The sequence below is a fragment of the Robertmurraya sp. DFI.2.37 genome, assembly GCF_029211245.1.
Lineage (GTDB): Bacteria > Bacillota > Bacilli > Bacillales > Cytobacillaceae > Robertmurraya > Robertmurraya methanolica_A.
Genome location: NZ_JARGEJ010000016.1, coordinates 1 through 96,052, shown reverse-complemented (window position 1 = coordinate 96,052; position 96,052 = coordinate 1). Strand labels below are relative to the sequence as shown.

General features: G+C 38.0%; 86 protein-coding genes, 1 pseudogene and 1 other annotated feature. Of the genes and pseudogenes, 28 read left to right on the top strand and 59 right to left on the bottom strand.

The features are described 5' to 3' along the window. Positions 1-154: 154 nt before the first annotated feature. Positions 155-835: a metal-dependent hydrolase gene (locus PZE06_RS11160; protein ID WP_150915746.1), complete on the bottom strand. Its 681-nt coding sequence runs from the start codon at positions 833-835 to the stop codon at positions 155-157. A gap of 418 nt (positions 836-1,253) precedes the next feature. Between PZE06_RS11160 and PZE06_RS11155 the strand changes: the two genes are divergently transcribed. Continuing rightward, positions 1,254-2,348 carry a M24 family metallopeptidase gene (locus tag PZE06_RS11155; RefSeq protein ID WP_150915745.1) on the top strand — a complete coding sequence of 365 codons (1,095 nt, stop codon included), beginning with the start codon at positions 1,254-1,256 and terminating at the stop codon, positions 2,346-2,348. A gap of 243 nt (positions 2,349-2,591) precedes the next feature. Here PZE06_RS11155 and PZE06_RS11150 read toward each other — a convergent pair whose 3' ends face one another. The 3 genes from PZE06_RS11150 to PZE06_RS11140 all read right to left on the bottom strand — a co-directional run bounded on the left by PZE06_RS11150 (position 2,592) and on the right by PZE06_RS11140 (position 4,755). Next, positions 2,592-3,146 carry a GNAT family N-acetyltransferase gene (locus PZE06_RS11150; protein WP_150915744.1) on the bottom strand — a complete coding sequence of 185 codons (555 nt, stop codon included), beginning with the start codon at positions 3,144-3,146 and terminating at the stop codon, positions 2,592-2,594. 34 nt (positions 3,147-3,180) lie between these two features. After that, on the bottom strand, positions 3,181-4,299 hold the full coding sequence (ald, locus tag PZE06_RS11145) for an alanine dehydrogenase (protein ID WP_150915743.1): 1,119 nt from the start codon (positions 4,297-4,299) through the stop codon (positions 3,181-3,183). Positions 4,300-4,587: 288 nt separating this feature from the next. After that, positions 4,588-4,755, bottom strand: coding sequence for a hypothetical protein (locus PZE06_RS11140; protein ID WP_191963219.1), 168 nt, complete (start codon positions 4,753-4,755; stop codon positions 4,588-4,590). Between the two features lie 110 nt (positions 4,756-4,865). Between PZE06_RS11140 and PZE06_RS11135 the strand changes: the two genes are divergently transcribed. Further along, on the top strand, positions 4,866-5,315 hold the full coding sequence (locus PZE06_RS11135; RefSeq protein ID WP_150915742.1) for a universal stress protein: 450 nt from the start codon (positions 4,866-4,868) through the stop codon (positions 5,313-5,315). 122 nt (positions 5,316-5,437) lie between these two features. On the opposite strand, the gene argH is transcribed toward PZE06_RS11135, so the two are convergent. Together argH and PZE06_RS11125 are read right to left on the bottom strand one after the other, a co-directional pair. Then, positions 5,438-6,817, bottom strand: a complete 1,380-nt coding sequence (gene argH, locus PZE06_RS11130) for an argininosuccinate lyase (RefSeq protein WP_150915741.1) — start codon at positions 6,815-6,817, stop codon at positions 5,438-5,440. Continuing rightward, entirely contained in the window at positions 6,814-8,019 is a 1,206-nt protein-coding gene (locus PZE06_RS11125) for an argininosuccinate synthase (protein WP_150915740.1), read from the bottom strand. Before PZE06_RS11125 ends, argH begins: the two co-directional genes overlap by 4 nt. 250 nt (positions 8,020-8,269) lie before the next feature. On the opposite strand from PZE06_RS11125, the gene PZE06_RS11120 reads away from it, so the two are divergent. Both PZE06_RS11120 and PZE06_RS11115 read left to right on the top strand, forming a co-directional pair. Then, complete coding sequence (locus tag PZE06_RS11120; RefSeq protein WP_150915739.1) at positions 8,270-8,584, top strand: hypothetical protein; 315 nt, start codon at positions 8,270-8,272, stop codon at positions 8,582-8,584. A gap of 29 nt (positions 8,585-8,613) precedes the next feature. Next, a complete protein-coding gene (locus PZE06_RS11115) occupies positions 8,614-9,090 on the top strand; it encodes a GNAT family N-acetyltransferase (RefSeq protein ID WP_150915738.1) in 477 nt (158 codons plus the stop codon). 239 nt (positions 9,091-9,329) lie between these two features. On the opposite strand, the gene PZE06_RS11110 is transcribed toward PZE06_RS11115, so the two are convergent. From PZE06_RS11110 to PZE06_RS11100, 3 genes are all read right to left on the bottom strand, one after another. Then, positions 9,330-9,842 (bottom strand): MogA/MoaB family molybdenum cofactor biosynthesis protein, encoded by a 513-nt coding sequence (locus PZE06_RS11110; protein WP_150915737.1) that lies wholly within the window; start codon positions 9,840-9,842, stop codon positions 9,330-9,332. After that, a complete protein-coding gene (locus tag PZE06_RS11105; protein ID WP_150915736.1) occupies positions 9,839-10,675 on the bottom strand; it encodes an EcsC family protein in 837 nt (278 codons plus the stop codon). Before PZE06_RS11105 ends, PZE06_RS11110 begins: the two co-directional genes overlap by 4 nt. Positions 10,676-10,745: 70 nt before the next feature. Continuing rightward, positions 10,746-11,678: a helix-turn-helix transcriptional regulator gene (locus PZE06_RS11100; protein ID WP_150915735.1), complete on the bottom strand. Its 933-nt coding sequence runs from the start codon at positions 11,676-11,678 to the stop codon at positions 10,746-10,748. 191 nt (positions 11,679-11,869) lie between these two features. Here PZE06_RS11100 and modA point away from each other — a divergent pair, with 191 nt between their 5' ends. The 3 genes from modA (at position 11,870) to PZE06_RS11085 (ending at position 14,089) form a co-directional block, all read left to right on the top strand. Then, positions 11,870-12,676: a molybdate ABC transporter substrate-binding protein gene (gene modA, locus PZE06_RS11095; RefSeq protein WP_150915734.1), complete on the top strand. Its 807-nt coding sequence runs from the start codon at positions 11,870-11,872 to the stop codon at positions 12,674-12,676. Positions 12,677-12,755: 79 nt separating this feature from the next. Next, positions 12,756-13,442, top strand: coding sequence for a molybdate ABC transporter permease subunit (gene modB / locus PZE06_RS11090; RefSeq protein ID WP_150915733.1), 687 nt, complete (start codon positions 12,756-12,758; stop codon positions 13,440-13,442). 5 nt (positions 13,443-13,447) lie between these two features. Then, the gene (locus PZE06_RS11085; protein WP_150915732.1) at positions 13,448-14,089 is read left to right on the top strand and encodes an ATP-binding cassette domain-containing protein; all 642 of its coding nucleotides are present in this window, start codon (positions 13,448-13,450) and stop codon (positions 14,087-14,089) included. A 28-nt stretch (positions 14,090-14,117) separates the two neighbouring features. Here PZE06_RS11085 and PZE06_RS11080 read toward each other — a convergent pair whose 3' ends face one another. The 7 genes from PZE06_RS11080 to sppA form a co-directional block, all read right to left on the bottom strand. Further along, on the bottom strand, positions 14,118-15,305 hold the full coding sequence (locus PZE06_RS11080) for an acetate kinase (RefSeq protein WP_150915731.1): 1,188 nt from the start codon (positions 15,303-15,305) through the stop codon (positions 14,118-14,120). A gap of 605 nt (positions 15,306-15,910) precedes the next feature. Next, positions 15,911-16,894 carry a class I SAM-dependent methyltransferase gene (locus PZE06_RS11075; RefSeq protein ID WP_150915730.1) on the bottom strand — a complete coding sequence of 328 codons (984 nt, stop codon included), beginning with the start codon at positions 16,892-16,894 and terminating at the stop codon, positions 15,911-15,913. Positions 16,895-17,045: 151 nt separating this feature from the next. Further along, complete coding sequence (gene tpx, locus PZE06_RS11070) at positions 17,046-17,546, bottom strand: thiol peroxidase (RefSeq protein WP_150915729.1); 501 nt, start codon at positions 17,544-17,546, stop codon at positions 17,046-17,048. Between the two features lie 171 nt (positions 17,547-17,717). Further along, the gene (gene ytfJ, locus PZE06_RS11065; protein WP_150915728.1) at positions 17,718-18,185 is read right to left on the bottom strand and encodes a GerW family sporulation protein; all 468 of its coding nucleotides are present in this window, start codon (positions 18,183-18,185) and stop codon (positions 17,718-17,720) included. A gap of 15 nt (positions 18,186-18,200) precedes the next feature. Further along, positions 18,201-18,896, bottom strand: coding sequence for a DUF2953 domain-containing protein (locus PZE06_RS11060; protein WP_150915727.1), 696 nt, complete (start codon positions 18,894-18,896; stop codon positions 18,201-18,203). Positions 18,897-18,986: 90 nt separating this feature from the next. After that, positions 18,987-19,451, bottom strand: coding sequence for an RDD family protein (locus tag PZE06_RS11055; protein WP_225310677.1), 465 nt, complete (start codon positions 19,449-19,451; stop codon positions 18,987-18,989). Between the two features lie 45 nt (positions 19,452-19,496). Further along, positions 19,497-20,507, bottom strand: a complete 1,011-nt coding sequence (sppA, locus tag PZE06_RS11050) for a signal peptide peptidase SppA (RefSeq protein WP_150915726.1) — start codon at positions 20,505-20,507, stop codon at positions 19,497-19,499. Positions 20,508-20,753: 246 nt separating this feature from the next. On the opposite strand from sppA, the gene PZE06_RS11045 reads away from it, so the two are divergent. Beyond that, positions 20,754-21,554, top strand: coding sequence for an NAD kinase (locus PZE06_RS11045; RefSeq protein ID WP_150915725.1), 801 nt, complete (start codon positions 20,754-20,756; stop codon positions 21,552-21,554). A 55-nt stretch (positions 21,555-21,609) separates the two neighbouring features. Here the strand turns inward: PZE06_RS11045 and rarD are convergent, their stop codons facing one another. The 7 genes from rarD to ezrA form a co-directional block, all read right to left on the bottom strand. After that, positions 21,610-22,539: an EamA family transporter RarD gene (gene rarD, locus PZE06_RS11040; protein ID WP_150915724.1), complete on the bottom strand. Its 930-nt coding sequence runs from the start codon at positions 22,537-22,539 to the stop codon at positions 21,610-21,612. Between the two features lie 74 nt (positions 22,540-22,613). Next, a complete protein-coding gene (locus PZE06_RS11035; RefSeq protein ID WP_150915723.1) occupies positions 22,614-24,251 on the bottom strand; it encodes an amidohydrolase in 1,638 nt (545 codons plus the stop codon). A gap of 181 nt (positions 24,252-24,432) precedes the next feature. Further along, entirely contained in the window at positions 24,433-26,019 is a 1,587-nt protein-coding gene (gene mbcS, locus PZE06_RS11030; RefSeq protein WP_150915722.1) for an acyl-CoA synthetase MbcS, read from the bottom strand. A 286-nt stretch (positions 26,020-26,305) separates the two neighbouring features. Further along, on the bottom strand, positions 26,306-26,509 hold the full coding sequence (locus PZE06_RS11025; protein WP_095314720.1) for an alpha/beta-type small acid-soluble spore protein: 204 nt from the start codon (positions 26,507-26,509) through the stop codon (positions 26,306-26,308). A 218-nt stretch (positions 26,510-26,727) separates the two neighbouring features. After that, positions 26,728-27,930 (bottom strand): tRNA uracil 4-sulfurtransferase ThiI, encoded by a 1,203-nt coding sequence (gene thiI, locus PZE06_RS11020; RefSeq protein WP_150915721.1) that lies wholly within the window; start codon positions 27,928-27,930, stop codon positions 26,728-26,730. 1 nt (position 27,931) lies between these two features. Further along, positions 27,932-29,074 carry a cysteine desulfurase family protein gene (locus tag PZE06_RS11015; protein ID WP_150915720.1) on the bottom strand — a complete coding sequence of 381 codons (1,143 nt, stop codon included), beginning with the start codon at positions 29,072-29,074 and terminating at the stop codon, positions 27,932-27,934. 210 nt (positions 29,075-29,284) lie between these two features. Next, positions 29,285-30,979: a septation ring formation regulator EzrA gene (ezrA, locus tag PZE06_RS11010; protein WP_150915719.1), complete on the bottom strand. Its 1,695-nt coding sequence runs from the start codon at positions 30,977-30,979 to the stop codon at positions 29,285-29,287. Positions 30,980-31,264: 285 nt separating this feature from the next. Between ezrA and hisJ the strand changes: the two genes are divergently transcribed. Both hisJ and PZE06_RS11000 read left to right on the top strand, forming a co-directional pair. Beyond that, on the top strand, positions 31,265-32,065 hold the full coding sequence (hisJ, locus tag PZE06_RS11005; RefSeq protein ID WP_150915718.1) for a histidinol-phosphatase HisJ: 801 nt from the start codon (positions 31,265-31,267) through the stop codon (positions 32,063-32,065). A gap of 189 nt (positions 32,066-32,254) precedes the next feature. Next, complete coding sequence (locus PZE06_RS11000; RefSeq protein WP_150915717.1) at positions 32,255-32,500, top strand: hypothetical protein; 246 nt, start codon at positions 32,255-32,257, stop codon at positions 32,498-32,500. A gap of 341 nt (positions 32,501-32,841) precedes the next feature. Here the strand turns inward: PZE06_RS11000 and refZ are convergent, their stop codons facing one another. Next, a complete protein-coding gene (gene refZ / locus PZE06_RS10995; RefSeq protein WP_150915716.1) occupies positions 32,842-33,477 on the bottom strand; it encodes a forespore capture DNA-binding protein RefZ in 636 nt (211 codons plus the stop codon). A gap of 220 nt (positions 33,478-33,697) precedes the next feature. Here refZ and PZE06_RS10990 point away from each other — a divergent pair, with 220 nt between their 5' ends. After that, positions 33,698-34,177: a GAF domain-containing protein gene (locus tag PZE06_RS10990; protein WP_150915715.1), complete on the top strand. Its 480-nt coding sequence runs from the start codon at positions 33,698-33,700 to the stop codon at positions 34,175-34,177. Positions 34,178-34,809: 632 nt separating this feature from the next. Here the strand turns inward: PZE06_RS10990 and PZE06_RS10985 are convergent. Further along, positions 34,810-34,995: a hypothetical protein gene (locus PZE06_RS10985; protein WP_150915714.1), complete on the bottom strand. Its 186-nt coding sequence runs from the start codon at positions 34,993-34,995 to the stop codon at positions 34,810-34,812. 92 nt (positions 34,996-35,087) lie between these two features. Further along, positions 35,088-36,965 carry a sensor domain-containing diguanylate cyclase gene (locus PZE06_RS10980; protein ID WP_150915713.1) on the bottom strand — a complete coding sequence of 626 codons (1,878 nt, stop codon included), beginning with the start codon at positions 36,963-36,965 and terminating at the stop codon, positions 35,088-35,090. Positions 36,966-37,540: 575 nt separating this feature from the next. Between PZE06_RS10980 and rpsD the strand changes: the two genes are divergently transcribed. From rpsD to PZE06_RS10955, 5 genes are all read left to right on the top strand, one after another. Continuing rightward, complete coding sequence (gene rpsD / locus PZE06_RS10975; RefSeq protein ID WP_150915712.1) at positions 37,541-38,143, top strand: 30S ribosomal protein S4; 603 nt, start codon at positions 37,541-37,543, stop codon at positions 38,141-38,143. Positions 38,144-38,876: 733 nt separating this feature from the next. Then, entirely contained in the window at positions 38,877-39,881 is a 1,005-nt protein-coding gene (locus PZE06_RS10970) for a DUF3231 family protein (protein ID WP_150915711.1), read from the top strand. Positions 39,882-40,995: 1,114 nt separating this feature from the next. Beyond that, positions 40,996-41,256 (top strand): hypothetical protein, encoded by a 261-nt coding sequence (locus PZE06_RS10965; protein WP_150915710.1) that lies wholly within the window; start codon positions 40,996-40,998, stop codon positions 41,254-41,256. A gap of 11 nt (positions 41,257-41,267) precedes the next feature. Next, positions 41,268-41,516: a hypothetical protein gene (locus PZE06_RS10960; protein ID WP_150915709.1), complete on the top strand. Its 249-nt coding sequence runs from the start codon at positions 41,268-41,270 to the stop codon at positions 41,514-41,516. 248 nt (positions 41,517-41,764) lie between these two features. Next, positions 41,765-42,013, top strand: a complete 249-nt coding sequence (locus tag PZE06_RS10955; protein ID WP_150915708.1) for a hypothetical protein — start codon at positions 41,765-41,767, stop codon at positions 42,011-42,013. A 283-nt stretch (positions 42,014-42,296) separates the two neighbouring features. Here the strand turns inward: PZE06_RS10955 and PZE06_RS10950 are convergent, their stop codons facing one another. The 5 genes from PZE06_RS10950 to tyrS all read right to left on the bottom strand — a co-directional run bounded on the left by PZE06_RS10950 (position 42,297) and on the right by tyrS (position 47,323). After that, entirely contained in the window at positions 42,297-42,485 is a 189-nt protein-coding gene (locus tag PZE06_RS10950; protein WP_137744302.1) for a hypothetical protein, read from the bottom strand. 37 nt (positions 42,486-42,522) lie between these two features. After that, positions 42,523-43,413, bottom strand: a complete 891-nt coding sequence (locus PZE06_RS10945) for a helix-turn-helix domain-containing protein (RefSeq protein WP_150915707.1) — start codon at positions 43,411-43,413, stop codon at positions 42,523-42,525. A 154-nt stretch (positions 43,414-43,567) separates the two neighbouring features. Further along, positions 43,568-45,094, bottom strand: coding sequence for a flotillin lipid rafts scaffold protein FloT (locus PZE06_RS10940; RefSeq protein ID WP_150915706.1), 1,527 nt, complete (start codon positions 45,092-45,094; stop codon positions 43,568-43,570). 19 nt (positions 45,095-45,113) lie between these two features. Continuing rightward, the gene (locus tag PZE06_RS10935) at positions 45,114-45,653 is read right to left on the bottom strand and encodes an NfeD family membrane protein (protein WP_150915705.1); all 540 of its coding nucleotides are present in this window, start codon (positions 45,651-45,653) and stop codon (positions 45,114-45,116) included. Between the two features lie 413 nt (positions 45,654-46,066). Then, positions 46,067-47,323 carry a tyrosine--tRNA ligase gene (gene tyrS, locus PZE06_RS10930; protein WP_150915704.1) on the bottom strand — a complete coding sequence of 419 codons (1,257 nt, stop codon included), beginning with the start codon at positions 47,321-47,323 and terminating at the stop codon, positions 46,067-46,069. A 135-nt stretch (positions 47,324-47,458) separates the two neighbouring features. After that, positions 47,459-47,676, bottom strand: a binding site (T-box leader). A gap of 228 nt (positions 47,677-47,904) precedes the next feature. Between tyrS and PZE06_RS10925 the strand changes: the two genes are divergently transcribed. Together PZE06_RS10925 and PZE06_RS10920 are read left to right on the top strand one after the other, a co-directional pair. Further along, positions 47,905-50,814, top strand: coding sequence for a transglycosylase domain-containing protein (locus tag PZE06_RS10925; RefSeq protein WP_150915703.1), 2,910 nt, complete (start codon positions 47,905-47,907; stop codon positions 50,812-50,814). A 692-nt stretch (positions 50,815-51,506) separates the two neighbouring features. Continuing rightward, entirely contained in the window at positions 51,507-53,612 is a 2,106-nt protein-coding gene (locus tag PZE06_RS10920; RefSeq protein WP_150915702.1) for a methyl-accepting chemotaxis protein, read from the top strand. Between the two features lie 125 nt (positions 53,613-53,737). On the opposite strand, the gene PZE06_RS10915 is transcribed toward PZE06_RS10920, so the two are convergent. From PZE06_RS10915 to PZE06_RS10905, 3 genes are read right to left on the bottom strand one after another with little or no spacing between them, the layout of a single operon-like run. Further along, positions 53,738-54,910, bottom strand: coding sequence for an acetoin utilization protein AcuC (locus tag PZE06_RS10915; RefSeq protein WP_150915749.1), 1,173 nt, complete (start codon positions 54,908-54,910; stop codon positions 53,738-53,740). Then, the gene (locus PZE06_RS10910) at positions 54,907-55,554 is read right to left on the bottom strand and encodes an acetoin utilization AcuB family protein (protein ID WP_150915750.1); all 648 of its coding nucleotides are present in this window, start codon (positions 55,552-55,554) and stop codon (positions 54,907-54,909) included. Before PZE06_RS10910 ends, PZE06_RS10915 begins: the two co-directional genes overlap by 4 nt. Positions 55,555-55,603: 49 nt before the next feature. After that, positions 55,604-56,236 (bottom strand): GNAT family N-acetyltransferase, encoded by a 633-nt coding sequence (locus PZE06_RS10905; RefSeq protein ID WP_150915701.1) that lies wholly within the window; start codon positions 56,234-56,236, stop codon positions 55,604-55,606. 276 nt (positions 56,237-56,512) lie between these two features. Here PZE06_RS10905 and acsA point away from each other — a divergent pair, with 276 nt between their 5' ends. Further along, positions 56,513-58,231 carry an acetate--CoA ligase gene (gene acsA, locus PZE06_RS10900; RefSeq protein ID WP_150915700.1) on the top strand — a complete coding sequence of 573 codons (1,719 nt, stop codon included), beginning with the start codon at positions 56,513-56,515 and terminating at the stop codon, positions 58,229-58,231. A 124-nt stretch (positions 58,232-58,355) separates the two neighbouring features. On the opposite strand, the gene ccpA is transcribed toward acsA, so the two are convergent. Together ccpA and PZE06_RS10890 are read right to left on the bottom strand one after the other, a co-directional pair. Then, entirely contained in the window at positions 58,356-59,354 is a 999-nt protein-coding gene (gene ccpA / locus PZE06_RS10895) for a catabolite control protein A (RefSeq protein WP_150915699.1), read from the bottom strand. Positions 59,355-59,808: 454 nt separating this feature from the next. Next, entirely contained in the window at positions 59,809-60,885 is a 1,077-nt protein-coding gene (locus tag PZE06_RS10890; protein WP_150915698.1) for a bifunctional 3-deoxy-7-phosphoheptulonate synthase/chorismate mutase, read from the bottom strand. A 229-nt stretch (positions 60,886-61,114) separates the two neighbouring features. On the opposite strand from PZE06_RS10890, the gene PZE06_RS10885 reads away from it, so the two are divergent. Beyond that, positions 61,115-63,277 carry a cell division protein FtsA gene (locus PZE06_RS10885; RefSeq protein WP_150915697.1) on the top strand — a complete coding sequence of 721 codons (2,163 nt, stop codon included), beginning with the start codon at positions 61,115-61,117 and terminating at the stop codon, positions 63,275-63,277. A 247-nt stretch (positions 63,278-63,524) separates the two neighbouring features. Here the strand turns inward: PZE06_RS10885 and ytxJ are convergent, their stop codons facing one another. The 3 genes from ytxJ to PZE06_RS10870 are packed head-to-tail and all read right to left on the bottom strand — an operon-like array spanning position 63,525 to position 64,814. Then, complete coding sequence (gene ytxJ, locus PZE06_RS10880; protein WP_150915696.1) at positions 63,525-63,854, bottom strand: bacillithiol system redox-active protein YtxJ; 330 nt, start codon at positions 63,852-63,854, stop codon at positions 63,525-63,527. Between the two features lie 28 nt (positions 63,855-63,882). Next, positions 63,883-64,326 (bottom strand): YtxH domain-containing protein, encoded by a 444-nt coding sequence (locus PZE06_RS10875; protein ID WP_150915695.1) that lies wholly within the window; start codon positions 64,324-64,326, stop codon positions 63,883-63,885. A gap of 20 nt (positions 64,327-64,346) precedes the next feature. Continuing rightward, a complete protein-coding gene (locus tag PZE06_RS10870; RefSeq protein ID WP_150915694.1) occupies positions 64,347-64,814 on the bottom strand; it encodes a DUF948 domain-containing protein in 468 nt (155 codons plus the stop codon). Positions 64,815-65,040: 226 nt separating this feature from the next. On the opposite strand from PZE06_RS10870, the pseudogene PZE06_RS10865 reads away from it, so the two are divergent. Continuing rightward, positions 65,041-66,151, top strand: a pseudogene (locus PZE06_RS10865) (aminopeptidase). A gap of 224 nt (positions 66,152-66,375) precedes the next feature. Here the strand turns inward: PZE06_RS10865 and murC are convergent. The 8 genes from murC to PZE06_RS10825 all read right to left on the bottom strand — a co-directional run bounded on the left by murC (position 66,376) and on the right by PZE06_RS10825 (position 76,290). Then, complete coding sequence (gene murC / locus PZE06_RS10860; protein ID WP_150915693.1) at positions 66,376-67,674, bottom strand: UDP-N-acetylmuramate--L-alanine ligase; 1,299 nt, start codon at positions 67,672-67,674, stop codon at positions 66,376-66,378. A gap of 607 nt (positions 67,675-68,281) precedes the next feature. Then, on the bottom strand, positions 68,282-70,756 hold the full coding sequence (locus PZE06_RS10855; RefSeq protein WP_150915692.1) for a DNA translocase FtsK: 2,475 nt from the start codon (positions 70,754-70,756) through the stop codon (positions 68,282-68,284). Between the two features lie 272 nt (positions 70,757-71,028). Next, entirely contained in the window at positions 71,029-71,826 is a 798-nt protein-coding gene (locus PZE06_RS10850) for a DUF1444 domain-containing protein (protein WP_150915748.1), read from the bottom strand. 661 nt (positions 71,827-72,487) lie between these two features. Beyond that, positions 72,488-72,802, bottom strand: coding sequence for a thioredoxin family protein (locus tag PZE06_RS10845; protein WP_150915691.1), 315 nt, complete (start codon positions 72,800-72,802; stop codon positions 72,488-72,490). Next, positions 72,799-73,824: a PTS sugar transporter subunit IIC gene (locus PZE06_RS10840; RefSeq protein ID WP_150915690.1), complete on the bottom strand. Its 1,026-nt coding sequence runs from the start codon at positions 73,822-73,824 to the stop codon at positions 72,799-72,801. The genes PZE06_RS10845 and PZE06_RS10840 overlap by 4 nt, the downstream gene beginning before the upstream one ends. Before the next feature lie 259 nt (positions 73,825-74,083). Beyond that, positions 74,084-74,593 carry a hypothetical protein gene (locus PZE06_RS10835; protein WP_150915689.1) on the bottom strand — a complete coding sequence of 170 codons (510 nt, stop codon included), beginning with the start codon at positions 74,591-74,593 and terminating at the stop codon, positions 74,084-74,086. 66 nt (positions 74,594-74,659) lie between these two features. Then, the gene (locus PZE06_RS10830) at positions 74,660-75,178 is read right to left on the bottom strand and encodes a DUF84 family protein (protein WP_150915688.1); all 519 of its coding nucleotides are present in this window, start codon (positions 75,176-75,178) and stop codon (positions 74,660-74,662) included. Positions 75,179-75,222: 44 nt separating this feature from the next. Further along, positions 75,223-76,290, bottom strand: a complete 1,068-nt coding sequence (locus PZE06_RS10825; protein WP_150915687.1) for a M42 family metallopeptidase — start codon at positions 76,288-76,290, stop codon at positions 75,223-75,225. 242 nt (positions 76,291-76,532) lie between these two features. Between PZE06_RS10825 and PZE06_RS10820 the strand changes: the two genes are divergently transcribed. Beyond that, positions 76,533-76,847 (top strand): PepSY domain-containing protein, encoded by a 315-nt coding sequence (locus PZE06_RS10820; RefSeq protein ID WP_150915686.1) that lies wholly within the window; start codon positions 76,533-76,535, stop codon positions 76,845-76,847. 144 nt (positions 76,848-76,991) lie between these two features. On the opposite strand, the gene PZE06_RS10815 is transcribed toward PZE06_RS10820, so the two are convergent. Then, positions 76,992-77,831: a YtnP family quorum-quenching lactonase gene (locus PZE06_RS10815; RefSeq protein ID WP_150915685.1), complete on the bottom strand. Its 840-nt coding sequence runs from the start codon at positions 77,829-77,831 to the stop codon at positions 76,992-76,994. A gap of 419 nt (positions 77,832-78,250) precedes the next feature. Next, positions 78,251-78,889 carry a tRNA (guanosine(46)-N7)-methyltransferase TrmB gene (gene trmB / locus PZE06_RS10810; RefSeq protein ID WP_150915684.1) on the bottom strand — a complete coding sequence of 213 codons (639 nt, stop codon included), beginning with the start codon at positions 78,887-78,889 and terminating at the stop codon, positions 78,251-78,253. 175 nt (positions 78,890-79,064) lie between these two features. On the opposite strand from trmB, the gene PZE06_RS10805 reads away from it, so the two are divergent. Then, complete coding sequence (locus tag PZE06_RS10805; protein ID WP_150915683.1) at positions 79,065-79,334, top strand: YtzH-like family protein; 270 nt, start codon at positions 79,065-79,067, stop codon at positions 79,332-79,334. Between the two features lie 380 nt (positions 79,335-79,714). Here the strand turns inward: PZE06_RS10805 and PZE06_RS10800 are convergent, their stop codons facing one another. The 4 genes from PZE06_RS10800 to thpR all read right to left on the bottom strand — a co-directional run bounded on the left by PZE06_RS10800 (position 79,715) and on the right by thpR (position 83,345). Further along, on the bottom strand, positions 79,715-80,494 hold the full coding sequence (locus tag PZE06_RS10800; protein ID WP_150915682.1) for a phosphotransferase family protein: 780 nt from the start codon (positions 80,492-80,494) through the stop codon (positions 79,715-79,717). A 325-nt stretch (positions 80,495-80,819) separates the two neighbouring features. After that, positions 80,820-81,764, bottom strand: coding sequence for a diacylglycerol/lipid kinase family protein (locus PZE06_RS10795; RefSeq protein ID WP_150915681.1), 945 nt, complete (start codon positions 81,762-81,764; stop codon positions 80,820-80,822). 23 nt (positions 81,765-81,787) lie between these two features. Then, positions 81,788-82,747, bottom strand: a complete 960-nt coding sequence (locus PZE06_RS10790; RefSeq protein WP_150915680.1) for a nuclease-related domain-containing protein — start codon at positions 82,745-82,747, stop codon at positions 81,788-81,790. 46 nt (positions 82,748-82,793) lie between these two features. Beyond that, positions 82,794-83,345, bottom strand: coding sequence for an RNA 2',3'-cyclic phosphodiesterase (thpR, locus tag PZE06_RS10785; RefSeq protein ID WP_150915679.1), 552 nt, complete (start codon positions 83,343-83,345; stop codon positions 82,794-82,796). A 176-nt stretch (positions 83,346-83,521) separates the two neighbouring features. Between thpR and cysK the strand changes: the two genes are divergently transcribed. After that, entirely contained in the window at positions 83,522-84,457 is a 936-nt protein-coding gene (gene cysK / locus PZE06_RS10780; RefSeq protein WP_150915678.1) for a cysteine synthase A, read from the top strand. 358 nt (positions 84,458-84,815) lie between these two features. Here the strand turns inward: cysK and pepV are convergent, their stop codons facing one another. From pepV to PZE06_RS10760, 4 genes are all read right to left on the bottom strand, one after another. Then, on the bottom strand, positions 84,816-86,210 hold the full coding sequence (pepV, locus tag PZE06_RS10775; protein WP_150915747.1) for a dipeptidase PepV: 1,395 nt from the start codon (positions 86,208-86,210) through the stop codon (positions 84,816-84,818). A gap of 23 nt (positions 86,211-86,233) precedes the next feature. Further along, positions 86,234-87,355 carry an ABC transporter permease gene (locus tag PZE06_RS10770; RefSeq protein WP_225310782.1) on the bottom strand — a complete coding sequence of 374 codons (1,122 nt, stop codon included), beginning with the start codon at positions 87,353-87,355 and terminating at the stop codon, positions 86,234-86,236. A 48-nt stretch (positions 87,356-87,403) separates the two neighbouring features. Further along, the gene (locus PZE06_RS10765) at positions 87,404-88,111 is read right to left on the bottom strand and encodes an ABC transporter ATP-binding protein (RefSeq protein WP_150915676.1); all 708 of its coding nucleotides are present in this window, start codon (positions 88,109-88,111) and stop codon (positions 87,404-87,406) included. Positions 88,112-88,353: 242 nt separating this feature from the next. After that, positions 88,354-89,628, bottom strand: a complete 1,275-nt coding sequence (locus PZE06_RS10760; protein ID WP_150915675.1) for a M48 family metallopeptidase — start codon at positions 89,626-89,628, stop codon at positions 88,354-88,356. Between the two features lie 606 nt (positions 89,629-90,234). Here PZE06_RS10760 and PZE06_RS10755 point away from each other — a divergent pair. Next, entirely contained in the window at positions 90,235-90,456 is a 222-nt protein-coding gene (locus PZE06_RS10755) for a DeoR family transcriptional regulator (RefSeq protein WP_150915674.1), read from the top strand. Positions 90,457-90,521: 65 nt separating this feature from the next. On the opposite strand, the gene PZE06_RS10750 is transcribed toward PZE06_RS10755, so the two are convergent. Next, positions 90,522-91,241, bottom strand: a complete 720-nt coding sequence (locus PZE06_RS10750; protein ID WP_150915673.1) for a pseudouridine synthase — start codon at positions 91,239-91,241, stop codon at positions 90,522-90,524. 145 nt (positions 91,242-91,386) lie between these two features. On the opposite strand from PZE06_RS10750, the gene PZE06_RS10745 reads away from it, so the two are divergent. Further along, positions 91,387-91,611 carry a hypothetical protein gene (locus tag PZE06_RS10745; protein WP_150915672.1) on the top strand — a complete coding sequence of 75 codons (225 nt, stop codon included), beginning with the start codon at positions 91,387-91,389 and terminating at the stop codon, positions 91,609-91,611. Positions 91,612-91,775: 164 nt separating this feature from the next. Here the strand turns inward: PZE06_RS10745 and PZE06_RS10740 are convergent, their stop codons facing one another. Next, the gene (locus PZE06_RS10740; protein WP_150915671.1) at positions 91,776-93,395 is read right to left on the bottom strand and encodes a putative polysaccharide biosynthesis protein; all 1,620 of its coding nucleotides are present in this window, start codon (positions 93,393-93,395) and stop codon (positions 91,776-91,778) included. 216 nt (positions 93,396-93,611) lie between these two features. Here PZE06_RS10740 and PZE06_RS10735 point away from each other — a divergent pair, with 216 nt between their 5' ends. Together PZE06_RS10735 and PZE06_RS10730 are read left to right on the top strand one after the other, a co-directional pair. Next, positions 93,612-94,886, top strand: coding sequence for a BaiN/RdsA family NAD(P)/FAD-dependent oxidoreductase (locus PZE06_RS10735; RefSeq protein WP_150915670.1), 1,275 nt, complete (start codon positions 93,612-93,614; stop codon positions 94,884-94,886). 109 nt (positions 94,887-94,995) lie between these two features. Next, on the top strand, positions 94,996-96,052 hold a 1,057-nt coding region (locus PZE06_RS10730), incomplete at its 3' end, for an IS3 family transposase (protein WP_275791680.1).

Below are 96,052 nucleotides of genomic sequence, written 5' to 3'. Positions count from 1 at the left end.
CCAGAAATGGCCTAGTAGATGAGATTAAGAAGAGGTCAAAATACCTCAAAATAGGGAAAAACTTAAGAAAATCATTAAAAGGGGTTCGGAATGTGACCATTCCGAACCCCTTTTGTCGACAAACTGAAGCGTAGCAGTTCAGCTACGCTTCATTTTACCACTTTATCCCTTGTCCAGGCTCAAGCACCTTGCCTTGCTCACTTGGTAACATGCTTACAAATTGATATGGATCCTGTCGTATAACCGGAAAAGTATTGTAATGAATAGGGACAACTGTTTTAGCACCAAGCAGCTGGGCTGCATATGCCGCATCCTCCGGTCCCATCGTATAATTATCACCAATAGGTAAGAAAGCCAACTCAATTGGGTGTCTTTCACCTATAAGCTTCATATCTGAAAAGAGTGCGGTATCGCCAGCATGATAAATCGTTTTGCCATCAATCGTTAAAAGAACTCCCATCGGCATTCCCAAATAGAGAATTTGTTGATCGGCTGTTTCATACCCAGTTGAGTGATAGGCTTGTGTAAATTTAACTTTGCCAAAATCAAATTCATAACTGCCGCCAATATTCATACCATGCGTTTTAAGTCCTTTCCAGTGGAAATATGTTGCTAATTCTGGACTGCCTATTATAAGAGCACCGCTCTTTCGTGCGAGTTCTTCCGTATCTCCTACATGATCATTATGGCCATGTGTGAGTATAATATAGTCCGGGTTTAACTCATCCACCTTTAAGTCGGTCAGACCATTTCCGTTAATAAACGGATCAATTAAAATCGTTTTGCCACTCGTTTCAACTTTAACTACTGCATGTCCGTGGTAGGAAATCTTCATTCATACTCTCTCCTTCCTTATTATCCATCTACTCTAATTTCAACAAATATCGGTTCATTCCTGCTGCTCTTTAAAAATTTATAGGCTATTCTTGATTTTTAAAATGAACTTTGCTGATAAGAACAATATTCATGCTAAAAAAGACTAGCAAAATAACAGCAAGTATTCCACACACCTTCCCCTTTTAAGCATAATGCCGTAAAAATCGTTAGAACTTCCACTATATGAAAGACTCTTGCAGAATAATTATCAAGCAAGTGACATGTGTAAAATGAGAAAAAGCACAACTAGCTCATAGCCATACATAACAAACACATTTAAAGTGTTTCAGTTGAGCTCAATTATTTACTCGAAAAAGTTTACAATCCCCTTCGAAGTTGCTAACTTTAAATTAGACCAAAATAAGGGAGATGTTTTCATGGAGCGTATACTTAAACTTTCTGAGTGGATGAAAGAAGAAGATATTCAATTTTCCTTTCTTACTTCAACAGAAAGCGTTTTTTATTTAAGTCAATTTTATAGTGAGCCGCATGAGAGATTGCTTGGAGTCGCTGTTTTTCAGGATGCGGAGCCATTCTTAATTTGTCCAGCGATGGAAAAAGAGGATGCCAAAAAGACAGGATGGAGTCATGAAATCATCGGATACAGTGATATTGAAAATCCGTGGGAGCTTGTCAAACATGCTGTCTATAAACGAATTGAGAAGATCACCCGAATTGCCATTGAAAAAGAACATCTCAATGTGGAAAGATTTGAGATCCTATCTGAGCTCTTTTCCAACGGTCAATTTATCTCTGCTGAAAATAAGCTAAGAACGCTGCGACTAATAAAAGATGAAAAAGAGCTTGCTACTATTCGTGAAGCCTGTTCATTAGCCGATTACGCAATTGAAGTGGGCTGTTCGGAAATCAAGGAAGGAAAAACAGAATTGGACGTTCTAGCAGCAATTGAATTTGCCTTAAAGAAAAAAGGCGTTACAGCTATGTCCTTTTCAACAATGGTTTTGACAGGTGCAAACGGAGCCTCACCACACGGTAATCCAGGACTCACGAAAATTCAAAAAGGGGATCTCGTTCTCTTTGATTTAGGGGTTGTCGTCGATGGTTATTGTTCCGACATCACTAGAACGGTTGCTTTGGGAGACATAAATGACAAACAAAAAGAGATATATGATACTGTCTTAAAAGCACAGTTAGCAGCAATCTCAGCTAGCAAACCTGGGATTAAATGTTCAGAGGTTGATTTAGCTGCGCGCAGTACTATTGATAAGGCTGGGTATGGAGATTACTTCCCGCATCGACTTGGACATGGATTAGGAATTAGCGTACATGAATATCCTTCTTTAACAGAAACCAATGATCTCCTGCTAGAAAAGGGAATGGTCTTTACGATTGAACCAGGTATCTATGTCCCAGGAGTTGCTGGCGTACGCATCGAAGATGATGTCGTCATCACAGAAAACGGAGTGGAAATTCTCACTAAGTTTCCAAAAGAGCTGCAAATTATTTCATAAACTGTTTGCAGTCGAAATAGATTTTAAAATCAGTTATGCCAAATGAAAGGATAGATAACAGGTTCTTTTCATCCTCTTTATCTATCCTTTTGCCTTGACTATTGAATGCAGTTTTTGACTCAGTTCTGCTAGCATTGAAAGAATCAGCGCAGCTATTCTGCACTGATACAAAAGCGGATGCAAACATGATTTTCTAAATCACCACATTCATCCTTCAAATGAGAACAAATATAACAGAAGTCTTTAAAAGCTTCGCAGCAGCCAATTTTCTCTAGTCAGCTTCATATTAATAGAGTCAATTGCTACCCCTTCAAATTGTAACTCGCCTCGATCAACACTCTCCGTGACAAAGCCAACTTTTTCATACACATGTTTAGCCCTCGGATTGAAATCATATACACTTAATGTTAAAAAGTTTAAATCAGTGTTTTGAAAGATATAATCGATCATAAGCTGCGTCGCTTCCGTTCCAAGGCCTCGATTTCTCCCCCTTGGACCTATTAGTATCCTGAAATTCATGCTATGGTTTTTTTGATCATATAAATTAATGACTGCTTCACCAACTAAATTTGCTTGTCGTTTATCTTCCACAGCAAGGTCCAGTCTATCTTTTTGCTCATTTCTTGTTTGATACCAATGATGAAATAACTGTTGATCAAAATTTGCACTGCTTCCTGTCAGTTTGATGACTTCTGGATCTTTTACACACTCTTCTATGAGGGGAAAATCCTTCTCTTTAAAAGGCCTTAAAATCACTTTTTTCCCCTCAATCGTTGGTTTATTACTTAGGTTAATCATCTAAATCATCCTCTTATTCATAAAATAAGTATGGTTACTTATTAAGAAGCTCCCGTACCGGAACATAATTTAATTCTAAGGATGATGCCACTGCTTCATAGGTAACAAATCCATCTAATGTGTTAATTCCTTTTAATAATGCATCATTATTTAAGCATGCTTCGCGATATCCTTTATTGGCAATTTGAAGTGCATAAGGGACGGTCACATTCGTTAAAGCAATCGTTGAAGTCCGTGGCACTGCACCAGGCATATTAGCAACCGCATAGTGAACGATATCATATTTATTATAAGTAGGATTATCATGTGTTGTAATGCGATCCGTCGTTTCGAAAATACCACCTTGGTCAATCGCGATATCTACGACAACTGAACCCGGTGACATTGACTCTATCATTTCCTCTGTTACGAGTTTAGGAGCTTTAGCGCCAGGAATTAATACGGCACCAATAACAAGATCGGATTCTTTTACAGCTTCCGCAATATTATATGGATTCGACATTAACGTAGTCACATCGCTGCCAAAAATATCATCTAATTGGCGAAGCCGTTCTGGATTTAAGTCAATGATCGTCACATTCGCACCGAGACCAACAGCAACCTTTGCAGCATTTTTCCCTGCTACTCCTCCTCCAATAACGGTAACTTTCGCTCTCTTTACTCCAGGCACTCCAGAAAGTAGGATCCCTTTTCCACCATTCACCTTCTCTAAGTATTGCGCCCCAACTTGAGCAGCCATTCGTCCAGCTACTTCACTCATTGGTGTTAAAAGCGGCAATGACTTGTTTGCAAGTTGAACCGTCTCATATGCAATCGCAACAACCTTCTTTTCCAATAAAGCATTTGTTAACTCTGGTTCAGCTGCCAAATGCAAATATGTAAATAATATTAACCCTTCACGGAAGAAAGTGTACTCAGACGGAAGAGGCTCTTTCACTTTCATGACCATTTCCTTTGACCACGCTTCCTCTGCAGTACTTACGATGGTGGCTCCCGCATTCATATAATCTGAGTCTGTAAATCCTGAACCGAGACCAGCATCTGTTTCAATATATACCTCATGACCATAGTTTACTAGATTAACAACGCCAGCCGGCGTCATAGCAACGCGATTTTCATTGTTTTTAATCTCTTTCGGTACCCCAATTCGCATCCTTTTTCCCTCCTGATATTTCACAAATCCGATTCTACTATACACCTTAGAGGATAAAGAATAAAGTTCTTTTCAGAGAACAATACTAATAATAAGGATGCGCCAATTGTAAATGTAAAATAAGTTAAAAAGAAGAAGTGCCATGTTTGCACCTCTCCTTTTCTGAAAGCTTTGTCAAACAAAATGGTTAATAAAACAGGCTTTGACTCCTTTTCGTGCTGGAAGCTTAGGCTATGATAAAAAGGGCGAATTACTAAATTTTAACAAAGCGATTCTAAAAAAACAGGATTACTTCGTTTCATCTTCTTGCTCTGATTCAGCTTTTAATGTCTCGTAATGGCCATCCGCTTGATCGATAACACCGCTGTTATAAGCGTTCATAATCTGTTCACTAACTTGTTCAGTTCCTTGCTCATCGTAATCAAAGTGTAGAGCTTTTTTCGGTTCTTTTTTCACTTCAATTCAACTCCCTCTTATAAGATTCACTGACAATATTATTTTTCGAAATTTTGTTACAGATATTCATAAAAGGGGGCTGTATAATAAAGGTAAAGGAGGAGATAAATATGAGTCTCACTTATAAGAACATATTGGTTGCAGTTGATGGTTCAACTGAAGCAGAATGGGCATTTAAAAAAGCGATTGAAATCGCTAAAAGAAACAATGCTAAAATTGTTCTGGCACATATTATCGATACACGTACATTTGCAACAGTAGAAGCATATGACCGGACTATTGTTGAAAGAGCGGATAAGTTTGCTACAGAGCTTATGGAAAACTACAAAAAAACAGCATTAAATGCTGGAGTGAAAGAGGTAACCTTCACTGTTGAGTACGGATCTCCTAAAGTAAAAATTCCAAAGGACATTGCCAAAAAATATCAAGTTGATTTAATTATTTGTGGGGCGACAGGACTTAATGCTGTCGAAAGATTTTTAATTGGCAGCGTCTCAGAGCATATCGCGAGACATGCAGCATGTGATGTCATGATCATCCGCACTGAAAAAGACGAATAAGGCTTAAAGATTGTGGAGATCTTCAAAAATAATGACCCTCAGGCTGATTAAAAACGTTTGTCGCGTCAGCCAGAGCAGGCGAAATAACGTTTAATGGCAGCCTAAAAGCACGCTAAATCATTTTAGCGTGCTTTTAATTTGGCCTCAGCCTTTTGCAATGCCAGTCGTATTTGCTCAAATCCAGTCCCGCCAGCACTATTTCTTCGCTTTACTGCTGTTACCGGATTTAACACTTCATAAATATCAGACTCGAATAGAGGATGCGCCTCTTTAAATTCCGCCAATGTTAAATCAGCTAAATAGCATTGTTTGTTTACACATGTTAAGACAAGCTGTCCAACGATTTCATGACTTTCCCTAAAGGGAATTCCTTTGCCAGATAAATAATCAGCCAATTCCGTTGCATTTGAAAAATCATTTTTAGTTGCAGACTCCATTTGTGCATGATGTACCTTCATCGTTTCAATCATACCAGCGAAAATCTTCAACGAACCTGTCACCGTTTTTACTGTATCAAACATGCCTTCTTTATCCTCTTGCATGTCCTTATTATAAGCAAGTGGAAGTCCTTTTAAGACGGTAAGGAGTCCCATTAGGTTCCCGTAGACTCGCCCCGTTTTGCCGCGGATTAATTCAGCCATATCCGGATTTTTCTTCTGAGGCATAATACTGCTGCCTGTTGAGAAAGCATCGTCCAATTCAATGAAACGAAATTCCTGGGAAGACCAAAGAATTATTTCTTCCCCCAAGCGGGAGAGATGCATCATTAAGATGGAACTAGCCGATAAAAACTCCAAAATGAAATCGCGATCACTGACAGCGTCTAAACTATTTTCATATATCCCATTAAAACCAAGCAGTTCAGCTGTAAGCTCCCGATCAATCGGAAAAGTCGTACCTGCCAAAGCACCTGCACCGAGTGGAGAGAGATTAATTCTTTTCAAAGATTCTTGGTATCTCTCTTTGTCCCGTTCAAGCATCCAAAAATACGCCATTAAATGGTGTGCAAAGGAGATTGGCTGTGCTCTCTGCATATGAGTATACCCCGGCATGATTGTTTCAACGTGGGCTTTTGCTTGGGTTAGAAGTGCTCCTTGCATTTCTTCAATGAGATCAATGATATTCTCTGTCTGTTTACGTAAATAAAGATGCATATCAGTTGCTACTTGATCATTTCTGCTTCTACCCGTATGTAGCTTTCCACCGACTGGACCGATCATTTCCGTTAACTGACTCTCCAAATTTAAGTGAATGTCTTCCAGCTTCACTGAATATTGCAATTGCTCGTTTTCCGCTTTTTCCTTCAAGGAATGCAACCCTTTTGTAATAAGGGTTGCATCATCAGCGGAAATAATTCCGCATTGCGAAAGCATGGCAACATGAGCGAGACTACCGTCCAAATCCTCTAACACGAGCTCCTGATCAAACGAGATAGATGCTCCAAATTCATCTACCCATTCTTCTGCTGTTTTTGTAAATCTTCCACCCCAAAGTTTCTTCACACTGTCACCTTCTTGTTTTGCACCATGCTTTGTACTTTTGTTGGTAAGCCATATAATTGAATGAAGCCAACAGCGGCACTGTGGTCAAATTCATCCTCTTTCGTATAGGTTGCTAATTTCTCATCATATAGGGAGTACGGAGACTTTCTGCCTTCAACAATAGCGTGACCTTTAAAAAGCTTCACCCTTACTGTCCCTGTCACAAATTTTTGCGTATCTTTTAGGAATGCCAATAAAGCAGAAGTTAACGGCGAAAACCATAGCGCCTCATAAATTACTTCTGTTATTTTCTTTTCAATGATCGGCTTAAAATGAGCCACTTCCTTCACAAGCGTTAAGTCTTCCAGCTCTTTATGGGCTTTTATTAATGTCATTGCGCCAGGGCACTCATAAACTTCGCGTGATTTAATTCCCACCAAACGGTTCTCCACATGATCAATTCGACCGACCCCATGCTTGCCTGCAAGAATATTTAATTCTAATATTAGCTGTGAAAGTGGATAAGATTTACCATTTAATTTAACTGGCACTCCTTGTTCAAACTCAATTTCAACATAATCAGGAGATTCCGGTGTATATTCTAAACCTGTTGTTAATTCATAAGCATCCTCAGGCGGAGCTGCCCACGGATCTTCCAAAATCCCACATTCATTGCTTCTCCCCCAAAGGTTTTGGTCAATCGAATACGGGCTATCAAGATTGACCGGAATTGGAATCCCGTTTTGCTTCGCGTATTCAATTTCCTCTTCACGTGACCACTTCCATTCACGAACTGGTGCGAGAACCTTAAGCTCCGGATTTAATGCATGAATCGCAACTTCAAAGCGGACTTGATCGTTCCCTTTTCCGGTACAGCCATGAGCAACAGCAACTGCCATTTCCTTTTCAGCTATCTCAACGAGTTTCTTTGCAATAAGTGGACGTGATAAAGCGGAAACCAATGGATACTTGCCTTCGTAAAGCGCGTGTGCTTGAAGAGCCACCAATGCATATTCAGTAGCAAATTCTTCTTTTACATCAATCACATAGGAGCTTACTGCTCCGACTTGCAATGCTTTTTCCTTAATAAAATCTAAATCTTTGCCTTCCCCCACATCCAAACAGCATGCAACAACGGAATATCCTTGATCCTGCAACCATTTAATCGCAACAGAGGTATCCAATCCTCCAGAGTATGCTAATACCACTTTTTGATTTGTCATAAAAGATGTCCTCCCTTAAGAAACGAATTTATAACGTTAAAAAACGAATAAATATTCATTTGTTTATATTTTTATTCTTTTCCTTGTTAACCAATTTACCAAGATTCATGATACATTTCAATACTTATTCTTCATTTTGTATAAAAATTAATATTTTCACTAAATGTTAAGCCGATGGAAGATTTTATTTAAGTGTTGTAGAATATAGATTAATAGTAAATAAAAGCAGCGTTTTGGGGGCATGCGTCGTATGAATGAATTTTTTAGGCAAGACAACCGCTTAGGAATACCAATCCCTCATCTCAGTCAATCTTGGGAAGATTACTCTGTGGAAAATCAACAAGCAATCCTTTTTAATTGGGAAAAAATACGAGGGAAAATTCCGGACAGAATTGCAGAACTTGAAAAAATCATCAATCAAAAGCAAGCAGCTCTCTCTGATGAGGGGAATTTCGAACGTTCCTGCCAACTTAATAGTGAAATTGCGGAGCTTGCATCAATTATTAATGATCTTTGGCTGTGGTACCGCACCCATCAAGATATCGGCAGCAAGGTACATCAATAATATGTAAAAAAGGGGGTAAAAGGCAAAAAATGATACGTAAATATAGATTAGAAGATAAAGACTACATTGTAAATTCTCATTATGATTTATATAAAAGCGAATTTGGATACGACCTTTCTTTTCGAAAGTTTATAGAAGAAAATGTTAATGGCTTTATTGAACGGGCAGCTTCTAACGAAGATATTTTCATTTTAGAAATTGATGGGAAACAAAGTGGTTCCATCAGTATTAAAAAGGTTAATGACACTATTGCACAACTGGGTTTATTTCTAGTTGACCCCATTGTTCGCGGTACAGGGTACGGCCAGAAGTTAGTCGAAACAGCTATTAACTTTAGCAGAGAAAAAGGATTTGAAAATCTTATTCTTTGGACGAATAGTGAACTAAAATCAGCAAGAAGAATTTATGAGAGGTTTGGGTTTAAATTAAAGAAAACTCAAATGCGAATACTTTCCAATAAAGAACTTATCGAAGAGAAATGGGAGTTGATGTTAGTAGATAATTAAAAAACTGCCTATTCTAGTAACAGATGCATTAGGAACAATTAAAGCTCAAATGGTTCGTGTGAGGATAATTCGAAGCAGGTTTCCTTACAAACTAAGAAAGGCCTGTTCTTTCGATAAAGTCAACCTGCAGTGCACCCCCCTTCGGTTGACTTATCTTTCGAAAGGAAACAAGAAGTTGGTAAGACCTCAAAAATAAATCCTATCCCATAATAAAAGACAGCGGCTTTACGCTGTCCCTTTTAAAGATCTTTATGAAGTTCTCGGACAACATGACCAATCTCAGGAAGAATTAAACGGTTCATCGCCAGTTTAACAGCTCCGGTAGATCCTGGTGTAGAAAAGACAGCCTTGTTCTGAACTACACCAGCAATAGCACGGGATAGAATCGCTGCAGAACCAATATCCTCTTGATAGCTCAACATTCTAAAAAGTTCACCAAAGCCACTGATTTCTTTTGTAAACAATTCTTGAACCGTTTCGATTGTCACATCTCTTTTCGCAATTCCCGTCCCACCATTTGTTAAAATCACATCAATATTTGCTGTCTCACAGCCCTGAAGAACAGCATCGCGAATGGGCTCCCTCTCATCTTTCACAATCGTATAATCAACAATTATATGACCTGCCGCCTCCAGTAATTGAATCATCGTTTGCCCGCTCTTATCGGTCTCCTTTGTCCGCGTATCACTAACCGTTATAACTTTACATCTAACTTTGTCCGGTGCTTCTTTTTTATGTTCAATCGTACTCATCTGTTTTTCTCCTTCTCCATTAGAAACCGCATTTGATAATATTTATGTGTAAAATCAGTGACTTTTCTTGTTAACTGATAGTTCGTACCTGCACCAATCGCCATACTAATAATAGGAATTCCCTGAACTTTTTTATTTTTAAACAGAAGAATCGTTACGGCTTTAAGGATTTGCCTTAACGGCTGCTCAAGCCATGCAAAATCAGTTAAATCCTCTTCGCCTTCATAAAAATAATACTCGTTTGTCGATTGAAGTTCATTCATCAATTTATCCCACCCCTGTCCTTGCAATCTTGCTGGGAGAGTAGCTGCATGAAAGACTTTTAACGATGTCATCATTTCAAACGGACGGTTTACCTCATAACCATAAGTCATTGCAATTAACTGGACAGAACGAATATTAATGACCGCTATCGCGGGAATATCTGTACCAAGAAGAATAGGTCCTCCAGTTCCTGATAATCCCCCTTGTGCAAACGAATATAATCGGTGACGCGCAATTTGCTGCTGCGCTATGTATTGCAATTGAGCGATGGTTAACTGCCTCAAATCCTCAAGCTGCTGAATATTTTCATTGAATACGCGCCCTGCAGATAAAATTCTTTCCTTCGCATCGTGCTGGATTTGACTACCTTGGATGAGGGCATGTAAATGAAAAAGCCATGTATCGACAACAGAAAAGAATTCCTGCTGCGTTTGCTCAGGAAGGAGTGCAAACGCCCGCTCAACATATTTTTCATAGGCTAAGACGAAATCATTTGTTTCATATTGATACAAACTCTGTTCCCAGTCTTTAATACTGTTTAAAAGCGTTTGTTCTCTATCTGATAACATTTATTGACCTCCTTGGATCAGCTTCCAGTTTAGTATAGCATAGCCATAACATCACACTAAACGAACCCTCCTACTGTTCATAGATAATTTTCCCTGTACACGACACATCATAACCAATCGATTGCAGTTCCTCCTTCAAATTAGAAGACTGCAGAATTTTTAATATCGACGAAATTAATGGATGATTAGCTTCAGTTTTCAGCATCACGAGATCATATCTCTCTTTAGTGAGCGGTACGAAATCAAGTCCAACAAAATGGGCTACCTTTTCAATTCCTACTCCAACATCTGCATGCTGCTTCGAAACAACACCAGCAACCCCTAGATGGCTCGTTTCTTCGTCTCCATAACCTCGAATCTGCTCCCTACTTATTCCGGCACCTCTTAATTTCTCATCAAGTAAAATCCTCGCACCAGAACCTTTTTCCCTATTAATGATCCTCACATCACTTCGAAGTAAATCATGAAAATCTCTTATGTTTTTTGGATTGCCCTTTGCAACGTAAAACCCAGCATTACGGCAAATCAAATTAACGACAATAAAAGAATTACTTACAAGAATTCTCCTAATATAAGGGATATTGTACTCGCCAGTATCACCGTCAAACAAATGGGTGCTTACAATATCTGCTTCACCTTTATACATAGAAATTAAACTTTCCAAACTCCCCACATAGGATCGGAGCGGACGAAACTGTGCGGATTCCCTCTCAATGTATTTCGTCAACAAATCCAAGCTATTGTCTTGACCGCTAATAATAATAGAGCGAACGGAAGATTGACTAAGACTAGCATTTGTCTCTGCTCCAGAAGTTTGCTCAGGTAAAGGAATTCCCTTCGCTTTATTCTTATACTTCTCTAAATCTGATGCATCCACTCGCATTTGTCTACCCACTCTGTAGGCAGGAAGTTTTCCCTTCTTAATCAAATCATAGACCGTTAGTTTAGAGACTTTTAATATTTGCGCTATTTGTTCCGTTGTATAAGATTCTTCTAATGGCATGACATTTCCTCCGAGAATTCATCTTTTGTTCTTATTTTATCATTTACGGAAGCAACTTTCAGAATTATACTTAATATATCTAATTATAACTATTTATATTTAGATATATTTAACGGCGTTCCAAATAGACTTTCTCACAATTTAAATCTATTTAGATATCGCTAACTTAACTTACCAGGGAGGATTTTTAGATGAAAAACAAATGGAAGATTGGTATGATTTTTATACTAATTCTTATCGTTGGTGTGGGATGTAATAATCAAGAAGCAAGTGATGACACACCAACAGAAAATACGAATCAGCAAGATAATACTGAATTATTAATTTCAACTGCAGCAAGCTTAACAGATGCCATGACAGAAATAGAAAAAGCTTTTGAAGATGAGTATTCAAACATCGATGTCTCTTTCAATTATGGTAGTTCCGGAACTCTTGCACAGCAAATTCAACAAGGAGCTCCTGCTGATGCCTTTCTTTCAGCTGATCAAAAGTGGATGGATACACTGGAAAAAGAAAGCCTCATTCTCCCAGAAACAAGAGTCGATTTTACTGGGAACAAACTTGTGCTAATTAGTCAAAAAGATCATAACTTGACGATTTCTTCCTTTGAAGATTTGATTCCCGCAGAAATTGGGGATCTGGCCATCGGAAACCCTGAAAGCGTGCCTGCAGGTACATACGCCAAAGAAGTGCTGACTAAACTAAATAAATGGGAGGATCTAGAAAAACATCTCATTCTTGCCAAGGATGTTCGCCAAGTGCTAACTTATGTGGAGTCCGGCAATACCGAACTAGGCATTGTTTACTCAAGTGATGCCTCCATTTCTGATCAAGTTAAAATCATTGCTGAAGCTTCTTCAGATTGGCATACGCCTGTCATTTATCCAGCAGCTGTAACAGCAGACAGCAAAAATGCCGACAGTGCAAAACTATTTATTGAATTTTTACAAACAGAAGAAGCACAAAACATCCTCAATCAATTTGGATTTATCAAATAGGTATTTTTACAACGTAAAATGCCAGTATCGTTTCTCAACAACATGGTTTTATGTATAAAAAATAAAAGGAATGCATGAAATGAACTATACACCCTTATTATTATCTTTAAAGATTGCCAGCATCGCGACCATCATCGTCTTCATCATCGGTATTTTTTTGGCAAGAATCATTGCCCGAAATTCGTTTCCAGGAAAGAATGTGGTGGAATCGATTATCCTCCTACCGATGGTATTGCCCCCGACTGTCGTCGGGTTCGGTTTGCTGTATTTATTCGGCAAAAACGGCATAATTGGCAGTCTATTGCTCGAGTGGTTTAACTTTCAAATCGTTTTCACATGGATTGGGGCCGTAATCGCATCCGTTGTTGTTTCCTTTCCGTTAATGTATCAAAGCGCTTCGGCTGCTTTTCAAAACTTTGATCTCAATATTGAAAATGCTGCCTTAACCATGGGAGCCTCAAAATGGAAAGTTTTTTGGACGATTTCATTTCCTCTTGCATTCCCTGGTCTCTTAGCAGGAACCGTGTTAACATTTGCCAGAGCACTAGGTGAGTTTGGGGCAACGTTAATGATAGCTGGATATATTCCAAATAAAACAGAAACGATCCCACTAGCGATTTATTTTGCTGTGGAATCAGGCAATATGGAAGCTGCTACTTTTTGGGTTATCATTATCGTTCTCCTCGGTTTTAGCTCGATTATGTGGCTAAATTGGTGGACAAAACGAAACATATTACGATTTTCAGAAATAAATAACAAGAGGTAATGAATATGCTTTTTTTAGAAATCAGAAAAAAATTATCTTCTTTTGAACTTGATGTGCAATTGAAAGCAGAAAATGAAATCGTCATTTTGTTCGGCCCATCTGGCTCTGGAAAAACAACCATTTTAAATTGTATTTCAGGGCTTGCGACTCCTGACAGCGGAACCATCACTTTAAACAATATACCGCTTTTTAAAAACAAAAAAGAGAATGTCCCGATTCAAAAAAGAAATATCGGATACTTGTTTCAGGATTATGCCTTGTTTCCACATATGACAGTAAAAAAGAATATTTATTATGGTGCGAGAGAGCAAGAATTCGTCCATCAATTAGTAGAAGTATTAGAAATTGGACACCTCATGGAAAAATATCCAAGACAGATTTCCGGTGGAGAGAAACAAAGAGTCGCCCTTGCACGAGCTTTGGCTACGAAACCCCAACTACTTTTATTGGATGAGCCTTTTTCCGCCTTGGATCAACATATTCGTCAAGAATGCCAGGATGAGCTTTTACGACTCCACCAAACTTGGAATATTCCTGTGATCATGGTCACCCATGATTATCAAGAAGCCCAAAAAATGGCTGACCGCATCTATAAAATTAATAAGGGGCAAATTTCAGAAGAAATAAAAAGCAACTTTTCACAATAGGAAAAAGTTGCTTTTCTCATTTGTTTATTTAATGAGTCAATCTTACAACGTCTCTTGCAATCATGACTTCTTCATTTGTTGGGATGATCATGACTTTTACAGGAGAGTGTGGGTAACTGATAAAAGCTTCCTCGCCACGCACTTTGTTTAAAGCTGGATCGAAGTATACACCCATGAATTCTAGACCTTGTAATACTCTTTCACGAATAGCTGCACTATTTTCACCGATTCCTGCAGTAAAGATAATCGCATCTACTCCATACATTTTAGCTGCATAAGAACCAATGTATTTATGAATACGGTCAGCAAAAACCTTTAGTGCTAACTCAGCACGCTCATTTCCTTTCTCAGCTTCTAGTTCAATATCACGTAAATCACTAGAGAAGCCAGAAACAGCTAGCATACCACTTTTCTTATTTAGAACATCCAATACTTCTTCCGCTGTCTTACCTGTTTTTTCCATAATATAAGGGATTAGGGCAGGGTCAATATTACCTGAACGAGTTCCCATTGTCACACCTGCTAGTGGAGTGAATCCCATTGATGTATCGATTGATTTTCCACCTTCAATTGCTGCAATACTCGCACCATTACCTAAATGACAAGAAAGCAAACGTAATTGTTCAAGCGGACGTCCTAACATTTCTGCAGCCCGTTCTGAAACATACTTATGTGAAGTACCATGGAAACCGTATTTACGGATACCATATTTCTCATAGTATTCATATGGAAGGCTGTAAAGAAACGAATTTTCTGGCATCGTTTGATGAAATGCCGTGTCAAAAACCGCTACAGCTGGAACATTCGGAAGCACTTCTTTAAATGCTCGAATGCCTGTAACGTTAGCTGGATTATGAAGAGGAGCTAATTCCGAAAGATTATCAATTTTTTGTAGTACTTCTTCTGTAATCAAAACCGAGTCTGCAAATTCTTCCCCACCATGCACAACACGATGACCAATTCCTTCAATTTCGTCTAATGATTGAATGATGCCTGTTTCAGTCAATTTATTTAATAACATTTTAACAGCTACACTATGGTCAGGAATATCCGTTGTTTCCGTTTGTTTTTCACCATTAACTGTTATATTGAAAATTGAATCCTTTAACCCGATTCGTTCAATTAACCCTTTTGTAATGACTTCTTCTGAAGGCATTTCAAATAATTGAAACTTTAAAGATGAACTGCCTGCATTAATTGCGATTACTTTTGCCATCGTTTCCGCTCCTTTAACTTAACGTCAATATGTATTTCTTACTTATTTTGTTCAAGTAAGCTTATTTCTATCTCTCAATTCCCCATTTAATCATTGTCATTTGAACAATTCAAGGTCAAGAATAAAATGATACCGTTTTCAGGTTAAAGTAAATATATTCTGATTATAAAAACTAATCTGCAAACATTGTGAACATTTCACAATATAGGTTAGGTAGCGCTCACTTTAACGGTCCGAATATTCGTCAATTCGGATTGTCCACTCCCTGCGCTTCTGGTTCAATATGACTCTGATTCGGACAGTCTTCTGGCTTCACCTTTCTCTTCCTGTCTAATACGACTCTGATTTGGGCATGCTTCTTACTTCTCCCTTGCTTCCGGAATGCGACTCCTATTCAGACTTTCTTCTCGCTGCTCTCCTATACTTCAGGTCCAATACAGGAGTAACTAACTTTCCTTCCTCAGGTTCCTCTCATCAACTGGCCAAACCTATAGCCAGCCATCTGGAATCACTTCACTGTTTTCCTCCTTGATTGTTCGAATGATAGAATGTTCAGATCTAAAAAGACCACTGAAAAACATTTTGTCAGCGGTCCTTTTAAGCACTTATTTATTTTCCCTAATCCATTGGTCGATTTTTTGTAAAGTTTTTTCAACTTGGTGTCCATTTGATAGACTTGGAAGATTGACTAAAAGCACCTGTTTAGGAGCTTTTGCTTGCTCTCCTTTTTTCTGTAAAATTAATACACTTTTCGCTGCATTTTCATGGCGAAACATCGTTAAAGGAAGCTGTAAGATCGCTTGGATATAGGCATGTTCCTTTAAAAATTCATGTAGCTTCGGAGCTTCTTCACTTTCAAATAGGCCATTCGGGAACAAGAAAAATAAATAGCCTCCTTCTTTCGTATATTTGATGCTTTGCTCAATAAAAAGGTGGTGAGCATAGGAGTGTCCGTTTTCTGACTTCAATTGAAAATCAGCAGCGCGCACATCATTTGGATAGTATCCAACCGGCAGATCACTTACGACTGCATCAGCAAGTTCAATAAAGAGTGGTTCGAGACTGTCTTGATTATAAAGTTGAATTGGATGTTGCTGCAAATTGGCGTTAATATACGCTAATTTAATTAGCAAGTCATCAATTTCAATCCCTATACTTTCAATCGCTTTTCCCTCTTGCTGATTAATGACAGTAGTAAGTAAATTTCCAGTTCCAATCGCTGGATCGAATAAACGATAAGAAGGTTTTGTTACAAACTTATTAACTAAATATCCGACAAGCATTCCTACCGCATCGGGCGTCATTTGGTGATTTGGCTGAACACTTTCCTTCATCCCTTTTAAAATCGCTAATTGAAAAGATTTCCGTATTTCTTCAACCGAAAATCGAGCTAATGTGAGCGACTCATAACTTTTCTTTAATCTTTTTCTACTTAGTTCACTGATTTCTTCTTGTAAAATGGCCTCCTGAAAAATATTCTCACCCGTCTCTGCTAAAGCTTCTAAAAAAGTGAGCGATAATTCCTCCTGCAAAATCACGGCCGTATCGTTAATGACTGAAAACAAATCCTCTACGGGAGAGATTTTCATGATGCATTCCTCCTCGTCATCTTATTTCTCTATTCTACCCGGGATTATACTACTTGTACAAGAGCTGTGGAAAGTTGTGGGAAGGGGACATTAAAAACCGAAGAAAAAGAAAGCAAGACCTCGTAAAAAAGCTCGAGGTCTTGTCACTAAATTACTTCGCTGCTTTTGCTGCTTCAATCGCTGCTTCATAGTTTGGATGATCTGTTCCTTCACTTACATATTCCACATAAGTAACAATATCATTAGAATCAATAACAAAAACAGAACGTGCTAATAATCTTAGCTCCTGCATGACTACACCGTATGCCTCTCCAAAAGAAAGATCACGATGGTCAGAAACAGTTTGAACGTTATCAATTCCTGCTGCTGCGCACCAGCGCTTTTGCGCGAAAGGTAAATCTACACTTACTGTTAATACTTTAACATTGTCAAGCTTTGCTGCCTCTTCGTTGAAACGGCGAGTTTGAGCGTCGCAAACTCCGGTGTCGATAGAAGGCACTACACTGATTAATCGAACATGACCTTTTGCATCCTCAAGTGTAACTGGAGATAAATCATTTGCTAAAACAGTAAAATTCGGTGCTTTGTCGCCAACCTTTACTTCTGTACCAACAAGTGTAACTGGGTTTCCTTTAAAAGTGACCGCTGCCATATGGGCTCATCCTCCTTAACATCATATGTACAGTGTAAATCATAACGATTCATAATCTATTTTGCAAATATTAACTATTGAAAGAATTTTTAACTTGGTTTTACATTCAATTTAAGCACGGAAAACGAAAAAGTTAACCCCCTGAAAAGGGAGTTAACTTAAAAGTTATCTTTAAAGCTCTAAGTCTTTTTTCGGTCCGCCATACTCTGGATTTTGATATTCTCCATCTTGCCCAGATTTTTGACCAGAATCATTTTTATTTGAGAACATTTGCTGTATTTTATCTACAGCTTGTGGAGCCAAATCAAGAATTTTCTCGTATAGATGTGTGCTTTCATCCAAATGCACCATTTTAACTTCTTTAGCATTGACGATTAAGAAAGCAATTGGCGTAATAGAAACACCACCACCACTACCTCCACCAAACGGATGCTTCGACTGGCTGTCATCTTTTGAACTGCTATCTAGAATAAACTCACTACCTCCAGCCGCAAAGCCGAACCCAACTTTCGACACTGTTAAAATTACACTTCCATCAGGAGTTTCAACAGGGTCTCCAATAATGGTGTTTACATCAATCATTTCTTTGAGGTTTTCCATTGCAGTAGTCATTAAGCCTTGAATTGGATGATCGGACATTTTACTTCCTCCCTTTTATACGGATTTTGCCTTATTACCAGACAAAATGGATAATGGCTTTGTTTTGAAGTGCGGTTTTCCGCCTTTCCAAAATTTAAGTAGTTTAATTCCTGCAAAAATAGCATGCCCGATCCGAAAATGAATCATACATCTAAATGAAGTTTCGTTTAATGTTCGATTAAAATCCGGTGTAATCATTAAATTTGGCAATGTTTTCATTTTAAGAAGTGAAGTGAGAAATCCCACAAGACTGCCTTTAACTGTCCAAAATAAGCCCGTCAGCATACCTGTATAGGCAGCATCGCTCACACCGACAGTCGTTTTCCATTCCAATTTTGACATTGTGATCTTCTTAAAAAAAGAACGGATAATACTATGAAGTCCGACGACATGCTTAACCAAATGTTCCATGTCCTGGAAGATATGTAACATTTCTTCTGCTGAAAATTGCTTTGTATCCTTATTTTGATCATTTTCCTTAGGACCCGTTTCAATTTTTTCTTTGATCACTAGAGCAGGAGAATCATCGGCTATTTTTATTACTGGAACATTGATTTTATACTTTATAAGTCCAAAAAAAGTTTTAAACGTAATTTTTAAACGATCGTCATCCTTATTATGGTAATAATCAATTATGACTATTAATTTTAAAAACAAAATAGCAATGATTAGTACCATAATGACCGCTAAAGCAATGAAAACCCATATCATCACCTTCACAACCTTTCAGCCTATCATTATCGACGAACAAACAAAAAATAAACCTGCATGAGCAGGTTTATTTTAAGATTAATGATTAGGCTATCGTTCATGTACGACCGAAGTATCAGCGAACAAGTCATGCAAGCCTTGTTTTTTTGGTAAGAAAGCAACGACGGCATATGAAATCCACACTGTCGTTGAAATAAAGCGACCGATCCACTCTCTGAACAAGATCGCCCCCCAACTTAATTTCTTTCCGTTTAAGTCGACGACTTTTAATCCAAAGATCATTTTTCCTAATGTTTGCCCTAAAAATTTCGTCATTAGGACAAAATAAGCATAGAACGTAATCGCTGTTAAAATGGAGATGGGCGCAAACATACTCGAATCATGCAGACTAAGATCGAGACTGCGGAATACTGGGTAAATAAGAATACGATTAATGCTGCCAATCACTAATAAATCAATGAGATACGCCCAAAATCGCATCCAAAATCCGGCATAGCGAACATTTCCATTTATTTTCTCATGAGGTACAACACGTTCTTCTTTGTCCTCAGTGATTTGTTTTTCTACCTGAATGTCTTTAGATTCCAATGTTCAGCCCCCCTACTCCGCATATAAATACATTAGGCGTGGGGAATGAGTTTGACCTAAAAGATTGAGCAAGCTAGTTAACTCGTGTTCTCCCCCTATTAATTTTTGTGCCCCGAAACTAAATAATGAACCGAATCCAAAGCTTTCAGTATACTTCACTACTTGAGCATTATTTAATTTTTGTTCTTCTTTGACGGCTTCAACAACATCCGCAAAATAACCAAAATCATCAATTAATCCGACTTCTTTTGCTTGTCTACCATCATAAATTCGTCCATCCGCAATTTTCTTAACTTCAGCTTCTGTCATTCCTCTTCCTTCAGCAATAACCTTAACAAAGCCTTCGTACGAGTTATCGATCATCGATTGGAGAATTTCTCGCTCTTCTTCTGACATTTCTCTTGTTGAACTCATAATATCCTTGTAAGGTCCACTCTTAATGGTGACAAACTCAACCCCATATTTTTCAGCAAGACCGGCAAAATTGTAGCCTTGCATAATCACTCCTAAAGAACCTGTCAATGTTTCAGGACTAGCGAATATTTTGTGAGCCGGAGCCGATATGTAATATCCGCCTGATGCAGCCATCGATCCCATCGAAATATACACAGGCTTGTTGGCTTCAGATTGAATCTCCACTATTTTATCGTGGATTTCTGCACTCTCTACAACGCCGCCCCCTGGAGTATTAACACGAAGAATAACAGCCTTAACTGACTTATTATCTTTCACATAATCAAGCTTATCCATAAAATTTCTGTGATTATATCCTTCTGTTGTAAAAATAGAAGTTGCTCCCCCAGTATCTTGAATCGTACCATTTAAATCGAGAACGGCAATTTGATTCAAAGCATCTCCAGACTCGATAATCTCCTCTGCAAACATTTCCTCTGAAACACCTAATAATTCTTCAAAATTACTTCCGAAATTACTAAATGCAAAAGCTGAAAATGCATTTATCGCAATCGAAAAGAACAGTAGCACACCAGCAATTGCCAATGCAGCCCAACGCTTTCCTGTCATAATTTTTCCTCCTTTTTCATCGTTGTCACAAAAAAAGCCTTGCCACAAAATGGACGTATTTCTCATTTTTATTTACGTTATCACTTCAAAAATGTTTCAAAAATATGTAGACTAAAATTAGTTATACAACCTTGCGCTCAAATTTCACCTGAAAAAATCAATACCTTTCCAATTATGACAAAAAAAGAAACTAAAATCTAGGCTCATTTGAGGAACGATACATATTTTTTGGATGGAGGGTCCCGCATGGAAAAACGCAATAATGTTTATTTTTTTCATAAGAAAGATGCTGAAATGGTAAAAAAAGTCCAACCATTTTATGAGCATGCCAAAGACTACGGTTTTGAAATTGTTACTGATCATAAAAAAGCTAATATTATTGTCAGCTTTGGTGATGACGGTGCCTTTTTACAGGCTGTTCGAAAAACAGGTTTTCGAGAAGACTGCCTTTATGCAGGAATTTCTACAAAGGAGAAGCTCAATATTTACTGTGACTTCTATATTGAAGATACAGCAAAAATTATTGAGGCAATCTCCACTGCCCAAATCGAAATCCGACGTTATCCAACAATTGAAGTGACCATTGACAATCAATTTTCTTTTCAATGTCTGAATGAATTTAGTGTACGTTCCTCCATTATTCAAACAATCGTAATGGAAGTTTTCATTGATCAATTACATTTTGAAACTTTTCGCGGCGACGGGATTATTGTTGCTACCCCAACTGGAAGTACCGCCTATAATAAATCCGTAAACGGTGCTGTTGTAGATCCCCTGCTGCCATCCATGCAAGTAAGTGAGATCGCCTCATTAAATAATAATCTTTACCGAACACTTGGCTCCCCATTTATATTAAGCAGTGATAGGAAGCTAATGATTAAAGTTGTTCAAGATGGCAATGATTACCCAACAATGGGGATGGACAATGAAGCACTCAGCATCCAGCATGTAGAGGAAATCATGGTTCAACTTAGCGATAAAAGAATCAAAACGGTTAAATTAAAGGATAACTCCTTCTGGGAAAAAGTTCAAAGGACATTCCTATAAAATAAAAGGCAAGCATAACGATGAAAACCTCGAGCCACTCACTCGAGGTTTTCTGCTACACGCCTAAGCCGCTACCCTTTTTCCATTTTAATTGCCTGCTCAATATTTTTGTCTTCGATAATGAATAAATGGTTAATGCTCCCCAAATGAAAATAAAGGATAATAAATGGGTTTTCGTAAAATGTTCCCCATAAAAAAAGACTCCCAAAATCAGCGTTAAAGTTGGGGCAATATATTGAATAAAGCCCAACATCGATAGCGGGATTTTTTGTGCCCCTTTGGCAAAATACAATAGAGGCAAGGCAGTGGCGGCTCCTGCTCCAATGAGCAAAAGATCTGTTGTAAAAGAAGCCGCTAAAAACATATTTTGCTCTTGCACAAACAAGTAAATAACATAACCGAGCGCCAGCGGAGTTACCACCATTGTTTCAAGTGTCAAACCAATCGTTGAATCGACCTTAATAAGCTTTTTAGCTAACCCGTATAATCCGAAAGAAAATGCCAACGCTAAGGCGATCCAAGGTATTTGACCATATGATATGCTTAAAATTAAAACCCCTACTGTCGCCATAGTAAAGGATATATATTGCAGTGGCGAAAGCTTTTCATGTAAAAAAATAACGCCTAGTAAAACACTAACCAGCGGATTAATATAATAGCCTAAACTAGCTTGAATCATTTGATCGTGATTGACGGCCCAAATGTAGACAAACCAATTTCCGCTCACGAGAAGAGAGGCCGTTATTAATGCCCAAAGTCTTTTCTGATTTTGCTTTAACCCCTTTAACGTTTCCAGAAAGAGCGGCCATTTTCTTGTCAAAAGGAGTAATAATACCATTAAAACAAAAGACCAGATTACCCTGTTAGCCAGAATCTCATCCGCATTGACGTGTTCAAGGAGCTTCCAATAAATCGGTAAAAGCCCCCATATTAAATAAGAAAAAGCCGCCTGTAAGACCCCAACCTTTACTTCGTTTTCTTTCATTTCTTTTTGCCTCAATTCTTCTAGTTTCGAAATAATTCCATTATAAGGGCAATCTCGAAATTCTTCCAGATTATTTACTTATACGAACTAAATCTTTTTTGTTCCGTAATTGTTATATTTTCCTCCCGCCTATAAACTATATGACCACCTATCACAGTGCTGTCCACATTAATGTTTACAATTTCATCACTGTGGCAACGGAAAATGTCCTGCTCCAAAATAGTAAAGTCGGCAAGATATCCTTCTTTTATGAGCCCACGCTCCGTTTCATGACAAGCTGCCTCAGCACTTCCCTTTGTATATAAGGACACCGCCTCATAGAGCGACAATGCTTCTTCATGCTGATACACCTCATTCGTTTGTTGACTTACACGAGCCACAGCTGCATGAATTCCCAGCAACGGACTAATTTCTTCAATCGGTGCATCTGAACCTCCTGCACAAGGGATTTGCTCTTCAAGAAGTGTTTTCCAAGCATAGCAATAATCGAGTTTATTTTCACCAATTCTATCGATTACCCAAGGGAAATCAGATGCTAAAAAGCCCGGCTGGATATCTAAAACCACAGGTAGCTTCTTAACTCTATCAATCAAATCTCTTCTTAAAATTTGGGCGTGGATAATCCGATCCTTTCCTTTTCCCTTTAACGGATGCTCTTCGATCGACCGAACAACCATTTCAAAAGCTTTATCACCAATCGCATGAATAGCAACGGGCATTTCTATCTCTCTTGCTCTAGCCACCAGTTGATTCAATTGTTCTTGTGAAAATATCGCTACTCCGGATGTTGTTGGGTCGTCAGCATATGGATGACTTAATAAAGCAGTTCTTCCTCCTAGTGAGCCGTCGGCAAAGATTTTAATCGCACCAAATTCAAGCCATGGACTTCCCTGCAAATAATGCCCCGCCGCCCGTTTAAAATCCTCTAATACGGCATAATGAACGAGCAAGTGAGCACGAAAAGATAGCCCTTCCTCTTCAATCACCTCTTTATAGATTTGGTAAGTTTCCTCAAAACCATTATAATAGGATAAATCTTCTGTATGGACTCCGGTCAGCCCTTTTGTGTAGGCATCCTTAATCGCGTGTTTTAGCACTTCTTTTAATTGCTCTTTTGAGCGATTTGGGACAGCATTTAAGACCATATCTTGCGCCTTTTCTTTAAATACTCCATTTAAACGTCCCTCTTTATCCCTCTCAATTACGCCTCCTTGAGGCGGATTAACGTCTTCTTGAATAGACACTTCCTCTAGCGCTAAAGAATTCACAACGAGGACATGTCTACAAATTCTTTTTAGTAATACTGGATGGTCTGGCACCACTTCGTCAAGATCGTTACGCTCAATCGCTTTGGCATCCCTCCATAAATTTTCGTTCCATCCTTCTCCAATGATCCATTCTCCAGTTTGAACCGTTTCCGCATAAGCTTTGAGGGCCTCTAGAACAGCAGCCTTTGAAGTGCACGAAGACAGATCTAGTCGCATTAGCTTTTCACCATGACCAATTAAATGGATGTGACTGTCTACAAATCCGGGAATCATCGTTTTACCGTTTAAATGACAGCTCTTCTCAATCATGCGATGATATTGCTGCTCTAGTTTTTTCCTATCCCCCACCGCAATAATGCGGTCATTTTCGGTTAAAACGGCTTCTACAATATGTCCTTCCTTTTGAAGGGTATATATGGAGCCCCCATGCCAAAGAATTCCCATTATCCATTCTCCTTTTCCGTACCATTTTTTCCATTTTACCATCTGCTCTATTGCTCGTCTCACATTTCTTCGAGCATTTTAACAGCTTGCCTTTGAAATCGTTCTCCTTCAAACCATTTAACTATCACGACGAAGAAAGCAGACGAAACGATTCGCCTGCCAATGATGCCTTTATCAATATTTATTTTTGCGCTGCCTGCTTCAATTCTTTTTGTCTCAATTCAATTCTTCTGATTTTCCCAGAAGTCGTCTTCGGAAGTTCTGCAACAAATTCAATCTTCCGTGGATATTTGTAAGGTGCGGTCAAGCTTTTGACATGGTCTTGAAGTTCTTTAATCAAATTAGCATTTTCGCTCTCAGCCTCATCTTTTAACACGATAAAGGCCTTTACAACATGACCTCTAGTTTCATCAGGACTAGCGACAACAGCACATTCCTTAACCGAAGGATGCTTCACAAGGGCATCCTCCACTTCAAACGGCCCAATTGTATAGCCGGAGCTAATGATAATGTCATCACCTCGACCCTCAAACCAAAAATATCCATCTTCATCTTTTTTTGCTCTGTCCCCAGTGATGTAATAATCTCCACGGAATTGCATCGCTGTTCTTTCCGGATCTTTATAATAGTGCTTAAATAATGCTGGTGTATCGATATGAACGGCAATATCTCCCACTTCACCAGGTTCACATGGTTCCCCTTCCTCATTAATAATGTCCACTCGATTTCCCGGAATTAGTTTCCCCATTGAACCAGCTTTTAATTCCATACCTTTTGTGATCCCCACAAGCAAAGTGTTTTCCGTCTGTCCGTATCCATCCCGGACTTCCACATTAAAATATTCCTTAAATGTATCTATCACATTTCTATTCAATGGTTCTCCAGCTGAAACCGCACTGCGCAAATGGGTAAGAGAATAATCCTGCAGATTTTCTACCTTTGCCATTAGACGATATTCCGTAGGTGTACAACAAAGAACATTCACCTCATATTTATCGAGAAGACTCAAGTATTTTTGCGGCTCGAATTTGCCGTTATAAACAATCCCCGTAGCACCAGTTCCTAAAACGGAAAGGAATGGACTCCAAATCCACTTTTGCCATCCAGGACCTGCAGTGGCCCAGACAGTATCACCGTCTTCAATGCTTAACCAATTTGGAGCAGCAGCGCGCAAATGTGCATAAGCCCAGCCGTGTGTATGTACGACGCCTTTTGGATTTCCAGTCGTTCCCGATGTATAAGAAAGAAAAGCCATGTCTTCTTTATTCGTATTTGCCAACGAAAGTTCCTCTGATGCAAATTCCATTTCCTTGTCAAGATGAATCCAACCTTTAGCCTCTTCACCTACAACAAATTTAGGAAGTTGCTCTATTTCATCAATACCTTCAAATTGGTCAACATATTGGTAATAACTAATGAGTGCCTTAACATCTCCATGATTGATTCGATATTGTAAATCCTTTGTTCTTAACATCTCTGAACTTGGTATGACAACAAGCCCCGTCTTTAATGCTGCAATATAAACTTGATATGCCTCAATCAATCTAGGAACCATGATTAAGACAACATCACCCTTTTCTAAACCACTTCCCAGAAAAACGTTTCCAATCTTATTAGCGTTCCTCAGCAATTGACGATAAGTAATTTCCTTTGTTGCCCCTTCCTCCGATTCCCATTTAAGAGCAAGCCTTTTTGGATCCTCTGCATATTTTTCCATCTCTGAAACTAAATTATAGTTATTTGGTGCCAAAAGATCTTCTCGTTTCATCCTAACTCCCCCTAAAAATTTATCTTCCACAATGGGTTTCATTACAACCATTGCGCTCACCAGACACTGGAAGGATCAAAGATGCATATCACTATATTATTATCTAGTCATAATAGTTAGTGTCAATCATATTTTACCTTGTCTCACTTCAAATTACTAGATGGAATTTTCAAAATTTACTTTCAATATAATTTTTATGAAGCTTTTTCTAAAGCTATAACCGAGAAAGAAATACAAAAAGGAGCAAGCCGAAGCTTGCTCCTCGTAGCCATTTTTTATTTAGTTTTTATTTGAAGCCTCCGCCTAATTGTGATTCTGCCATAGATACAAGGCGTTTTGTGATTTCTCCACCAACTGAACCGTTAGCGCGAGAAGTAGTGTCAGCTCCAAGATTTACGCCAAATTCAGTAGCAATCTCATACTTCATTTGATCTAAAGCTTGCTGAGCACCTGATACTAGTAATTGATTTGAGCTGCTGTTGTTTGCCATAGAATATCACCTCCTTGTGAATATAGAATGTGTTATCCTGATGACCTTCATTCAATTTTGCTGTTGGTAATTGTTCACAAATTAGAAAAGCCTATACACCTTGCAAACATTGAGGACTATTTTGAGAAAGGCGTGCATTCAATTAATGCAAACAAACTATTGTTTGCTGGCTGAAAGGTCGTTCACACTAATCGATTGCCAAGATGAAAGAAATCTGTTCAAAAGAGCTCTTCTATTTCTGCCTCCTGCCTTGGGCTAATCCGAATCGTTTCCGTGTTCTGCACCGCTGCTTGAATCAATGGTTCAAAGTCAAAAAAGCTCTCATAATATTCAACCTTTTCCTTTTTTGGCTTCGTTTTCGGTGAAGCTGGTACAAAAACAGTGCAGCAATCTTCATAAGGCTGGATGGAAATATCATGGGTATCAATCTCTTTCGCAATTTTAATTATATCTGTCTTATCCATCATGACTAGTGGTCGAAGAATCGGAGTTGAGGTTACATCATTAATCGCATACATGCTCTCCAATGTTTGGCTAGCGACCTGTCCTAAACTCTCACCAGTTACAATAGCTAGCCCTTCGTGTTTGGCCCGTAAATGATCGGTTATTTTCAGCATCATTCTGCGCGTTGTTGTCATCGTATAATTTTCTGGAATTTGTTTTTGAATTGCTTGCTGTGTCGCTGTGAACGGCACAATATGTAAAGTAAAATATCCGCCGTTTGCCTTTGCAAGCTTCTCTGCCAATTCGATCACTTTTTGCTTAGAACGTTCACTTGTAAAAGGGGGGCTAAAAAAATGTACTGCCTCAACCTCTAAACCGCGCTTCATCGACAAATACCCCGCTACTGGACTATCAATCCCTCCGGAAAGCATGAGCATCGCTTTTCCGCTTGAACCGATAGGCAAACCTCCTGCACCTTGAATATTTTCACATGACAAATAAGTCGCTTCTGAACGTACTTCCACTCGTAGATCGATATCTGGGTTTTTCACATCTACTCTCAAATTCGGAATATTTTTCAACAAATGAGCTCCGAATTCCTGATTCAATTCATTCGTATCAAGTTCATACGTTTTATCTGCCCTCTTCGCGGTAATCTTAAAGCTTTTTCCCTCTGTATAAACCTCCCGAAAAAGCGTCAGAGCTGCGTTTTTCATTTCCTCTAAATCTTTACTCGTTTTAACTGCTGGACTGAAGGATTGAATGCCAAAAATTCCACGTATCCGTTCAATAATTTCTTCGCCGTTATCCCCATTTAAAACGATATACATCCGTTCTCTCTGACCTTGAACCTTAGCATTAGGAAAGTCGCTTAACGCTAGTTGAATACTTTTTTTGAGTTTTTCTACAAATTTATGGCGATTTCTTCCTTTTGTAGATATTTCACCATAACGTATTAAAATTCGATCATAATTCATCTTAGTTCATAACCTCTTTCAATTGATTTACCGTTTCTTTTATCGCCTTGACCACAACAAGTGCCTCTTCTGTTGTATTTTCATAGGATAAACTGATTCGGACTGCACTCTTTGCCACCTCTTCATTTACACCCATGGCCATTAATGTACTGCTGGCAGACTGTTTTTTTGAGGAGCATGCACTGGTCGTCGATACAAAGATATCTTTTTCCCCTAAAGCGTGAACAAACACTTCAGCTTTAAAGCCTTTTAGAGAAAAATTAATGATATGTGGTGCAGATCCTTGTGCTGGAGTATGAATAATAACCTCTTCCAGCTCTGAAATTCCTTGAATAATCGTTTTCTTAACCTGTTGAAGATGAGTCAACAGCTTCTTTTCATTTTCTAACGTCAGCCTTAGCGCTTTTGCTAAGGCAACGATTCCAGCGACATTTTCTGTCCCACTTCGATGTTTACGCTCCTGATTGCCTCCTGTTAATAACGGTGAAATTTTCACGCCATCCCGCACATAGAGAAGTCCCGTTCCTTTTAAACCATGAAATTTATGAGCTGAAAAGGAGCAAAGGTCAATCGAGCATGCTTGTAAATTCAATGGAACCTTTCCAATTCCTTGAATATTATCAACATGGAATAAAATTTTCGGGTAGTTTTTTAACAGATGGCCAATCTTTTCTATCGGCTGAATCGTACCCACTTCATTATTAACATGCATGACAGATACAAGAATCGTATCCTCTGAAAGAGCTTGTTCAACATCCTTCACTTGAACCCTGCCTTCTTTGTCAACCGGCAGGTAGGTTACACGAAATCCAAGCTCCTCCAACTGGTGAAAGGTCTCTTGAATCGAAGCATGTTCAATCGCTGTCGTTACAATATGATTGCCCCGATTTCGGTGCATTAATGCTGCACCTTTTACTGCTAAATTATTGCTCTCCGTTCCACCGGATGTAAAGATTAATTCAGATGGTTTTACTTCAAGTAACTCGGCAACTTGCTTTCTTGCTATATTTAAAAGCTTTTCTGCTTCACCGCCCAGCCGATGTAACGAAGATGGGTTCCCGAAATATTCGGTCGTAACTTTTATAAACGAATCGACCACTTCTTTATATGGTTTTGTTGTCGCACTATTATCGAAATATATCATCACTTTCCCCCTAAATTAGGTACTCATTTTTAATTAAGCATGGTCTTATCAAATTATTGCTTTATTACATTGATCTCTTTCGCTAACAGTAAATGTTAACATATATGGATTCATTTGAAAATAAACGTGATTATACGCAGAATAGGCACGATAAAAAAGCTGACTTAAAAGGATTTTACACGACCTTTTAAATCAGCTTTTTACAATTAATTAATAAGCATGTTCCTCAATCAAAGCTTCTATTTTTTTCAAGGCACCTGGTTCGATTTCTTCAATCGCTGTAGCAGCCTGTTCCAACGCTGCTTGATAGTTATAACCACGGAATGATCTTTCCGCATCTTTTAATCCTTGATCAACTGAAGGATATCTACTTCTATATCGATTTCCATACTGAATCACTTTCTCCACAAGCATAACTGTTTCCACAATTTCATTTGTCATATCATGTGTTTTTTCAACATTGATTACGGCAGCATCGAGAACCTTAAGGACGGTAGGGATGTCCAACGGCTTTTCTTCAAGCTTCTCTTTCACGTCATTGATGCTTTCTTTAGCATCTTCAAAAAGCGCCAAATAATCATCCGGTAAACCAGGAATATTATTTTGCGAAACCAGCTTGATCGACTCAGCCATTTTCCGCGATAACTCTTGAACCTTTTCCCTCGCTGAAAGTTCATCTTTTCTCAGCATTTGCAGATTTTCTTTAAATGTTACATATTCAGTACTGACAGTTTCTAATTCGCTATTTATTGCCGATAGTTCCTCTTTTAAAAGTGAAAAGGCCGTTTCATCTTTGAGGATTTTATGTTCTAATAATTCATATCGTTTCTGCAATTGGTGCAGCAATTTCTCCATCTGTCCATGTTCTTCAAGTTTGCTTTCTGGAAGATGGTAGCTGTGTTTAATAAGCTCGATTTCATTTCGTAGCTCATCACTTGCATGGATGGTTATTTGCAGCAGCTCCTTCGTTTTCACTTCTGTTTCCTTAATGAATTGCTTTGCAGCGACTTCTGCTTCCAGTAAATCATAAAGGAATTCGATTCGTTCTTTAATATCATCTAGACCCTTCTCAACCTCTTCTGTTTCTGTTTTTTCAAGAAACTGTTTAAAGGCCTCAAGTTCCTTCTCGATTTTTTCAACCTCTTTATCTAATTGAACATGCTCTAAAATATAGCCTTGTTCCATCATTTCGCGAAATCCGTCTTTTAACTCCTCAAGTTGAGCAGGAACCTTTGATTGACACTCTACGAGTAAATTAGGAATTTTCTCTAACTTCATGGTTACAGCTTCAAGCTTTGATTTCATTGACTGGACAATTTCATGGGCTTGCAAATAATTCCCACTATCTGTAAGCTCATCGAACTCTTGAAAATTTAATTGAAGGTCATCAAGCTGAGCTTCTAAATTCTTTTCCGCAATCCCATAGTTTAGATTATGAGCTAAGAGCGTTTTTTTACTTAAGCGATACGTTTCTTTTAGCTCTTCCATTTCCAGTCTGCTTTTTTCTTCGCTTCCAACCAATTCTGTAATTTCAGCAATTAATACTTGAATATTATTTTCTGTTTCTTTTAAGTCATTTTCTATTGCAATCAGAAACTTCTTTGCCTTGTTAAAACGATACTTGTCTATGTAATCCTCAGCATCAAACAGATAATCTTCTACATCAGGCAGGCCAGACGTAACAATCTCATCCCATTCTTTTCTCCATTTTTCAAAGAACTCTTCTGTTTGACCCGTCATGTTCAGCTTCTTTACTTTCGACATTTCCTCCAATACGGGGCGATTCATAATATCAATTTTCCAAGCTTCTAAGCGATCGATTTCTTTATAAAATCTCTTTTTTATAAAATAACCTGTTATATATAAAATAAGAATCAAAACTAGTGCGCCGATAATATATTCCATCTTAAGCCTCCTGTCCAGCTCAATAACTGGGCCCGAAAAAATCTGTTTTCAACAATAGTCCCTAAAACGGGAGTGTTTATGTTAGAATTCTCAAACTTATTTATTATTTCTTTTGCTAAGTCTGGTGTGCATTTCAATGTTTTTATGATACCATGTAAACGACATTTTTTGACTATTAATTTCAAAATTTTTGTATTAAAACCGAGAAAAATTCATTACTTGAGATGAATAACACCTTATTTCGACTATTAAATTGGTAAATACGTTTGAGGAGGCTTGATAAAAATGGTTAAAAACGGGCATATCCACACTCCTTTTTGTCCGCATGGAACAAAGGATGCACTGCAGGATTATATCGAAAAAGCGATTCAATTAGGCTTTACGGAAATTTCTTTTACGGAGCATGCTCCTCTGCCAGATGGATTTACCGATCCTACTCCTAATCAAGATAGTGCGATGAAACTGGAAAAAATCGAAGAGTATCTTCAAAGCATCCATACTTTGAAGCTCGCTTATAAAGGTTCAATCCGTATTAATTGTGGTTTAGAAGTGGATTATATCGAAGGATTTGAAAAGGAAACCGCTGCTTTTCTCAATCTTTACGGTCACAGGCTCGATGATGCCATCCTTTCGGTTCATTTCTTAAAATACGGCGCCAACTATGATTGTTTAGATTACAGTCCTGATGCCTTTGCAGACATGGTTGATAAATACGGTTCTCTCCAAGCTATCTACCAAAATTATTATCGAACTTTGCGGAAATCCATTGATGCTGACCTCGGGCCTTATAAACCAAGGCGCATTGGCCATATGACATTAGTGAAGAAATTTCAACGAAAATTCCCATATATAGATGAGCCAAAACAAGAATTGCTGGAAATTCTTGATGCTGTCAAAGAAAAAGACTATGAGCTCGATTATAATGGAGCAGGAACAGCAAAACCATTATGTCGTGAAACCTATCCACCTGAATGGGTTGCCAAAGAAGCTATTAAACGTGGAATCCCCTTAATATATGGGTCAGATGCCCATCAAGTAAAGGAACTTAAACAAGGCTATGAGAATTTAATTAGCAGCTTTGCTTGACTATATTCACTTTTTTTTCGATTGTGAGTGGGAACCCATACATAAAATGACACTTGATATATGAAGATCAGGACCATTACCATTGTTAGAGCCATGATTTTTTCAAACAAAGAGGAAAGAATCTCGATTTACTAAAGGAAAATTGTTTACAACCAATGAAATGTTGACTGTAAGAGCACTTTTGAATTTTTGAATTCAGATGGAGAAAGACATAGTAATCATATTCGTAATAAAGATGCTAGCGGATTCAACTTGTTCATTCTATTTACAGTTGCAAGTGTTGAAAAAGGTCAAGAACCTGGAGCTTTTTGGGAGAGATTAAACTTAAATGCAGGTGATCATTTGAGAAAAATATGGAAAAGAATTCTATTGGGTATATTAGGTATTTTTATATTACTCATGATAATTGGGGCTATTAGTTTTTATTCACTTTAACTCTTAATTATCAACTTCAATTTCAAGTAGAGGAGCGATTAATCATTTAGATTAGTCATCAGTTTATCGATAAAGACATCGAGAGTACCACCTTTCGATGTCTTTTGCATTTTTGGATGAATTTGTAGTTAAAATCCGTTGCTTTCCGGGGAACAGGCGGTGAGCTTCCTCGGAGCAGTCGCTCTTACGCAATACTCACCTATCCTGCAAATCCTTCCAATTTCACAATTCATTAAGTGTTGTTGGGAGTTTTTCTTGACCGCATAAGCTATATGATCGTAAAAGGCTTTCTCATTAGAGCAATCCCTAAAGCTCGGCTGACAACGTCAGGAAAATAAACATTAGTTATTGGCTGCCGATAAATTAGGGCTTGGGCGCCGGCAAATGACACCTTGAAACCATCCGTTGATATCCTTTAAGTATCTTTTGACAAAATATTTTTCATTCGGAAGAACTTGCAGAACTTCCGTCAAGTAGTAACTATTTAAAAACGGCATAGTAATAAGGCTCTTATATTGAATCAGCATATAATTGATCGAAAAGGATTGAAACTCTTTTGAACGAATTCCCTCTTCAAATACAAGTTTCAAGAAATATCTCTCCTTCAAAATATATGTTGCCATCACCTCTCTCACCATCTGTGAATCAATCGATATTTCTCTAAGTACAAGTCTTGTTAGATGAATATGTTGACAGTGAAAATAAAGAATTTTCTCTGTTATATGCTGGAGCTGGCTTAATGCCCCTTCTTTCATTCCCTCATAATATCCCTCTTCAATCAGCTGCAAATACTGTTCAAAATAAGTGGTCAAGCAATGCTCTAGAAGCCCCTCCTTGCTTTGAAAATAGTATGAAATATTGGAAACATTCACTCTTGCCTTGCCTGCAATATCTCTAATTGAAGTCCCGTTAAATCCTTTTGTGTTAAAGAGAAAGATCGCTGCTTCAAGAATGTCATTTTTCGTATTTTGGACCATTTATACCACCGCCTTATCCACCAATTTACACACATCTATTTCCCTCTTGTAAGACTTCTTTTCTTTCTACCATTTTCCTCTATAAAAAAATAGACAAAGTCTCCTATTTTTCTACCCGTTTTGATACAATAAAGGCAATTTCTCAGTCATTATTATTCGTTTTTTATCATAATATGTGGCATAATGAATAAATCATTTTTCAGTAATTAGGGGGAGAATCATGTTTAAAGTCCAATCATATGATGGCAATCGCCAAGATCAATACAATCTCCTTAAGAAGCAGCTTATTGCTTTACTAGATGGAGAATCAAATCAAATTGCCAATTTAAGTAATGCTTCAGCTCTTTTGAATCAATTTCTAGATAGAATTAATTGGGTTGGATTTTATTTAACGGAGGAACAGGAACTTGTTTTAGGACCTTTTCAAGGCTTGCCAGCATGTGTAAGAATCCCATTTGGAAAAGGGGTTTGCGGCACAAGCGCAAGTCAAAAGAAAACACTTCGTGTTGAGGATGTCCATCAGTTCCCAGGGCATATTGCTTGTGATGCAGCTTCGCAATCTGAAATTGTTATCCCACTGATTAAAGATGGGCAAGTAATCGGGGTCTTAGATATCGATTCTCCAGAAAAGAATCGCTTTGATGAAGTCGACCAAGAAAATTTGGAAGCTTTCGTTGAAGAGCTTGTACGTTATGTCTAAATTCTATGAAGGCTGCTGAAGGATAGACTCGAGATAAAAGACTCTGTCTATCCTTCCTCATCGGCAGTTTTCACGAAATTGCAATGATAAGAGATAAGACAAAAGCAATGCTCGATAATGGCGTCATCGTATATTTCTCTTTCCGGCTGGTTGAGAGCAAATTAGCGATTGTATTGAGTCCTAAAAAGATTGTGAAGACCCAGACAATTGTGTTTGTAAAGGATAAATGGAAAACAGTGAGGACTTCTACATGCTCAAGAATCACGATGATCATGAATAAAAGGATTAGAGCATTAAACACACTTACAATCCGCAATGTATAAGGTAAAACCTTATGTTACCCTCCCATCGCATATTCTCCCAATGGATAACCAAGTGAAAGCAGGACCTGAAATACAGCGATCACGAAAAATAGAAAGGCTAAAACAAATCCTGAAATAAAAATATAATCCAATTTCATTTCACCTTCTTTCCGCTAGTTACTAAAATACTTTTAAACGTTGCTCCCTCTTCAACCTAACCAAATTTTCAAAAAGCCGCTAGGGACTGGAGGCTGATATGGAGTATCGCTTCAGACTGAGTACTGAGAACAAATAGCTGGCGGAAATAAACAGAAGCTTCTTATGCGTTATTTATTTATAGCCTAAAAAAAGAAAGTGTTTTTCAAGCTCGCTTTCTGAAATACTTAATCTCTCCGAAAGATCCTCTGTTCGCAATACATACTCTTTCACTCCAATGAATTCCGATTCCACAATTACGTAAAACCGGGTTCCTTTTTTATACCCTTTAAATTTATTTTTTAATTTGTATTTCTTCATTTTCTAACCTCTAATATCGAAATATGCAGACAAGAACATAGATAAAAAGACTATTCATTAAAGAATAGCCTTATGTGAATGATGCGATTATATTAGCTGATTAATTCCTCATCTTCCTGCACTACTACTTTATTTTTTCCTGTTTCCTTAGCCAAATATAAAGCTTGGTCAGCCCTTTTAAATAATTTTGTGAAATTATCATCGTTTTCCTTTGTCCAGTAAGAAACTCCACAAGATATTGTAATGCGAGGAGCAGTTAACTCGTTTACTTTAGCCACCAATCTTTCCGCAATCGTTACGGCTACATGAAGTGGGATTCTTGGCAAATAGATGGCTAACTCTTCTCCACCCCATCTTGCACCAATATCAGTGTCTCTTATGTTATCATGGATGATTGACGCCACTTGAATGAGCACTTCATCGCCAACTTGATGACCATAAGTGTCATTGATCTGTTTAAAATTATCAATATCGATCAAAATAAAAGTTCCAAAAGCATCCTCAGACATAGAACGATGAATGTTCTCATTTAAAAAGTTGCGCGAGTGAAGCTTTGTAAGATGATCGGTAATGACCATTTTTTCTAATTCCTCTCGCAGCATGGAATTGGAAAATGCTAGTGTAGAATGATGAATCAATGATTGCATTAGTTTAAATGTTTCAAAAGAAAAATGGTACGGCAACCGGTGCAAAACTAAAGCAAAGCCCATGATTACATCTGTTTGTACCATTGGAACAGCCATTACGGAACGATAGGAAGTCGAAACGTTTTCTAAAATTAAGTCACCTAAAAAGATCGAATCTTTTTCATTCTTTATTTTTTTGGCAATATATTGAAGATATTGTTCAGCATCTTTAGAAAAGAAGAAATCAGTACTTCCTTTAAGAACTTTTATTTGCTCAAAATTCTCAGAAACAAGAACAAAACCTACTTCTTCCGCTTCAAAGGATGTCAAAATCTGCCCGGTCATAAAATTAATGGTCTCAGTAAGGCGCAGATCAGAATTTAATCTGCGGGTTGTTTCGTTAATCAATTGCAAGTCAGCAATTAGCTTTCTTGATTGCTGATATAACTGAGCATTTTCAAGAGCAGATCCTGCAGTATTAGCAAGTAGTGTTATAAATTCCACCTCATTATTGGGAAAGGCCCTTGTATTTGGGGCAATAACTTGCAGTACACCATACACTCCTTGCTTCCCCTTTAAAGGTGCATAAAGAATTGATTTTTGTTCTTGAACGGAATCCTCCAATTGAATTGCACCTGTAACATATGCCTGCATGGCAGAGATGTTTTCGCTATCATATTCTAAATCCTTAATAGGCAAGTTGGCGTGATTATTATTATCATGGGACAACATTAAATAATACGTAAAGCTAGGATAAACCTCCTGCAGAGTAAAAATAATTTCCCCTAACACCGCATCCATATCCATCGACGAATGAAATTTTTCCGTTACCCTAAACAATTGTTTATATCGTTTTTCTTCAAAGATCACTTCACAAATCCCTTTTGCCTTAAGAAGGAATTTAGAGCACTCCTCACCGATCTTCTCCAAAATCGGATCAGAAAAATGAAGCTCTTTCGATACATCTTTTATAGCAACATAGCCAAGCTGTTCATTTCCTCTTCTCATCGGTAAAAGCAGATCATATTTCTCAAAATTTGTAAAAGGAATCGGTTGGCGAATGATAGACTTGTCCAAAACATATTCATTAAATTTTTCACTGTTAAAATGCGGAGAAAACTCCATAGCTTCTGCCTCTTCACTTGTTGAAGCGACTACATACATTTCCTTGGCACAGTCATGAAAGTTGAAAAATGTTAATTCCTTAGAGTGAATAAAATTTTGGATGACAAACAGCATCTCCCTTAGTATTTCTTCATAGGAAAGAATACCTTTGTCCTCGTGTATTAAATCGAAGAAGCGACTTTTTAGGTTCATTATTATCTCTTTTTCAAGCACTTTCATTCTATCATCACCTATTATCATCCGTTTTCTTAAACGATCGCTATACTTTTATTATATAATAATGCGCAGTGGATTTTTGTCATTTTTTTGTCAATTTAGCATCAAGAATTGATATTTATCACAGCAAAAACAAGGCAAACTGAGTCTAAACTCCTATTTCATCCACCTAAAAGTATCCTAAAAAAAGGCAAAAATCAAGATCGTGCTTGTACATTTGTCATAGACACTCGTACTTCTATTTAAGACAACCATTCCTATTATACCATATAAGTCTTATGGATTATTAATGTTCTTATTCTTTTTTTATTATTTCCTTGACTTCTCTTCCCAATTATAGATATAATATTCTTTGTGTAAAATATCGCAGCCTATGTGAACACCTTTTATGTTTTCATTTTGTTCCTCAATCTGAAGTCTAGCTTCAGGGGCCATCGGCTCCTAACGCATTTCGATGATGGGGTACTGCGTAACCCTCTGCTGCGAGGGCGAAGGTACTTGAAAACAAAATGAGCATAATTGTTGCTGTCACGTCTGTTTTTATTTTACCCAAATAAAAACATAAGGAGGAGTCTTTCATGGCTCGTTATACAGGTCCAAGCTGGAAATTATCTCGCCGTCTAGGTATTTCATTAAGCGGTACAGGTAAAGAATTAGAAAAGCGTCCATACGCTCCTGGACAACATGGTCCAAACCAACGTAAAAAATTATCAGAATACGGTTTACAATTACAAGAGAAGCAAAAGCTTCGTCATATGTATGGTGTGAACGAGCGTCAGTTCCGTAACCTATTCGACAAAGCTGGTAAAATGGCTGGTGTACACGGTGAAAACTTCATGGCTCTACTTGAGTCTCGTTTAGATAACGTCGTTTACCGTTTAGGTTTAGCTCGTACTCGTCGTCAAGCTCGTCAGCTTGTAAACCATGGTCATATTCTAGTGGATGGTAAACGTGTAGATATCCCATCTTACCGCGTAGTTGCTGGTCAAACAATCGGCGTTCGCGAAAAATCACGTAACCTAGACATCATTAAAGAAGCAATCGAAGTAAATAACTTCGTACCTGACTTCTTAACTTTTGATGCTGATAAACTAGAAGGTACTTTTACTCGCCTTCCAGAGCGTTCTGAACTTCCAGCTGAAGTGAACGAATCTCTAATCGTTGAGTACTATTCTCGTTAATTTAATTGCTATTCAATTAGCGACTACCGAATCCCTAGAAACATTGTTCATTCAATGGTTCTGGGGATTTTTATTTATTTTCTGCTTTGTAGAATAATGTAATTTCCCCCACTTATTTGGGGGTACTTTTGGGAGATTCTCTTAATTAAGTGGACAGGCGCTCAATTTAATTGTAGCTCATAAAACGACCTGATCATGAGGGAGTTTCCCACACAAGCTGAGAAATCCTCTTTTTCGATTTTCACTCATTGTAAAAATACATAACTTAGGCTGCGATCCAAATCACTTTTTTATCTCCGACCACATCTTTTATACTTTTGGATTTTCTTCTTATTGTCTTGTATGCTCCTGATATATGCAATAAAACCCGTTTTAGTAGATGAGTCAATTCCAACCTAAACCACCTATAAAGTATTTTGTAACGCTTAAATTATCCAACTAAATTCCTCCTACCTTGTGTTTATATGAAATGCGGGTAATCCTCAAACATGCCAATATGATCATCCTGGGAAGCAGCATATTCCTTTTTGGTCATACGCAAGCAATGCCTGCACATTAATGATGAATCCTCCATACACAAGGTGATGGTCGAACTTTATCAGTTAATTCGCCGCAATAATCGCACTCAGGAGGCTGTTTCAATAAGCTCTACCAGCCATTTTTAATCCATTATCTAAAAAGTTTCCCCTATAGAATCCTCACATCTTGGAAAAGATAGGAATGAGGTGATTACATGGAAAAAGAAGATTTAAAACTCACATCTTCCGAAATAGGTACACTATGGGGAGAATATGTTAACGGGACCGCCGTTGATATTGTAAATCAATATATGTTGTCCACCATCGAAGATGAAAAAATAAAGATGCTTTTCGAAGACGCAGTAAAGATATTTGGTAAACAAAAAAATCAGATTAAAATTTTTATTGAAAAAGAAGGATTTCCAATTCCAGTTGGTTTTACTGATTCGGATCTAAACAAAGGTACCGAAAGATTGTTTTCTGACATTTTTTGTTTACACTATTTACATATTATGACCCTGCATGGCTTAATTGGGCATTCTACTTCACTAAGTTCTTCTGTAAGAAAGGACCTAAGATACTTCTATGATTCATGTAATAATGATGGAATTAAAATGTACCATCAAACTATTGAATTACTACTTGAAAAGGGACACTTCCAAAGAGATCCCTACTTCTACCCTGATAAAAGTCCTGAATTTGTTTCAGGTCAACAATTTTTAGATGGCTATTTTGGAGAAAAACGTCCGTTAGCGGCAACAGAAATTATTGCACTATCTCTTAACTTAAAAAAGAAAATAATGGAAAAATCTCTTTCAATTGCATTTAGTCAGGTAACACAATCACAAGACGTTAGGAAATTTTTAAAGAATACTCAAAACACCTCAGATCAGCAAATTCAGTTGCTAAGTAAAATTCTAAAAGGAGATAATTTACCTGTACCTATGTCTTGGGAATCAGAGGTTACCACTTCTCAAGATTCACCCTTTTCGGACAAGTTAATGTTGTATCACATTGGGTTCTTATTACAATCTGCACAATCTTATCATGGAGCTGGGCTTGCATCTGCAATGCGGCTAGACCTTGTGACAACTTATGAGAAAATCATATTGAAGAACCTTATGGTCACAGAAGATTGGTTTAATATAATGACCAAGTATAAATGGCTAGAACAACCACCACTTGCTCCAAATAGAAAGAATATTAGTAAAGAAAAGTAAAATCTATCATGTCCTCTTTATGAGGGCATTTTGTTTTGAATTGAAGTAAGAACACAGTCATTAGTTTTAATTTTCTCAGAGTTATCACTGTCTACAGCAAAAGCAGCAAATGTAAATGTAGAATCAACTGAATTTAAAGAGAAACAACAAATTGTTGCTGAGTCTCTGACTTTTGAAAATGGGATTTATTCAATTGATTATCAGAAAGCAAAAGAAAAGCTCTCTGATAAAGAAATTGAGGAAATTAGCTTATTCTTTAAGAATGTCGATAACGAACAATTAGAAACTGTAGCAGGATTTTTAAATCCAAGTGAAGAGGAATTTTCTATACAAGCACTTCCTGTTATAGTTGTAGCTTTCCTAGCCACATTATCTGCATTCGTAAGATGGGAACTAGCATCAAATATCACAGCTGATTTCTATCAATGGGGAGTTACATCTGCATGTAAAAAATGGAAAGATGTTAAAATCGTAAAAAGTTTCTGTACAGCTAACGACTATCTTTAATACAAAAGAGCTTCTCCGAAATTAGAGAAGCTCTTTTGTTAGTTAATTTTAGCTTTCTTACTTATCTTGAATAAAGTAGATGCTCCCCAGTACAGAAGTCCAACTCCTGAAAGAAACACCAAAAACATCCCTCCGAAGAAAAAAATTGCTTCCAAGGATAACACTCCTTCCCTTCAGTAAGATTTTATCACATTTTATAATTCTCAAAAATAATCCAAAAACACCAAAAATATATTAAATTTCCGTTAATTAGCAAATAATATATAATTTATTAGTTTTTATAATATTTGTTTAGATGATCACTCCATTTATCATGATTAACCACTCAAAAAAATCGCAATATTCTTGGTCTTTATGTTGAACTTTTCAGTTACATCATCTTCATTTGCTTTAGAACGATCGCCTATTGTAAAAAGGAATATCTTAATCCTAATCATCCTAATGCTCTGGGCACTATATTAATAGAGATTGAATCAGGAAATGGGGAATTTCATATTGCAGCTATCCCAGCAGTAGCAGGAGTTTATTTTATTGTATAGGTCAAATTGCTTTAACTGCAACTGGAGCTCTAGTTATTGGTGAAGCGATAATTGCTGCTGGATCATGGTTGTCTAATCAAGTAAGTGCATATTTTAGAAAAAAGGCAGCTGAAAAAGCTGCAGCAGACATTCCTAAAAGCAAAAAAAGTCTGATATTGCAAGTAATATCGAAAAGCAGCGGAACTTTTACCATCGGAAAATGGAAAATAGATAAAGACGAGTCTGGTCATACGGGCTATAATGGTAACAAAAGAGCTTGGAAAGTTGGTAATACTAGTACTAAACGAATAGCATCTCTAGATAAATATGAAAATATTATTGGGGATTAAAGGAGGATTTTATGAAGCAAATTAAATTTTTTGATTGGAATGTAGATTTACAAGAAGGATTGTTTCCTGTTACTGATCCCAATGAAAAAAAATTAGTTATCTTAGAGGACGCATTCGAATTGAATGGTGTTCTTTGGATTGATGAGAATGCAAATCTTCAGATTAAACCAACCTGGGACTGTGTAATTACAGTCAATGCAGAAAAGAAAATTATTACTATTCAACATGCTGATAAAGTCTTCAGAAATGAAGAGGAGTAATTTTACATACTGATAATATGTAGCCCTTCTAAACGGAAGGTTTTTTTATATGGAATCAATTCTTATGTACCTATTCTATTCAGCATTTAATTCAACGTACGGCTATCGTTAAAATACTAATCCACATTGGGAACGACAAAGTAAGCTGACTTAGAAATAATTTGTTATTATTATTCGTAGGATGGGAATATCATTAAACACGCACTTGGACTACGAAGCGGAACTAATGTTATTGAAGGGGGAAAAAAATGGATTTGCTTATATTTATTTTAGGAACTGTTTTATTCATCGGATCATTAATCTATCTTGTTGTATCACTGCTTAAAAAAACCTTTGTAACAAAAAGATTTTTCACTCTTATTGCCTCTGGTTTTATTTTAATGCTAGTAGGACTGTTTATGGCCGATCCGGAAATTGACCCAACCACAGAATCAGAAAATCAAGAGAGTGAACCTGTTGGAGCCAACTCACTCGCCACTAGATCATACTTAGCTTAAACAGTAACAATGTCGCCCACCCGCATTTTGATTTGAGTGGAACGATAAATAAAAGAATAATGAGTTTATGCTGTAGCATTTAGTCGTAAGGCTAGCTGGTTTAAACGTAAGCAAGATGTGGTCTTCTAAAAATACTTTCAACTTGTTTCAATTAAAGGTGTTTAACAAATCATATAGCTTCATTATTGAAGGTCCAAAATTCTATTTAAATCCTGCATAAAGGAGTTAAAAATGCAACAAAAAAGCGAGGATGAACTTAATTCATACCTCGCTTTTCCCTTTATTAATGTTCTGAAGGAATCCCCATTAGTGGTTTAATTACTGAATGTTCTGAAGGAATTCCTGCAAGTTCATACGTTGCACTATGTTTGTGTTCAGAAGGTATTCCTGCGGAAGCACTTGAATTAGAAAATGAGAAAACTAGACCTAATAACGAAACAGCCAACACACTTTTCAACATTATTTTTTTCAAAATATCCTACCTCCTAAATTCCTTATTCTACTATATATTACCACTGATGTAGTAATTTGTCTTTTTCATTTTCAATAATTTTTATAAATTTTTTATTTTCCTGCACTTTAAGGATATATATTGCTCTATCTAAATACTCTAATCCTTCCTCTTTACGAAACAATTTAATTAGATTTTCACCAGTCTGATAATATAAACTTGATAATAAATATATAAGCTCATGAGTAATACAATACTCAATGCCTGTTTTGCAATAAATTAAAGATTCCTCATATTGACATACTTCTGTTAAAGCCTGGGCTAATCCAAAATAAACTCTTATCTTTCCTCTAGGATCAAGAATATCTGGAAGACTTTCAAAATAATCTAAAGCCTTTTTGAATATTGATATCGCTTCCTCAAATTTATTAGATTCCTTATGCAAAATGGCAATGCTTGTTAATATTTCAATTTCTCTTTCATTAAAATCTTCTCTTTTTTTATTCGTAATATCAATGGCTTCATACAATAGCTCCAATGCCTCGTCCAGATTTTTCTCTAAGTAAAACTTACAAATCCCTTGATGCCAAATGAGAAATTGTCTTAAGTGATCGGTTTGAAAAATCGGGTTGCATAATTCTTTATCTAAAATCTCTTGGATTCTTTCATAATCCCAATCCCTTTTATATCGATTAATCAATCGAATAACCGCATTTGAATAATTGATAGAGGACTTCGAGGCAACGTTAAAAAAATAAGCTAAGTCGACATTCAATTTTCTCAATAGTGAATTCAAAGTTTCGAGATCTGGGTATGAGACTTGTTTTTCAAATGAACTTAGTTCTTCTTCTGTACACACACCTTCTGAAAGTTCTTCAATCGATAATTTTTTGTATTCACGAAATGACCTTAATGTGTCTCCTATTAGATATGTGTTCAAACTATTCATTTTTATCCCTCATTACAGATAATTTAAATTACTCGTTTGCCATTTTCACTTTAATCCTTTAATATCATTCTACTAAAAAGTTCTGAAAAGTACATATTTTCAGGGGCCTTTTCACAAAGAAACCTGTCGCAATTTTCGACAGGTTTCTTATTTCTTATTCAGTTTCGTTATTCTTATCAGCTTTTCCTAACTCATCTGTTAGCTGCTCAATGCTTTCACGGATATTGCCTTTGCCAGAAAAATTCTCAAGTAAATTCTTGACATCAATACCTGAAGAGGCCTTGAGCGTTTCTTGAAGGGATGACATTAAGCTTGTCGCATAGCCTGTTACTTTGTTGGCGCCACCGTTTTCTCCATTTCCACCAGTGTCCACCACCGTTATCTTATCAATATTGCCCAATGGACCGGCCACTTGTTTCGCATATTCAGGAAGCATACGGACAATCATATCGATAACCGCAGCCTGCCCATACTGTTCGAATGCCTCGGCAATTTTGCGTTTCGCCTCGGCTTCGGCAAGACCTTTTAGACGGATGACATCTGCTTCCGATTCCCCTTGTGCTCTTTCGGCTTCGGCCTTTGCCAAACCATCCAAACGAATCTTTTCCGCTTCCGCCTTTGCCAATGATTCAATCCGGTACTGATTCGCATCTGCTTCTGCTAATTGCTTCGCCTTATCTGCAGCAGCTGCCTGCTCAACTGCATAACGATCCGCGTCCGCTTTCTTTTTCACTTCTGAGTCATATTGGCGTTCACGACGCAATATTTCTTTCTCTTCAAGCTCAATTTGCTTTTGACGCTCAATAATGCGGATTTGCATTTCTTGCTCTGTAACTTCTTGCTTCGACCGCGCTGTTTCTAAATCATACGCTTGGTCGGCACGAGCTTTGGCAATATCCTGTTCACGGCGATAATCAGCCATTTTCATTTGATTTTCTTTTTCTGCCTCGGCAATTTCTGTTGCTCTTTCAAATTCAGCCTTTTTCGCGTCTTTATCAGCTTCTGCCCGTTTAATTCTCGTTTCCTTTTCCGCTTCCGCTGTCGCAATGTCTGCATCTCTTTTGACTTGAGCAATTCTCGGCTTCCCTAATGATTCTAAATAACCATTTTTATCTCTAACATCCTTGATTGTGAAGGAAACGATCACAAGACCCATTTTCGCTAAATCCTGCGAAGCAACCCTTTGCACTTCTTGTGAGAACTTATCTCGATTTTTATAAATTTCTTCGACCGTCATCGAACCTAAAATCGAGCGAAGATGACCTTCGAGAACTTCTCTAGCTTCATTTTCGCGGTCTTCCTTCGGCTTTCCTAAAAATTGTTCCGCTGCTGTGGCAATTTCTTCTATTGAACCGCCAATTTTAATAATTGCTGTACCATCAGCCATAACAGGAACACCTTGCTCCGTATACACTTCAGGTGTTGTCACTTCCAGTTTACTAGACAATAGACTTAACGGTTCTGCTTGTTGAAAAACTGGGAGAATGAAAGCTCCACCACCGCGAATAATCTTGATTTTATTGCCGGATTCATCCACATGGACATTTTTATTGCCTAAATAGCTTCCGGTTACGATTAATGCTTCATCTGGTCCTGCAGTACGGTACTTTGTTACAAATACTGCAATTAATGCAATTAATAAAAAAGCGACAATTCCAATAACGACTAAGATCGGTAACATTTAACTTCCTCCTATGCTTTTAAAATGAGAAATCCTCTTGTGTTTCATGGGGCACCACATGAAGCACTCCGTTTTTTACTTCGATAACGAGAACATGCTGTCCTTCTTCAATACTTTCACCTTTAAAGCTAACGGCAGATTTCGCAACCGTTCCACTTGCACTTTTCAACATTACTTCACCAAACCCATCTTCAGGAATTGGTATGATCACTTTCCCAATTCTCCCTCTCAAGGAATTTGTAGAATACACCAGCGATTCTTCAGCGGAGGACAAAGGAATAAGTACAAAAATATTAAGCAATGTATCTAATAATAAAGCTATAAGGATCGAAATGATGATGACTATAATGCTGTTTAATGAAGTCAGCAATTCAAATAAATAGCCACTTGCGGAGAAAAACGTAATAAAAGCGAGAATAAGAGCTGGATTAATGAACGGGATTAGCTCAGTAAGTCCTTCAAGTAAGTCACTAAATAAAATGTATAGCAATGTTAAGGCGCCGGCTATGATTAATGTTATTAAGTAAACAGACTGAATAGACGTTCCGAACAGTTCCATATGTATCACCCTCTTTCTATAAACTAATTACCATTATCAACAAATAGCCTCCTTTCGGTGAAATACTTAATCAAATTGCTATACCTTTAGTACGGCTAATTTGGAAAAAAGTTTCAATTTTTACGAAATTATTTTGAAAATTCATTTTCATGATTCTCAATCTATCTTCGCACTAAAAATAGAAATCTTAAATAGGTATTTTTACTTTGGAGTGGATAAGCGCTAAATTTAGCCCTCCCGGGTTTTTAGCTTTTCTCATAGCTTGAATCCTCTTTGTTATAGCGAATACAGTAGCATGAGCCATAACAAAGCTTAGCACCAAGAAACTGAAGGCTTGTGCCCGAAAAAAAGGTAACGAGATAATAGCTCTCGATACCTTTTGACTGCACTCTAAAGCGCTGGTTACCACGATGTTATCCTTCAATTAAGAAATACTTCTTCTTTCCACGGCGAATGACGGTGAATTGCCCTTCGATCCGATCCTTATCTGAAAGAACATAATCTAATTCAACCATTCTTTCTCCGTTTACATAAATAGCTCCGTTTGCGACATCCTCACGAGCTTGACGTTTCGATGGAGAAATTTTTGCATTCACCAATAAGTCAACGATTCCAACATCTTCTTTTGTATCTAATTTATATGAAGGCACATCTTTAAAACCTTGCTTTATTTCAGTAGCAGTTAAACTCTTAATGTCCCCACTAAACAGCGATTCCGTAATTTTAATTGCTTGTTTCAGCGCTTCTTCTCCATGAATTAGACGGGTCATTTCCTCCGCAAGCGCCTTTTGTGCTCTGCGTAAATGTGCTTCCTCCTGAACCGATTGTTCCAATGATTCAATCTCTTCTTTAGACAGGAATGTGAAGTATTTTAAGTATTTGACGACATCGGCGTCTGCTGTATTAATCCAAAATTGGTAGAATTCATAAGGAGAGGTTTTCTTCGGATCTAACCAAACAGCACCACCCTCCGTTTTTCCGAATTTTGTACCATCTGCTTTTGTCACTAGTGGAATCGTTAATCCGAATGCTTTTGAATTCTCATCAGTCATTTTACGAATCAACTCAAGGCCTGTTGTAATATTCCCCCATTGATCACTACCACCAATTTGCAGCTTACAATTATGATTTTCATACAAATGTTTAAAATCCATGCCTTGAAGAATCGTATACGTAAATTCTGTGAAAGATATTCCTGTTTCCAAGCGGGACGCAATGGTATCCTTGGCTAGCATGTAATTGATGCCAATATGCTTTCCGTAATCTCTTAAAAATGTAATGATATTCATCGGTGCTGTCCAATCGTAATTGTTGACCATGACAGCTCCATTTTCACCTTCAAAATCAAAGATCATTTTTAACTGTTCCGTTAATGCTACAACATTTTTTTGTACCGTTTCAAGGGTTTGCAGCACTCTTTCCTCAGTGGCCTTTGGATCACCTATCAATCCAGTTGCCCCACCGACAAGAACAATTGGCCGATGACCAGCATTTTGAAATCGCCTTAATGTTAAAAACGGCAGCAAATGGCCAATATGCATGCTGTCTCCAGTTGGATCCATACCACAGTATAAAGAAATTTTTTCATTATTTAACAGTTCCTTTAACCCTTCTTCATCTGTTTGCTGATAAATGATGCCACGCCACTGTAAATCCTGTAATAATTCCATCTTCTTTTCCTCCAAACTTGTTTTGTAAATACGTATGCAGCTAAACATGCTAGCGTCTTTTCATCCAGAGCCTTCGTATCATAAAATTATAATAGATAAGACAAAAGTCCAATAAAAAAATCCCTTCGATTTGATCGAAGGGACGTTAATACGCGGTACCACCCAACTTGAGAACACCAAAAAAAGGCTTCTCCACTTAATTAAGATAACGGAATTTCCGTTTACTGCTAGTACTTGACGGTTCACAGCAAAAGCTCAGGGAGGTAATTCGTGCTCTCTACATGTACTGACTCGCAGCAACCGTCAGCTTTCTGATCCAGAGATAGGAGCACTACTCTTGAAAAGGCTTTGTTAAATACGATTGTTGATAAAACGATTGTTTGAGCCAAAATCAACACCAACATATAGCAAGGCCTTTGGAAATTCGATCCCATCATAGCTTATTTCATATATAAGATAAAGAATTTTTATCATAAAAAGGATGCGTTTGTCAAATAGAATTTAAGTAATATTTGAAAATTATCTTTATCAGCAATACTTGTTTTGCTCTTTATGCTATAATGTATGTGATTTTAGGGGGAATGATAAGATTGAAAGAAAAATTTAATTTCAAACAAATTCTGAAGTCTTGCCAAGATTTTTTTACAAATAAAAAAACAAAAAAAGGTGCAAGCATTACCTATCAGGTAGTATGGAACTTGGTCCTTGTATTTCTCGTTTTAATTATCCTTGGCGGTGCGTTTGCCGGAGGAGTTGGTGCTGGATATTTTGCCTCATTGGTTAAAAATGAACCGCTCCGCTCCTACGATAGTATGAAAAAGGATATATACAACTATGAGGAGACCTCCAATTTGTACTTTGCTAACAACGTTTATTTAGGAAAGCTTCGGACTGACCTTGAACGGGAAGAAGTACAATTAGAAGATGTGTCGGAATTTCTAATCAAAGCGATTGTCGCGACAGAGGACGAGTATTTTTATGAGCACCACGGTGTCGTCCCGAAAGCGCTCATGCGCGCTGTATTTCAGGAAGTGACAAACTCTTCTGTGCAGACTGGTGGTAGTACGTTAACACAGCAGTTAATTAAAAATCAAATTCTTACCAATGAAATTTCGTTTGAACGTAAAGCGAAGGAAATTCTTCTTGCCCTTCGACTTGAAAAGTTCTTTGACAAAGATGAAATTTTGGAAGCTTACTTAAATGTTTCTACTTTCGGGAGAAATTCCTCAGGCAGAAACATCGGGGGAGTTCAAGCAGCCGCAAAGGGAATATTTGGCGTAACTGCGAAGGAGCTTACCTTGCCGCAGGCCGCCTTTATCGCCGGGCTTCCTCAAAGTCCGTTTGGTTATACACCTTTTACAAATAAAGGGGAAATCAAAAGCAATCTAGAACCTGGATTGACACGAATGAAAACTGTTTTACAAAGAATGTATGACAACGGTTCAATTACACAAGCGGAATATGAAGAAGCCTTAAACTATGATATTACACAAGATTTCATCTCTCATTCTACAAGTCCTCAGGAGCAATATCCATATTTAACATTCGAGCTTGAAAAAAGAGCTGTTGATGTATTATCAGTGATTCTCGCTGAAAAAGATGGATATACAGAAGAGGATTTGCAAAAGGATGACGAATTAAAAAAGGAATATTTGACACTGGCCGACCGTGACCTGCGTCAAAACGGCTATGAAATTCATTCAACAATAAATAAAGACATTTATGACGCAATGCAAAAGGTAAAAGATGAATTTGAATATTACGGCAGTGATATTCAAGTTGTTGAAACAGACCCAGAAACGGGCGAAAAGGTAACCGTTAATAAACCTGTTGAAGTTGGAGCTATGCTGATCGAAAACAAAACAGGTAAAATTATTAGCTTTGTCGGCGGCCGGGATTTCTCTCAACAACAATTAAACCATGCAACCAGTGCGAAACGTTCCAATGGTTCAACGATGAAGCCACTGCTTGTGTATGCACCAGCAATGGAACTGGGGAGCTTAGCACCGGGAACGATTTTACCTGACCTACCATTAAAATTAAACCCTGCTTCCAACAATCCATGGCCTAGCAACTATGGAGGAGGGTATAGTGGACTTGTAACTGCCCGTTACGCATTAGCAAGATCATATAATGTCCCTGCTGTAAAAGCATACATCGATATTTTAGGTAAGCGTCCTGCGGAATACTTAACGAAAATGGGCTTCACTTCCCTTACAGAAGAAGATTACTCAAACCGTTCCACTGCAATCGGAGGTTTAACAAACGGAGTCACTGTGGAAGAAAATGTAAATGCCTATGGTACTTTTGCCAACAACGGTCAATTTGTCGATGCTTATATGATTGAAAAAATCGTTGATAAAGATGGGAATGCCATTTATCAACATGAGGCAAAACCAGTAGAAGTATTTAGTCCACAAACGGCTTATTTAACGTATGATATGATGCGCGATGTTGTTCGTTCAGGAACTGCTGGTTCTTTGAACAGTCGCTTAAAATTCAGTGCTGATTGGGCTGGAAAAACCGGAACGAGTCAAGATTATAAAGATGCTTGGTTTGTTGGAATTAATCCGAATGTTTCCTTTGGAACATGGATGGGCTACGATACACCTAAGCCATTACAGGTAACATATAAAGGGATGTCTTATTCAAATCGGAATATTTATTTATGGGCTAAGCTAATGAATGCTGCATACGATGTTGCCCCTGAATTAGTCGATCCAGCAGAAACAATTAAAATGCCAGGTGGAATTGTACGACGTTCCTTCTGTGCTATTTCTGGCTTGCTCCCTTCTGATGCTTGTGCAAGGGCTGGTTTAGTGGAAACAGATTTGTTCAATGCAAAATTTGTTCCAAGTAAAGTTGATGATAGTTTAATTGATGGCAAATATGTTCAAATTGGTGATAAAAAATACTTAGCTTTAGACTCTACACCAGATGAATTTGCGGAACTAGGCGTTATTCTAAACCCTGACTATATCGAAAAAATCTTTGGCATAAGGGTAAACCCACAACAGCTTATTCCTAAGAATAAAGAACGCTGGGCGAAAATATTGCTTCCAGATGATAAAATACAGGAAAATGGGAAAGTTCCAGCGAAGATGGCGGCAAAGGTTACTAGCAACACAATCACTTGGAGCAAACACCCTGAGAATGATGTGATAGGGTACCGTGTATATAAAGACGGAAAGAAAGTTGCTTCAATAAAAGCAGGTGAAACCCTTGCTTATAAAGGTGATAATGGTATCTATTATGTGACCGCCGTAGATATTGCGGGACAAGAGTCAGCGCCTTCAGATGAGATTCGAATCGGTCCTGAAGATAAAGAGGATCCTATCGATCCTAATAAAGGAGAAGAACCGCAAAAACCAGAGAAACCAGAAAAACCGCCTGCTACTCCACCTGTAACCCCTCCAGGCAATGGGGATCAAGATGGAAATGGCGGCGATAAAGAGCCTCCTAATCCACCTGATGATGGAAACGAAAGCTAAAGTTATTACTTTTAGATACAGAGAAAACTTTATTAAGATGCTTGAATGTTAAGTAAGAAGCTGTGTCAAAAAGTCGTTAAAAACGACTTTTTGATATCAGCTTTTTCTTTTGCAGATGAATAAACGGAGAATTTCCTTTTTTTACAAAAAAAATTTCATTCATACATGACGTCTTTCATACGTTCAGTGCGAAAGCGATTGCTGGTTCGAAAATTAGGTTTTTAATTCCCTTTAAAGCCACATAAACTTGATGTTTTCGATTTGGCAAGAATAGTAAATCCAATTCGTTTTTCCATTGCTAAATCAACCATTGAAACCATCTAAGGAAGTTAATAAAGAGGTCCCCCTAAAAACCCTCTTGCTTCCAAATAACCTAGCATTTTTTCATTAATTTTTGTTAAACCATTTTAACTTATTTCGTAGGCAGCCTTGCTTCAATCCCTATTCCCCCAATTAAGCCAGATCGCAATGGTACTACTTCTCACTCTCGTATTAGATTGGCAAAGTAAAATAGTAAAAAACCTCCATTAAAATTACGCAACTATTGTAAATTTACCCTATTTTTTTGAACCATCTCTAAAAAACACAACTATTTTCCTATATATTCACATTGTATAAGTGATAAAAGCCACGGAAATCTCTTTATTATTTGGTTATATTTAGAAAAACATTTAAAATAAGGAGAAAATAATATGCAGCTATTGTTTAAACCAGCAAAAATTTTATTAAACAAGTTTTCATTCTTTAAAAAGTTCCTTGTACTATTTGTCGTAGTATTCTTTACGATCAGCTTCCTGATCTCGACAATCGTCTCCGACATTTACAGTGAAATCGCATTTACAAATAAAGAAAGAACTGGAATTGAACTATTCCAAAAAATTTATCCGCTTATTCAATCTACACAACAGCATCGAGGATTATCGGTGAACGTATTAAGTGGTGAGCAATCAGCAAATAGTTCTCTTAAGGAAGTAGAAGAAAAGATCCATAATGATTTACATTCACTATCTGAAACCTTGAAAGAATTGAAGCATCTTTCAACAGTGCAGGAGGATGTTACATCACTACTTTCAAATTGGGAAACAGTGAAACGTGATGCCCTTTTACTAACCATCCCTGAATCAATTGAATTACATAATCAGTTCATTGACATGATGTTTAGAACTCTATTAAATATTTCCGATGAAACAAATCTATCATTAGATTCCACCCTAATAAATAATCACTTAACCAATTTATTAAAACAAACTCTTCCACAAATCACAGAGTTCATGGGGAAATCAAGGGCTATCGGCGTAGGCGTAGCTACCAAAAGGGAAATAACTGATGAAGAGCACAACGATTTAACATACTTGTTAAAAATGATGGAAGAATATATCACCCAAGGGGAGCGCACATATGAGATTGTCTTTCATCTTGAACCATCCTTGGAAAAAACAATCGGTACTTTTGCAACAAACTCTATTGCCGAAGCGAAACAAATTACCCAAATAATTGAGAATGACTTGTTGGCGGCAACGATCTCCATTGCGCCCGAAGTCTATTTCGATAAAACAACTGACACCATTAATAGTATTTTCGAATTATTGACCTACCAAACAGACGAGTTGGATAAATTACTAACAGCACAAGTGAAGCAATTAACAAATCAATTATATTTAACAGTTACACTCGTCCTTGCAGTTGTTATCGTATTATCATACTTACTTATCGGCTTCTATCTCGCCATTAAAGAGCAAGTAGCAAGTATCCAAAGCATTACTGCCAAAATATCGGAAGGTGATTTGCTCAAGACAGTGCCGATCACATCAAAAGATGAATTCGCCATTATTGGAGAGGCAATTAATAAAATGCTTTCTTCCTTTAAAAAAGTCCTTCGCAACAGCCAAGAGGTCTCTCAAGAGGTGGCAGCGGCAAGTGAACAATTACTCGCCATCACTGAAGAAACAACAAAAGCAACTTACCAGATAACCAATTCCGTTGAAACCGTAACCTCTATTGTAGGTACACAAGTGGATGAGGCGAAAACAAACATGGTGCAAATGGAAGAGTTCGCCCAGAAGCTTTCCCATATTTCAAGCGTTACTCATGAAGTTGGGACAACCTCTTCAATGTCTAGTGAAGAAGCTGAAAACGGAAACGTTATTGTAGAAGATACCATTAAACAAATGGAAGTCATTCATCAATCGGTGCGATTAACTGCAAATGTTATTGAACAGCTGGGAACACGTTCGAAGCAAATTGAAGAAATTTTAAACGCGATAACAGCGATAGCTGAGCAAACGAATCTCTTAAGTTTGAACGCGGCTATTGAAGCGGCAAGAGCTGGGGAACAAGGAAAGGGATTTGCGGTAGTAGCCAATGAAGTGAGGAAGCTAGCGGATAATTCTTCAAAGTCTGTTGAACAAATTCGCACATTAGTGAATGCGATTCAAGCAGACACTCTTCATTCAATTGAATCTATGGAAAAAGTAACGACAGAGGCAACAGCAGGGATGAATCTCGTAAGTAAAACAGGTGAAACTTTTTCCACTATTGCAAATAGCACGAAAAATGTTGCCCATGAGGTTCAAAAGATCGTCAGTTCAATCAATAGCATGCTAACACAATCCAATCAATTAAGAAGTTCGATTGAAAATGTAGCCAAGCAAACAGAAATTACAGAAGATAACATCCAATCTGTAGCTGCTGCTACTGAAGAACAACTTGCCTCTATGGAAGAGGTCACCTCCTCTGTCGATTCATTAAGCATGAGAGCACAACAATTGCAGGAAATGATAGACGATTTTAAACTATAGATGCTCGTCATGACCACTTCACTAAACTTTCGTAGCCACAAATAAAAAGAAAAGCAGTTGTAGTTGAATTGCTAATTCCTACAACTGCTTGATTTTAAAAGAAAAATAAACGATTTGTTTTTCTCTTAAGTCGATTCTTTTCTTTTCCGGCTCCGTATTGAATAGAGTGCATTCGTTACTGTTTGGGCATTTTTTTCAGTAATTTCATTTTTTCTTGGAATCGGCCGATACATTCCTTGTGGATCGTCCCATTCAGAGGGGAGAGTGACAGGAGCTTCTGCTTGCCAACGCTCAATCCACTCCTTCGGGATATCGCCGTAGCATTTCTGATTCCCTGTCATTTCCATCCAAATCAAGCTCCATGCCCTTGGTACAACGCGCCAAATATCATAGCCTCCCCCACCTACAGCAATCCATTTACCATCACAATATTGATGGGCAATTTCATGAGCAAGCTTCGGAATTTCTCGGTAAATTCGCATTGTTGTAGATAAATGTGTCAGTGGATCTAAATAATGGGCATCTGCTCCATTTTGCGTCACAATAACGTCAGGTTTAAAAAATTCAGCAACCTCTCGTACAGAATTCGTGTAAGCATACAACCAAGAGTCATCTTCAGTAAAGGCATCGACCGGTACATTAAAGGAATAACCATATCCTTTTCCTTGCCCCCGTTCATTGACATTTCCCGTTCCTGGAAAAAGGTATCTTCCTGTCTCATGGATCGATAATGTGCAAACATTTGGATCTTCATAAAATGCCCATTGAACACCATCTCCATGATGAGCATCTGTATCGATATATAGCACGCGGGCACCATATTTCTCTTGAATATACTTAATCGCCACAGAGCTGTCATTATAAATACAAAATCCTGATGCCTTTCCCCGAAAACCGTGATGAAGACCTCCTCCTAAATTCACTGCATGCTTGCTCTTTCCTTCCATAACGTAGTCAACAGCAGTCAAGGTTCCGCCAACGAGCAGCGCACTAGCCTCATGCATACCTGGAAAAATGGGTGTGTCCTCTGTTCCCAATCCATAACTTTCTGCCGCATCCTCGGACAGCTCACCATTTCCCGCCTTCTTGACAGCGATTACATAATTGGGATCATGAATAAGCTGCAGTTCTTCGTCAGTAGCCCGTCGAGGAGCAACAATATCTTTACTTGAGATCGCCTTCATTTCCTTTAATAAATCTAAAGTGAGCTTTAATCTTAATTGATTAAAAGGGTGCTCCTTATTAAATTTATAGTTTAATTGTTCTTCAGAAAAAATAAAAATAGAGTCCCGCATCATACTTCCATCCCCGGAAGATTTGGCCATAGCACCTCATGCCCTGATTTCTCAAGTTCTTCAATTAAGCGAAGCGGATTCATCGTTTGGATCCTTAAGGCAATTATTTTAAAGTCCTCATCTCTTTTATCAGGGTATACGAGCACACTTAATATGTTCACCTTGCAGTTTTGAATATCTGAAAATAAGCGAAAGAGCATCCCCATCTTATTACGCACGCGAATCTCAATTTGTGAGCCGGGCTGATGAGCTCCGGTCAATTCTACTAAAGTATGAAGTAAATCCGTTTGCGTAATAATTCCTACTAGCCTTTTATCCTTCAAAATTGGAAGGCAGCCAATTTTACTTTCATAAAAAATGGCAGCGACCTCTTCAACGAAATCCAATGGATGACCAGTAATCACTTCCGTTGTCATAATCGATTCCAAAGGTTTTTGTAAAATTTCCCGATTATCATCAAAGAAAAAAATTGAAGGGATTGCTTCCTTTATATCGCGATCCGTCACAATGCCGATTAAACGCATGTCACGATCGACGATGGGGATATGCTTTATTCGATTTTCTTTCATTAAATGAATTGCTTCTTCTATCGTATTTTCTTTTTCTAATGTATACAGTTTCGAAATCATTATTTCTTCGACAATCATCATGAAACCTCCTAAACACTCTTTACTTCCTTACGTAAAGACAACGGTTCTAGTACATAAACCGATTCATAAAACGAAGCTGATCAAATCTTTGGATCGATTCATTATCAACTCGTTTCCCAATTTTCACCATTAAGCAATTAGCCGGATGGGAACTGATTTCCGGGTCATCTGTTGCAAACCATTCAAGTCCGCCAGCATTCATCATCTTTTCCATTACTTTACGATATTCCCATACATTTAATCCCGTCCCTTTTAAATCCCAATGCCAGTAATATTCCGTTGTAATCGTTATATAGTCTTCCATTGCATCATCCATCATTGAAACGATGAGGAGATTTTTCCCCACCTGACAGCCCCGAAATTTCGGAATGACCTCAATAGCTCCTAATTCGATAAGATTGTCCATTTTTCCTTCTGACCATCTTTCCAAAGGATCAGGGTATAAATACGTGACATAGCCAACTATCATTTGCTTATGCCTCGCGATAATAATTCTTCCTTCTGGCAAATCCGCAATCCCAAGCAATGCTTTATGCTGCTGAGCTGCAGGGCGAAACGCCACCAGATCCTCATGAAACTCCAATTGCGATAACGTCTCTGAGGAAATCGGCCCTTCGATTATTAAATCTCCATGAGGAGTCTTTAGTTCTTTCGCATTATATGTTTTTTTATGTTCCACGGCTCCACCACCTAAATATTTTAATTGATTCACAAAAAACTTCTTTAGCGTGATCCAGTCTATCTAAACCGATAATGAGATTAACTCAATATGAATAATTACTATTATTATACATGAATTAATTTATAATAAAGCGCTTTCACAAAATTTTCAGTATTTTTATTATTTTAGTGACTTTTATCATTATTTTACAAATGAATATTTTTAAAATTGTGAAAAGTAATTATTTGTAATATAATAAATACAACGATATCAAAAAGGGGGATACTTTTTACAATGAAATTGGAAACGCTACCAGTTATACAAGGGGAATATAACTTACAAAATTATCGTGAAACATATGAAAACTTCGATTGGAAGGAAGTCGAAAAGCAATTTTCTTGGGCCGAGACAGGGCTTGTAAATATGGCTCATGAAGCGATCGATAAACATGCAAATTCCTATCGAAAAAATAAAGTCGCCCTATATTACCGTGATGCTAATCGAAATGAAAAGTATACCTTTAAAGAAATGAAGGAGCTTACAAATAAGGCTGGAAATGTACTGAAAACGTATGGGGATGTTGAAAAAGGGGATCGAGTATTTATTTTTATGCCCCGCTCTCCTGAACTATATTTCACTGTACTAGGCGCTATTAAGTTGGGTGCGATCGTTGGTCCTTTATTTGAAGCATTTATGGAAGGGGCGGTTCGGGATCGACTCGAAGATAGTGAAGCAAAGGTGCTCGTCACAACACCTGAATTGCTTGAACGCGTTCCAGTGGGCGAATTACCCGCTTTAAAGCATATTTTCCTCGTTGGTCATGAAATTCAAGAGAGCGAACAATATATTGATTTTAATAAGCGTCTGCAAGAGGCAAGCAATAAGCTGGAAATCGAATGGGTGGAAAGAACGGACGGATTAATTCTTCACTACACTTCAGGCTCAACTGGCAAACCAAAGGGTGTTTTACATGTTCATAACGCCATGCTCCAGCATTATCAAACAGCTAAATGGGTGCTTGATCTGCGGGATGATGATGTTTATTGGTGTACGGCTGATCCAGGCTGGGTAACTGGCACATCATATGGGATATTCGGCCCTTGGTTAACAGGAACGTCCAATCTCATTGTTGGAGGAAGATTTGATCCAAATACATGGTACAAAATGCTTGAAGAGTATGGCGTAACCGTTTGGTACAGCGCTCCTACTGCATTTCGCATGCTGATGGGGGCTGGAGATGAAATTATTAAAGACTATGATCTAAGCCAGCTTCGCCATATACTTAGTGTGGGAGAACCGCTTAATCCTGAAGTTGTTAGATGGGGAATGAAAGTATTTAATCGTCGCATCCATGACAATTGGTGGATGACGGAAACAGGTGCACAGTTAATTTCCAATTATCCTTGTATGGAAATACGCCCAGGTTCTATGGGAAAACCTATTCCAGGTGTGAAAGCGGCTATCGTCGATAACCAAGGAAATGAGCTGCCAGCAAATCGCATGGGAAATTTAGCGATCAAAAAAGGCTGGCCATCGATGATGAAAACCATTTGGAACAATGAGGAAAAATATCAATCCTACTTTATGCCAGGTGATTGGTATGTCTCTGGAGATTCAGCCTATATGGATGAGGACGGATATTTCTGGTTCCAAGGCCGTGTTGACGATGTCATTATGACTTCTGGTGAACGAGTAGGACCATTTGAAGTGGAAAGCAAACTGGTTGAACACCCAGCAGTAGCTGAAGCAGGCGTAATCGGCAAGCCTGATCCAGTTCGCGGGGAAATTATCAAAGCCTTCATTGCTCTCCGTGATGGTTACGAAGTAAGTGATGATTTAAAGGAAGATATTCGTCAATTTGTGAAGAAAGGACTTGCAGCACATGCAGCACCACGTGAAATTGAATTCCGTGATAAGCTTCCAAAAACTCGAAGCGGAAAAATTATGCGACGTGTCCTTAAAGCATGGGAGCTCGACTTACCAACTGGCGATTTATCAACAATGGAGGATTAAAGGTGTGAGAGGCCGTTTCTCCTATACTCCTTTAATTCCGTAGGAAATCCAGCATATTCCAAGTTACATTAGACAAAAACGAGGACGTCCATTATCAGGACGCCCTCGTTTTATTATGCGCTCCTTACTTCGTAGAGCTGCGCAGTTCAATGCGGTGTGGCAGAATTACCGTTTGCTCTGACACTTTCTCTTTATTCATTAATTTTGTTAATAAGCGCATGGCTACCGCTCCGATATCATACAACGGCTGAACAACGGTTGTAAGCTGTGGACGAACCATTAACGCTAGCCTTGTATTATCTGATGAAATCACTTCAAAGTCAGCAGGAATGCTATAGCCTTGATCCTCTGCCCCATGAACAACCCCTAAAGCCATTTCATCTGAGCCAACAAATATGGCAGTAGGCTTGTCTTCAAGCTCCATTAATTTTTCAAATGCTTCAATTCCAGAATCGTAAGTATAGTCCCCTTCAACAACCAATTCTTCGTTGTAATCAATACCGGCTTCATGAAGTGCACGCTTGTACCCGATTAATTTTTTCTTTTCATTAATTGGCTCATGGAATGGTCCAATCACGAAAGCAATCTTCTTATGACCTTTTTCAACAAAAGAAGAAACTGCATCGTATGTCGCTTGTTCATGATCAATGTTTACAGATGGAACCTGTTCTGTTTCTTCAATAGAACCAGCCAATACAATTGGTACAGGAGATTTTTCAAATTCCTCCACATGTTCCTCAGTGATATTCCCACCCATAAACACGATTCCATCTACTTGTTTTCCAAGCATGGTATTTAATAAGTGAAGTTCTTTTTCTTTATTCTGGTCCGAGTTACTCAAAATAATATTGTACTTGTACATGGTTGCGATATCCTCAATCCCTCGCGCTAACTCTGCGAAAAAGGTACTTGAAATATCTGGAATAACTACTCCAACTGTTGTTGTTTTCTTACTTGCCAGCCCTCGTGCCACCGCATTGGGTCTGTAGCCTAATCGGCTTATTACTTCTAATACCTTTTTTCTCGTAGCAGGCTTTACATTGGGATTCCCGTTCACAACACGCGAAACTGTTGCCATCGATACGTTAGCTTCTCTTGCCACATCGTATATCGTTATATTCATCACAATCGACTCCTTATTCTAAAACAATGATTTATTTTTATTTTAACCTATATTAACACGCTTTAGTGTGTAATTATGTACTTAATAATACTTCACTCCGCTATCTCTCGCAATGTCAAGACTAATTTTTTTACAAAAAAGTCGAAAATCAATGACAAAATCCCTTATTTTTCTTAAAGATTTCTTAATGAGCATTGAAAATCGTCAACAAATTGAGAGCAAGTGAGGCTTTAACCTAATAAAAAACTTCGAGCTCAGTATAAGCTTTATAAAAGCATTTTTTCCTCGATGTTTTCTGAACATCTTTCTTCTATTGTTATTTCCATCCTTATAGCTTAAAGATTTCAAGTCATAATAGTCTCCCGTAACAGTGTTGTGTCTAGCACTTATTCAGCAAAAATGAAACAGCCTTCTGCCCACAGCAGAAGACTGTTTATTGTGTATGAAGAAGAGATTATACTCGTACTAGCGAAGAAGCGACAAGCTGCTCCATAAATTGATCAAATTGATCAAGATCCATTTGCTGTGCTGAGTCTGACAGAGCAACCGCTGGGTCCGGATGTACTTCTGCCATTACACCATCAGCGCCAATCGCTAACGCAGCCTTTGCAGTTGGGAGAAGGAGATCTCTTCTACCAGTTGAATGGGTCACATCTACAAGGACTGGCAAATGGGTTTCCTGCTTCAAGATTGGGACAGCAGAAATATCTAACGTATTTCTCGTTGCTCTTTCATATGTGCGAATCCCGCGTTCACAAAGAATGATCTGACCGTTTCCTTGCGCCATAATATATTCGGCAGCGTTGATGAACTCCTCAATGGTCGCCGCTAATCCTCTTTTTAACAGAACTGGCTTATTGACAGCTCCAGCTGCTTTCAAGAGTTCAAAGTTTTGCATATTACGGGCACCAATTTGAATAACATCTATATATTGAGCTGCCATTTCAATATCTGCCGGATTCACAATTTCGCTAATAACAGCCAAGTCATACTCATCAGCTACTCTTTTTAAAATTTTCAACCCTTCAACACCTAAACCTTGGAAGTCGTATGGTGATGTTCTTGGCTTATAGGCGCCCCCTCGCAATAGCTTCAATCCTTTTGCTTTCACCGCTTCCGCAACAGTTGCCACTTGCTCATAAGATTCCACCGCACATGGTCCGAAAATCAATTGTTGAGCACCAGCGCCAATCTGTGCTCCTTTTACCTCAACAATTGTGTTTTCTGGATGTTTTTTACGCGAAACAAGCAAAGCTTTACGATGGTCATCCTCCTGCAATTCTAAGCCAGCTTTAAAAATCTCTTTAAACAGATGCTGTAGTGTCGATTTTTCAAAAGGACCGTCATTCTTCTCAAGTATGGAGTCTAGCATTTTGCGTTCACGAACCGGATCGTAGCGATTAACACCTTGAGTTTCTTTAACACGTCCAATTTCTTGCACAAGTCGTGCTCTTTCATTAATTAGATTGAGTAGTTGAACGTTCAGTTCGTCAACACGATCTCGCAATTCTTCAAGTTTCATATTGCTCATTTTTTCCCGTCCTTTCGAATCTTTTTTACCTTTACTTTTTACACATTCAGAAATATTGTTTCATGCCCTGTTTAAATGAGAGACATTTCTGTATAATTAGAGTTATTATATATGAATTTATTATCAATGTCACGTACTTTTCTTTAATAATTAAACGCTTTTAAGCATTAAAGTATTTTAAGAGTATATGATTAATCGTATGATTAATAGTTAAAGAAGGTGTATCGTTTTGCAAGAAAAGAAAAAATTGTTTGCCTTAGATATTGGTACACGTTCCGTTGTCGGAATCATTTTGGAAGAGAATGAGCAAAATTATCATGTTGTTGATATGCTCGCGATCGAACATTCAGAACGTGCCATGCTGGACGGTCAAATTCATGATGTACTATCCGTATCCAAAATTATTACAGAAATTAAGGAACAGCTAGAGGTAAAACACGGGCCGTTAAAAAGGGTTAGCGTTGCCGCAGCGGGAAGAGCTCTAAAAACCGAGAGAGCTATGGTATCTATTGATATTAAAGGAAAGCCAATGATTCAAAAAGAAGATATTCTTCACCTTGAGTTAAGCACGGTTCAAAAAGCACAAAGCCTTGTAGCTGAAAAACATGAAGAAGATTCAAGTCATTATTATTATTGTGTCGGCTACTCCGTTCTCTACTATCGCTTAGATGGAGAAGAAATTGGAAGCTTGATTGACCAGCAAGGAGACGAGGCGTCCGTAGAGATTATTGCTACTTTTTTGCCAAAAGTAGTGGTCGAATCTTTAATTTCAGCCCTTCATCGAGCGGATTTAGAAATGGAAGCTTTGACGCTTGAGCCAATCGCTGCCATTAACGTCCTGATTCCTCCAAGTATGAGAAGATTAAACGTTGCCCTTGTCGATATTGGAGCCGGTACTTCAGATATTGCCTTAACTGATTCTGGTACGGTTATTGCTTACGGAATGGTACCAATTGCTGGCGACGAAATTACTGAGGCCATCAGTGATCAATTTTTATTAGATTTTCCTTTAGCTGAAAAGGCAAAACGGGAGATTAACGCAAAAGACAGCGTGATGATCACGGACATTTTAGGGTTTGAATCGGAAGTTCCAAAACAAGAAATGATCGCACAAATTGGCCCTGCTATCGATCGACTGGCCACAGCCATTTGTGATGAAATTTACCGATTAAATGGACAAAAATCACCGAAAGCGGTTATGCTCGTAGGTGGAGGTAGCCAGACTCCTGATTTACCGCGACGAATTGCTGAAAGACTAAATTTACCTGTTAATCGCGTTGCAATCCGCGGCATTGATGCCATTACATCGTTAACGCTTGATGAAAGCATTACAAAAGGACCTGAGCTCGTAACCCCTATTGGGATTGCCATTGCCGCACAAAAAACACCTGTACATTACGTAACGGTATATGTGAATGAACAGCCTGTACGCCTGTTCGAAGTAAAAAAATTAACGGTTGGAGATTGTCTCCTTGCAGCGGGAATCAAGATGAATAAGCTATATGGAAAACCTGGATTAGCCATGATCGTCTCATTAAATGGACAGCAAATTACAATCCCAGGACAGCATGGAAGCCCTCCAAAGTTATTCATTAATGGCGAGGCCTGCTCTTTTGATGATGTCGTAAAAAATGGAGATATTTTAACGCTTGAAAGAGGGAAAGATGGAGAAAAAACAAGCTTAAAAATTCACGAATTGCTTGATGAAATCCCTACTAAGAAGATAACAATTAATGGGAAATATTATGAGCTTAATCCCATTATTACGCGCAATGGTACAGAGGTATCTCCTGACGTGATTATTGAGGATCGGGATAAGATCGAATACAAAATGCCAGACACGATAGAGGAAGCGTTCATCGCCCTTAATCTAGATCATTTTTTTCTGCAGCTAAAGCCTTTCCGAGTCACTTTGAATCAAAAGGATACCATTATTCCTTCCTTTTCCGGGAAGCTTTACAAAAATGGGTTGGAAGCAAAATTAAATCATATCATCGAAGATCAAGATCAGATTGTTGTTGAAGCAAAAAAAACCGTTACCATTCAAGAGTTTGCAGACAAAAAACAGTTCATGCTCTCCCAATCAATTCCAGTCTACTTTAACGGGAAAGAAATTCAACTTACGAAAACAGTTACTGAATTTCAAAGAAATGGGCAAACTCTCCATGATCATGATTTAATTAAAGATGGCGATCACCTTATCGTACATCAAAAACAATTGCAGCCTTTTATTTTTCAAGATTTATTTAACTTTGTAGAGATTGAAATGCCTTCCCAAGCAAATGGTAGTTTTCAATTACTAAAAAATGGTGACGAAACGACTTTCTTTGAAAATATTGAGCCTGGTGACAAGCTAGAAATTGTTTGGCCAAAAATGCTAAAGCAAAATTAGCCTCCAACGTTCTTTAAATTTTTGGCTCATTTTAACCTGACTCGATAACTCAAGAAGAAAACAAGCATTTTTCTTCGTCAATGCGGACTTTCAGCAGAGCTTAAAGACGTGAAAAACCATGATATCTCACAAGCTGTGCCGAAAATCAACAAAATCATCCAACATAGCTCAAAAGTAAAAAGAGGGCAAGAACCATAAGTCATGGTTTTTGCCCTCTTTTTTAAACTGAACTTAGATCTCCTAATGACTAAGTTTCGCTTTCCACCGCTTTCGCTAAAGTTTCCGTTGTAATTTTCCAATGCGATGCATGCCAGGCAACATCCTCTTGATTAAATAAAATCGCTTGTGGCGACTCGTGTTTTACATGAAATGTGTCAGCAATATGATCTGATAATGGGCGTGCCTCTTGCACAGTCAAATAATAATAGTTCATCTTTCCATGAACATTTGCAAAGCTTTCGAATTCCTCGAAGGCCGCTTGACTGATTGGACATGTTAATGAATGCTTTAGCAGGAAAAAACGACGATTTTCAGCCAGTACTCGAGCAAATTGCGCAACAGATTCTAATTTTTCCATTTGGCTTCCTCCTACATAAGCAACGCTATTAATGATTTAATTGATGTTCCGTTTCATCAAATGCTTTTTTTGTTTCTTCTAATTTCTTTTGAATATCAGATTGCCCACCTACAGAAATATTTTCACTTTTATTTGTTCCATTTATGTTCGCAAGTTTTAATCCCTTCACTTTACTGATAACTTGGTTTGATTGTTTCGACACTGTTTGTCCAATCGTACTCGTCTTCTCCTTGGCAGCTTCGGCCAATTCTGAACCTTTCACAGCTGCTGTTGCTCGAAGCTGATCTGTTTTTACTTTAATTGTGTGGGCTTGTTCTGACAAATTACTTCTTATCTCTTTCCCAGACTTTGGAGTGAGGAATAGTGCTGTTGCAGCCCCAACAATTCCCCCGATGAAAGCCCCGATTAGAAAATCTTTTGTATTTATTCCATTATCCATTTTCTCATTTTGTTGATTTTCGTTGCTTGACATCACTAAAAACCTCCTAGAATTTAATTGTCCCTTTCCCTAACTCTCTCAAACTTCTCCTCGGAAATCGGTTCAGACCTTGCTTTCTTTGCCGCCCATTTCTCCCTTAATTCGAGAAGTACTTGTCCCCATTGAATGACTTGTGAAACCTTATCTTTATTTTGCTCTACTTGCCTGTCAAAAGATGAAGTGACATTTTGTAATGATCCTCCAAATTTTTTTATGGAGCTCCCCACATCTTTGACCGCATCAACAACCCCATTAAGACTGTCTGACTTTTTCTGGAGATCCTCGGCAAGTCCATTTGTCTTCGCTAATAATTCCGTTGTTTCTCTTGTTACCCCTTCTAACTGTTGCTCTAAACCTGTCAACGTTTTAGATACACTATCCAACGTTACTTGCAACGATTTCAATGTCCTCCCAATAAAAAGGACTAAAATTAAAAAAGCAATTGCAGCGACTGCTGCACTTAAGTAAAGAATAATTTCCAAAAAGGAGCACCTCCACTAGCATCCATCTGTCTTCTGTTCTATCTTTTCCCTTTATAAGAAAATCTTAACATAAAAGTGAGCTTGTTTCAGGTATGACGAATGGGATTTATGAAGGAATTTGCTAATTCTTAAAACAAAACAGATAAAAAAGGGTAAAATAGATGTGATTTCCCAGCGTTTGTATTTCAACGCTGGATAATATCAAAACAAAACGGGGGGATTAACTTTGAAAGATCCACGAATTGAAACACTAGCAAAAAATTTGATTAACTACTCTGTAAAATTACAAAAAGGCGAAAAGGTATTGATCGAAAATTTTGGACTACAACGCGAGCTCGTTACAGCTCTCGTAGATGAGGCAAATAAAGCTGGCGGCTATCCTTTTGTCTTATTAAAAGACTATATTGTTGATCGCTCTCTTCTTCTAGGTGCGAGCGAAGAACAATTTAATCTGATCGCAGATTTTGAAGCAAATGTCATGAGCAATATGGATGCATACATAGGACTTCGTTCAGGTGATAACATCAACGAATTAGTCGATGTTCCAGATGACAAAAAGAAAATCTTTGGTTCTACGATTGGTAAAAAGGTTCATCGTGATATTCGTGTTCCTAAAACAAAATGGGTTGTTCTTCGTTATCCAACATCTTCAATGGCGCAGCTAGCAAAAATGAGTACGGAAGGGTTTGAAGATTTCTACTTTAAAGTGTGCAACTTGGATTATGGAAAAATGGATCAAGCAATGGACAGTCTTGTAGAGCTAATGAATAAAACCGATAAGGTTTACTGGACCAGGAACTGACTTGACCTTCTCGATTAAAGATATTCCGGCCATTAAATGCTCTGGGCAAATGAATATTCCAGATGGAGAAGTGTATACAGCACCTGTACGTAACTCTGTGAATGGCGTTATCACGTATAATACTCCTTCCCCTTACCAAGGGTTCACATTTGAAAACGTGGAGCTTACATTTAAAGACGGAAAAATTATGGACGCAAAATCCAATGATACAAATCGAATAAACCAAATTTTTGATACAGACGAAGGTGCCCGTTATATTGGGGAATTTGCCATTGGTGTAAATCCATATATTTCACATCCAATGCAAGATATTTTGTTTGATGAAAAAATCGACGGAAGCTTCCATTTTACCCCGGGGCAATGCTATGATGATGCCTTTAATGGCAATCATTCTAATATCCACTGGGATATGGTCAATATCCAAAGACAGGAGTATGGCGGTGGAGAAATATACTTTGACGACGTCTTAGTTCGGAAAGATGGTCGCTTTGTCCTTCCTGAACTTGAATCATTAAATCCAGAAAACTTGAAATAGCTTAATACCACAGAGCGACTATTAGGAGCAAACCGAAGCGATTAAAAAGCTCCCAGCTTTTAACTAAATTTCGAAAGTGAAACTTCTACCTTTCTTAATAGAATAACCTTATTAAAAAAATTGATAAAACGATTATTACGTGTGAAAACAATGCTTCATAATAACAAAGCCAATAGTATAAAAAGCTGATTTAGAATTTTCTTAATCAGCTTTCATTTGCTTTCCTAAACTAAGCTTTTTTCATAAGCATTTTGGAATTTTTGAATATCACCAGCCCCCATAAAGATAATGACACTATCATCATATTCACTCAAAACAGCTGTTTCATCCTCATTAATAATTTCAGCATTTGGAATAATTCCTCTTAAGTCTTCAATGGATAGCTGGCCATGATTTTCCCTCGCCGAACCGAAGATTTCACATAAGAAGGTTTTGTCCGCCAAATTTAAGCTTTCCGCGAATTCATTCAAAAACGTTTGTGTTCTCGTAAATGTATGTGGCTGAAAGACAGCCACTATTTTTTTATCTGGATATTTTTGCCTTGCTGAATTAATAGTTGCTCTAATTTCCGTTGGGTGATGGGCATAATCGTCAATTAATATTTGCGTACCAATTGTTTTTTCTGTAAAACGCCGCTTCACACCTTTGAATGTAAGCAATTGTTCTTTCACAACGTCTGCATCAATTTCTTCATAGTGACATAAGGTAATGACAGCAAGTGCATTCAAAATATTGTGATCACCAAAGGTTGGGATCGAGAAAGTATCATAAAAGGTATTGCGAATAAAGACATCGAACGTAGTACCCTCTTTTGTTGTTTCCACATTTCTAGCTTGAAAATCGTTTTCTTCTCCAAATCCATAGAAAAGGACTGGTACCTTTGCTTGAATTTTTTGCAGCTGTTCATCGTCACCGCAAGCAATGATTCCTTTTTTAACTTGAACTGCCATTTCTTGAAACGCAGAAAAAACATCCTCGATATTGGCAAAATAGTCAGGATGATCAAAATCAATATTCGTCATAATGCAGTAGTCAGGAAAATAAGATAAGAAATGACGGCGATATTCACAAGCCTCAAATACGAAAAACTCCGCTTCCTTATTGCCCTTCCCTGTTCCATCTCCAATCAAAAACGATGTTGGTTTTGCGCCACTCATTACATGGGCAAGCAGTCCAGTTGTCGATGTTTTTCCATGGGCTCCAGTAACACCAACGCTCGTAAAGCCTTGCATAAATTGTCCTAAGAAACGGTGATAACGAATCACCGGCAAACCTAATTCCATTGCTCTGACAATTTCCTCATGCGTATCTGGAAAAGCATTTCCCGCAATAATCGTCATACCAGGCTTAATATTATCCTCTTGAAAAGGAAGAATTTTAATCCCGGCATCCTCAAGTGCTTTTTGCGTAAAAAATCGCTTTTCATAATCTGAACCTTGAACTTCGAAATTCATATCATGGAGAATTTGTGCGAGAGCACTCATTCCTGATCCCTTTATCCCTACAAAGTGGTAAATTGTCATATAAGAACCTCCAACCATCTTCTACCTGTAAGGCTGTTCAATTGCTTAAACAGCAGTTACAAAGTTGCCATTAATATATACTCAGGAATTTACTTCAAAATGATAAACGAACCTATCATTTTCTAACTTGGTTCGCTTTAATCGCTATGAGATTGTTCCTCTTTTTTCACCGTTATGCTATATCGTTCATACCCCAACCAACTTTCTGCTGGAATTGCACGAGCGAAGAAGGTTACACCCATTCCTTTTTTAGTCAGAGTAAAACAGCTTTACATAACAAAACAAATGTAAAAGAGCCATTCTGTAAATCAGTATATGAATATGACTAAATTTTGCTTCATTTATTAGGATGTACCTGAAAATATCCCAATTTGTACATATAGAATCATGCCAGTATTTATGTATACTCAACAAACTCATGTTGAATATTATAGCACCAATTGTTCATAAAAACTATGGAACAAAAGGGAATTCTTTCGTCGTTTATCCGACAGAAGCTTTTTTCTTTATTATAAAACAAAGGCTCTATTCTCAAACATAGACAAAATAGAAAGTACATATTTTTCCTTTTTATGATCGCTTGCAGAAAAGAGCCATTGCTTTACAACTATTCCTCTTGCAGTAATTCAAGCTCAGATTCGGTAATTAATACATCTCTCGGTTTACTTCCACGTGCTTCTGATATGAATCCCTGTTCCTCCATCATATCAATCAGCCTTGCTGCCCGGTTATAACCGATCTTAAATTTACGCTGGAGGCTTGAAGTTGATGCTCCACCTTGTTCTACAATGAATTCACACGCTTCGTAAAACAGTTCATCCTCTTCCTCGGTGACAACCGCTTTGCGCAATAATTCCTCTTGTTCAAACAAATATTGTGGCTTTTGCTCTCTTCGTACATGGGCAACGATCGAGTCGATTTCTGCATCGGAAACATAAGTTCCTTGCAAACGAACTGGTTTAGATGAACCATTTTCTAAAAATAGCATATCTCCGCGCCCAAGTAGCCTTTCGGCCCCGCTAATATCAATGATCGTCCTAGAATCAATTTGTGAAGAAACAGAAAAGGCGATTCTAGTTGGAACATTTGCCTTTATTAACCCTGTAATAACATCCACCGATGGCCTCTGTGTCGCTATGATTAAATGAATCCCGCACGCTCGAGCCTTTTGTGCAATGCGACAAATGGCTTCCTCAACATCTGCTGGTGACATCATCATTAAATCAGCTAATTCATCAATAATAATAACAATATAGGGTAGCTTTACAGCATAATTTTGTTCTTCCTCTGCTAGCTCATTAAAGCGAGTAATATCACGAACCCCAGCATGAGCGAATAGTTCATAACGTCTCTCCATTTCTTCAACAGCCCATTTAAGCGCGGCTGTAGCTGCCTTTACATCCGTGATAACCGGACTTACAAGATGGGGAATTTGGTTATAGGGTGCAAGCTCAACCATTTTTGGATCAATCAACAATAATTTCACTTCATTAGGATTCGCCTTATACAATAAACTAACGAGAATCGAGTTGATACAAACACTCTTCCCAGAGCCCGTTGCTCCAGCAATTAATCCATGTGGCATTTTCCTTAAATCTGTAACAATTGGTTTTCCTGAAATATCAAGACCTAAAACTGCTGTTAATGGAGATGTGGAAGCTGCAAATTCATCACTTCCAATAATCTCACTAATGAACACAGGGCGACTCGTTTCATTTGGAACTTCCACTCCGATCATGTGCGTACCAGGGATCGGTGCTTCCATCCGAATATCTTTCGCTGCCAAACTAAGCTTAATATCATCAGCAAGATTGGTGATTTTATTTACTTTCACTCCCGGCTCAGGGTGAACCTCAAACCTCGTCACAGATGGGCCTTGAGTGACGTTGGCAACACTTGCTCTTACATTAAAATGAAAAAGCGTTTCATTTAGCTGTTGTTCCTGAAGTTCCAACCATTCCCGATCAATGTTTTTAAAAACAGGAGGCTTTAACAGCTCAAATGAAGGAAAGACATAATACTCTTCATCTATATCCTCTTTCTCAAGTATTTCTTGCTCAACACTTGCGCTAACCTCGCGGATTGGGCTTACTACTTCCTCTGCTATCGCAGCCCGTTCCGCAAGCTTTCGCTTATCCTCTTTTAGCATAATGACATTAAAAGGCAGATGAGACCTCCTCGTAGGTTCAGATGCTTCTGCTACCTTACGAGAATCTTCCTCTTCGTTTTCTTCTTCGATTGCTTCTTCAATTTCTTTTTCCGTTTTTCCTTCAATTGCTACTTCGATTGCTTCTTCCGTTTCTCCTTCAATTGCTTCCTCGGCAAATTTCTCATCCAATTCAACTTCCTCTGGATAAGAAAGTTCCTCATTCTCTTCATCAATGCTGCTTGAAGAAAGCTCCGATTGTTGAGCTAATTCATGGTCTGCAAACTGCTGGACTTTTTCTTGTATACTTATTTCTTTTTTTAATATTGCTGTATTTATGTCGACAGTCTCTTCCAGCTTCGCACTGACTTCCTGTTTTTGTTGATGGGCGACTTCTTCATTCTCAACAATTGGAGCACTGTTCGATATTTCTATTGACTCTCTTGCTTCTTTTTTCACTTCTTCTGGTTTTGCTGTAATCGCTCCCGCTTCTGTCCGTTCCGGTGCTGAAAAGCCTTCTAATTCGAATTCAACTGGAGCCGTCCTTTTCGGATGCTTTTCAAATCCATAAATCGGAGAAGGAATTTCAGTTGGACGAAACGGTCGATTTGATGGTGTGCTTTTCTTTTGCACTTGGACACGATTGACACGAGTACGCTCAGTATTTTCAGTCGCTAAGTTTCGTCGCACATCCCTTCGTGAAGTCGTTCCTTCAGCAGGTGACTTTCGATTAACATTCCTCTTTCCATCGCCTTTTCTTACATCCTTTCGATCCTCATCTGGAATTAAGGGAAAGCGAAACTGTCCTTTTGGATATTGATAAATTACTTTAGCATCCACTTCTCGATTGCCCTCATTTTTAGTGGGGACGTGTTCATCTATGTATTCATCTTCCTCACTTTTAAAAAAATGAAACAGTTTTTTAAACCAACTCAAAATAAATCACTCTTTCTAATCCTAATATCCAAAAAATAGTTTGGAAGATTTGTTGATTTTCTAACAAATCACAATCGAAATATCAACATCTTAGTATAACTCCTATTTTTATTTTAGCAATAAAAATAAAAAATTCGAGACAAATATGAAGGAAAGGTTCTAATTACCTGTTTAATGTTTAAAATTTCCTTTAACTTTTTCAGAGCCATCACACGCACACTAAATAAAGAAAAAAGGGCCGCCTATCTTCTCAGTCGGACCCTTCTGAACCATTATTCTTTTTTCTTATTTTTCCCTAAAATAAAAATCGGTTCTAATTCCCCATTTTCATATAAAAAGGAAAGAGCTGTAATCGGAACCCTACCACTTGCAAAAAAGCTCATCGTCATCTGCGCTAAAATATCATAGCCTGTATCATTTTGAATATCGGCAATAATAAGCACGTCTTGATGGGGCACTGCTACCGCCATCGTACCTGATACTTGCTGCTCCATTTCTTTCAAAAATGACTCATTTAAAATGCGGCTAGCATCATACCCATCATTTTTATTTAAAAAATAAAAAATATTTCCAGCTACTTCATCTCGTTTCAAATCAGTTGATAATGACCGCACATTAAATAACGCAATCTCTTTTAGGCGACTTTTCTCCCAGCCTTCTTTGTCAATTAGCTTCTGATCGATTAAACGGTACGTCTTATCTAAATCGAGGGCATAATAAATTCTCGTTTCTGCAGTATGCTCATCATACAACAGCTCCACGTCGTCTGCGGAAACGGTAGGAAACGATGTAGAGCGAATCACAGGGAAAATTCGTTTTTCATGACCTTCAAGTGAAAGCGGTTCAACCATCGCAGAAAGTCCTTCCTCCACATAATAAACGACCGCATCAATTGCTTTCTCTTTCTGTTCTTCCCACTTTCCGACGATTCCAGGAAGAGAAATTGTAATTCCTTTTCCTGTTTTTTTATTTTCAATTCTTAATTGATCATTCTTTTTATCATAAGTAAACGTCCGCTCAGGACTTTGCAGTCTTTTTTCGAGTTCTCTTTTCATTTTAATACTATCCATTTTCAACTTCTATTCCTCCTCAGATTTAGGAGTCTTTAAATCCCAATCTCATTTATTTTACAATAAAAAGGTCTCCATCTCAAAAGATGGAGGTCAAACACAGACAAAATAGATAAAATCAAGCTTGCCTATGCTTACTTTTAATACCATCAACTTTAAGAAATTAACTGAACTTGCTTGAGTAGGCCTCAAACTAGTGGATCGAAACAAAAAATGCTTGTTTTGGAGGGATTTTGCGGGACAGGTGAGACCCCGCTGGAGCAATGCGAGACCATGTTTTCAGCGATTTTTCTAGAGCTACTGTCCTCTGTTCGATTGGGATTGATAGCAAATAACGTTAATCCGTCAATTTGTTTTATATTGCCACAATTAATCGGATTGAACCTTGCAGCGTTCATTTGTTTCGGTCAGCCAAACTGGGAACTTATTCGGACTGGAGTCTTTTTCACTTTCCCAGTACTGTCCGAATACACCTCTTATTAAAGCCACTGATCCGAGGGATTCACCCGTCCGCGCCTGAAGAGGAAGTCAATGTATTTTCCCTGTAATCTATCCAAAAATGCCAAAAGGCACCAAGAGGTAGTACTCTCGATGCCTTTGTTGACAAACTGGCTTCCATCTCAAAGATGGAGGTTTCAGGTTATCTAGTGCTCACGGTCTATTATGCAAGTCCTTCAATAAACTGTTCAATTTCTTCTTTTGTTTTTCGATCTTTGCTGACAAAACGGCCAAGTTCTTTTCCGTCCCCATAGGCAATAAAACTTGGAATGCCGAAAACATCCACTTGTGCACATAAATCAATAAACTGATCGCGATCCACATAAATAAATGTGTAATCTTTGTACTTTTCCTCAAGCTCTGGCAAAAATGGGTCAATAAACCGACAATCTGGACACCAATCTGCTGAGAACATGAAAATATGTTTTCCTTCATTACGAAATTGTTCAAACTGCTCTAAACTTTCTAGCTTTTTCATCTTTTTGCTCCTTCTGTTCGGATAAGCAGATCACCTGCTTTTATCCAACCTTTTTTTCTCATATACTCTGATATTAACAAGCTAATGATAGCAGGTCCAATTATATGCAACAAGAGGACTTTCAAAATCACATCAGCACCGAAGCCCATCGTTGTAAAAGTCATAATTTGACCAACAAAGCCACTCGTCCCCATTCCCGCTCCCGCTGCATTATTATGTAATATCAGAACAGTCGTCCCAATGGGTGCTAAAATCGCTCCTGCTATCGTCGGAGGAATTAAAATTCTTGGATTTCTGATAATGTTGGGAACCAACAGCATTGAGGTGCCAACTCCAACTGCGACCAAACCACTCCATCTGTTCTCACGATAGCCACTTACTGCAAAACCAAGCATTTGCGCTGCACAACCAATCGTCGCTGCACCTGCAGCCAGTCCATTTAAATCAAGCATTAAAGCAATTGCAGCACTAGAGATCGGTGCTGTCAGAGCGAGCCCCATCAATACGGCGACAATAACTCCCATCATAATCGGCCTTTGTTCCGTTCCCCACATAATTAGATTTCCTAAACCCTTCATAAACGAATCGACTACCGGTCCAACAAAGTAAGCAGTAATATAGCCCACTACTATTGTCATTAGCGGCGTAACAATAATATCAATTTTTGTTTCCTTGCTCACTAATTTACCAACTTCTGTTGAAATAACTGCTGCTACAAAACTTCCTGCTGGTCCTCCTCCTAAAGATGCTCCCGCTGCACCGCTGACAATCGCTGCAAAAATAACAAGTGGTGGAGCACCTAGACCGTATGCAACGGCTACTCCAATAGCTGGCCCCATAAGCCCCATAGCTAATGCTCCCATATCGGTTAAAAAAACTATATGGAGCTGCTCTCCAACAGTCTGGATAATTAAACCAATGATCAGCGATGAAAAGAGACCAAGAGCCATATAACTCAAAGCATCAATAAAATAAACTTTCGGTGATAGACTGATTCCTTTTTTATATAGAAATTCTCTCATTCTTCCTGTCCCCTCTCCTATCATGTACACATGTCAAGACAGTTGTACATTATACCTATTTTAGCCTTTATTGAAATAAAAGGGAACTACTTTTTTAGTATTCCATACGAATAAGCTATTATGAATCATACAAATTGCCGGAGCCTGTTCTCCAGTAGTTTTGCTCTCGCTGTAAACACTAACTACAAAATTCTATATTGCCTACACGAAAAAAGCCATGCCAATTTCAGCTTGAGTGCTGACGATGGCATAGCTTTCTCTAACTTTTAAAGTGAACAGAGTTTACGATGTGCATCATCGCCTCTGCTTCAGCAGCTAGATTCTTTGTTTTAACTTCACTTGTAATCTTTACTCCGCCTATTCCGACGGTCACCTCATTTTCTTTTTCACTCAATCTTTTTACAAGCAAATAACCCAATTTTCCTTCTTCTGTAAAACGCTCGTCCAAATCAAATTCCTTTTGTTGCAATGTAGCATTTAACACAACCACACTGCTCGCATCTTCTTGAAGATTATAAAATAAAATATAGGTCTTTGCTCCGTTTTTTAAAATGATATTATTTGCCGTTTCTTCTTTCACCTCGAAACCAAAGGGCAAATTATACTCGATTTCTTTATTTTCGTGATTCCTTTTGTTCGCTGCCCCTTTAAATGCTTCCTCAACTGCTCCACTCGCTTTTGCCTGCTCTTCTTCAAAAGAAGCAGAGCATCCTGCAAGAAAAATGAGCGCCATCACAAAAAGCAACAATGCTTTATCGTGATTTTTCATACCTTTTTCCTCCTTGTTTAAAGCACAGCACAAGAATTGCCCTATTAAATGCTTAGCGACACGAACTCAACCATTTTTCTTTTTGCTAAACTCGTATTGACCTAGCAAAAGCATCATAACATGGGAAAACATTTCTGAGCGATTGACTCTTCCACTCGAAAAAATCCCTATTGCTCCCTCTTGCTTGCGAATATTCTCTTTTTTTGTGTACTCGTCCATAACAGGCCCCAATTCCTCACCGTTTCTTAGGCGAGCGGCAATCTCTTTAGGAAGAGGAATTCTTGCTCCACCAGCAACAAAAGGGGACTGTCCGTGAACAGCTAACGCCCCCCAATTGCACAGAAAAAGTTCATCTCCATGCTCTTGTACGCCTCCTTCGAGACCAATGCCAATATCCCCTTCCCCCTCTTTCAAAGCTGCTGAAGCACGATTTATTGCCCCTCTAATCGTTTCTTCATCCGAAAAAGGCTGATCCTTAACGCCTGAATCTGTATCCAGCATTTCAAACTGTACATCGTACCCTGCAAAAGCAGATTGCACCGCCTTTATTTTTGCTGGATTTTTTGTACCGATTACTACTTTCATAGCTTTTCGTCCTTCTTTCAAAAAATCGTCTTCACCTGTAATGGTTAACTATTTTCTTTTATGGTAGCTACTGTCGTTTGATCGCATGATTTCACTAATTTAATTAATAATTCCTTTGCCGCTGCATAGTCATCCACATGAATAATGGAGGCGTGGGTATGAATATAACGTGAACAGATTCCCACTACTGCACTTGGAACCCCTTCATTTGTCAAATGAACACGCCCTGCATCCGTTCCTCCTGGAGATACGAAATATTGATAAGGAATCTTGTTTTGCTCAGCAGTATCAAGTATAAATTCTCTCATCCCGCGGTGGGTAACCATGGAACGATCCAAAATTCTTAATAACGTCCCCTTCCCTAATTGACCAAATTCTTTTTTATCACCTGTCATATCATTTGCTGGACTTGCATCTAAAGCAAAGAAGATATCCGGTTTAATCATCGTTGCTGCTGTTTGTGCCCCTCTAAGACCGACCTCTTCTTGAACAGTTGCCCCAGAATAGAGCGTATTAGGCAGCACTTCATCCTTAAGCGCTTCAAGTAATTCAATAGACAATCCACAGCCATAGCGATTATCCCAAGATTTTGCCATAATCTTTTTCTCATTTGCCATTGGAGTAAAAGGGCAAATTGGAACAATTTGTTGTCCCGGTTTAATGCCGATTTTGACTGCATCTTCTTTATCATCTGCCCCAATATCAATCAGCATATTATTTATTTCCATCGGCTTATTGCGCTTCGCTTCATCTAATAGATGGGGAGGAATAGAACCGATAACACCGATTACAGGTCCGTCATCCGTGATAATCTGCACACGCTGTGCTAATAAAACTTGGCTCCACCAGCCTCCTAATGTTTGAAAACGAATCATACCATTGTCAGTAATAGCCGTTACCATAAAACCAACTTCATCCATATGTCCTGCTACCATAACAGTAGGACCGTTCCCTTTTCTTACCCCGAATACTCCACCTAGCTTGTCTTGAACAATTTCATCACTGTATTTAGACAACTGTTCTTTCATAAATTTGCGTACCATATGCTCATTACCAGGAGCACCTGGCAACTCGGTTAATGTTTTAAATAAAGCCTTCGTGTTTTCGTTCATCGTTTCAACCTCTTCTCATGTTATGTAAATTCCGGCAATATCCATTAATTTGATATCATTTATTCGCCGTCTTGAAATTAAGTGTATACTTTTTATTTTACAGAAGTTTCTTTCGACTTACCACCTCCCGTACTTCGTTTATTAAAAAAGAGTCATGAAAATCTCAAAAGGGAATACTTTCTAATTTATCTGTGTTGATGATATGATGGTTAAAGAGCATTTTGTTGAGGGGAGGCCTATCATTGAATTGGAAATCTTTCTTCTTAGGACTTAGCGTGGGGGTTGTAAGTGGATTCGCTACAAAGCAAATCTTAGATGCAAATGCCTTTGTATCTCCTGAAAAGGCATTAGCCAATGCCAAGGAACTATTTAAACAATCTGGGCCGATTAGCGGTTCATGGATTCAAATGAAAACCGAGCCTTATGAAAAACAGAATTTAAGTTATACCGTCTACAAAGGTGGAATCTCCCGATTTACAGAGGAGAGCATGGAACAATATGAATTCATTGCTGACGCTGCAACTGGGAGTATTATTGAAACGGTAAAACTCGTTTAAGCTTAAACTTCCAATAGAAAAAGACAAGTGAAATAATGTGCCATTTTTTCACTTGTCTTTTTCCTTTATTACGGCATTATTTTATTCCCGCAAATAGCTGTAAGTCCCTTGCCAGTGAGAATATAACATCCTTTTTAAATGTACTTACTCTGCTCGTTTGACTGTTGCAACTAATTCATTTTCTTCATTCCATTTTACGGCCCGATAAATAGCATCATGATAAAAAGTAAACCAAGCCTTTTGCGATAAACCAAATTCAAGCCATTTTTCTTTTGCGTATATGGAGGTCATTGGATAGTCATCATAAGCCATGACCCATAGGACATTTTGATGAGCATGAGTTGGCATGATATCAGCCATATGCAATGCGGTCTCTCCCCCATCCTCAAGGATGATAATCGAATGGCCGTCACTATGCCCACCCGTATGAACCATTCTAATCGGTCCGTACTTCCACTCGTTCTCAAATGTTTGTACTTGTTCTTGAACTGGTTCCCAGTTCTCTTTCCAATATGTATTCCTTGAACGGATATTCGGTGCCCTCATTTCATCCCATTCAACTTTAGACGTAATAATCTTACTGTTTGGAAAAACAGAAACAAACTCTTCCTCATTCCGTTTCGTTAATCCATTGGCATGATCATAATGCATATGGGTCATGAGCACATAATCAATATCTGCTGTTGTTAACCCCAGATCCTTTAATGATTGTTCTATAGTTGATTCTTCCAAAACACCAAAGTTCCTTTTTTGTTTATCTGTTAACTTTCCTACACCAATTCCTGATTCAATTAGAAAGATTTCGCCATTTCCTTGAATTAAGATCGGATCAGTTCTTAGTGGAATTTGGTTATTTTCATTATGGGGATATTTCTTAGCCCATAACGGTTTCGGAACTACGCCAAACATTGCACCACCGTCAAGATGCGTAATTCCTCCACGAAGCCATGTCAATGTATATTCTCCAATTTGTAACGTTTCCATTTAATTCCCTCCCTTACAAATATCTTACCATTTGTTTAAAATTTAGAAAACTTCAACCGGAACTCGAAATTCTGGCGCCTTCAAATTGTTCCTAAGAGAGTTATCTGCTAGCACTCATACTCACACGTAAAGAAGTTTTCGGGACGGTGGCAACAATGTACCCGCAACCGTGAATAAACGCATTATCAAATAAATGAATGGCCTTGTTAACGTAAAACCATTTTTGCTTGATTTTGTTTGAAACCTTGGCTTCAGAAAGAAACTGAACCTATAATCAACACCGACATATCACAAAGCCAAATAGAAAAGCTGTTCCTTCCAATAGGAACAGCTTTAAAGAGAAAGCCTCATATATGATAGATTTTACCTGATTGCAAATCGTCTAAAACCAAATTATTAACAGCTAGAAACAACTTGATTTAGCGATATTGAACCTCACATCTATATATCCGACTGCCTTTTTGTGAGAACTTCTCCTCGTACTCGGTCATGATATTGCCCTCAAAATCACTATTATGAAGATCAAGACTTACATATTTTAATATTAATCCATACTCCGAAAAGCTCATCAGCGAAAATTCAAACAATCCTTGATTATCTGTTTTAAAATGAATTTCACCATTGTCGATCAAGATTTCTTCATAAAGCTTTAAAAAGCTTTTGTACGTTAAACGTCTTTTCGCATGGCGAGTTTTAGGCCAAGGATCAGAAAAATTTAAATAAACGCGACTAACATCCCCCTTCGCGAAGTACTCAGTTAATTTTTCACCGTTAACATTTAAAAGCTTAAGGTTCGGGATATCAGCTGCAATTAAGCGATCAAGTGCAGAAACAATGACACTCTCATATAGCTCAATCCCAATATAATTAATATTTGGATTAGCTTTTGCCATTTCCGTAATAAAACGACCTTTTCCAGTTCCAACTTCAATATGAAGTGGTTGCTCCTTTTCAAATACCGCCTTCCAATTTCCTTTATATTGTTCTGGTGAAGAGATAACATACTGTGGATGTGAATCCAACATTTCTCTCGCCCATGGTTTATTTCGTAAACGCATTTGGACACCCCTAAAATCTAAAATAAATATTCGTACAAACAATATCATTAAGAAGAGCTTCACGCAAGTAGAAATAGTATGTCACAAGCTACTACGGTGAATAAACAAGAAAAGGAATTCACATGCTAGATGTGAATTCCTTTTTAAATTTGGATTTGTCGAAAGGGTGGACAAGGTGCCATTAAATCAACAAGATCAACTTCAATTACTGAAAGATATATTAAGCAATCATCAAGTTGATTGCTGTGGGTCTATCGCAGAGCTCGAACAATTAGAACGACTAGTAAAATCATTAATGACCGATTCAAATGTGGACAACGAAGTGCTTGAACAAATTTATCACTATAGCCAAAATGGAATTAACTCAAGCAATTTAGATAACCATATTGAATCACATCAACAGCAATTATCCCAATGGGTAAATGAAGTCGAGTCTTTTTCGTAAGCAAATTCTTTTAAAAAAGGCTTTGTGAACCAAGATAGTTAAGCAAAAAAAGGGGGGCTCATTTGGAAAAAAATCAAGGCTTCACCTTTTTTAGTTCAGCTATGCTAAAAGGTTCTCTGATTGCATGAAGAAATGAGTAAAATCAACATGGACATATAAACAAAGCTTAATGCCAAAAAATTATTGATTGATTCTGTCTCTTTCACCGACCGTGCATTTCTTAAAAGCGCAAAGTAAGTTGGACTAACTCCTGTAGTGAAAAATCCGCATCATGTTCAGCCCGAAAAACAGTTAAACCCAAGAATGCTGTAAAAATCAACATTCTTGGGTTTTTTACGTCGTGATATTTACTGAAAAATAAACTTATGAGACAGCATTGCCTAATTTGCAATGATATCATGAATAACCGTAAGCCATTTCTCAACTTCTTCCGTTCTTTCCTTGTTTTTTGACCACTGAACAGTCGACAAGGTTTGAGCAATAAAATACCATTTCAATCTTAAGCGTAAGTGATCATTGAGTGTAATTCCATAAAGACGAACCCAATCCTGCCACTGCTTCTCCGGAATATACCAATAAAGAAGCATACTTAAATCAAGAGCAGGATCACCGATCATCGCTCCGTCCCAATCGATTAAATACAGTTGATTGTCTTTTGTCAACAACCAGTTGTTATGATTGACATCGCCATGACAAACAACCTGAAGATTTGATGGAATATTAAGCAGTTCCTTCTTTAAAAATTGCAATGATGCATGAACGACAGGATGCCAAAGAAGCTCTTGATCCAAAGCTTTTTCTATTGATTCCAGCAAATAACTTGGCTGCAACGGGGTTTTCCCCATTCGGCGCAGCATACCAAGAAGAGGATCAGAACCATGTATTTTTTGCAGTAACTTCGCAACTCTCTCCCCGAGCATTTCGGGCGGCTTCAGTTCCCTACCCTCTAACCATTGCTGGGCAGTTATAACATCCCCACTCTCCAATCTCTTTGTCCAAATAAGCTTTGGAACAATTCCTTCTGCTGATAAGACGGCCAGAAACGGTGAGGAGTTTCGCTTTAAGAAAAGCCGCTGTTCTTCATGTTGTGCAAAAAACGCTTCACCCGTTGCCCCTCCAGCAGGGACAATTTCCCATTCTTGTCCAAATAAGTGTTCCAAAATTGTTCACCTTCAGTAAATAAATTTCACAATGCTAATCATTATGAAATGAATTAAGTAATAGTACGTATTACAAGTTCAGTACGAATAAAAAAGACAGCTACTGATACGAATCTACAATAGCTATCTTGTGCAAACTTCATCATAAATGAAAGCTAATTGAAAGACAATTGTTTTTTACTTTACACCATTCATTTTCAATTTAGCGTAATTCATTAATCCTTTAAATTTTATCCCCAAATACCAATTTCCGTCAAGTCCTCTGCGAAAATTCAACAATTCCTATTTTTGTTACTCTTCACCAACAAAGCAATCTATCACTTTCTTAGTCTACTTTTTTGGTTAGCAACGGAAGTGCTTGATGATGAACGGTAATATGCACAGGGCTTTCCCCAATATATTCTCCATCTGCATGGGCATAAAATGGGAAGCTCGATTGCACAGTAAGTTGTTTTCCTACCAATTCTTTTACTTCCTTAAACTTTGTATGTCCTCCCCAAAACACGGTAATAAAAACAAGGAGAAACTTCAACCTAGAGAGATTTTGTACAATCGTTACATTCAACAAGCCATCGTTAACATCAGCCTGGGGAGAGATTTTCATTCCTCCTCCGTAAAAAGGCTGATTTGAAACAGTCACAAACCAAGCTTTCTTAAAATGAAAGCTTTTTCCGTCAATGACAATATTCACATCACTGCATTGAAAAGAAAATAATTTTTTAATCACGAAATATGCATAGACTAAACTACCTAAATGAAGTTGATTTAAAAATCGTTTTAGACGCGAAGTATTGGCCACCTTCGTTATTAATGCGTCAAACCCGACACCCATATTATTGATAAAGTACGTGACATCGCCCTGTTCATTTTTGATTTCACCGATGTCAGCAAAGAAAGGTCGGGTTTTGACCTGCTCGGAAATAAACTTTAACGCCGCAAGCGGATTTTTAGGAACACCATATCCTCTTCTAAAATCATTGCCCGAACCTGCTGGTATCATGCCAATCATGACATTACGAGCATTAGCAGCGCCATTTATAACCTCATGTAAGGTGCCGTCGCCACCGATGGCAACAATCATGACCAAATCTTCAACACGAGCGCTGTTTAGCAACGCTCTGACAATCTCAACAGCATGCCCTCGATATTTTGTAAACGTTGCATGAAAAGGAATTTGCTCTAAAGCAAGCCGTTTTTCAACCTTTTTCCACACCTTCATGGAATAACCATTCTTTGCTTGAGGATTTATGATGAAATGAATGCTGTTCATGTAATCAACCTACAATTTCTTGATTATTCTTGTTCTGATTCTATTTCCCACTCTGGTCTGCGAACACTAGTGGTTTGACAATAATTTAGCAATGCCTGAGCTGCTTTTAATTGAATATGCTTTAAAGGTGAACGCTGCGTTCTCATCGTCTGAAACCATTTTTCATAATTTCGTCTCTCAATAAACTTCGTATCATACGGGGCAGATGGATAATCGATATAGCCATTGCGGGTTAAGACCACTTTGTGAATTGGCAATTCAATTCCATATCGACCTAAAATGTTTTTCGTTACTTTCTCAGTTCGGTTTAGTGCTAGTAAAGGGTTCAACACTTTATGTTCTTGCTCCTGATTACGCTTAATCCAAAAGTGATCGTTGGAACCGACAAATACCGCCCGCTCTTCTTCTTCTAAAAAAGTGATACACCAAACATCCGTCGGAGTTATGAGAATGATTTCTACTTCGACCGGTGCTGTTTTTAAAAGAAAAATAGGGTGAAACAAGACAAGGACTGTATCGGGAAACCTTTGTAAAAAATACTTCAAGCGCTCATTATGATAATAACTCTTGCTTACAAACGATTGTTCCGCTAGCGTTGTGCTGGCCCATTTTAATTGAAACGTAAAAAGCTGTTCCAAAAAGCTTCTTTTTAAATCGTCCAACGTATCTGGTTGAATCGCTAATGTTGGTGTAAATGAAAATGAACTTGCTGGAGTCTCTTGCTCTTCCAACACTTCTTTTTCCACTTCTTTTTCTCTCTTTAAAAAGCCTTTTATCCGATTAAAAAAAGGTTCTTTCTCCTCTTCATACCATTCCGGAACAAGAGGCTCTTCCTCACGTTCCAGCGGAATCTCACCATTCTCCCATGCGTTCTTCAACTTATCCCATTGCTGCGTTTTCAAGCGCACAAACCGGGAGGGGTATAAGAAAATATCCTGCTCATATCTTGAAACATAGTCTTGTAACTTTATTAACTGACCCATTTTTACCATCCTTACTTTTAAGGCAATATTATCCTGATTAACATAGCTATTTTAAAAAGAAAGATTCTTTCATTTCATATTTTGGAGTCTTTTCAACATGTGTTTCGTATAAAACGATTTCATTTGCTTGAAATGAAAATGGAACGTTTCCTGTTAAATATACTTTCGAAAATGGTTGTTCACCTTGCCATCTTCGCGCAAGAGTTATATGGGGTCGAAACTCTCTTGTTTCAAGTTTGAATCCCGCATTTACACATGATTGATATACTGAATTTCGTAGTTGCAGTAGCTTTTCTTCTTTATCTAACCGCGCCCAAAAAATTCTCGGAGAATCGCTGTTCCCAAATACTCCAAAATCTTGAATCGTTAAAGAAAAAGGGGAATGTACGGTAAGTTCCCTTGCAACATAAGTTAACGATGCATTAAGCTGTTCCTTAGTGGCACTTCCTAAAAAAGCTAAAGTAATGTGATAGTCCTCTTCATGCACCCAGCGGTTAAAAGACAGTTCTTCCCGTAAGCGGTCAGAAGTTTGCGCCAAAAATGCCTTCGCATCTTGCGGAAGCTTTAAAGCGTAAAAAAAATGTGGGGTTCTTTCCATTATATCGTCCTTTCTTTGAAACATTAAATGTATTTTCTATTCTTTTCATCATAACCACCTAAAAAATGATAATCAACCCAGTTGCCCGGAATAGTATGTTTTCGATATGATAAGGAAGAAGTTCGTTCATAATAGACAGTAATGGAATCTTGATCGATTTGAGAGAGGAAGATTTGATGAAGTTCGTAGAAAATATTGCTGATTTAATTGGTGATACTCCAATGGTAAAATTAAATCGCCTTGCTCCAGAAAATGGAGTAGATGTGTACTTAAAGTTGGAGTTTTATAATCCCAGCCGTAGCGTAAAAGATAGAGCTGCTTATAATATGATAGTGGAAGCAGAAAAAAAGGGACTGCTGAAAAAAGGAGCAACTATTATTGAGCCAACGAGCGGGAATACAGGTATTGGCTTAGCAATGAATGCTGCTGCAAAAGGTTATAAAGCGATACTCGTTATGCCTGATACAATGACAAAAGAACGGATCAATATATTAAAAGCATACGGAGCAGAAGTCGTACTTACTCCTGGTGATGAAAAAATGCCCGGTTCGATAAAAAAAGCGGAGGAATTGGCAGCAGAAATTCCAAACAGCTTCATTCCCATGCAATTTGACAATGAAGCAAACCCTGATGCCCATCGACATTCAACTGGTTTAGAAATCATTGAAGCGATGGAAGAAATCGGAAAACCGCTTAAAGCCTTTGTTGCCACCGCAGGAACAGGGGGGACCATTACAGGAACAGGCGAAGTTCTTAAAGATCATTATAAAGATATGCAAGTACATGTTGTCGAACCAGCAGGTTCACCTGTACTATCGGGTGGAAAACCAGGAAGACATAAACTTGTCGGAACAAGCCCTGGCTTCATTCCAAACACATTAAATCAAAAGGTATATGATAAGATTCACCAAATTACCGACGATGATGCTTATGAAATTACGCGTCTTCTTGCAAGCAAGGAAGGAATTCTTGTTGGACCATCATCTGGCGCCGCCTGCTTTGCAGCCCTAGAAGTCGCAAAAACTTTAGAGGCTGGTACAGCAGTTGTCTGTATTGCCTGCGACACAGGAGAAAGATATTTATCAAGTGATTTATTCCGCTTTGAAGAATAGACAAAAAATATTGCGACTTCTCAAAAATCGATTTCCGCACATTTTTGAGAGAGCGGACAAGTAACAATGAGCTTCGGAACTCCCCCAAAAACATTCTTCATTAAATATGCTTTAGAGAGGTTCCGAGCTAAAGATTACGGGAAGCCACTAGCATTCCTATTTACAGGTATGCTTGAGTTAGGTTTTATCATGCCCCTACAGCATCCTAAAGGTAGCAGCTGTCGCCAGCTTCTTTCAAAGGATTGATCATAAAATATAAAGGAAGTGGAGAAAACGAAACGTTTTACTCCACTTCCTTTATTTTAAGAGCTTATTGGGTAGCCTCTCTGTGCATCTTAAAGTTTGTCTCAGGTTCTTTTTATTTGGCAAGTTCATAAATAGCCTGCGCATAAATGGCAGTTGCCTTCAGCAAATCCTCGATAATCATATACTCGTCCTTTTGGTGCGCAATATCCGGTCTCCCTGGAAAAAGCGGACCAAATGCAACTCCTGATTTTAACGACCGGGCATATGTACCACCACCGATCGACAGAAGCTCTGCTTTCTCTCCTGTCTGTTCCTCATAAACCTTTTTTAATGTTTGTACTAAGAAGTCCTGCTCGTCCACATGATGCGGCTTGGAATCGGAAAAATTATCGATCTTGAATCCTTCTACAGTCAACTTCTCTTCCAAATTAGCAATGGTATCTTCCAAGTTTGTCGTAACTGGATAGCGCATATTAAGACCCAATCTACCGCCCTTTTCTAAATCATAACTCAATTTGCCTACATTGATCGTTAAATCTCCCGTAATGTCATCAGAATAGGCAATTCCCAATGCATGTCCACGAGAATCTTGATAAAAATAAGCAGAAACAAACTGAATGAAAGCAGCAGCTTGCTTATCAAGCTCTAGTCCTGAAAGAAACTTTGCTAATATTAGACCAGCGTTTTTCCCTTTATTCGGTTCCATCCCGTGAGCAGAAATTCCTTCCAGTTCTAACAGCAAACCTTCTTTTGTATTCGTATGCTTACCTGTCACATCGTTATCCTTTAAAAAATCTTCAAAGGCGCCGATTACTGGTGCAGACTTTCCAGACATAGCAATGATCGCTTTGGCATAATCAGGAACCATATTGTAACGTCTCCCCGATTCAAAAGAAAGCAATTCATTCCCTACTTTCTCATTTGTTGAGAGTGGCTTTTGTACGAGATCATAGTCAGCAATTCCTTTTTCAGCATAAATAATTGGAAAATCAGCATCTGGGGCAAATCCACATGTCGGCATTTCCTCATGCTTAAAATAATGATCAACACAGCGCCAATTGCTTTCTTCGTCCGTTCCAATAATCATGCGTACCCTTTTGGTTAGCGGCAATTTTAATTCTTTCACAATTTTCATGGCATAATAAGCAGCCATTGTTGGGCCTTTATCATCAATTGCTCCACGAGCGAAAATCTTTCCATCTCGAATATCAGCACCAAATGGATCACTCGACCATCCGTCACCTTCTGGAACAACATCGACATGGCAAAGGATTCCGATTAGCTCATCCCCCTGTCCAAACTCAAGATGTCCTGCTAAATTATCCACATTTTTAGCAATGAACCCATCTTTTTCACCAAGCTCAAGCATGAACTGCAATGCTTCCTTAACCCCTTGACCAAGCGGGGCATCTGCTGTTGCATTGTCTTCATCTAATAAACTTTTGATCTTCAATAAATTTTGTGTATCCTCAATAAGTGACTGTTTTCGTGCTTGAACTTCTTTCATCCAATTCAATTTTAAACCCTCCCTCAAGTTCCTAAAAAGTTAAATGCGAGTAAGCCTATAGTAATGGGAATTCCAACAATTATGATCGCTACTACATACAATACCGTAATGGTTCGCTTTCTAGCAGCAAAATACGCATCATGCTCTTGATATTTTTTTGTAAAAGGATGAGATAAAATAATTCTCTCCCAGAGACCTGCCAACCAACTCCACATCATCAATAAAAATCCACCTAAGATGAAACACTTAATCCATAATGGTGGAATAATTAAAACAGCCGCTATCGTAACAGAACAAATTTGAAAATAAGTCATTATATGGGAGCTATTGCGGATAAACACTTTTACAAACAATTCAACAAACCCATTAACTGCCGTTCTTTTCTTAAAAATGCGTCGTGAATTTCGAAACAACCATGGTCGTTTTCTTGTGATCACCTTCGTTTTTTCAATATCATAGGACATTTGAAAGATCATATTAACAAGCTTCTGCTTCTCTTCATTCTCAATTAATAATTCTGCTTCCATCGCGGAGTTCTTCCTTAATAACGGAAAGTACAGAAGAAGGGCCGCACTCCCAATCACAACAGCGAACAACATCATCATTAATGAATGATTTTCCCAAAGGTGAGCAATTGCCTGAGCTCCCCAACTTACAACGATAAAAAATCCAATTGTTAAAAAGATTCTAATCCATTTTCCTTCAATCTTTTTAATATGAAACTTTATATACATGATCATGTACTTGATCGATAATAAAAACAAAAAATATGAACCGACATGAATCGATGTTAACTGATAATGTTGAATGATAAAAGGAAGCAAGAGAGCGGTTATAACTAAAGTAGAAAGTGCCTGAAACAGCACTGAATAACGAAATCCCCATTTTTTTAATCCGTAAAACAACTCCCTTTTCTTCACTAAAAAAACCTTATCTGCACCATCAACATAAGTTCGGTATGTACCTAGCCAAGTAAATAAGTAACCTGCTACAAAAAATAACTCTATTGGCATCCATTGAATCCACGGAGGGGCTCCTTCTATCCACCAAGAGCGATATATAACGATGAACGCGACAATGGCAGGAATAATGAGATAGAGCCAAATCGTCCAATCAGCTATTTGACGGAAAGATTTTAATCTGATAACGCCAATTTTGAAATAAGCGGTGGCGGAAAATTTTGAAGCTGTTCATCATTCTGTTTCCTCTGCAATTTTATGAAAGCAGTCAAATAATGAGCCACCTACAAGTCCGCACTGCTCCTGTATTTCCACTAATGTCCCTGATGCTTCGAGTCTCCCATTATTTATGAGAAGAAAGCGATCACAAACCTTTTCCGCCGTGTCCAACACATGTGTAGACATTATAATCCCAGCCCCACGTTGTCTTTCTTCCTCAAGAGAGGAAAGGAGGAGCTTCACTGCGCTTGGATCTAAACCAATAAATGGTTCATCGATTATGTAAACAGCCGGCTTCGTAATTTGAGCGAGAATAAGCATCGCTTTTTGTTGCATTCCTTTTGAAAAAGTTGCCGGCAATTGATGGGCGGCCTCATGTAATTTATACAAACGAAGGAGTTCGTTCACTTTCATTTGATATTCTTGCTCAGCTAGTTCTTCAACTGCTGCAACAAAATCCAAATGCTCCCACAACGTCATTTCATCATAAAAAATCGGTCGCTCGGGAATATAGGAATACTTCTCTGGTAGTTGAAAAGTCGCTTCCCCTTGCAAGTATTCCATAAGGCCCAGAATCGACTTTATCGTAGTGCTTTTTCCAGCTCCATTCGGACCGATGAGCCCGATCAGCTCACCTTTTTCTAGGGAAAATTGAATATCTTTAATAATTGCTTGCTCTTTTTCGTATCCAGCTTGAAGAATATCAACAGTCAAAAGACTCAAAATGCTGCACCTCCTATTAATACATACGAATGAGACTTGAAAAAGTTTGCAAAAATTAAGAAATTGAGAAAGTAAAGCTTACAGCAGAGCATATTTGCTTTCCAATGGTTCGATTAAGAACCTTTTAATAGTCGCACTAGATTACTGCAACGGAAAAAAACAATAGAGCAAGGAAGAAAACAGAGGCCGTTCTCTTCACTTACTCTCTGATGCTAAAAAGTTTCAATCCATCCACTAATTTTTTAATTTTCACTTAGCAATGTGGCAAGTTCATTATACTCATAGTCAACAGCATAATCATATGCAGTTGAGCCTGTCGAATCCTTATAGTCAATATCTACTCCATATTTCAGCAGAAGTTTGACCATCTCAAGGTCTTCCGCAAATACTGCTGAAAATAATGGAGTTGTCTCGTATTCATCAACTGTATTTGGATCTGCTCCAGCCTTTAGAAGAGCCTCTGCTGCTTCGTAAGAAGAATAGTACACGGCCCAATGAAGAGCGGTAGATCCTTCGAAATCCATTTCATTGATGTCCATTCCTTCATCAAGAAGAGATTCTATTTTTGCGACATCATTTTCTATCGCAGCATTTATTAACGGAGTTGTATCATCGATTTCTGAATGAATCTCCGGAAAGAAATCTGTTTTACCTAGAGCAAAAACAGCATAGGTAAACCCTGAAATCACAATGATAATAGAAAATATCGCAATGATCAGCCCTATCCAAACGCGTCCCTTTGGTTCATTTAATGGTTCTGTCGCTTCAGGGGCATAGCAGGTTGATAATTCATAAATTCTCTTTGGTAAGTGAGGATGTGTCGAAAGTTTTTCATTCAACCAAACAAAAAATCCTGATTCTGTTTGAAGCTGCCTCATATAAACTTCATGATTTACTTTTGCGTAAAGTTCTTTTCCAATCGCAAGCATGAGCAACGCATTTGTAGATGCTCCTAATGACTGAATATAGTAGGTTGCATAACGATCACAAGTATACTCACATGCCCGCAAGTATGCATTCCCAAGGAAAGGTATCCACATTGCCGGCAAAATTAACAAGCTTATTAACACATGCTTTCTTTTTAAATGGGCAAACTCATGGGCTAAAACAAAGAGGACTTCCTTTTCTCCTTCTTTTTCAATCAGATCAAATATGCCTGAATAAAGAACGACCATATCTTTTTGAAAAAAACGCGTTGCAAAAGCGTTTAACACTCCTTCAGATTCGACAACATACAGATCGGGTATTTTCGATAAACCCATATCTTTAGCTACGATTACCGCTTTTTCATAAATCTCAGGGAATTGTTCTTCACTTAGCTTTACCCCATTGCGACGAATCCCACCAATATAAAGACCATTGAGAACAAGAGAAAGAAATAAAATAAATGCGATGACAAACACTCCAATAATAGAAAAAGTTAAAAGAATGTAAGTCAAAATACTAAAAATGAGAACAAGCCCAAAATAAATATTTTCCTTGCGATGTACAAGATGATTTTCAATTGTTGTATCCAAAAACAAAATCTTCCTTTCTTGATAGTCTGTTATGAATTATAACCGATCAAGAAAAGATCGAATAGAGGGAAATATTAGTTTCCTCAACAAAAGAAGTAGCATTCCGTTCCCTTCATCAGGAGGTTCTATTATTAATGTTCCGCCTTATTCCAAGAACCATTGTCAAATTCAAATCAAACAGTTCTTTAAGTCAACAATAGGATTGCTGTTAGCGATTCTGTAACAACTCCACTCGGAGGGGTACACACCGTCAATCAAACTAGAATCAGCTCCCGCCCTTTTATTTAAATACTGAAAAGAAGTGAATGATAAGTTATAAGAATTTTCAATTTTCGTACATAAACAGCTTGTCTTTTCCCATATGTATTACTGAGAAAGACAAGAAAGGGGAGAAGAATCTCAATAAATTAATTCATTAAAGTAGAAATTATTAGAAAATAAGTTTAGAATTATGTTATAACGTTTAATATGAAAGTATATTTGAAAGAAATCGATAAAGGGGTTGTCTTGGGAAAAGAAGCGTACATATGTATGAGAGGATTCTCATAGAAGCTGTCAGTTGTAGGATTATGCCACAGGTTTGAAAAAAGGATAGGGAGTGGTTTTTTGAAACCTTCGACTAACCGGATGATAAACCGAATCAAATCCGTCTACATGTTTATTAATCAACAAGGAACTGTAACAACTCAAGAGCTTGTAGAAGAATTTGGTACAACTCCTCGGACGATCCAACGAGATTTAAATGTTCTAGCTTATAACGACTTAGTTGAAAGCCCAAGTCGTGGTAAATGGACAACAACACACAAAAAAGTAAAAATAACCTCGTAAACGAAAAATTTACTTTAAGAAATTAGAAGTCGCCTCAAATGGGGCGACTTCTTTATGTAGATGATTCACTTTACTTCATATTCAAGCAAACGCTTTAATTCAACTTCCGTTAACTCTCTATACTCTCCGAGTTCAAGCGTTTCATCAAGTTCCAACGGTCCCATCGATATCCGTTTCAAATAGAGCACTTTTTTTCCAATTGCCTCAAACATTCTTTTTACTTGATGAAATTTACCTTCAGTAATCGTTAATTCAATGTCTGAACGTAGTCCTGATTTTAAAATCGCCAGCTCTCCTGATTTCGTAACATAACCATCATCTAGTGTAACACCCTTTTTAAAAGCCAACACATCCTCCTCTGTTACTTCCTGATCAATAACAGCAAAGTACGTCTTTGGCACGTGCTTTTTAGGGGATAATAAACGGTGTGAAAGCTGTCCGTCATTCGTTAAAAGTAAAAGACCCTCTGTATCCTTATCCAATCTTCCAACTGGAAATGGAGAGAAAATGGCATCTTCCATTTCTAACAGGTCAACAACAGTTCTTTCATAACGGTCCTCCGTTGCAGAAATGACACCTGGTGGCTTATTCATCATTAAATAGATAAATTCTTTATATTCCACTACCTCACCGAAAAGAGTCACAGTATCCTCTTCAGGATTAACATGCTCCTTTGCGTCTTTAACCAATTTATCGTTTATCTTAACTGCTCCGTCTTTCAGCAATTTTTTTACATCTTTGCGACTTCCATAGCCAAGATTTGCAAGCATTTTATCAATTCTCATTTTTCAATCCCCATTTCCACATACTCACTGGGCAACTGCCCTTCCCTTATTCATAGTTGCTCATAGACTAATATCACGGCTATACCAAATTTACGATTTCAAGTATCTATATTTATATCATTTCCCGCGTAGGAGGTGTATACTAATGTATTATCGGCAACAAGGTCAACCTCAAGTGACTGGCCAAGGATTTTTTATTCCAGGTGTTCCTGGCTATCCAAGCGTTCCTTTGCCTGGAGGCGGCAACGTTGATCGCCGTTTTGAACGCATCGAGCGGCAAATTCAAAGCCTTGAACGGCAGTTGGATCGTCTTGAACGCCGTATAAATCGCATCGAAAACAGACTTGGCATCTACTACGACAACTACTAAATGAATGGATGATAAAACAGGTCGCCGCAAATGGTGACCTGTTTTTTACTTGCTGCTACTCTGTTCTAATACGAACACTCCTTGCATCGATAAGGAAACTGCTAAATTTGCTCAGTTGTACCTCTACCACACATATACTGGAACGCCAAAATTCCTTATCATCGTTAAACTTTTAACCTTAGCTTTTCTTTAATCCGATCGACCCTAGCACCAAATAGGAAATTAACTAGTTTCGATTTTAACCCTAAATAGAAATACACTCCCGCACCTGCTATTGCACAAAGCGCAACCATGATAAGCGCTTCAAGCTTGACGTCTGGCGAAAGGAACATCGTCAATAAATAATACACAAGCTTTGTAACGAAATACATAATCGCCGTAAAGATCACGATTAAGATCCCTCTTCTAAAAACAAGACGAAAGCGATATTTAGAGAATGCTTTAATTACAAATAAATTGATTAAAATAGCCACACTATAACCAAGTGCCGTTGCTAGAATCGCGCCCTTTGTTTCCATCAATTTTATCAACGGGATATTCAAGCTGAGCTTAATTAAAATGCCCACTAATAAACTAAGAATATTAAATTTCTGCGCATCAATTCCTTGTAAAATAGCTGCTGTCACGGCATAAAGGGCAAAGAGCATCCCTATTGGCGCATACGCTTCTAATACTTCTGCTCCCAGAGCATCTGGCTCATAAAACACCGTATAAAAAGGCTCTGCTAACAAAGATAAACCAAGAGCGGCTGGTAATGTTAAATAGGTAAGTACTTGAAACGTTTGATTCAATTGGCGATTTAATCCGAGCTGATCTTGCTCTGTATAAGATTTAGTGACTGCTGGAATTAATGTTAACGAAAAAGCTGTTGCCAGTGAAACTGGAATAATAACAAGCTTTTGCGCTTGGAAATTAAGGATTGAAAAAGCATGCTCAGCCTCATTGAAAGCATAGCCCATCGAGACCATCGTTGGATTAAAAGTTAACTGATCAATAAATTGAAACAAGGGATTGGCAATTCCGACTAATACAAAAGGAATGGAATAAAGAAGGATTTCCTTGTAAATATCTTTAACAGAAATATCCATCGTTTTTCGATCACGAAGCAGCAGTTCATCAAACATCGGTTTTTTCTTAACCCAGTACCAAAATAGAACCGCAAGTCCTCCTAGACCACCAATAAAAGCCGCAAAAACAGAAAAGCTAACTGCCGTTACTAAACTCCCTTGAGCTACCTTCAAAACGATATAGGCACCCGCTAATACGAAAGCAATCCGGACAATTTGTTCAACCACTTGAGAAACGGCTGTCGGTTCCATTGACTGATGACCTTGGAAAAAACCTCGTATAATAGACATAAATGGAATAATGATTAAAGCAAAACTGACTGCTCGAATAACGGTTGTGACATCCGCCATATGATCGATAAAGTCTGGATCGGTAATCACCATCGCTGCTAAAGTAGGGGCAGCTATATATAAAATCAGAAAGGAAATAATACCTGTAATCGCCATTAACACGAGACCTGTTTTAAATAATTTCCTTCCAACGGCATATTCTTCAATGGCATTATATTTTGAAATAAATTTAGAAACGGATGCAGGAATCCCTGCCGTCGCAATACTGATGAAAATCGTGTAGGGAACATAGGCATAATTGTAAAGAGCCGTTCCTTCATTCCCGACTAAGGCAAAAAAAGGAATGACATAAAACAAGCCAAGAAATTTCGAAATAAACGTACCAGAGGTTAACACAAATGTCCCTCTTAACAGCTTTGAAGACATAACATCCCATCCTAATCAAAAATCAGCGAGCAAAAAAAAATCTTCCAATTTAACAGTTTACACTTCTTTAAAAATAACTTCTACCTTTATATGTATCCTTTTCATGACAATCGTTCATGTTCTATAATATACTGATTAGATGCTTTTCAAAAGTAAAAGCCCATTTTTAGAATAAATATCCTCCAATTAAATGGAGTCGTTAAGGAGAATGAATGGATGCAATATGATGTAATTGTCATCGGTGGTGGGCCTTCTGGTCTGATGGCAGCCATTGCTGCTGGTGAACAAGGAGCGATCGTTTTATTAATCGATAAAGGGGACAAGCTTGGGAGGAAATTAGCGATTTCAGGAGGCGGAAGATGCAATGTGACGAATCGCCTTCCGATTGATGAAATCATCAAGCATATCCCTGGAAATGGGCGCTTTTTATATAGCGCATTTTCGATTTTTAATAATGAAGATATTATCAAGTTTTTCGAAAAGCTTGGCATTGAATTAAAGGAGGAAGATCACGGAAGGATGTTCCCTGCTTCAAATAAGGCACAGTCCGTTGTGAATGCTCTTTTAAGCAGGTTGGAACATTTGGATGTACAAATAAAAACCAATTCGCCTGTCTCAGATATTGACTTTAATGAGGGAGGCCCCATCACTGTTCATGTGAAAAACGGACAGAGCTATACCACTGCAACAGCCATTATTGCGGTTGGTGGTAAATCAGTTCCTCACACCGGTTCGACTGGTGATGGCTATGCATGGGCTGAAAAGGTCGGCCATACAATCACCGAGCTTTACCCGACCGAAGTCCCATTAACTTCAGCTGAGCCGTTCATTAAACAAAAGGAGCTACAAGGGTTATCGTTACGAGACGTCTCATTAAGCGTACTTAATCCTAAAGGTAAGGCACTCATTACCCATCAGATGGATATGATCTTTACCCATTTTGGTATCAGCGGTCCTGCTGTTCTTAGATGCAGCCAGTTTGTAGTAAAAGCAATGAAAAAGTGGAATCTATCTGAAGTGGTGATGAGCTTAGATGCACTTCCAGATAAAAAAGAAGAGCTTCTTTTTCAAGAATGGCAGAAATTAATCAAAACGGAACCAAAAAAAAGTGTGAAAAATATTTTAAAAGGTTTGCTCCCTGAACGTTATTTACTTTTCCTTCTCGCCTATAATGAAATTGATCCAGCCATCCAAGGGGCCAATCTTTCTTCTGATAAACTCCGTGCATTCACACGTAGCTGTAAACAATTTCAATTTAAAGTAAACGGGACGCTTCCTTTGGAAAAAGCCTTCGTTACTGGCGGAGGAGTGTCCATAAAAGAGATCGAGCCGCAGACGATGGCATCAAAGAAAAGGAATGGACTCTACTTCTGTGGGGAAATTCTCGATATCCATGGCTACACTGGTGGCTACAACATTACCTCTGCTCTCGTAACAGGGAGACTGGCTGGGATGAATGCAGCACATTTCGTTCAAGAAAATAAAAAGTGAAGCCTCCTATTAATATGGTACCTATAGTTAGGACACTTGAAAAAGAGTGTTTTATCTATAGGTATTTTTTTATATACTTAAACTTACTAAATAAGAACTAGGGGACAACATGAGTAAAATAACATTTTCAACTACAGAGGTAAAAATGCTTCAAAAGAATCCAAACGTACAAAGTGTTAGCGAGAGATCTATTACATATACAGATTCATTTAAGAATAAATTTATGGACGAGTATTTGGGGGGCAAACTCCCTCGGCAGATCTTCATTGAAAACGGCTTTGATGTGGACGTTATAGGAATGAAACGAATTGAACAGTCTGCCTACAGGTGGAAGAAAGCCTATGAAAAGGAAGGGTTAATTGGACTTACAGATTCAAGAAAATCAAGTTCTGGTAGACCATTAAAACGGGAACTTACCTCTTCTGAAGTGATTGAAAGGCAAGAAGCTAGAATTAAGCTACTGGAGGGGCAAGTAGAGTTATTAAAAAAGCTCGAAGTGACAGAAAGGAGGCTGCTAAACGCAAGCGAAAACCTAGAACCGAGTAGAGTATTTCAATTGATTTCTGAGACCATTGAACAAAGTGGTTTTAAGCGTATGACCAAGTATTTTTGTGATCTTCTAGAGGTTTCTCGTTCTGGATACTACAGCTTCCTTAAAGCATCTACTGTCCGTGAAGCCAGAGAACAATTGGACTTTGAAGCGAAAGAAATCATACTAAAGGCCTTTAATCGACGGGGATATAAGAAAGGGTCCCGATCCATCAAAATGATTTTGGAGAATGATTATAACATCATATTTAGTCGTAAAAAGATACAAAGAATCATGAGGAAATACGGAATAGTCTGTCCTCATAGAAAGGCAAATCCTTATAAAAAAATCGCTAAAGCAACAAAGGAGCATCAAGTCGTAGCCAATAAGTTAAACAGAGAGTTTAAGCAGGGTATACCAGGGAAAGTTTTATTAACGGATATTACATATTTGCCATATAACGGAAATAGTATGGCTTATTTGTCAACCGTAAAAGATGCTTCCACTAATGAAATCCTAGCTTATCATGTTTCTGACCGTATTACTTTAGATATCGCTACGAAGACGATCCAGAAATTGATGAACAACAAGAAAGTTACATTGCATAAAGATGCCTTTATTCATTCGGACCAGGGAA

What these genes read in the sequence shown, in the direction of transcription:
- PZE06_RS11160 (WP_150915746.1), bottom strand. Translation starts at nt 835, where the DNA reads ATGAAGATTTCCTACCACGGACATGCAGTAGTTAAAGTTGAAACGAGT.
- PZE06_RS11155 (WP_150915745.1), top strand. Translation starts at nt 1,254, where the DNA reads ATGGAGCGTATACTTAAACTTTCTGAGTGGATGAAAGAAGAAGATATT.
- PZE06_RS11150 (WP_150915744.1), bottom strand. Translation starts at nt 3,146, where the DNA reads ATGATTAACCTAAGTAATAAACCAACGATTGAGGGGAAAAAAGTGATT.
- ald (WP_150915743.1), bottom strand. Translation starts at nt 4,299, where the DNA reads ATGCGAATTGGGGTACCGAAAGAGATTAAAAACAATGAAAATCGCGTT.
- PZE06_RS11135 (WP_150915742.1), top strand. Translation starts at nt 4,866, where the DNA reads ATGAGTCTCACTTATAAGAACATATTGGTTGCAGTTGATGGTTCAACT.
- PZE06_RS11125 (WP_150915740.1), bottom strand. Translation starts at nt 8,019, where the DNA reads ATGACAAATCAAAAAGTGGTATTAGCATACTCTGGAGGATTGGATACC.
- PZE06_RS11120 (WP_150915739.1), top strand. Translation starts at nt 8,270, where the DNA reads ATGAATGAATTTTTTAGGCAAGACAACCGCTTAGGAATACCAATCCCT.
- PZE06_RS11115 (WP_150915738.1), top strand. Translation starts at nt 8,614, where the DNA reads ATGATACGTAAATATAGATTAGAAGATAAAGACTACATTGTAAATTCT.
- PZE06_RS11110 (WP_150915737.1), bottom strand. Translation starts at nt 9,842, where the DNA reads ATGAGTACGATTGAACATAAAAAAGAAGCACCGGACAAAGTTAGATGT.
- PZE06_RS11105 (WP_150915736.1), bottom strand. Translation starts at nt 10,675, where the DNA reads ATGTTATCAGATAGAGAACAAACGCTTTTAAACAGTATTAAAGACTGG.
- PZE06_RS11100 (WP_150915735.1), bottom strand. Translation starts at nt 11,678, where the DNA reads ATGCCATTAGAAGAATCTTATACAACGGAACAAATAGCGCAAATATTA.
- modA (WP_150915734.1), top strand. Translation starts at nt 11,870, where the DNA reads ATGAAAAACAAATGGAAGATTGGTATGATTTTTATACTAATTCTTATC.
- modB (WP_150915733.1), top strand. Translation starts at nt 12,756, where the DNA reads ATGAACTATACACCCTTATTATTATCTTTAAAGATTGCCAGCATCGCG.
- PZE06_RS11085 (WP_150915732.1), top strand. Translation starts at nt 13,448, where the DNA reads ATGCTTTTTTTAGAAATCAGAAAAAAATTATCTTCTTTTGAACTTGAT.
- PZE06_RS11080 (WP_150915731.1), bottom strand. Translation starts at nt 15,305, where the DNA reads ATGGCAAAAGTAATCGCAATTAATGCAGGCAGTTCATCTTTAAAGTTT.
- PZE06_RS11075 (WP_150915730.1), bottom strand. Translation starts at nt 16,894, where the DNA reads ATGAAAATCTCTCCCGTAGAGGATTTGTTTTCAGTCATTAACGATACG.
- tpx (WP_150915729.1), bottom strand. Translation starts at nt 17,546, where the DNA reads ATGGCAGCGGTCACTTTTAAAGGAAACCCAGTTACACTTGTTGGTACA.
- ytfJ (WP_150915728.1), bottom strand. Translation starts at nt 18,185, where the DNA reads ATGTCCGATCATCCAATTCAAGGCTTAATGACTACTGCAATGGAAAAC.
- PZE06_RS11060 (WP_150915727.1), bottom strand. Translation starts at nt 18,896, where the DNA reads ATGATATGGGTTTTCATTGCTTTAGCGGTCATTATGGTACTAATCATT.
- sppA (WP_150915726.1), bottom strand. Translation starts at nt 20,507, where the DNA reads ATGACAGGAAAGCGTTGGGCTGCATTGGCAATTGCTGGTGTGCTACTG.
- PZE06_RS11045 (WP_150915725.1), top strand. Translation starts at nt 20,754, where the DNA reads ATGGAAAAACGCAATAATGTTTATTTTTTTCATAAGAAAGATGCTGAA.
- rarD (WP_150915724.1), bottom strand. Translation starts at nt 22,539, where the DNA reads ATGAAAGAAAACGAAGTAAAGGTTGGGGTCTTACAGGCGGCTTTTTCT.
- PZE06_RS11035 (WP_150915723.1), bottom strand. Translation starts at nt 24,251, where the DNA reads ATGGGAATTCTTTGGCATGGGGGCTCCATATATACCCTTCAAAAGGAA.
- mbcS (WP_150915722.1), bottom strand. Translation starts at nt 26,019, where the DNA reads ATGAAACGAGAAGATCTTTTGGCACCAAATAACTATAATTTAGTTTCA.
- PZE06_RS11025 (WP_095314720.1), bottom strand. Translation starts at nt 26,509, where the DNA reads ATGGCAAACAACAGCAGCTCAAATCAATTACTAGTATCAGGTGCTCAG.
- thiI (WP_150915721.1), bottom strand. Translation starts at nt 27,930, where the DNA reads ATGAATTATGATCGAATTTTAATACGTTATGGTGAAATATCTACAAAA.
- PZE06_RS11015 (WP_150915720.1), bottom strand. Translation starts at nt 29,074, where the DNA reads ATGATATATTTCGATAATAGTGCGACAACAAAACCATATAAAGAAGTG.
- ezrA (WP_150915719.1), bottom strand. Translation starts at nt 30,979, where the DNA reads ATGGAATATATTATCGGCGCACTAGTTTTGATTCTTATTTTATATATA.
- hisJ (WP_150915718.1), top strand. Translation starts at nt 31,265, where the DNA reads ATGGTTAAAAACGGGCATATCCACACTCCTTTTTGTCCGCATGGAACA.
- refZ (WP_150915716.1), bottom strand. Translation starts at nt 33,477, where the DNA reads ATGGTCCAAAATACGAAAAATGACATTCTTGAAGCAGCGATCTTTCTC.
- PZE06_RS10990 (WP_150915715.1), top strand. Translation starts at nt 33,698, where the DNA reads ATGTTTAAAGTCCAATCATATGATGGCAATCGCCAAGATCAATACAAT.
- PZE06_RS10985 (WP_150915714.1), bottom strand. Translation starts at nt 34,995, where the DNA reads ATGAAGAAATACAAATTAAAAAATAAATTTAAAGGGTATAAAAAAGGA.
- PZE06_RS10980 (WP_150915713.1), bottom strand. Translation starts at nt 36,965, where the DNA reads ATGAAAGTGCTTGAAAAAGAGATAATAATGAACCTAAAAAGTCGCTTC.
- rpsD (WP_150915712.1), top strand. Translation starts at nt 37,541, where the DNA reads ATGGCTCGTTATACAGGTCCAAGCTGGAAATTATCTCGCCGTCTAGGT.
- PZE06_RS10970 (WP_150915711.1), top strand. Translation starts at nt 38,877, where the DNA reads ATGGAAAAAGAAGATTTAAAACTCACATCTTCCGAAATAGGTACACTA.
- PZE06_RS10960 (WP_150915709.1), top strand. Translation starts at nt 41,268, where the DNA reads ATGAAGCAAATTAAATTTTTTGATTGGAATGTAGATTTACAAGAAGGA.
- PZE06_RS10955 (WP_150915708.1), top strand. Translation starts at nt 41,765, where the DNA reads ATGGATTTGCTTATATTTATTTTAGGAACTGTTTTATTCATCGGATCA.
- PZE06_RS10945 (WP_150915707.1), bottom strand. Translation starts at nt 43,413, where the DNA reads ATGAATAGTTTGAACACATATCTAATAGGAGACACATTAAGGTCATTT.
- PZE06_RS10940 (WP_150915706.1), bottom strand. Translation starts at nt 45,094, where the DNA reads ATGTTACCGATCTTAGTCGTTATTGGAATTGTCGCTTTTTTATTAATT.
- PZE06_RS10935 (WP_150915705.1), bottom strand. Translation starts at nt 45,653, where the DNA reads ATGGAACTGTTCGGAACGTCTATTCAGTCTGTTTACTTAATAACATTA.
- tyrS (WP_150915704.1), bottom strand. Translation starts at nt 47,323, where the DNA reads ATGGAATTATTACAGGATTTACAGTGGCGTGGCATCATTTATCAGCAA.
- PZE06_RS10925 (WP_150915703.1), top strand. Translation starts at nt 47,905, where the DNA reads ATGATAAGATTGAAAGAAAAATTTAATTTCAAACAAATTCTGAAGTCT.
- PZE06_RS10920 (WP_150915702.1), top strand. Translation starts at nt 51,507, where the DNA reads ATGCAGCTATTGTTTAAACCAGCAAAAATTTTATTAAACAAGTTTTCA.
- PZE06_RS10915 (WP_150915749.1), bottom strand. Translation starts at nt 54,910, where the DNA reads ATGATGCGGGACTCTATTTTTATTTTTTCTGAAGAACAATTAAACTAT.
- PZE06_RS10910 (WP_150915750.1), bottom strand. Translation starts at nt 55,554, where the DNA reads ATGATTGTCGAAGAAATAATGATTTCGAAACTGTATACATTAGAAAAA.
- acsA (WP_150915700.1), top strand. Translation starts at nt 56,513, where the DNA reads ATGAAATTGGAAACGCTACCAGTTATACAAGGGGAATATAACTTACAA.
- ccpA (WP_150915699.1), bottom strand. Translation starts at nt 59,354, where the DNA reads ATGAATATAACGATATACGATGTGGCAAGAGAAGCTAACGTATCGATG.
- PZE06_RS10890 (WP_150915698.1), bottom strand. Translation starts at nt 60,885, where the DNA reads ATGAGCAATATGAAACTTGAAGAATTGCGAGATCGTGTTGACGAACTG.
- ytxJ (WP_150915696.1), bottom strand. Translation starts at nt 63,854, where the DNA reads ATGGAAAAATTAGAATCTGTTGCGCAATTTGCTCGAGTACTGGCTGAA.
- PZE06_RS10875 (WP_150915695.1), bottom strand. Translation starts at nt 64,326, where the DNA reads ATGTCAAGCAACGAAAATCAACAAAATGAGAAAATGGATAATGGAATA.
- murC (WP_150915693.1), bottom strand. Translation starts at nt 67,674, where the DNA reads ATGACAATTTACCACTTTGTAGGGATAAAGGGATCAGGAATGAGTGCT.
- PZE06_RS10850 (WP_150915748.1), bottom strand. Translation starts at nt 71,826, where the DNA reads ATGGATAGTATTAAAATGAAAAGAGAACTCGAAAAAAGACTGCAAAGT.
- PZE06_RS10845 (WP_150915691.1), bottom strand. Translation starts at nt 72,802, where the DNA reads ATGAAAAAGCTAGAAAGTTTAGAGCAGTTTGAACAATTTCGTAATGAA.
- PZE06_RS10840 (WP_150915690.1), bottom strand. Translation starts at nt 73,824, where the DNA reads ATGAGAGAATTTCTATATAAAAAAGGAATCAGTCTATCACCGAAAGTT.
- PZE06_RS10835 (WP_150915689.1), bottom strand. Translation starts at nt 74,593, where the DNA reads ATGAAAAATCACGATAAAGCATTGTTGCTTTTTGTGATGGCGCTCATT.
- PZE06_RS10830 (WP_150915688.1), bottom strand. Translation starts at nt 75,178, where the DNA reads ATGAAAGTAGTAATCGGTACAAAAAATCCAGCAAAAATAAAGGCGGTG.
- PZE06_RS10825 (WP_150915687.1), bottom strand. Translation starts at nt 76,290, where the DNA reads ATGAACGAAAACACGAAGGCTTTATTTAAAACATTAACCGAGTTGCCA.
- PZE06_RS10815 (WP_150915685.1), bottom strand. Translation starts at nt 77,831, where the DNA reads ATGGAAACGTTACAAATTGGAGAATATACATTGACATGGCTTCGTGGA.
- trmB (WP_150915684.1), bottom strand. Translation starts at nt 78,889, where the DNA reads ATGCGTTTACGAAATAAACCATGGGCGAGAGAAATGTTGGATTCACAT.
- PZE06_RS10795 (WP_150915681.1), bottom strand. Translation starts at nt 81,764, where the DNA reads ATGAACAGCATTCATTTCATCATAAATCCTCAAGCAAAGAATGGTTAT.
- PZE06_RS10790 (WP_150915680.1), bottom strand. Translation starts at nt 82,747, where the DNA reads ATGGGTCAGTTAATAAAGTTACAAGACTATGTTTCAAGATATGAGCAG.
- thpR (WP_150915679.1), bottom strand. Translation starts at nt 83,345, where the DNA reads ATGGAAAGAACCCCACATTTTTTTTACGCTTTAAAGCTTCCGCAAGAT.
- cysK (WP_150915678.1), top strand. Translation starts at nt 83,522, where the DNA reads ATGAAGTTCGTAGAAAATATTGCTGATTTAATTGGTGATACTCCAATG.
- pepV (WP_150915747.1), bottom strand. Translation starts at nt 86,210, where the DNA reads ATGAAAGAAGTTCAAGCACGAAAACAGTCACTTATTGAGGATACACAA.
- PZE06_RS10750 (WP_150915673.1), bottom strand. Translation starts at nt 91,241, where the DNA reads ATGAGAATTGATAAAATGCTTGCAAATCTTGGCTATGGAAGTCGCAAA.
- PZE06_RS10745 (WP_150915672.1), top strand. Translation starts at nt 91,387, where the DNA reads ATGTATTATCGGCAACAAGGTCAACCTCAAGTGACTGGCCAAGGATTT.
- PZE06_RS10740 (WP_150915671.1), bottom strand. Translation starts at nt 93,395, where the DNA reads ATGTCTTCAAAGCTGTTAAGAGGGACATTTGTGTTAACCTCTGGTACG.
- PZE06_RS10735 (WP_150915670.1), top strand. Translation starts at nt 93,612, where the DNA reads ATGCAATATGATGTAATTGTCATCGGTGGTGGGCCTTCTGGTCTGATG.